This window comes from Aliiglaciecola sp. SL4 (assembly GCF_041538045.1).
In the GTDB taxonomy this organism is placed as follows: domain Bacteria; phylum Pseudomonadota; class Gammaproteobacteria; order Enterobacterales; family Alteromonadaceae; genus Aliiglaciecola.
Genome location: NZ_JBGOSE010000008.1, coordinates 1 through 115,343, shown reverse-complemented (window position 1 = coordinate 115,343; position 115,343 = coordinate 1). Strand labels below are relative to the sequence as shown.

Genomic DNA, 115,343 nt, shown 5'->3' with positions numbered 1-115,343 from the left:
AAACGGCTGTAAGACATGCCATTTTGACGAGCCGCAGCATTAATACGTGCAATCCATAATTGACGGAATTGACGCTTACGCTGACGACGGTCACGGTATGCATATTGACCAGCTTTTGTTACTGCTTGTACAGCAACGCGATAAACTCGACTACGAGCTCCGTAATAACCTTTGGCTTGCTTTAGTACCTTCTTATGACGGGCACGGGCAACTACACCACGTTTTACTCTTGCCATTTTTTAGTCTCCTGTGCTTTAAACGTAAGGTAACATGCGTTGAATCAACGCAGTGTCAGCTGTATGGGCTAATTTCTTGCCACGTAAGTGACGTTTACGCTTAGAGCTCTTCTTGGTCAAAATGTGACGCAAGTGAGACTGCTTGCTTTTGAAACGACCTGAAGCGGTTTTTTTAAAACGCTTGGCTGCTCCACTATTGGATTTCATTTTAGGCATTGCTAAAACTCCGCATTGTTAAGACCACACTTGAGGACATGCTTTGCATGACTACTCTGGGGTCGATGTTTCAACATAGTAGCAAGGTGAACTTAAGGTGCAGATCCGATTTTACGGTCCTCAGTTACTTGTAAACCTTTACTACTTCTTAATTGGGGCGAGCACCATGATCATCTGACGACCCTCTACCCTATGAGGGAAAGATTCGCAGTTAGCAATGTCTTCTAAATCCGAGCGAACACGTTTTAGTTGTTCAATGCCGATCTCTTGGTGGGCCATTTCACGTCCGCGAAAACGAATCGTTACCTTGGCCTTATCACCACCTTCTAGAAAGCGACGCAGGTTGCGCAGTTTTACCTGGTAGTCGCCTTCATCAGTGCCAGGGCGAAATTTAATCTCCTTGACCTGAATTTGCTTTTGTTTTTTCTTCTGCTCTTTCTGAGCCTTACTCTTCTCGAAAAGGAACTTTCCGTAATCCATTACCTTACATACAGGCGGCTCAGCGTTTGGACTAATCTCAACCAGATCCAAACTAGCTTGGTCGGCAAGTGTTTGAGCTTCTCCAAGAGATACTATCCCTAACTGCTCACCTTCTTTACCAATTAAGCGAACTTCTGTCGCTGTGATTTCTTCATTGATGTTGGCTTTATCGCCTTGAGCCTTATTATTAGCGCCTTTAATATGTCGTTCCTCCACGAAATTAATCTAATTGCTTAGATGCGACCTGTTGATTAATCAACTCCATAAACCCTTCAATTGAGAATTTACCGAGGTCGTCACCCTTGCGAGAGCGCACCGCTACTTCGTTTGCCTCCATTTCTTTGTCGCCTACGACTAACAAAAACGGGACACGTCTTAGAGTGTGCTCGCGGATTTTAAAGCCTATCTTCTCATTTCTCAAGTCCGACTTCGATCTAATTCCAATTTCTTGTAATTTTTTCGCTACATTTGCCGCATATTCCCCCTGTTTGTCGGTAATATTCATTACCACAACTTGAGTTGGTGCTAACCAAGTAGGATAAAAGCCAGCGTACTCTTCAGTCAAAATACCGATAAAGCGTTCTAATGACCCTAATGTTGCACGGTGAATCATTACCGGTACTTTACGTTCTCCGTCTTCGGCAACATAAGTGGCACCTAAACGCTCTGGCATAGAGAAATCAAGTTGCACAGTACCACACTGCCAAGCACGGTCTAAACAATCGTGTAGAGTAAATTCTATTTTAGGGCCATAAAACGCCCCTTCTCCAGGCAAATATTGGAAATCAATGTCTTTTGAAGTCAGTGCATCAGCAAGTTTTTGTTCAGCTTTGTCCCACACTTCATCAGAACCGACACGTTTTTCTGGACGAGTCGACAATTTAACCACAATTTTTTCGAAGCCAAATACTTTGTACACTTCATAAATCATTTCGATACAACTTGCCACTTCGGCCTGTATCTGATCTTCGGTACAGAAAATATGCGCATCATCTTGAGTGAATCCACGTACTCGCATCAAACCATGCAAAGCGCCTGATGGTTCGTTACGGTGACAACAACCAAATTCCGCCATGCGCAATGGTAAGTCACGATAAGATTTCAGACCTTGGTTAAAAATCTGCACGTGGCCAGGACAGTTCATGGGTTTGATTGCATATTCACGTTTTTCAGACTCAGTAGTAAACATGTTTTCCGCATATTTATCCCAATGGCCGGACTTTTCCCAAAGTACACGGTCCATCATCAGAGGCCCTTTCACTTCGCCAAAGCCGTATTCACGTTGCTTACCACGGATATACTGCTCTAACTCGGTATATATGCTCCAGCCATCATTGTGCCAAAACACCATACCTGGCGCTTCTTCTTGCCAATGGAATAAATCAAGGGCTTTACCAATTTTACGGTGATCACGCTTTTCAGCTTCTTCCAAACGATTAAGGTAAGCTTTAAGTTGTTTTTTATCTGCCCAAGCTGTGCCGTAAATACGCTGCAACATTTTGTTGTCACTGTTACCACGCCAGTAAGCCCCTGCCACTTTCATAATTTTGAAATGTTGACAGAAACGCATGTTAGGCACGTGAGGTCCAAGGCACATGTCTACGTATTCTTCATGATGGTATAATGCTGGACGGTCATCTTTACTGATGTTCTCATCCAAAATTTCTATTTTGTAGCTCTCGCCTCGCGCTTCAAAGGTATCGCGAGCTTCTTGCCAACTAACTTTCTTCTTCACCACGTCATAACTTGTTTTAGCCAATTTCAACATGTGCTTTTCAAGTTTTACCAAGTCATCTTCATTGAGTGAATGTTCCATATCAATGTCATAGTAAAAACCATTATCGATGGTTGGGCCTATGGCCATTTTCACATCGGGATAAAGCTGTTTGATTGCATGACCAATTAAATGCGCACATGAGTGACGAATAATTTCTAAACCTTCTTCATCTCTGGCGGTAATAATTTGTAAACTAGCGTCTTCGGTGATCATGTCGACAGCATCGACCAATTGGCCGTTTATTTTACCAGCGATGGTAGCTTTCGCTAACCCTGGTCCAATATCATTGGCTACATCTAATACGGAAACGGAATTTTCGAACTGGCGTTGACTGCCATCAGGAAGAGTAATTGTTAGCATTGAATAATCCCTTACACAGTGGTGACACCTACCAAGCGCCACGTGTGAATTATAAAGTTATTTTTCAGTTTTAAGTGTATAAGTAATAAAAAACACCCTATGGAGGGTGTTCAAACAACTTAAACCGAAAAATGAATAAGTTAATTAAATAAATCAGCCCTGCTACGATCAGGGAGAAGGGCATATGATACCTAAAATATTAGCCAAGATGCAATCAGAACAAACATATAATAGATGTTTAAAATACGTCATATGCTGTGTTTGCTTAGTGTTGAACTGTCAGGTATTTGCCAATCCAGTCAGTCAAAATTGGCTTCAAGTAAAACAAAAAGGCCATATTAAAGTTCACACCACAAGTGATCCCAGTGGTTATGTTTGGCTTAAAGCATCAATTCTTGTTAAAGGTGCTCCCATGGATTTTGTGGCTCTTTTAGATGATATTGATACCGCCGCTAATTGGATTGATAACTGCGAAAAAGTCGAACTCCTCGCCTCTCCGTCTGCACAGGAGAAAATTGTCAGAACCATATTCAAAGCCCCTTGGCCTGTTAAAGAGCGAGAAATGATCACCAAGTCCATAACTGAAATGGACACTCAACTGCAAAATATTAAAATTACAATCCAAGATTACCCTGCATATTCGTCTAACAATCACAACCTTGTACGCATCCAAAATGTGCAGGGCCAATGGCTGGTAAAAGCCACAACAAAAAATAATATGCTGATTGAATATATCGGCTTTGGTAACCCCTCTGGCAACCTCCCTATTTGGTTAGCCAACAAGATGATGGTTTCCTCAATGTTTAAGACCTTTAATAATCTAGGGGAGATATTGGGTGCCCCCAGCTCTTAAAGTTACAAAAAGTTATAAAAGACGTATTTTAATAATGAAAAAGACCATCAATTATTGTCGCGTGTTCCATACTCAGAATTTACAGCTAAATTAAGTCGAAATTATGTGGCATTTTGTTAGCGAACAAATCAGTCAACAATTAAACCAAGAATTTGTATGTGATGATATTCGTGAAATATCTGAAGGAGATTCCCATCGTGCTTTTCGTATTACCGATAGACAAAAACGGTTTTTCGTCAAACTCAACGATGAAGATAAATTAGCGAATTTTAGTGCCGAAGCTGAAGGCTTAACTCATCTTGCAAACGCCAATGAGTTCAAAGTCCCGAAGGTAATCTGTTATGGTATTTCTGAAAATAAAAGTTATCTGGTTTTAGAGTACCTTCGATTAGTAGAAGGCAGTGAACAAACATGGTTCGATTTTGGTTCAAAGTTAGCCAATATGCATCAGAATCAAACCCAAAATATGTATGGGTGGCAAGAGGATAACTTCATTGGTTTAACGCCTCAACCGAACCGGTGGGCAAAAAAATGGCCCCAGTTTTTTGCAGAACAACGTATAGGCTATTTGTTGCAGCTACTTGCAGAAAAAGGCCATGTTATCGCCGCTATTGACAACGTAGTTGTGAGTGTTGAGAAGCTATTACAAGGCCATAACCCCAAGGCATCGATGTTACATGGTGATTTGTGGATAGGTAACACTGGGTTTCAACATAATACGCCGGTGATATTCGACCCGGCTTTTTATTATGGAGATAGAGAGACAGACATAGCAATGACCGAATTGTTTAACAAATTTCCTGCGGCGTTTTATCAAGGTTACAATGAAACTTGGCCTCTTAGTAAGCAGTACAATTTCAGAAAGCCTGTTTACCAGCTTTACCATATTCTAAATCACGCATTATTATTTGGTGGCAATTATTTGCAAACGGCAACGTCTTTACTAAAAAACATGCAAGGGTAAACCCAAGACGATAGTTCAGAATGAAAACCCTACTTGTACCCACAATCTATCCCAGATAGTCTTCTCAATTATACTAAATGAAACAACGAAGCATAATGGAAAACAAAGTCGTATTTATCACTGGCAGTGCCAAGCGTCTTGGCGCATACACTGCAAACTATCTACACAATTTAGGCTATCGAGTTGTACTGCATTGTCACAACTCGGTAGACCAAGTGAAAGCACTCTCGACGCAATTAAATGAAAAACGTATCGATTCAGTAAAATGGGTTCAAGGTGACCTATGTGATTTACAACAGTTAAACCAAATAGCCGAGTCCGCAATAGCGTCATTTGGACGCATCGACGTGTTGATTAATAATGCATCCGCTTTCTACCCTACCCCTCTAACTACGTTCACCTTAACTGACTGGCAAGCATTAATAGGTAGTAACGCTCAAGCCCCGTTGTTTTTAATCCAAAAATTACAAAAACAACTTATACAAAATCAAGGTGTTGTCATCAATATGGTGGATATTCATGCACAACGCCCATTGTCAGGCCATACTATATACTGCATGGCTAAAGCCGCTTTAGTAACATTAACCCAATCACTTGCACAAGAACTGGCCCCTAATGTTCGTGTAAATGGTGTTGCTCCTGGCGCAATTTTATGGCCAGACACGGCTTTACCTGAAAATGAAAAAAGTGCGATTTTGTCTCAGATCCCGTTAGGTCGGTTAGGCAACGAAAAAGACATTTCTGAAGCAATCGCTTTTTTAATCTCAGCTTCTTACATTACCGGCCAGATAGTGGCGGTCGATGGAGGTCGCAGCATAGCGAACCCTAGTGTCGCATAGGAGAATTAATGAGTACTGAAGTATTTGAAACTGAACAAACCATTGCTTGTCCAGAATGCGGTCATCATTTACACATAAGAATAGATTGCAGTAATGGTGATCAGGACTTTTTTGAAGAATGTCCCAATTGCTGTCACGAGTTTCACGTTAAGCTCCATATTGATGATCTTAACCGTAAACTTCAAATTAAGATCAACTCCGATGATGAGCAATTATATTAAGCGTTAGTGTTACCCTTAAGTTAAGTTCAGATTTTTAATCAAAAAGTGCCTCACATTCGTTGGGCGAAGTATTGTATTAATTAGTGAAAAGGTGGTTTGTTTGTCATCAACACAGTGGCTGCTGTTTTTTGGTTGTTTAACGTTGTTAACGGCCTGCGGTCAACCCTCAATTCAAGCAAATTTTCATGCATACCAAAAGCAAGTTAGCGATGCGCTTAATATTACGTTGCAATTTGACGATGACCGCCCTTCATTGGGTTATCCTGCTGCTGAAAAATTGAAAGTTAACCTTCCGGAAACGAACATCAAATTACGGGATTTTTATGCCTTAAAGCATTGTGCTGTATCTCTTCTTATTGCGCAGCGTAATACCGCCTTAGGCAAGGTCCAATTGCCATCGCAACGGTTTGCATACGAAGTTAAGTTAATTCAAGGGCTTCAAGAGTGCCTTCAACAAACTAGTGACAATGACCAGCAACAACAGTTACGTCAATGGATAACAGATAAACAGGAAACCCTTCCTATAGTGTGGGCGCAAATGATCCTTAGCAGTTCCGAGATTAGACGGACTTTAAGCAGTAACACAGAGCTATTTACCCAAGTAAACCAAAACCAACTGCAAGCATACGAAGCTTCTTTGAGCTTATTAGTGACCTTGTATTCACCTAAACCGACAGATATTGACGACTTAGAAACAGCTTTAAATACCATGCGTAAACAGCCATTGGCAGCCCAAATTTGGCAAACACAGATTCAGTTGCGTATTTGGTTAAATGAATTGAATGATAGCTTGAGTCTAGCGTTCAGTGAGCTTTCTTGCAGTGTATCCTCCTCTTCTCTACAAATTGAAGACCTTAAATTAGTATACCAACGAAACTTCATTAAAAAGATCCTACCGGCAACAAACCGGCTAACAAGCGCTGCCAATACTTTAGCCCCCTACTTTCAAGATTTGCAGGAAAATCCAGTACTTGCCAATGAGTTTAAAGTATTTTTAAGGCAACGAAAGTCAGATTACGATTTGTATATTGATGCTCTTCGTCGCCATCAATTACTTTGGCAAAACCTATTCAGGCAGTGCCAACCTAGCAATTAAAAAGTCTAGCCCAGCCCAAACAACTGTATATAATAACAGTCATGTTAACTAATAATATTCGATACTCCCAACGTACCTGTTTTGTTTATAAGCAAAATCAATTGATTGGTAAAATTCAGTTCCAGCGGGATGCAAATATCGGCATTTGGCAAGTGCGCTATTTATCCTCGGACCTACCTATTCACAGTGCCGATCAACCCAGTGAGATCCATTCAAAACTAAGTGACTTAGGACTGTCATGGCGATGGGGAAAAATCTATCACCGTTATCGACAACAACGCAGTTAGATTTGGCAGCAACCATTTTGCTTTGATTTAGCTGCATCAACTTACCGTGTAAATTATTCCAAACTTAGTGAAAAAATAGCAAAGCGCATATTGTTGATGTCAACTAGATTAATAAAAAAACCATAAATTTCATACGGTTACTAATTGGCACTATACTCGCTTTGAAAAAAATACAGGGGAATCTTTAATTATTAAACCACAGTGAGGCGATATTATGAGCTTACAGTCAAAACTTAAAATTCTTGTTACGATAACACTTACTTTTTTAGTGCTTTGCGGTTGTGCCACTATCGAGGGTGCAGGTGAAGATATCGAAAGCGCAGGAGATGCGATTCAAGACGCGGCGAATGACGCTGAAAACTAAAAAGTAGATAGTCCACATATTGATACTGACTCTCTTGAAATTAGAGTTTAGTATAATCAGTTAACACATTTACTTGTTGAAATGCTTCTTTAGGGTGGTCCTCATCCAGACTTGGTGGCTTGGGCATCAAATTGGAAATATGACATGCTAAGCTCCTCTCGATTTTGATTATTTGCGTGATGGATTAAAATAAAAAATTTGAGAGCCACTGTTTTTGAGTATGCCGTTGTTGTGGGTATCCTCAATAAAGTAGTTATAAAGAATTGTAATATCAGCAATTATTCGATGATATTGTCGGCTTTCTAATATCTCAAACAACAAAGGTTTAAGTCGCTGAATCATGCGAAAACAATATTTACGCCACGCTATGGACAGCAGACTATCACAAACCACATTCAATAAAGTATCTAAGATACGTAAATGTGCAGCCTTGGTATCTTGGCTATCGCACATTCCTTTAGCTCTTTCTAATCCAGCGTGAACATACCGATTTATTAACTCAAGTTCGGAATCTTTGGAAGGGTTTTTCACTTCCATCTCTAAACTCGTAAATGTAAAACAATACATACCCACCAATCTAATTGATAATCATTATCAATTAGATTAAGTTGTGAGGGATATAAGGTCAACCCTAAAACCCAAATTAATCTGTTTATATTGAGTGACGTTCCTAATCTACTAAACATTAGCGCTTTTAATTTGCACGGAATAATTGATGAGTTCGACCTAGGCCTAATTAACTCAATTGTAAAAAGGTCTAAGGATGGATAACTGTTGCTTGTAAATTAATTAAATAAAGGTGAAAACACAAAAACTTTGACTAAGAAAAGCAGAGATGAAGCTTAGGACTATAAATGGTCACATTTTCAGTCTATCTTCTATCAACTCAAGCTCTTATCATTCTAATTGTCTTAAACTGTCTGCTGTCACTATCTGAAAAAGCAATGTTTATATGTAAAATTAGCCAATACTCACGTTGTGGGCACTTCAATCGGTTAATGCATACAGAACTATAGTGCCCGCACTTTTCGCTATTATTCCAACATCTTTTATGGACATCAAAATGGCTAAAAAAGGTTATTACAGAAGAGTAAATGATATATAAACACATCAAAGAACCTAGGCAAACCAGATTGCTAAACTTTACTATTTTACTATTTTACTATTTAGATAATTAAATAAATAGTTTTCACATTATGTCTTTAATCGTCAAATTAGGTTAGGATATTAAGATATTGTAAAAAGGGTTAATTAAATGCTTGAAAAACAAAGACATCATTTGCTTTTAGAGTTACTCGCCGAAATGGGCTATGCATCCGTTCCAGTTCTATCCAATAAGCTAAAAGCTTCTGAAGCAACGATACGACGCGATATTACTAAACTTTCAAAAAGAAAAGCGTTGACTAAAATAAGAGGTGGTGCACAGTCAAATAATGTTTCGTCTCAAATCCACGAGCGCAGGCATCTGAAGGGATCGGTATTTCTGGCGGATACTGAACAAAATAAAGACATCAAAGCGCTAATTGCGGAAAAGGCAGTATCTCTGTGTGAAGAAGGCGAATCCATCATTATTAATGGTGGGAGTAGCACTTTTATGATGAAAAACGCGCTTGCCAGTCGACACTTAAATATACTGACGAATTCTTTTGCTCTAGCTCAGGAGTTAGCCGATAATTCGGACAACCAAGTAACCCTTCCAGGCGGCGAGCTATACAGAAAACAGAGTATCATTTTAAGTTCATTTGAAAATGATGGTATCTCTAACTACCACGGTAGCAAAATGTTTATGGGTACACCAGCTATTGGTGAGTTTGGCTTGATGGAAACAGACCCTATGCTAGTACTTTCAGAGCAAAAGCTACTAAAACAGGCCGATCAACTAATTGTTCTAGCTGATAGTTCTAAAATTGGTAAACGTAGTTCTTTGATTTTATGTTCTCTTGATAAAGTTGATGTTCTTATTACTGACAGCAACGTTGAACCTCGATTTTTAGAGTTTTTTGAAAAGCACGAAATTCAAGTAATTACAGTTTCTGTTCCAGATAGCAAATAAAAGATATGCCCTGTGGAATATTAGCTTTTTACATTTTTAGTTTTGATGAATAACGTTTGTAAAGACCTGTAACTTATTTAATTTCTCACAATAACAACTACTCAAAATAACACTTTCATATGTTATGCTTTCAACCTCGCCCTCAAATGACACGCTTTGCTTTATATTAATCCAATTTGACTGTATATTATCACTATTGATTTACAGAGCCCGATAACAAAAACCTGATGTTAACTACTCTAAATAAGACATCATGAATTATCGCTATTTTTAACACCTAAAATTTATCTGGAGTTGAGTATGGACTTAAGAGTTTCAGCAGACAATATAAGATACAAACGAATGACCAGCAGTGAACTAAGAAGTAGTTTTTTAGTTGATAACTTGTTTATAGAAGATGAAGTCCCAATGACTTACTCTGACATAGATAGAGGCGTTGTCGCTTCAGCTGTACCAGTCAACAAAGCGCTTGAGCTACCAGTGCACAAAGAACTGGCCTGCACCTATTTCACCCAAAGAAGAGAAGTTGGCGTCTTAAACATTGGTGGAAAAGGGAAAATAACCATCAACCAAAAAGAGTATCCGTTAGCATTTGAAGATAGTTTGTATATTGGCAGAGGAAACGAAGAGATTACCTTCGAGAGCGAAGATAGTAATAACCCTGCAAAATTTTATATTGTCAGTTACCCTGCACACAAGGAATACCCGACAAAACTTATCACCAAATCCATGGCAAAGAAAATAGAAATGGGTTCTATGGAAACCTCAAACAAACGCACAATTTACCAAGCGATCAGTCCAGACAACCTTGATACTTGCCAGATAGTGATGGGCTTTACCAGTCTTGAACCTGGTAGTGTATGGAACACAATGGCTCCACATACTCACAGACGAAGAAGTGAATATTATATGTATTACACTCTAAGCCCTGAGAATATCGTTTTTCACTTTATGGGCGAATCAGACAATGTTCGTCCATTAGTCATGAGAAATCAACAAGTCGCATTGTCTCCAAGCTGGTCAATTCATAGTGGTTGTGGAACAAATGCATATACATTTTGTTGGGCAATGGGAGGTGAAAACCAAGAGTTTACAGATATGGATCACCTTACCGTAGATGAAATTTTTTAATTGGAGTGAGCTTTATGAGTAATATGTTTGATCTTAGCGGCAAAGTTGCATTGGTTACTGGCGCAAGCAGAGGATTAGGGCGCGCGATTGCCCTTGGCTTAGCAAAAGCCGGTGCAGATATCATTGCGGTAGCGTCAAAAAAGGAAAATGTAGCGGAAACAGTCGCAGAAATAGAAAAACTTGGTATTAGCAAAGTGGTGGCATTGGGATGTGAGCAAGATAAACCCGAACAAGTTAAGAAACTTGTAGATGATGCTATCGCAGCTTACGGCAAAGTCGATATTTTAGTGAATAATGCAGGCACGATCCGAAGAGCTCCAGCTGAAGACTTTTCAGATGAAGATTGGGATTTGGTAATGGAAGCAAATATAAACGGTGTGTTTAGACTTTCCCGTGGCATAGGCAAACATATGTTGGCAAATGGTAGTGGAAAAATCATCAATATTGCATCTTTACTCAGTTTTTCCGGCGGCATTACGGTTCCAGCATATAGCGCGTCCAAAGGCGCAGTAATGCAATTAACAAAAGCATTGGCAAATGAATGGGCGGAAAAAGGACTTAACGTGAATGCTATAGCTCCTGGGTATTTTGCAACAGACAATACCTCTGCTTTAAGAGCAGACAAAGAGCGCAATGATTCAATATCAGCTAGGATCCCTGCAGGTCGATGGGGAGAACCTGAAGATTTAGCAGGAGCGGCAATATTTTTAGCGTCGTCTGCATCGGATTATGTAAATGGTCATACACTGTTAGTCGATGGTGGTTGGATGGCTCGGTAAATGATCCTCTGCTAACTTTATAAGCTTTGTATGATTGTTATGCTGAAAAAACAAACATACAAAGCGCTATATCCTTCCCAATCTGTTTCAGTTCCCATCCTAAAAGCTATTTAACTAACTCTATATCATTGCGGCAGAAACAAGTTGTGGCGGGTTTAAAAACTGAATTAATTCACTTTCATATGGAATTAATTCAGTTTCTATTACCATCAATGTTCACATGATCGTTTGAATATTCTAGATTAAACCAAGGAGTGTTGGTAAAAATTCACTAATGGCTGGAAAGATAGTCACAAGAACAAGTGCTGCAATCATCGCCAAATAGAGAGGAATAATAGGCCGTATTATTTCGGTAATATTTACTTTGGCAATACTACAACCGATAAATAAAACACTTCCCACCGGCGGTGAGCATAACCCAATTGATAAGTTTAAAATCATTATAATACCAAAATGCAATGGTGATATACCGAGGTTTTCAACAACTGGAAGTAAAATAGGTGTGAATATTAATACTGCAGGGGTCATGTCCATAAAAGTACCAATAACGAGAAGTATTAAGTTGATGATCAACAAAACGATTAAGGGATTATCTGACAGGGTTAACAATAGTTGGCTTATATCTTGAGGAATAGATTCATAGGTCATTAACCAAGACATTGCCGACGATGAACCAATTAATAGCATGACAATTGACGTGGTAATGACCGACTTAATCAAAATAGGATATAAATCACTTATCTTTAATTCCCGATAGATAACCACAGACAAAATCAACGAATATAAAACCGCGACGACACCTGCTTCGGTTGGCGTAAATACCCCCCCAATAATTCCACCAATAATCACAAATACAAGCAACAAACTAGGCAGTGCACCTATAAAAGATGGCCAAAAAGGGTCGATCGCTTCTTTTTCTAATGGCTTAATTTTGTTGCGTTTAACATAGAGTGCACACGCCAGCATAAGCAATAATGCGACGAGTATTCCGGGCAAGTATCCGGCGATGAACAAGGCTGCAATTGAGACTCCACCACTGGCTAACGAATATATAATTAATATATTGCTTGGCGGAATTAACATACCTGTGGTGGCTGCTGTAACGGTGACGGCAGCACTAAAAGGACGGTTATAGCCCTCCTTTTCCATTGCCGGTATCATAAAACCTCCTACGGCTGAGGTAGCGGCAACAGAAGATCCCGAAATAGAACCAAACAAGGCACAAGAAATAACGTTTACGTAGGCAAGTCCGCCAGGCAACCGACCAACTAAGGTCTTGGCAAAGTTGACTAACCTAGCAGCAATCCCACCCTGCCCCATCAAATAACCAGACAAAATAAAATAAGGAATTGCAAGTAGCGCAAAACTATCAATGCCCACAGCCAATCGCTGGGCTATGGTAGTGATTGCGGGCAAGGTATCAATGGTAAAGAGCATAGTGACAAGCGTCGCAAAAATAATCGCCAGAGCAATCGGTAGATTGATAATAAGTAGAATCGTAAATACTAAGAATAAAATTAAGCTAATCACTTCGGTTTTCCCTGAGAACGATCAAATTGTTATATCGCATCTTCAACTTTGGTATCAGTTGGTGCAAAAATAAAAGAGATACTGTAAATAAAAAATATCAGCCCACTGAGAGGGATTGCGACGTAAACATAGGCCATAGGCATGTTTAATACTGGCGATTGCTGACCTAACACCCAAGTCAACCAAACCAAGTGACTTCCACCACCAATTAGTATCACAACGGAGAATATAGCCACCAAAAAACAGTTAAAGCGAAAAACTCTTAACGCATTCTTTGCAGATAACTTACGAACCAGAATATCGAGCCCTAAATGTGCGTGCAACTTATAGGCATAGGCAGCCCCCAATAAACTAAGCCAAATAAGTAAAAACCTAGCAACTTCCTCGGTAAAAGAACTCGGTTTTGGCAGAATAAAACGAGTAATCACCTGCCATGCGACATCAACAACCAATATCACCATAATGAAAGCTAATAACCTGCTTAGGACATAATCAAGTTTTTCAAGCATTAAATTTACTTGCATCATGGCCGTTCCCCTATCAACTTGATTTCATCTACTAATTTAATTATTTCCTGATCTTTTAAGTTGTCGTAGACTGGTTTAACACTCTCTTGAAATGGCTTTTTATCAGCGACAATAATTTCTACTCCAGCCTCTTTTACCGCTTTCAACGATTGTTCCGTAGATTCCTTCCATAGAATCCGTTGATAAGCCGTTGCTTCCCTCATTGCTTGGGACAACCAACCCTGTTGTTGGTTATTTAAGTTATTCCAAATGTGAGTACCAATAATAATTACATCTGGTATCGAGGTATGTTCGTCCAACAAATAGTATTTACTGACTTCGTAATGTTTTGAAAAGTAAAAGCTAGGAGGGTTATTCTCTGCTCCATCCACAACCCCTTGTTGAAGCGCGGTGTATAATTCACCGAAGCTTACTGGAGTTGCCGAACCACCAATGGTATTAACCATATCTACAGCAGATTGACTGTTCATTACTCGAATTTTCATACCGTTCAGGTCAGTTGGCGTTTTTATTAAATTATCAGAAGAATAAAAACTTCTGCTACCTGCATCGAAATACCCCAAGCCTTTTATGCGAAATGCAGTCCCTTCATTTAATAACCCTTTACCCACTTCACCATTTAACGTGTCCCAATAATGTTTATTGTCATTAAACAAATACGGTAAACTAAAAACCTTCATTTTAGGTACAAATGCTTCGAGAGGGCTGGCCGACACTTTTGTCATGCCCAAACTGCCAATTTGAACCAGCTCAAGAATTTCTCGCTCTGAACCCAATTGGCCAGAAGGAAAAATTTTCAATTTCATTTGTCCTGAAGATAATTCTTGCAATCGTTTATCCATATGCAAAAGCGCAACATGAACTGGATGGTTAACATCTAATGTATGAGCAAGAGGAATGGTAGTTGTAGAATCATAGAGTTTTGAACAAGACGATAACAGCATCACCACAAGCAACAACAAACTGAAACGCTTGTAAATAATTGCCCTTTTTTTAGGCATGTAACTCCCCTTCAAACAGAAAAAACTCAAATCTTATTGTTTACAATTAGATAATCACAATGCTGCAAATCAATAAACCATTTTCAATCAAATTGTTGTCAAAATGATAATAAATGGTAGTTTAATGTGAATTTTAACGATTGTAAATGACTTGTAACTCCAGTTTATGATATTAATTGACTATACTTGATTTTTTACTTGGCGCTTTCTTAGTTTTATTGAAAAAGACAATTGGGAAAATGGAATAATTAAAAGTAGAAAATAATCTGTAAATCTATTAATTGGCCGATGTTGGGATACGATGAGGTATAAGACAGATGTTAGAAAAACACAGACAAGAATTAATAAAAGAGGTTTTAGCAAAAAAGCAATTTGCGAGTGTAAAAAGCCTAACGCAACAATTGCAGGTTTCAGAGGCAACAATAAGAAGAGACATAAATAAACTTTCTGAAACAGGGGTAGTAAAAAAGATTCAAGGTGGGGCAGAATCTATCGAGCGCCCATTGAATAAAAAAATACTTGATATCCCGAGCACTTTTGAATCTAAAGACAGCAAAAGTTCAGTAAAAAAACAGATAGCCAAAAAAGCGGCGCAGTTGTGTAAAAATGGCGACTCACTAATAATAAATGGAAGCCACTCTACATATCTAATGGCCGAATACCTTACCGATTTAAATCTCAATATAATGACAAACTCATTAGTGTTGGCCAACTATTTGAATGCAAATAGTGAAAGCCGTATCTCTCTACCAAGTGGAGAAATTTATAGAGAACAAGGAATATTGTTAAGTTCATACGAAGACGATGGTTCTGAATATTACCACGGTAGCATGATGTTTATGGGGGTATTAGGCATTGGCAAGTATGGTTTAATGGAATCAGATCCCCTGTTAATTAGATCGGAACAGAAATTAAAAAAACGCACAGAGAAACTCATTGTATTGGCCGATAGCAGTAAAATTGGCAAACACTGTAAATACATTTTATGCCCCTTAGCAGAAGTCGATATTTTGATAACCGACTCTGCAATTACAAACGAATATATTCAATTTTTTGAATCATTTGAAATCGAAGTATTAATCGCCGATACGCCAAATACTTAATAATAAATGACATATTTTGCCCCTCCCCACCATCAAAGTCAGCCAAGTTGACCTAATATGATTTATTTATACTTATAATGTTTGTTATTTGTTAATTTTGTGTTTATATTTATCGCTTGAACTCGAACGTAAACGCTAAAACGGAGCGAACTATGGTAACGATTACTCATAAGAAGAAATTTGGTGTTGCACTTGCAGTTGCATCAGCACTGTATGGAACATCGATAACATCGATAGCACAAACTACAGGCGAAAAAACTGAAAAACCGGATAACTCAGAGACTGAAGTAATAGAAGTTTCTGGTATTAGAAGTGCACTGGCGAGTGCGCTTTACGAAAAAAGAAATGCTGCAAACTTAAAAGAAGTCATCCAAGCGGATGACATAGGTAAACTACCAGACAATAATCTTGCAGAAGTACTCGAAAATATCACAGGCGTTCAAATTGATAGAACAAATGGCGTAGGAACGGGCGTGCAAATTCGTGGTACTAATGCAAACAGAGTAGAAATTAATGGTGTATCTACTGTTACTTCAGGCAGTGGACGCACTGGTATTAGTTTTGATGACTTACCTGCTGCACTAATAGCTTCATTAGAAGTAACTAAAGCGTCAACAGCAAAAACAGTAGAAGGCTCTGTAGGGGGAACTATTAATTTACGCACTTTGCGTGGTAATAGTCTCAAAAAACGCTTAATGCAATTTAGGGTGCAAGCTGAGAATAGTGATTTAGCAGATAGCACAGTCCCTAGGTTTTCCGGAACATTTGGCGATAACTGGGATACCGATTTTGGTAAAGTCGGCATTGTATTAACCGGCAGTTATGCCGAACAAGATGTAGCATCTGCTAACCCGCGATTTGATCGCGACAGAGTAGTATTACCCGACTCAGGGTTAGCAAGTGCTGAATCATTTCCGTTTTTAAGAACACAATTTCTAGACCAGCCACTTAATGCTGCTGATTATGAAACTAAAAACTTAACCGCCTCTTTTGAACTTCAAAAATCATCTAACTTAAAATTTTATTTTGACGCAACGTTAAACGATCAAGAACGCGCTCAAAAGAATTCTCGTGCTTTCTTTTCTGGTACGGGTGGTAATCCAGTTATCAATGCAACCACCAACACAGGCTTTGAGAGCATAGATTTAGGCAGTGTCGATGGTAGATACGGTACTATAGATCTTGGAACGGTACAGGTAGTTACTAGCGGAATTTTAGGTGTCGGCTCCGAATCAGTCGGAGGTTTAGAGCGAATTGATCCGAATTTACGCACAAGTAACCAAAACTCGACTCGCCTAACAGAAAGTAGCGTGTTTGCTTTTGGGAGTGAATGGACTGGAGACATGTATACACTAGTCGCTGAGTTATCGTATTCCGATTCAGAAACACATAGTCCTTCACTTAATTCATCTCTCGATTTTATAAATCCACATAGTACTCAACCAGGACCTGATACCTTCAACGATAATGGCACTCCTGCAATATTTAATATTGCCAACAATACCTTTGAATTCGGCATTGCACCCGGCTTAGCCGAAACACCTACTAGCGCCGAACTACTCGATCCTAGTAATTATGCATTACGAAGCATCGGACAAGGGTTAGGCAGCCGTAAAGGAAGTGAAGGAGCAGCCCGAGTTGATTTTACTTACGATGTCTCAGAAATAAATTCATTTTTTTACGATGTTGATTTAGGCGTTCGCTGGAATAAAACCACAAATTCGAATAATAGCATTTCATCAAGTAACAGCTTCGGTAACTGGAATCGCCCTAGAGCGAATATGTTTGCAGACGTCGTGGTTCCTGGTGCAAATAACTTTAATGACGCAGATGGTCGAACCTTATTCATACCTGATTACTTAATTATAGATAATGATATTTCGTTTAATAATCCACAATTGGTACTCGATACGATCAACCAAGCTATTACTGCTAATAATGCGTTATATGGTGAGGAAGTTAATCCACAATTAGCCACTCCACAAATACAAGTATCGTCATTTTTCGATATAGAAGAAACCACTACAGCCTTATACGCTCAGGGTAATTACAATCTTGAGCTAGGGGATACGATATTAAGAGGTAATGTTGGTTTGCGCTATGTTACTACCGATATTGAATCACGTGGAACTAGCGAAATAAATGGCGAAATAACACCGAGTAGTGAATCATCGAGCTATAGTTTCCTCCTGCCAAGAATTAACGTCGCAGCAGAATTAACGGAGCAACTCGTTGTAAGAGCTGGTATAGGTAAAGATATACGCCGACCAGACTTTGATTCTTTGTCAACGTCAACTACGTTTGGCACAAGTGCATCTGGCATTGTTAACGTAGGTAACCCAGCTCTTGAACCTGAACAAATTTGGTCATACGACTTGTCGATGGAATATTATTTTACAAATTCTAGTTTTGTCAGTATTGGGGCATTTTACAAAGACCGTGAAAACCTCATTACCAGTATTCAAGACCAACCTGCTGAGCCAATTGGTGAAACTGGACAAATCGAGCGTGATGTAACAGCTCCTTGTGAAGGTGGCGGTATTTTCAATCCAAACGTACCAGCAGAAAATTATAATGTATTTTCTAGCCGAACCGACACTACCGGTATTTGTGTAATTAAAAGAAGCCAAATTAATGCTAGTGGTTCAGAGACACAATCTGGAATTGAAATTGCGGGTCAATTTGATTTGAGCGAATATGAAGATGAATTAGGCTGGGCTTCGGGTTTTGGTATCATTGCCAACTACACCTATCAAAAATCAGGAGAAGCCCTTGATGAATTCCGCGATGCGACCAATCCAATTAATCAATTATTAGGTAGAACAGATACTGACAACAGCACAGCAACCTTAGCCGACGACGTTGTTACAGAACGTATTACCCTAGATAACTTATCTGAAAATGCATATAACATTACCGCATTTTATGACAAATACGGTTTAAATGTACGTATGCGATACACTTGGAGAGATTCTTTTACGCAATCAGAAAACGTAATGAGATTTAACCTCCCGCCGGTAATAGGCGCTCGTGGACAACTAAACATGAGTGTCAATTACGATATCAATGAAATGATTTCAGTCGGCGTAGAAGGCGTGAATTTAACACGTGAGGATCGCACCAAATGGTGTTTCAATGAAGATACGTTACTCTGTGAACAAAGCTTGACCGATCGCCGTATCACTCTCGGTATGACTGTTAAACTCTAAATTTTAGCATTCATTAAAAATCAATTCAGCAAAAGGCTTAATTACGATTAAGCCTTTTTATTTGCATGTAAAACGAAACTTCATGAACATTTAGGGATGTTATTTCAGTTAAGCTAGTTATCGATGCATATAATTTATAAAATCATTTAAACTCATATTTTCTTATTATGGTCACTTCAAGAACAGATTAAGTTCATATACCCCGCCACCATTACCAATCAAAATATTGCAAAATAAGTCACATAAAGGTAGAGTGTTTAACAATTAGTTAATAAATCGCTCATTAAGTATTACATAATGTTTAAGAAGTAATCGATAAGCACAAAAACGGTTATGTAGTACAAACAAACTAAAAATGGAAAATTGAAATGTATCACAGTCTAATTCTCGACATTGGGAAGACCAACGTTAAATTGCACCTCCTCGATGAAAACCGCAAATCAGTATTTAGCGAATCTAGAGCGAATAGCATATTGACAAAAGGTGCCTTTCCACATGCAGATGTTGATGGGATTTTTGATTGGATGGTGTCCATTTGTGAACGCTTGACTGCCCAATTCGAAATTACTGCATTTTCTGTGACGACTCATGGAGCCACTGCTGCTCTTATTGATAGAAACAGTGAAGCCTCCTCAAATGGTTTAGTACTGCCGGTGCTCGATTACGAATATTCAAGCATAAGTGGTGGTGAATATGATAATTTAAGGCCTGACTTTTCTGAAACCTTGTCTCCTAACCTCCCCGCGGGTTTAAACCTTGGAAGACAATTATTTTGGCTACAAAAAAGATACCCTGAAGCATTCGATAAATGCACTGATATTTTAATGTATCCACAATACTGGGTTTGGAGACTGACCGGGCAGAGATGTACCGAAGTAACGTCTTTAGGTTGTCATACTGATCTTTGGTCACCATTAGAAAATGATTACTCGAGTATGGTTAAAAACAGTAATTGGCTTCCACTATTTCCCAAAATTGTACCGGCATGGCAAAATCTTGGTGCAATTAGTCCTGCCATCGCTAAATTAACTGGATTAAGCACGTCATGTAAGGTTTATGCAGGGATCCATGATAGTAACGCTAGTTTTTTACGTTACAAAATCAGACAAAATAGTAAGCCATTTACAGTTATATCAACCGGTACATGGACAGTCTTGATGAGTTCTGGAACGTCTACGTCTTGTTTATCGGCAGAACGCGATATGCTGGGTAATGTGGATGCAATGTCGTCTCCTATTCCTTGTGCACGCTTTATGGGTGGTCGAGAATTTGAAAAAATATGTGCTATGTTAGGTGGTGCTTTTGGTGATCCTGTAGAGTCTTCTGTATTGCAAGAATTAATTAATAAAGACGTTATGGCCATTCCCGACTTTAGCGGCGGAAGCGGTCCTTTTGGCGGACATACCCCGGCTTTTATAGGTGAAATTGAACCTAAACAAGGTACTGAAACGGCAACCTTATACTGTGCTCTTATGATTGATTTTCAATTAGATTTATTGCAGTCCCAAGAAGATATATATATAGAAGGAGCTTTCTTGCAAAACCCTTTGCTCTGTTCAATAATTGCGCAACTGCGGCCAACACAATCTGTATGGCTTTCTGCAGATAACACCGGAACTGTGCAAGGGTGCGCGTCATTAATTGATTGGCAAAAAATATCCAGCGGCGCTCCTTTAAAAATAGATTTAAAACCAGCGGTTCCGACTCGTTTATCAAATTTAAAACGTTACAGAGATGTTTGGCGAGAACGAGTTCAAGATAGTTAATTAAATAAGTTTGAACATTTTAATAACTGCCACAAATTTTTATTGGTTAAAAATTGAAAGGGTATAAGCAAATTTATACCCTATTTTTTTACACGATGACATACATCGTTTAAGAACAAATACATTTTTCGCTAAATCAGCATCAATAATATAACGATCTAGGTCTTTATTTTTTCTCCAGCAAACATAAAACGGCTAGGGCCACTAACAGACTGGCCATCCCTCATACTCCATTGAGCACAGATACCATTTCTGGCATTCTGGTCATTTCAACGGGCTTAGCCATGCCCCTGCCAATTATGCTTCCCACGATTAGCGAAACAGTTATCCACTCGCAGGAAATAATATTCTGACCCTATAGCGTCACAACAACCGCAATTAACATCCCTAAAACTGATAAGGTATTTTCTTTCCTTGACGATGAAGGATGACTTAGTCATTTAAGAGCGAATACAAATAAGACCACTCAAGCAATGTAAATTGCATTTATCATAAATTCCATACTCTCCACGACACTTCTTTATTTACCTTTAAACATTACTAATATTCGGGCAGTCACCATATAACCACCGGCAACCTTAACTGTTACCAGCATGACTCAGACACACGCAAAAATCTGAGTATCGATGGTAAATTCGGCTCCAGCAGACACTAATACACCAACTGAAGTAGTACCGGAAGTTGCGTTCACGCTTTACATTATGGATGTATGTAAAGTCGCAGGTAGTTTGCTAATAAATTCAAAACCGAAAAATATCGCGAGTATTAAAATGGTTGATAATTATATAAGTGACATTAGTTGCACTCCTAGGTAAATAGAACTTTTATACTTGGTTTGATAAATTGGCCTTGGTAAATAATTAGCGCTATTTGCAGAATATCGTCGTTTAGATCAAGTTCTGGTTGTTTCTCGCCCTCGTTCCAGAATTCCAACCTCAATGCTTGAAGATTAGTGGCATACATATGACTCGCCAGATAGACATAAGTCGCTCCCCCCTGAACATAATTTGGATTCTCTGCCGGTATTCGTAATAGTTAGAAATTCTACTTATTTCTTTTGTTATTGTTATGTGGATAAATCCGAAGAAACGTTAATAATCAAAAACGCAACAATGCTGAACCAAGAATCAAACCCTAAAACAAAATAACCTAACTTGTAAATATTTGACGTAATCTGATAGTTATTTATATTCTAGCTTTGCAACTATATGTAGAAACTAAGTAAGTTCAATTTCGACTTAAAGTAAATTAAATGCGTTTGAAATTTGGCCGTTATCGTACGGAAAGTGCCATTAATTTAATGACTTATAATAGATAGCAGGAAAAATTAGTCGGTCACATCAATAGTACTCGCTAATTCATTGTCGGCTTCACCCTCTCACTTCACCAACAAGACCATTAAAGATTGATGTTGATTTACTTTGACGGTAACATATTGTAAGTTTTTAGTTAACGATTTGTTATGCCGCAAATCTCAAAAATAACAAGCCCCATCATATCGAGTTATTGCTATAAAACTATTTTAATTAGTAGTAAATGAAGACGTTCTTAAACTTCGTTTTTTATAGCTCTACTTAACTAATAATCCAATGAAAAGGAATTATACAATGCGTGTTTGTCCCAATAAGGTTAAGGCGATGTTTTTGACGACTGTGCTTGTCATGTCTTGCGAAGTCACAGCAGCTCAGAACCTTCCTGATATATTAAGTAAGTCAGAACATTTTCTACCTGATTTTTCATATGCTGGTTATAAATTTGGAATGGAAGAAATTCCAAATGCAACCTCTACAGTAATCAATGTTACTGACTATGGTGCAATAGCAGACGACGATAAAGACGATACTCTGGCCATAAGGAAAGCCATTAACGCGGCAAATAAAATACCAAGTTCAGTAACAGTAAGATTTCCAAAAGGAAAATTTATCATCACTGAAATCATCGAAATAACACGTAGTGATTTTGTACTACAAGGTGCAGGACGAGGAGAGGCTGGTACCACTCTTTATTTTCCAAGACCCCTAAAAATGGTCGATGATGGCGGTAAACTAAATGAAATTCGTGAGTATCTTGTCAGGAACAACAAACGTCAAATCCAAAAACAAAATAATCTAGATGTATTATATTCTGAATATTCATGGACCGCAGGCTTTATATGGGTAGGTGAAAAAAATCATCGAGGATTCGCTTATTTAGATGAATATGACGAAAAGCCGCCTGTTAGCTTATCGGAAGGATTAGAAGGCAAACAAGGACATCGGCAAATAAGAGTGAAAGATGTAGAGCAATTTAAAGTGGGACAACGTGTACAAGTTCTCTGGCATAATCGGCAAGGAGAAAATGGTGCGTTAATTAAGTCATTATATAACGACACTAAAGTTAAAATTGGTTCACGTCATTGGACAAGAGCTAATTACCCTCTTGTTCAACAGCGAACGGTAATTGAAAATATTGATGGTAATACCATTACCATCGCCGATACATTGTTACACGATATTAACTCATCCTTACCGACTAACATTGCTGTATGGACACCCTTAGAAAATATTGGGATTGAAGATTTTAGGTTTGAATTTCCGAATGCGCCCTATTTTGGTCACCACGTCGAACAAGGCTACAACGGCATTTATTTGGTTGGGTTAGCAGACAGTTGGATTCGCAATATGAGCTTCTACAATGCTGATAGTTCAATTATAACCTACGATAGTGCTAACTTAACAATTAGTGACATAAGAACTGCAGGGGAACGCCAAGCTCATTATGCTGTGCATATGGGTAATGTGCACAATGTTCTAGCTCAAAATATTCAAGTATTTAACCCTGTGACTCACTCGTTAACTTTTAATACGCAATCTACACGCAATGTGTATAAAGATTCTGAAGTATTTATACAGCCAAACTTAGATCAGCATGCTGGAGCTAACCACCAAAACCTATATGACAATATTACTATGCACATCAATGCAATTCCCGGTGAAAAGCATGCATCCTTTCCAGTATATGACGGTTCAGGTTCGGGTTACTGGCAACCTGGACATGGTCGATTTAGCACGACATGGAATCTTAGAATTGTAGTGGAAAGTGGTGCTCCCGGTATGCAAACACTGCACGTGGAGGGATTGGAAGAAGGTCCTGATGCTCGTATAATTGGTCTTTCTGGCAATCGGCCAATTACACTTGAGTATTTTCCAACTCCCTATATAGAGAGCTTAAATAAACGCATAGATTCAATACCCTCGCTTTATACTTACCAGCTTACACAGCGAAAAATGAAAAAGTAATCTCTGAGGCATATTAGCTATAGAAGTTTCGTACGCAAGGTAGTCGTTACCAACATACTTGCGTACGAATTTAATTGAATCAGCTAATAAGTGACTTAACGTAGTCAGACAATTCTTGGCTTTTACAGTTCTCGAAAAAGCATTTCTGAAAACGCTCGCCTGACACAGCTGTTTTCACTAATGATTGGTCAATGCTTTTTAGTGTTTCTAAAAAATCTGATTTTAAAACTGCGGCTTTAACCTCTGCTAAGATTCCCGCATTTTTTACTTGTGGCTCTTTTCTTTCTTTTGGATAACCGGCACCACGCTCCCCCGTTAATGCCTTTTCAAACATATAACGTAAATTAAGTTCTGCCCCCCAACCAAAGCCTTTAGCAAACGCGAGGGCAAGCGCATTACCATTATTGATTTGGTTAAACAGAAAAGCATCTGAAGGATCTAAGCAGTATCCGCAAAATACACCTGGATGTAAGTTAAGTGACATCATTGCACCTTGACCTGTACCGCAACCAGCAACCACAAAATCGACCGCTTTTGAATTAATCAACAAACTCGCCATTATACCAAGATGAATATAGGTTAGGTGGTGATCGTTTTCACCATCCATTCCCACATTAAATACCTCATGACCTAAAGGATCGGCCACTGTTTTCAATTCTTTTAAAACTACTGGATTTTTACCTGCCTGACTATTTTCCATCAGTAACGCAATTTTCATTTGAATATCCTGTTATTTAGTTAATTGTATAGTGATTCGAAATGATAATATGGGTAGTATTTGAACTAGAATGATTCAATATATCTAAAAGCATTTACCCGAAGGTAAATGCTTGAATAATTCACATAAAACTCAAATGTTACCTATGTTTATCACAATAAAATGAAATCAGTGCTTTCACTCTTTACTTTCATGTAATAACAACACACTAGGTGATGAAATAAACACGTGTGCACGATCTCGGTTTCCCGGTTGACTAACCCAAGATAAATAATAACTGCCGCCTGACGGACTAGAATCCCCCACTCCCTTTAAGACGTGTTGTTCCAAAGGAAGGTCTGTGGAGTTCTCCAACAAACGATTAGATACTTGACTTATTTCACTGATCCTAGGTGGATACAAGTTTACCTTTTCAACGCTAAGTGTTTGTAGGGTTTCGCTATCTAACACAAAACGCAATATGTCGTCCTTTTTGCGAACCTTTACAGAGAGCTTTTTATCATCAACTATTTGAACTGCATAAGGCTTAACTAGAAATTTACCTAATGAGCCGTGACCACCAAAGTCCCAGCGGAAGTCTTGCCACTGGCTTATTTGATGACTCTTCCAGATTTTGTTTTGTTTGCGAGCCACATAAATTTGGGTATTGCCGTCTTCATCATACTTATGATAAGTCACCACAGGATTTCCACCCTGGTCAAAACCAATTTTCACGTTCCCGTTAATCATTCCACCAAATGGCGGAACTGGCGCTACAATTTCGGTTTTGTCTAGGGTTATTGGTAGTGATATGGGCTGATCATTTGAATCAGTCCAATTAACTAGATCTTTACTTTTAGCATAAGATAAACTGTGATTAGTTGCAGAATTTGGCGTATTTCGCCAAACCCATATAAGATGGAAATTTCCCTCAGGACCTTTAATTGGTCCTTCAAAATATCCACTCATTTTGCCTTCACCATCTAAAAATTGGTTTTGATGAAGCTTTGACCATCGTTTCGATTTAGTATCGTAAATATTATAAATCTCATTACCATTGCCGCTTCCCCCATCACGATATTTAACGATAAGTTCGTTCTCTTTATTCAGAATTAATACCGGATAGGTCATACGCTTCTCAACAATCTTATCTACCATCTTATTGACACGCTGTAGGCTTCTTACTTGGAAAGGTTCTGTGGTTCTAAAGTACTCGATTGGGTCACTGTGCATATTTCCCAAAACATGCAAATGACCAGTTTTGTCTAACTCCATTGTGACGTAGTTGTGACTATCCCAACCTAGATAACTATCAACTTTATAAAATCGCCACGGCTTTCCAAGCATTCGATGGGCCACTGTCATTTGGCGATTAGCATCAAAATACGCCACAAACTGATGTTCACCTCGGGTCAGTAGAAAAGGTTTAATTCGGTGTGCAGACCATACATTATCAATGGCTTCAGAATGCACAATCTGTTCAGATGCGTGACTCTCAAATGTACTTGAAAGTAGCCAAAGGGAGATAGCTACTAAGATGTGGAAAGTCATTAAGGCGTTAATTAGTTTCATACTCAAATACCATAAAAAGTTAAATTGATGATTTGTTAAATTGTTAAAATTCAATTACAATCATGTTAATTCATTTTAGGTCAATTGAAAACTAATTTTATCATCCTCTAAACCAGTTGAGACAAATATTTTGAAGCGTCTCTTTTGGCACAAACCTCGAAACCTTTGTTGATGCAAAAGTTTAGTTTGGCGCTATAGCAGGCACCCACTAGCAGTTATTTTATAAAGATTGAGAAATATATTATGAAACAATTATTGATGCCCTTCGTTGTACTAAGCGCACTATTAAGCATAGCTTGCAGTAAAAATACTCCTGTATCAGAAAGTGACACAAGTTATTTATCTTCGCAGCAACAGTTTGTTAAACACAATCAAAATATCACTCCTCCTAAAGGTCGTTTAGCTATAGTAATTGACGGAAATTCTCCCGACCCCGATGATATTGGAGCAACTCCAGTTATGTTGGCGCTACTTCAGAAAACGGGTATGTCGAACAGATTAGTTCACCTTTCCCATTCGTGCGATTTAGATCCCTTTAGAAACAAAGCTCGATATCAAATCGATCCTGAAAATGAAATTCGCCGGCAAAATAAGCTAGATGAGTTAAGTGCGAAAGGCGTTGATTTATTTGGTCCATTTACTAATTTACGAAATATTTTCAACTGTCGTAATGATCAAACTGGAGCGGTCCAAGATTTAGTTGATGCAATAAATACTTCATCTCTTAATAATCCACTTTGGATAATTGAGGCGGGAGAACCCGACCTAATCGGTTATGCGCTTGAAGCTGCACAAGCAAATAAAAGACAACATGTTCACGTTGTTTCTCACCACCCGGCAAATGATAACAGTGGCGACTATTTTACATGGCAGCAAATTTTGGAATATGGCGTTAGTGAGCACCAAATAGGAGATCAAAATGTAGGTTTACAGGTGCCATTAGGTGAATGGAATTGGGCGAAAGAGCATCCAGATGCTGGTATTTCATTTATTTGGGAAATGCTGGCTTATGCCGAAAGCGATGGTGTAGTGCCGTTCCAAAGTAACAAATTCGATTGCTCCGATGCCGGAATGGTTTACTGGTGGTTAACTGGAGCGGACAAAGGTGGTCATAAGCATGCGACACCTAATGAGATAAAAGAAGTACTACTGTTAGATGCGGTTAATAAAGGCTAAAAAATTGAGACAAATGAACATGAAATTAAGGCTGTTTCATCTACTAACTTTTATTGTTACTTTTACAGGTCCAATAACATACAGTCACGCGGCTCTAGCTCATCAAGAGCATTCAGGCTTTGTGATCATAGAAGCTGAAAACTTTGCAACTCAACATTTAGACAGTAAAAGAAGATGGCTGGTATTTTCTCAAAACACACCTTCACATATTTATTCCGATTCAGACCAAGCTCACTATGATGGCGCTAGCAATGGAAGCTACATTGAGTTGCTCCCTGATACGCGAAGCAATCACCATGAAGACATTGTCAGAAATGAAAACTTCACAAATCAAGCTGGCACAATGGCTGTTCTTAGTTATCCTGTTTATTTTAAAACGCCTGGAAAGTACTATGTATGGGCAAGAGCGTACAGCACAGGTAGTGAAGACAACGGTGTGCATATAGGTTTAAATGGCTCATGGCCAGAATCGGCAAAACGATTGCAGTTATGCCAAGGAAAACATGCGTGGACATGGTCTTCAGCACAAAGAAGAGATACAAATCATTGTGGATCTCCTAACACAATAACTATCCATGTACCTCAAAAAGGTGTACATACAGTTATGGTATCCATGCGTGAAGATGGATTTGAACTTGATAAGTTACTTCTAACGCAAGATAAAAACTATCAACCTTCGAACATCGATAAGGCAGAAACACTGCACATATCAAGCTCTCTACCAGAAAAAACAGAACTTTTTGAGATCAAAGAATATACACGAATTCTGCATGCCATAGACGACTTCACGATTGCGAATACGGGAGAAATTCCTTATTACCACCATAAATCAAAAAATGCGTTAGCGATAAATGCGGTAAATAAGGCTTATCGCGATAAATTTGCGCATGCTGAATACAAGGTGCAATCTAAAGAGAATGGCAGCTATACACTTACCTTAGTTACGCTTGCTGAAATAGACGGCGAGTCAACCTATACAATATCACTAAATAATAAAGAGATTGGCAAGTTTATTAACCCCAAAACGGCAGAAGATTACCAAGAAATCTACTTTCATATACAGGGAGTAGAGCTACAAAAAGGCGATATAATTAGAGTATCTTCTTTAGCAGTAACAAATGGGAAAATACCAGAAAATGACGGTACGGCATACGCAAGAGGCAGATGGCGTGCTTTGGTAATGAATAAAGAGAATTAATGAAATATGTAGCCTTGGAATGCTCCAATGGCGTAAGGTCAAATCAAAACTAATTCCACATCGCGTTTAAATATTAATGCTGCAGGTTTTAGGCATACTGGAGCCTTTATGACTTTACAGAAAAATAGTACGACAAAGATCACATTGTAAAATGCAGACAATTTAATCTTCTTAAAAAGGTCATTTATATTTGGACACACATATAGCAGGACAACTAATTGGCGGGATAAGCTTTCTACTTTCACTCCTAGCTTTTTATCAGAAAAAAGATGTTACTTTAAAAGCGTTTCTAGCACTATTCTTCTTGGTACATGCTACACACTTTTATTTATTAGACGCTTCTGTTCCTGCATTCCTTTGTATATTGAGTATGGTTAGGTCTATCGTTGCGATATTTACCCGCTCTAATAGCATTGCTTTGGTATTTATGATCATTACATTAATAATTGGTTTATCCAGTTATCAATCATATTTAGATTTTCTTGTGATACTTGCCAATATGATAGGCGTATACTCGTTATTCTGTTTAAAGGGTGTAAGTCTGCGATTAGGAATCATTGCTGGCGCGTCTCTTTGGCTTGTCAATAATGTGCTAATTGGCAGCATTGGAGGTACTTTGATAGAGATTTTTGTGATATCAACTAATCTTATCACAATTTATAGGATTAAGCGTTCCAAGTTTGCTTAACGTGTAATTAACACTCAATGATTCAATCAGGGTAGAAGCACTGTTTGCATTTTTTATTGCACAACTTTTTTAGACCATTTCAACTTAACTCTTTCGTTTTTATAAACGAATGCTTAACTGTGTTGAAATAACCAAGCTAATTAAATCAATCTTTTGAATATGCTTTCAAACTTTATAACGGCATTGGCAATTTAGTTTTTGGGTGTTTCTTTCCAACCTGCTTCTTTGGTTTTCTGACTAAAATAGGCATTATTTTTATAAACTGAGTACTGTGTCCACTTTTCATTAACTTTTGGTAACTGTTTGGCCAATTCAGTCTTTACATTTTGATAGGCCGGTTCATTAACGACATTGCGCCATTCCTCTTTATCTACTTGATGATCATAAAGCTCTTCTGAGCCATCTTCGTAACGAATATAACGATAACGTTCGGTTTTTACCGCATGGTTATTTTCACCATAGGTGGTGACTGCGACATGGTGCCAAGTCGAATTTGGATTCCTAAGTAAAGGAGTTAGGTCATTTCCTTCATTTTGCAGGTTAGCCGGCAAACCACACATTTTTATTAAGGTTGGGTATAAGTCTAATAAGCTAACTGGTTTATTGCTGACTTGCTTACCGTTTGATTTTGGCGGCTTAATGATTAGCGGAGTACGTGTGGCACGCTCCCATAACGTCATTTTAGCAAATTTATCTTTTTCACCTAAGTGATAGCCATGATCTCCCCACAACACTACAGCGGTATTATTGGCATATTGACTGTTTTCTAAGGCATCCAATACAATACCTACCATGGAATCGACAAATGATACGCTAGCTAAATAAGCCTGCACAATATTACGGTATTCGCCATTCTTCAACGCCCACTGTGTGGTAGGCATCATTGGGTGGTCAGTAATTAAGCGAGCAATATCAGGCGTGTCTGATAAGTCCTCTTTCATATATGGTGGTAAATATAAGTCTTTCGCTGAATGTATATCAAACCACTTTTGAGGCACATGCCATGGAGCATGAGGACGTAAAAAACCACATGCCATAAAAAAGGGTTTTTCGTGTTGCTCTGTTAGTTTACTGGCTATCCAATGGGCAGAGTCATAATCTGGCATTTGCTCATCACGTTCAGGGAAAGCCCCCCAGTCTGTGTTGGTTTTTGGGTTATCCCATTTAAAGTTTTTTTCTGGGTAAGGGCCAAATCCCTTGTGCCTACCACCAAAGTCATCGAAACTCCCGTCAGCAATGGCTTCGTGAAATATTTTTCCAACTGCAGCAGTGTAATAACCGTGCTTTTTAAAATACTCACTTAAAAACGTGGAATGAGCCGTTTTATCGTTAACTTTACGAATATCGTTATCACGTATATGGCCGTAAATCCCAGTTGTTGATGGCGCAAGGCCACTCATAATGCTCGCTCGAGATGGTCCACATAAGGGCGCAGGTGCATGAGCATTAGTAAACAATGTACCTTTTTCTGCTAATTTATCTATGTTGGGTGTTTTAGCGTTAGGGTGGCCTCCCATAGCCCCAACCCAATCATTTAAATCATCAACAATCAGCATTAAGACATTAGGGTATTCTTTTTTTAGTTGGCCCCAGACCTGAAAAGGTGCCATGGTTGCCGTTGCAGATGTGGCTGCCCCTAACATAAATTTTCGTCTATTTATCATAAAATTTTTTCTCGGTGGCGTTTATTCTAATTACACCTAGTTATAGCTAACCCTAAACTGAAATAGTTAATTGTTTTTCGCTTTAAGATCAGGGAATTTAAATATCCCAGGGCTGACCTTTACGTTTACCGGAGCATTGTCCTTAGGCCACGCGAGTACAATCAGTTGTTGATTACTTTCGTCCCATATAAAGTTGCTGATATCGGTATTTGGCGATGAATGGTGTACCGTAAATCCAACAGAAAGCGGGCTCTTACTAAGTATCACATCATCTCCTACATGCACCGAAAAACCATCTGGGTAATGACGATCTGCGCCTATAAATATTTTTGAAGCACCGCGTTTATTATCAGTTTGTATCGTTAAATCAAGGGTTCGAGTAGCAAAATGAAACATAAAGCTTTGAATATCGCCGGCGATTAATTTCGGATAAGGTCTGGCAATAATGTCTGTAATGTATTTTCTTTCAACAGTACCTATCGCCTGTTTGTCTGAAAAAATAGCCCAAGTAGACTCTCCGCCAGGTAAAAAGTTTTGATAGCTTCGATTTCCTAAAAACCACGCTTTTATTGATCCAATCCCCATTTCATCGAAAACTTCCGCTGTTTTTATGTAAAAATCGATATAATTAAGCTGTTCTTTTATTGATTCGTCGGTCGTTACAAAAGTGGGGAACCCCCACTCTCCAACCAAAATTGGCGCATCTAGCAATTCAGCTTCTTTTTCAAAGCGCTGCATAGTAGGTGCTATATAATCTAAATTTTCTTGATAAATATGTGGCGCAAATACAATATTATTACGATTTATTTTTTGTGTTATCTGGTGATATTGATTGCGGTTAATCGCATCCCCCTTGTTCATAAATATAGTTTGAATAAGGAATTGCTTTTGTTCACTATAAGGCAATGCAGCATCTATTATTTTTTCATAAAATGGCAACAAATACTTATTTGTAAGTTCATCATAACTAATATCCATTTCAAGTTTTCTAGGCTCATTTACCAAGTCATATCCGATCACATATTCATTATCTTTAAATGCTTCCCAAACATGACGCCATGCATCGATATAAATGTCTTGTTCGTTATTTTGATTGCGCCAAAGCGCTTCCCAACTAAAACCACCTGTACCATAAACGGTTAATTTAAAAACTGTTTTAATGCCTGCTTCTCTAGCGAGTTTAGTACCTCTTTTTAAGCGCTCCATATAGGCTGGTTCAAAACGGCCATTACCAAAGCGACTTAATCGCCCCATCTCTAATCGAATAACTTGAACATTAGCTCCCATACGCGCCATTCTTAAATAGTCTTGTGGCTGAAAATCAACAGCTCCCGCATGGTCATTTGTATTTGCAACAAAACCTCTTGGTATCATATGGCGATCTTGGGCGTCCCTAAGCCCGTGTTTAATTGTCGCACTGGTGTTAAAGCTAACGCTTTGTGACAAAAATATGATGAGAATGCCCCAAAAATTAATGTTCATACTTTTCCTTGTCTTTAAAATATTGCCAGTTATACATTGTACGAAGGGCTTACTCACTTTCTTTAACTTTGAGTAGTAGGTAGCTGAATACTTCATAATTGAATCCCACTACCTAAACCTAATATGGTCTCTATTTAGATCACTTATCTTAGAACAACCCATAAGTCGCATATCACGCTCGATTTCAGCAACAAGCAAAGTCATCGCGCGTTCTACACCTGTTTGGCCCGCAGCAGCGAGTGCAAAAAGATAGTAGCGGCCTAACCCTACTGCTTTAGCGCCCAACGCTAACGCTTTGAGAACGTGTGTACCTCGTTGGACACCACTATCAAAGAGAACATCAATCTTGTCGCCAACAGCATCAACTATTTCAGCTAAGTGATCGAAAGAGCTTCTAGAGCCATCGAGTTGACGCCCTCCGTGGTTTGAAATAACGATACCGGTACAACCAATATCAACGGCACGCCTAGCATCTTCTGCACTCATGATACCTTTCAAACAAAACTCACCATCCCAGAACTTGACCATTTCCTCTACATCTTTCCAGTTCATAGATGGATCAAGCATATTAGTAAAGTAATCACCAATAGAACTTACTCCTCCGCCCATATCTATGTGAGCATCGAGCTGAGGTAACGAAAACTTTTCATGGGTTAAATAGTTTATTCCCCACATAGGCCTTGTCGCAAATTGCCATAGCCCACTTAAGTTAAGCCTAAACGGAATAGAAAAGCCCGTACGTAAGTCCCTTTCCCTGTTGCCACCGGTAATAGAATCAACCGTTAACATCATTACATTGACATTCGATTCTTTGGCTCTTTGCATCATGGCGTTATTTAGGCCGCGGTCTTTATGAAAATAAAACTGATATACCTGAGGAGTATTATATTGTTGCGCTATTTCTTCCATGCTTACAGTACCAAGAGACGACACACCGAACATAGTACCAAACTTTTCCGCAGCGGCAGCTGTAGCCCGCTCACCTTGATGGTGAAATAAGCGTTGCAAGGCTGTAGGTGACAAATAGACAGGCAAATCAAGTTTCTGGCCCATTACTTCGATGCTTAAGTCAATGTCTTTTACACCGGTTAATACACTGGGGATCAGGTCACACGTCTGAAACACTTCAGAATTTCGACGCATTGTCACCTCGTCGTCAGCGCCACCATCAATGTAATTAAATATCGGTCCAGGAAGCCGGTTTTTTGCTAGCTTTCTTAAGTCATGGTAATTGTGGCAGTTGCGCAACATCATATGCTTTTATCTCATTTTTTATATTCAGTTCTAATTTAAAATAATACTTTCTATAGCGTTATTTTTCGTTCGTTTCTTTTCAAACACCATGTAAATAAAAAACTCAACGGCCATTGTTAACTATTTTATGATAATTAATTGTTAAGCAGTTATGTTCTTTTTGTAATGGTGACAATACACCTCATAACAAGTCGATGTCAATCAAATCCAGTCAAACAAGAGTTCAAATAAAACTTAAAATGAGATGTCGATATCAGCTACTTAATACCGAATAAGTAAATATGACAGGCAGAAAAAGATGATAATCATTGAAACCGCCCCTGTGGGCTTTCAAACAATAAGATTTAAGAAAATATAAAAATTTCGTGGATTACTTGATGTTATTATTAGCGTATATTGCTCTCGGTTATCAGTAATCTTGGCTCCCAAGACCGGACCATCAATCTATTACCCTAGTACTCAAATATTTGCACAGTTTTGTGCATAACCACCCAAATGCTCTATTGTGACCAGTATTGACACACTATGCCTTTAATGGTGTTATAGTAGTGTTATCGTTATGAGTGTTACGTTAACAAAATAAGACGCATAGATAATATAAGTTAGTTTTTAGTGTGCGCACCAATATTCAATTCATATATAGAACAGGAAAGTATTCATGCAAATGAAATTCAAGTTACCTGTACTCGCTTTGGCCGCAAGTACCATTTTGTTAGCTTGTTCTAACAAGCAAAGTGACAATGTCACTCAATCAATTTCAAATACCCCTGTTGTGAAAGCCTATGCGCGCTTTGTACCAGAACGTCGAGATGACTTTGCGTGGGAAAATGATCGCGTAGCCTTTCGAGTATACGGGCCCGCAGCTCCTCTTAAAGGACATTCTAGTGGTGTAGATGCTTGGTTTAAAAAAGTAGACTATTCAATTATCGATAAATGGTACAAAAATTACGTGAATGGTATTTCATACCATGAAGATCATGGTGAGGGTTATGACCCTTATCATACCGGCATTAGTCGTGGTGTCGGTGGTACAGCTATCTGGTTAGATGGACAAGCCTTTACTGCTCACAGTTTCAAACGCTACAAGGTAATAGAAAGTAGTAATGACAAAGTTGTCTTTGAATTGGAGTATGAATGGTACACCCCTCTTGGAATAGTGAAAGAGATAAAAACGATTTCATTACCAATGGGTACGCAATTATTCCAAGTCGATTCGGTATTTACACTTGACGGTAAACCTAGCGCCCTACCCATCGCGATTGGTGTTGCCACACATGACGAAAAAGCCAAAGTGTCGTATAACAAAGAAAATGGACGTATTTCTGCTTGGGAGGTAATTGATGACTTGGGTGTCGGCACAGGCGCTATACTCAATCCTTCTCAGGTTGAAGGTATTGAACACATTCCAAGTGACATAAAAGACGAAAGCCACATCTGGATGTTTACCACAACTGATCAACAAGGGAGATTATCTTACAAAGCAGGATTTGCTTGGGAAGGTGCGGGTATAATTACCAGTAATCAAGCTTGGCAGAAATATTTAGATAACGTCAGCAACTAAATAGTTTACCAAACCTGCCCTTTGGGCAGGTTTTTTTTATAAGATAATGAGAGCAAAGAAAATGGAAAAAATCGCATTTGTTATGACCTTGCTACCAGGTTTTGAGGCGGAGTATGAAAAACGACACGATGAAATTTGGCCTGAGCTGGTTGCAGCCTTAAAAGAGGCAGGCGTATCAGACTACTCTATATTTTTAGAAAAAGAATCGAACAAGCTGTTTGCCGTGCTAAAACGAACATCAAATCACAAAATGGACGAATTGCCACTAGAGCCTATTGTAAAGAAATGGTGGGCATATATGGCCGATATCATGGAGACCAATCCTGATAACTCACCAATCGTCAATCCAATCCCAATGGTTTTCCATTTAGAATAGATTAAAGCTCACTGGAATTACGCTTAAAATGCTAATCTATGTGTTCGTACATTTGTTAAGAGGTATCCTAACCAACGCCACGCAATCGGCATAACTCAGGCACTTTGATCGCACCTGATTCACTTTTTAAATATTGAATATCTGCCTTTGGTTAAATCGTGCTTTCTTCATCTTCGTTCACCATGCTATAACCGCTAGTATCGGAGGAGTGCTTCATCACCAATTAGGCGATTCGTCCAAGTATTGGTGATCGCCACTTCGAGTAAATTGTCACCTGCAACCAATAAGCTGCTAATACATAAAGCAAATGGAGGTTTCCACAAGGTACCTAATTTTTTGCTATCAAGGATGACTTCGACTATTTGCTGACTTCGCCTAAATCTAGATAGATTTATTACTTGCTACTTGAGCTTGGCTAATGGTAAAGGTTAACGCATAGTTGGCCGTGCCCGAATAATGTTTAATACCCTTTTCAGCGCGAGCGGTCCAATCTCGTAAGTTATCAAAATTGACAACTCCAGGTCCTGCCCACGCTGGATCAAATTCGACTTTCCAAGGGCCCGTTAACTCACTTACCTGCGCTTCGTTGTTACTGTTTTCGTATATGCCTTTAACCAGTTGTGAGTATGTGCCGTTGTAAATTGGTGTTTTTATATCACGATGGACCAAAATAAAACGGATCGCATAAGATTCAAGGGCTAAATCAAAGGTAATACTATTGCCTTCTCGGCGATAATTTTGGATTTGCTCAATGGGGCTATCGGTATTATCCCAAATTTCAGGTATTTCTTTACTTTCGCTTTCGTCACCACAAATATCGACATTGATTTGTCTAAACTTAGACGATCCATCATGGAAGTATAAATCGTTACCATCAACAGGGCTTTTCGTAAACACTTCCACCGGTTCATTGTCTATAAACAACGCGGGGGGTTTTCAACTGCGTAATCGTATCTTTAAGACTAGCGTTACTCACAAACCCTTTTAGGTATACTATAATGGTATTTGAAGCTTCTGCCCAAAGCTAATCTGCGATTTGTTTAAATTCGGTTCTCACTATACCCAATCATCTCTTTGGATTTGTTACCAATAACGGTTGCCCCAGCGGGGATTTTAACATTGCTGCCACCATGCACTGGTGCAGCATCGCCCAAATGCACTAAAAGATCAGCACCTGTTCCCGGGCTAAATACTCAAACCACTCAGAGCCCGTTATTCCACCAAGTTTGAGTATGATCAAAATGTGAGCCAATGGAGTCCATGCTCATGTCGAGTATAATATGGTTATTGGGTTGATGAGCAAATCGGGGGAACATGGTTTCGTTTATACCCTGTGCCCACATATGATCCCCATGGTGTTTATAATAATATGGGTGATCTTTCCAGCCCTAAACCGGTAGAGGTAAATAATTCGGCGGAAATGAATTTTAAGTGATGCCAATCCTACATCACTTCATCATGAAAAGTCTCAAAGATAAGCCAACTTTGCTGTAAGTTTGATACTTCACCTTTAGTTAATTGATATCAATGTGCGCTAACTCAACAAAATAATAACAACCAACTACAATCATTTACAATCACCAAATTGTCAAATATAATCACAAATTAGTCACTAGCCATATATTGCTAACGTAAATTTGTGAAAAAACATTAGAAATGCCGCCCAAAGTTATAGTTCGCATGACGTTTTGAATATTCAGCTACATAGGAATATTTATGCAACTTTCCAATCGCGCTCAAGGTTTGAACCTCGTAGGTATTTTAAAAGCACTATTTACGCTCACAGTTATTACAAGTCTGATACCTGCTTCGGCGAAAGCAGCTCAATTATTAAAGGCATTTACATGTTAATTACAAAAAATAAAAAACCATGGCTGCACTCACTTACACAGGTTTTAAGTATAAAAAACGTGTTAATGGTCAGTATATGCTCATTAAGTTTCAATGCATTAAGCTTTGCATCACCAAGTGACACAACAGAAATTGAACGACCGTCAATATGGGTTAAAAACTCAGAACGAGCTGCTATTTTAGAAAAAATACAAAGCGAGCCATGGGCTAAATCTTTATTTGAAGAGCTTAAACATCGTGCTGACTCAGTTGCGGTTGTGGGCAATAAAAAACGCCGTAATAGCCTAGAAGAATTGCCTTTAGTTTGGTCTAACAATAAATCATTGCCACCTACCCTACCCACCTTTCGTCATAAAGACGGAGGTAGCCAAGCACAATTAACTCAAGTGGTTAAAACCCTGCAAGACGGTGTGGATTGTGGTGTATTGTATTATTTAACCCAAGAATCAAAATATGCGACTTGTGGCGCGGACATTTTGTTTACGTATATTAACGCCCTTAAGCAAATGAAAGTTTATAAAAACGGGGCAATGAATTCAGGCTGGATGTTTCCAACCGACCACTTATACGAAGCCCGGGTAATAGGTGCTCAATTACCCATTATTTATGACTTTGTTTACCCTTATTTAATGTCGGGCGGTAAAGTGTATGACTTAGCCTCAAGTAAACTCACAGATTTCAACTTTAACGCAGCTCAAAACGTGTTTGGTACATATGTATGGTTAGCGTTAAACAAAGGTTTGTTGGACTCAAACTGGCCGGTATTAGAGTCATCAAGCTTAGTACATAATATTCTGGCGCTTGATGATAGCCAACAAATCAAAAAATATATTCCTTACTACACCCATATCGACACTACAAACCAAGCATCGCTAAATACAGTCGCTAAGCACTTTGTTAATGAAGGGGATATTTGGCCTGAATCATTCCAATACTCTCGCCATGTTGCGGGTTTTAGCGTCTATTTAATGACCTTATTAGACCGTTACGATCCATCGTTAAAACTAGGTGCAAAATACCCAAATATTCCGGGGGCGTTTACCTCCTATTACAATTTAGAGTACCCGAACGACGAATCTCCTTATATTGGTGATGGCCACCGTACTTATAAAATTGATTATGCCGACTTAGAAAACTCCTTGTTGTTAGCCATGTTAAATAACAACGTACAACAACAAGAATATTTTACCACTTATTTGTCGTCTAGCATCAAAAGCGGCTTATATGACCGTGGCCATCTTCATAACCGTTCTTACGGCGCGAGCCCCTATTTTACGCCATTACAGTTATTATGGTCGGTGAATAAAATTCAAAGTGAAACTGATATTGACGTGACCCCAGAACGCCCACGCACCCTACGATTAGAATACGCTGGGATGAATATTCAGCGCAATATAAACAAGCTTAATCCAATCAAAAATAGCTTAATGGCCTTCGTTGCTGGTGGCTCATATATTCACGGCCATGCCTCAGGTATGGACATGGAATTATATGGTCAAGGCCATGTTCTTGGTGTTGACGGGGGTAAAGGTACTTATCGAACCGATATTCATGAGAACTACTACCGTTTATTTGCGGCCCATAACACGGTTATTAGTAATGGGGCTTCAGCCTCAAAGGGTGACTGGATTAACCTAGGTATTAATCGGGTGAAATCTGAATTAATGGAGCCTGCTGCCGGTGATGTCGGTGTATCACCTAAGCATTCATTTTCAACATCGTCGTTTTTTGATGAATTTAACCTAAAAGCACCCGCTCAACATGAAAGAACCCTAGCGTTAATAAAGCTTGATGAAAACAAAGGTTATTACCTCGATATTTTCAGAGCGAAAAGTAACACCTCAAATCAGTACCACGACTATGTTTACCATAATATTGGCGATGAACTAACCATTACTTCGAACAAGCAAGCGGTTAAATTAGCGGCGGATCCCGACCGTTATCAAGACTCGGCTAAATTGCCGTGGATAACCACAGGACAAAGAGGCTATAGACACCCAGGTTGGCACTTTTTTGATGATGTAAAAACCAAAAGCAGCTCTGCTCAGCAATACGAAGCCACCTTTACCGCCAGTAAACTAGGCGATAAAAATATTTCAATGCGTGCCTTAATTCCAGCAGGTTTAGACATTGAAATTAGCCAAGTAAAAGCCCCTAAAGCTTATGGTGGTTCTGTGCCTTATAATAAAAAACCCTTACCCACCTTTTTATTACGCCATCGAGGTGAAGCATGGACTAACCCTTACGCAGTGGCTTACGAGTCAATCACTGAAGGAGAACCCTACGCAGTACAAACAGTTGAGCGTATCCTTGCTAATGATGTGTTCAAAGGGGTAAAAGTAGGTATAAAGCTCAATGGTAAGACATTAACCCAATACATTCTAATCCAAGAAAGTAGCGAAGATCTTTACCAAAACAAAAATATAGGTATCAACTTTAAAGGTCGCTTTGCGATTGTTACGCTTGATGAGCAGCAACAGTTATTAGATTTGTACTTAGGTAATGGTAGTTACGTGCAATATAAACAGCATAAAGTATCAGCCAAACCTTCTACTAACAGTGCTTATAAGAGGTTTTAACCAGCCTCTTTTTCTTATAAGTTACCATTGAATATCAATACAAAAGCCGGAGTGAATATTCGCCAGCGGTATATAATGTTGACTTCCATTCGGTAAGCCCACATTTACGCTGGTGTTGTTAGGAAAGACAGGTTTAAGTTCAAAATTCTGAAAGGCAACAGTATTTTCCAAAGGATGAATGCCGCCCAAACCTACATAAAAGAAACCACCGTAACCGCCATGAAATAGATGATTTAAAAAGCGAATGGGAGCCCTACCAGAACTCGAATCGAAGTCCCCTTTAAGTTCCCACAGTGTCGACCCCATTGAGGTTCTCAAATAGATAAGAAAAGCCGATAACCTTGTGCTTTAAAAATATTAAATTCTGTATCAGCATAACCATAATCACTCAGCGATAGATACAAATAGCTTTGACCTAAGGCACCTAGACAAGAATGACCCTGTCATTTTCCAATCACATTTGTATTCAAGGCACCCGCCACACGTTGTCGTAAAACTTTGGGAGAAATGCCAAATCTGAGGCCTATGGTCAAAAGGGATCGGCTGAATAACATTGACGCGCCAGCAACTTGGCAATTAGCTTCCCCCCCCTGCATAGTTGCTTCATTAGAAGGGTAACGTTTTAACTATATATCTCTCATTAATTAAATACTAGGCTTAGCCAGCTTGATACTTTTAGCTAACTTGGCCAAGTCTGATGCGGCGGTTAACGTGTTTTTGTTCTCAGGGAAAAACTCTGCACCAATATAACCTTGATAACCTAACTCTCTTAATCGAGTGAGTACCTTTCCATAAGCCACTTCACCAGTTCCGGGTTGGTTTCTGTTAGGTGAATCTGCCAGCTGAATATACGAAACTTGGTCAAAACCATTTTCTAAGTGAGTGATCAAGTTGCCATTGGTGCGTTGCATATGAAAAAAATCCCAATTTAATTTAATACTGGGCGAATTAACTTCACGACAAATACTTAACGCAGGTTCATTACCATAGATGAAATGCCCTTTATGGTTAAACGGATTATAAGGTTCAACCGTTGCAACTATATTTTCTGCTTCTAATCTGGGTGCAAATGATTTCAACCTACGCGTGTAGTTTTCTATCATTTGCGCTTCAGTTAATCCCTCAATTAATTTGTGACCCGTTAAATTAAAATTAGGCACTTTTAACGTTTTTGCTATAGCAATCGCTACTTCTAACCATTCTTTAATCGTTTGTTCATTTTTAGGATCGGCTAGATTGGGGGCGCTAGGTGAAAAACTGGTAATGCGCATGCCCTGCTCTTTTGCTCTTTGCACTATCAATTCAGGCGTTTTACCAGGTTTAGTTGATGCCGGATTCCACATTTCAACAGCGGTAAAGCCAAGGGCTTTAGCCGCATTGATACGCTCTAAAAATGGCATAGGGCGAAACCACTGCTCAATATTACAAGCAAACGAACTAAGCCATTTTTTGCGCTCTTCAAAAGATAAAATATCCATTGTATCTGCAGTTGTATTGCTAGCTTTGAGTGTGGAACACGAAACCACGCCAGCGCTAGCAATGCCGGCGACAATTGAACGACGAATAAACTTACGTCTATTCACTATAATATATCTTCATTCATTAACTTGACGGCATAGTCCGCCGCACGAGCTGTTATTGCCATATAGGTCAAGGAAGGATTTTGCGTCGCACAAGACGACATGCACGCACCGTCAGTCACAAATAAGTTGGCGACGTCATGAGACTGAGCCCATTTATTTAGTACTGAAATGTTAGGATCTGCTCCCATGCAAGCCCCCCCCATTTCATGGGTTCTGCTTCCTACCGTAATATGTTTATCATTAGGCGTCTCAATAATTTTGATTTTATCGCAACCACCAACTTCTAATATTTCTTTGATATCTTTTGCTGCTTGTTTGATCATTTTACGTTCATTGTCACGAATGTGCGCATCAATATGTAATTGGGGAATACCCCAAGCATCCTTTTTAGTTGGATGTAAGGTCGCTTTGTTTTCGTAATAAGGTAAAATCTCACCGTACATAAACGCTCTAAAATACCAAGGACTAGGCTGATTAGCTTGAGCTTTTACTTCTACGCCAATACCAACTTTTTTCGCGGTTGTCCCTGTATTGGGTCGAGCAGCAGCAATAGTTTGATAGCCGTAACCTCGACTAAAATCGACATCATCAGCCTTGTCCTGACGATAATTAGGTATATAAGTACCAATTGGACGCCGACCATAACTGAACTTATCTTCTAAGCCTGGTACTTCGCCCATACCAACTACACCGGTAAAGTGATCCATAATATAATGCCCAACCGCTCCGCTTGAGTTGGCAATCCCATTGGGAAAGGTCTTTGACTTTGAATTCAATAATATTTGAACTGAGCCCAATGCTGACGCGCATAAAAAAACAACCCGAGCTTTGTAACTGCGCTTCTCTTTTGTGTGAGCATCTACAATAGTAACGCCACTGGCTTTACCTGTTGATTCGTTGTAATCAATTGAAGAAGCAATCGCGTCAGTAACTATGGTCAAGTTTCCGGTTTTTCTCGCTGCCGGTAATGTCGCTGATAAAGAGCTAAAATATGCGCCAAAAGTACAACCTCGTGCACAATAAGAGCGCGCTTGGCACTGAGTTCTTCCTAACTCATGTTGTTCTTTTGTTGGTTGTGTCAGATTAGCTGAACGCCCTATAATCAGGTGCCTATCGCTGTATTTTTTCGCTATATTTTTTGCAATAAATTGTTCGGCACTACTCATTTCCCACGGTTTTTGAAAGACACCATCGGGTACAGATTCAAGGCCATCTTTATTGCCAGCAACGCCAATAAATTCTTCTACATAGTCATACCAAGGGGCTAAGTCGTCATAGCTAATTGGCCAAGTTACACCGTGACCATCTTTAGCATTAGATTCAAAGTCTTTTCTACCCCAACGTAATACTTGTCGCCCCCAAGTTAACGAACGACCACCTAACTGATAACCGCGCGTCCACATAAAGGGGCGCTCTTTAGGAAAGGAGTATGGGTATTCAGAGTCATCAGAATAAAATTGAATAGAATCAGACTTTAACACTTTTTTCTTTGCGATTAGCTGCGAATACCGGCCTTGCTCTTTTAAAGTTTCAGGAGCAAAACCAAGATTATCAAGCTGCCAAGGCGCTTTCATGTCATTATATTCTGGACTCGGATGATCAAGGTGGCGACCGCGTTCAATCACCAAAGTTTTAAAGCCTTTTTCACAAAACTCTTTGGCTGCCCATCCGCCTGTAATTCCAGAGCCAACCACTATCACATCAAAATTTTGCTCGGGGTTGGAGGTTGTTACTTGCTCGCTACTTTTATTACCGGTTTGACTCATAAGTAACCTCTCTTTCTAATTGCATCTAACTCTGTTTTACTAAGATCTCCGCGATAGCCACCTGGAATTAAAACAAAATCAGGGCTTGCGTGTTCAGAAGTATAATAAACATGAAAAATCATTTCTTTGAGATGACGGTAACTCGCAGACAAGTCAGTTTCCTGATTAATAAAAGCTGTTTTGTCCAATTCAGTTATTAGCTGCTGTCTTTGGTGCAAAGGTAATTGATGATAAGCACCTTGATAAGTTGCTTTAGCAAACACTTCAATTTGTTCGATAATACTTGTGTACTGCTGTTTTGTTTTAGAGCCTGCCCATGTCACCATTAGCCCGTCCAATACCGAAGCAACATTAGCATCGGTTGCGCCAGGCTTATCTGTTTTTGGGATCATAATTTCAGCAATATCAGTCAGCACCGTTAACGCATGCGCATCAAAAAATTGGCCATTTTTAAGCACTTCATACATATCTATCTTTTTATTGAAGATAGATGCTAATAAAGGTGCAGACACAATATAAGCAGTAGCGCCGATAAACACTCTTCTCGTTATTGCTTTAGTAAACATGCATTGCTCCTGCTATATTTTAAGTAAACGGCCTGCAAATGTCGTAGGCATATAGAGCCTTATAATGATATCCGTTATTGCGGGACCGGCTCGATATAAGCTTACCGCTATCGTATTAATCAGCCTGGTCATTATGTGAACATTTCCAATCGGTGTTTCATCGATTAATTCATTACAGTCACCGAATAGCTTCCTGCAGTATACAATTTACTAACTTCATTCGGTAAAGTGACTATAGCGGTACTATTATTTGGAACAACAAACTCCCATATCACCGTATTGTCTTCCCTCCACCAACGACTTTGAATGGTTCCATAACCGGTTTTAAATGAGACATCAACAGAATCTAGTCCCTTAGCAAATACAGGCCTGAGTTCGAAATCCTGATACCCCACGCTGTCTTGCTGCAAACGAATACCGCCCAAACCTTCATAAAACCAGCCATCATAACCACTGTGAAAAGGATGATTGAGAGAACGGCCGGGGGAATTGCGACGCTCTGGATCTAGGCTAGGATCAATCACGCCTTTTCGTTCCCACAAGGTAGTGGCATTTAAATGGTCAAATTGCCATTGATAGCCTGGGTAACCTTTTGCGGTAAAAATATTAAATGCGGTATCACCATATCCATAATCACTTAATGATTTATACAAATAGGTCTGCCCTAGTGCGCCTACAGCGCCATGACCATTCCAATTTTCAAGCACATCTCGATTCAAGCCGTCAGCTACTTTTTGACGCAATTCAACAGGGGTCAACTCAAATTGCAATGCCATCGCACCTGCTGTTTGACTACCGTAACTTCCTGTTTTGGAGTCATAAAACTCTTTGTGATATTTCTGGCTAATAGAGGAAAAAAGCTGACTAAAATGCTTAGCTTTTTGGGGTTTGTTTAATAAACTCGATATCTTAGCCATTAAATTTGCTGAATGCGCAAATAGTGCTGAGGTTGTTTTGACGGGTAACGTGTATTCTGAGTTACAGCGTTTACGCTCCATACCGGGCTCTCGTACCGGATCACACCAATCACCATAACTATAACGATCGTCACGTATTAGGGCATTATCCAGAATCGCCTCTCCTGCTGTCATATACTCCATCATACTTTCATATTGAGACGCTAATAATTGTAAGTCACCATAGTGTCGATAATGCTCCCAGGCTATCATCACTTCTGCAGCCGCCCAATCAAACTTACCACCATGACTACGTTTACCCGGCACAACCGCTGGTGCAACATGCTCAGACGTTTTAAAGTCCCCTAAATACTTATCCCAAAAATTCTGCATATTAAAGTTGAAGTTACCCGTAATCAGCGCTGCGTGGGCATCACCTGTCCACCCCGCTCGCTCACGAATAGGACAGTCCATTGGCAAGGCCATCAAATTACTTTCATAACTCCATAAAGCCATATCATGAATACGATTGATCAAAGGGCTTGCGCTTTTAAACTGCCCCACACGAGCTACATCAGATCTGACTAAATGCGCGGTCACAGCATCAAGTGCTGGTGCCGTGTCTAAACCGGTAATTTCGATATACCGGAAACCATGCCAAGTAAAAGCAGGACGCCACGTTTTAGCATCATCACCTGAAGCAACATAGCTATCGACTTGTTTTAATAGTGGTGCTCCCCCGCCTGATTTTTGACTGATATTTCCATCTATGTCCGCCCACTCGGCATAACGTAAAGAAATAGTTTGATGTTGTTGCAAACCAAGCTTATCTAAATGCAAAGTCGGAACTCCAGTAAAGTTCTGACCAAAGTCGAGCACCCAAACTTTATCTTTTGGTTGATAAAGTTTTTTAGCTTTCATTTCCACATTTGCTCGGATAGGCGGCAATAGTTGGGGTTCGAGTGCCAAAGTCGGCCACTCGTCCAAAACTTTAACGGGTTCCCATAATCCATCTTCATTTATTTGGTTATTGGTATTCCAAGCTTTTACTATTTTATTTGCGTCAAAAAACTCACCTGAAAAAATACCTTCTTTCAATACTGGTGATGAATGACTCAACCAATGTTTGTCTGACACAACAAATTGTGTGGAGCCATCTTCAAAGCTAAGTTCTAGTTGCGCAATAAATTTCGGCTGGCCATAAGCTAACGATTTAGAAGGCTGAGTATTCGGCTTTGCGTCTGGGTTATCCCATTTACTAAAGGCAATATTTTCATTATACCAACCGCTACCAAGATGCACGCCAATACTATTTGCGCCATCTGATAGAAGAGACACTACATCGTCTGTGTTATATAAAATACGTTTATCGAAATCGGTTTGGCCTGGATCAGCCAAACGTTCATCCACTTTGTTACCATTAATAAAAATCTCGTAATAACCTGCTGCGGTGCTATGCAAACGCGCTTTTACCACTTTTTTATCTTTTGGAATGAAAAATGTGTGACGGAATAAACTCGCGCTAGCTTGAGCCGTCAATTGCTCGAATACTCTTTGTTGCGTTTGCTGTTTACTCTTTGATAGTTTGTCAGTGACACTTTCATGTAAATTAGCTGCAAATAACATCCAATTAGTAACGGCCGGTGTAATTTCGCTTATCATGGGGTTTTCAGCTTGTATCCATTTAGCCTGCCAATCATGTTTATTGATCAAGCCCATTTCCCATGTATCAGCTTCACTCCACTCATGTGCGACCTCATTTTTACTGCTCCAAACCCGAACTCGCCAAAATACAGTTTGGCCACTACTGAGTGGTTTTCCTTGATAAGCAATATTGACTGATTGTCTTGCGTTTACCTTTCCGCTATCCCATAAATCTGGCTTGTCAGCACTCAATAAGTCCTTCGAGCTGGCAACTTGTATTTGGTATGCCTGTTGTGCGACTACGTTTGCGTGCCAAGATAATCGTGGCGATGCGTTATGAACATTAAGCGGCTCACTAATTCCTTCGGTCAACAATTCTGAGGGAGTGGATAAGTTTTGTGTGGTGTATGTGGCGACATATTCATTCGAGCATGCGACCAATACCACGCTGAATATAATAATTAGTATTATGTTTCTCATTAAAGCCTGACCTAATTTCCAATAAAGGACTAAAATATATTGCTATAAGATTGTAGGTAATAACGTATTTCCAATGTACATCCATCTTCTCTATAAGCATCATTGAAATTTGTTTGTAAGCTACCTAACACGAATTAAACTACGCTTAGTTTATTCTTTTATTAGCTGTTTAAATTGATAGCCAACAAATAGATACAATTTAGCAACAAGCGCATAACAAGTTACAGTTTAATATCATTTTAAGTTAATTTAAATCATAATAAATCAAATAAAATTAATGTTAGATCTTTTTCATCAAAAAAATTGTATTTAGATACGATTAAATGACTCCAGTACACTATTGTTTTGATAAATCATCAGTACTTTAATCAGCAACACATCTAGAGCGACATCATAACTATCCACATTCCTCCCCCAATTTAAAAGCCTCAGGCTTTGCAGCTTTCTCGATTACTAATTCGAAATTAGATCCTCTCGGCAAAATTAAGACATTGTAGTTTTAAACCATGACCTAAACCTAGGATAAGGTTTTTGTGTTATGTTCTGACACTCACCATATTTAACCATATAAGATCAAAATACATCAAAACTTCTTCTAAGATATTTTCCAATTTGTTAATATCTTGTAACTTCCAGCCAACCAAACGGCTGAACGGGCATCCCACATGGAGATTTATGGCCGGGTACTCACTAAAACAGATAAATCATCGAACGCAGCTAGGAACAACAATGAAAAAAGTTAAATTTAACGCACTGTTGCAATGTTTTGTGTCAGTTTATCAAATCACGATTGGCTACAAACATTGTGCAAAGAGATTGATTGCCAGTGCCTTATTGATTGCACTTAATAGTGCTGCTGCGTCAACGATAGACAGCCCAAAGGACTCAACAAATAAAGGTGATCGCCCTGGCGACGATATGACGGCGCCTATTCCTGCCGACCAAATCCCCCCAGCGCCAGTACTCAACGTAGAACAAGCACTTAAATCGATTGTTGTTCAAGACGGTTTTATTGTCGAAAATGTCGCTGCAGAGCCTCTCGTTCAAAGTCCGGTCGATATTGCATTTGATGCTAACGGCCGTATCTGGATGGTAGAAATGCAGACTTTTATGCCTGACCTAGATGCAAATAATGAGGAAGTCCCAGAAGGCCGTATTGTCTTACTTGAAGATAGAGACGCGGATGGCAAAGCAGACAAACGGACTGTCTTTCTTAACGATGTTGTGCTACCTAGAACGATATCCATGGTCAAAGGCGGGATTTTGTATGCCAGCCATGAACAACTCCATTTTGCTGAAATTCTTGCTGATAATAGCCTTGGCTTGCATGAAGTGGTGGACCCAGAATACGCCAAGGGCGGAACCCTTGAGCACAAGCCTAATGCTATGCACTATTCATTAGACAACTGGTATTACAACGCTAAAAGTAATCGTAAATATAAAGTCGTGCCACTTAACTCAACTCTTCCTGCTGGAAGCAAAGAAATATATCGTAATAAATATTGGAAAATGCTTTTAGCTTTTACCGATAATCGTGGGCAGTGGGGAATTAGTTCAGATGATTATGGGCGTCTCTATCACAATGGCAATAGTTCGGCCGCGCGCGGTGAGTATCTACGACCAGGCGCTTTAATGGAGAACCCTGGTTTACAATTTGCGGTGGAAGCCAATACCCTTGGTTCAAACCATGTTTTCCCTATTCGAATAAATCCTGGAGTAAACCGAGCATATTTGCCAAATATACTTGTTGCCGAAGGGCCTAATAAAGGTAAGCTTAATAAATATACTGCGGCGTCGGGGAATAATCTTTACCGGGGCGATCAATTTCCACAGGAATTTTACGGTGTATCTTTTACACCAGAACCCGCGGGTAACTTAATCAGTGTGCGCAGAGTTACACAAGGTGAAGGTAAGCTTGAAGGAGCAGAAATTTACCCTCAAGCAGAAATACTTGCGTCAACGGACGAGCGTTTTCGGCCTGTTAATTTAAATACGGCACCCGACGGTACTTTGTATATTGTGGATATGTATCACGGTGTCATTCAGCATGCTGAATACCTAACAACGTATTTGCGAGAGCAATATGAATCTCGTGACTTGCATAAACACAATTCTGGTATGGGAAGAATATACCGACTGCGGTGGGCAGAGAGACCATTGGGGGAGCTACCCAATATGAAATCCGAAAGTCCTCAGCAATGGGTCGCCCACCTTGAACATGCAAATGGTTGGTGGCGCGATATGGCGCGTCAGTTAATTGTGCAGAATTACCAACAAGCACTTGTGCCACAAATAAAAAATGTATTTAAAACGAGTCAAAGCCATGTCGCCAGAATCAATGCGCTATGGACGCTCGAAGGCCTTGATGCAATAGATATTGAATTAATAGAATCCGCGTTGCTCGACAAACATCGTAAAGTAAAAGTAGCAGGCATAGAGCTAAGTACTCGACTGTCTAAAAACGATAATAAGAGCTTAGCAAAAACATTATTTACCTTACATGATAATAATTACGAATTGGGTTTGAACGTGGCATTGGTAGCAGGCCAAATCGACAGTCCATTGGTATTTCCTGCTCTTGAGCAAGTGCTAAATATGTATGGTGGAAAGCCATATATTTATGAAGCTGTAATTAATGGACTTACCGGGAAAGAAAAAGAATTTGCCACGTATTTAGATGCTAAAGATACTTTTAATAACTCTGAATTTACCAATTTACTTGCCAATGTAGGTCGAAAAGACATAGCCAATAGTAATGTCCTTAATTTAAGTGAAAGGCAAAAAAACATGTATAAACTTGGCAAGGCATTGTATGACGGCAAGGCTGCTTGTTTTGGATGTCATGGCCAAGACGGAGAAGGTATTAATAGTATGGGACCGCCATTAGCTAATAGCGAGTGGGTTATTGGCAAACCTGAAACATTAGTTAAGATTTTGTTGCACGGATTGATGGGACCAATCACTGTTGGCAATAAAAAATATGACACTGGCATGATAATGCCCGGCTTCGCTCAAAGCCTGACCGATGAAGAGTTTGCTCAGATAAGTACTTATATTAGAAACAACTGGGGCAATAAAGCTCATGTTTTTGGAGGCAAGGTTTTTGCTAAAATCAGAAAAGAGACAAGCGATAAACAACTACCTTATACAGAAGCAGAATTGATATATCGTTCAAAACGTAAACTGTCGCCAAGCGAAGCAAGTAAATAAATTTCGGCTCATCTGGGCTAGTTTTCATTGTGTGTGTAAAGGAATAAATCATCAGGTTTAGACGCTCAATTTCACTTGTAAGCGTCATTATATGAGGTATTACAACCAAGCTGTCTGCACAAGAACAAAGTACGGTTGAAATTATCCAAGTAAGTGGAACTCGTCTAAGTGAGCCCTCCCTGGGCGCTTTTAGTGTGATTGTTCGAGAACAAATTGAACAAATAAACCCTGCATCTAGAATGAGGGTTTAGAACGCGTTTCAGTAGTATTAGTGCTCATCATTTAACCTCGATAATGTATCTGCCGGCACCGACAGAAATGGTTTTGGTCTTTTGATCTTGCTCAAGCAAGCTCTCATCAGATATCACTTTGCCATTGACTACAATTTTACGGCCGAGAAGTACAGCTTTGCGTTCTTTCAGACTGAATAGCGATTTCTCAGATGGATGTGTATATTGCATTAATGGAATTTGAATATGAGCCGTCGTATTAGCAGGAATAAGAACATCTAAGGTGAGACCAGAATCTGTTTTTTGCCATTTAGATTTTATGGTACCAAATACTGACTGAAATTCACCTTCAGCAAATTGTAACTGCGCCGGAATGAGAGGCGCAATTAATATTGATTTATAACCCGCTGTTAAAGGACTAATACCTGCGACACGACCGTATAACCATTGTCCAATAGCTCCGTAAGCATAATGATTAAGCGAGCCTGCTTTATCAGCATATCCTTTATTATGAGTATACCCGTCCCAACGTTCCCATACTGTGGTTGCACCTTGGGTTACAGAATATAACCATGATGGATAAGTTTGTTTAAAGACTAAATCAAAGACAATATCCGCACGGCCAATTTTATCCAGCACTGGCGCAATAAGTGGAGTACCTAAAAAGCCGGTGCGTAAATGGCCGTTCGCTGCTTCGAAAGTCGCCAAAAGATACGGTATGGATTTTTGAGTCAACTCTTCATCGAGTAAGTTAAACCCAATAGCAAGTAAATAAGCGGTTTGTGTTTGTTTGCCTACTTTTAATCGCCCGGTATCAGAGAAAAAGTGCCGTTGAAAGTTCTCTTTAATTTCCGTTAATAACTGGCTGTACTTCGCCACATCAGCGGTTTTACCTAATACTTTGGCACTGTTGAGAGTGAACTCTACTGATCGTGCATAAAAAGCCGTAGAAATTAAACTATTGTCGGTTTCGCCACGTCGAGAATCCTCACGAGTTGAGAATGGCTGCAACCAATCACCCACTGTCCACATGTCACTAATACCATCCTTCAGTTGAGTTTGATGATATTGGATCCAACGAGTCATCATGTCGTAATTTTCGACCAATATTTTTTTGTCGCCTGTGCGCCAATACACATCCCATGGGATGGTTACTGCCGCATCGGACCAACCTGCCTGCGCAATTTCACCCACTTCATTGGGTACAACCACAGGAATACTATGATCATCAAACTGCTCTTCACGGATAGATTGCATCCAAGCTGCCCAAAAAGCATGGCTGTCGGCAATAAATAACGAGGTATTAGCAAACGCTAAGGCATCACCTGTCCAACCTAAACGCTCAGCACGTTGTGGACAGTCGGTAGGAATATCTAAAAAGTTACCTTTTAAGCCCCATTCAATATTCGACTGCAACTGATTAAGCTGGGGATCTGAACTAACAAATTTGCCCGCCATATCAAAATCTGTGTATTGCACCACGCCGGTCACCCAAGACAAGTCAGGTTCAACACTTGCATCATAGCCACTTAACTCAACATACCTAAATCCATGAAAGGTAAATTGAGGTTGCCACTGCACAATGCCATCTTGTTTGGCAGTATAAAAATCCAGTTGTTTAGCACTGCCTAAATTTTTAGTATAAAGCGAGCCATCGTTATTTATTCCTTCAGCAAAGCGTAAACTCAGGGTTTGCCCTTTTACCATTGGCACTTTAATTCTAGGTACTCCCACCATATTCTGACCTAAATCAAATATGATTTTGCCATTGACGTTATTAACCGACAGAGCAGGTAATAACTGTTTATTTTTAGCGGTAAAATGTCGTTTGGGTTGTAGCAAAACATCTGACTCAATGTCAGATGTTTTTACCCCAGACCACTCAGAGCTATCAAATCCAGTTTGCGCCCAACCTACTAATTCAAAATTGGCATCATAACGCTCACCATCATATAAACCCGAAGTGCGAACAGGACCATTTTGCGTTGCTTGCCAGTTTTGGTCAGTGACAATATGTTGTCGACGGCCATCCGCATATTCTATTTCTAATTGAGCGAGTACTTTTGGCGTGAGCTTTAATTTTTTGTGCCAATGACGTTTGGGCCCAAAACGGCCAGCATACCAACCTTCAGCAAGCTGCATACCCAAGGCGTTATTACCCTGCTGCAATTGCCCTGTTACATCATAGGTTAAGGTTTCAATCCTTTTTTTATAGGGGGTGTAGCCCGGCGTTAATACGTCATCGCCAATACGCTGACCATTTAAAAATGCAGTAAACACGCCTTTGGCAGTGATATATAAGCGCGCACTTTTTATGGTTTTATTTACGTTAAATTCAGTTCGTAAGTGCTGTGGTATATGAATTGGCGTTTTATATTCATTTAATTCAATCGGTTGTTTGTTATCAATTTCAACCCATTTTGCAGACCAATCATTGTTGTTTAATAAACCAAGTTCAAACTGACCTAGCTCGCTCCATTTCGAAGCCTGTTGGTCTTGATCCCAAAATCGTACCTGCCAATACACTTTTTGTTTTGAATCTAACACTTTTCCCTGATATTCAATAAAAGTGGTTTGTGCGCTGTGCACAATTCCAGAGTCCCATAAGTCGGCTGACAGGGTTAGTAGTTCAGGCTTGGATGCCACTTTAATTTGGTAGCGGCTTTGTGCTTTTACGTTAGTATTTACCGGCAATTGCCATGAAAATCTCGGTTTGGCATCATAAAAGCCAAGCGGGTTGCTAAAGCCTTCGTTAATTTTTAATGATTGTGGAGGGGCAACCCGGTTATCGTCGTCAGTGATTAGGTTACAGCTGGGCAATAAGATAAAAATAAATATTAACAGTAGACCATCAATATGACGGGAGACTTTGTTAAATACATTTGGGATATTCATATTGTTACTCTTTATTTTCTATTTTTGGTTTCGCAGGAAAAATAATGCCGTTAATTTGGTAAACACCGGGGGGTTGCTGATGCAAAATTTGCTGATTTGATTCAGTTAGTTTCACGCCATTAATTGTTAAGTCGGCAACTCGCGATAACTCAAAATTGCCACGGCTATTTTTGGGGATCGTTACTTGCATATCAAGTTGATCTTGGTCGATCTGCCAGCCCACTTTTACTTCTCCTTGTGGCGTCTGATAGCTGCCAGTTGCATGAACTAAACGCTGATTAAACTGTGGCGCAATGGTAATATCTTTAAAACCAGCACTTGCAGCATTAATCCCTAAAATGCCTTCATAAAACCACTTTGCCACTGCACCATAAGCATAATGATTAAGCGAATTCATAGATTCTTTACTAAAACCGTCTTTTAAAGAGTATGAATTCCAGCGCTCCCACGTGGTGGTTGCACCATTGTTAATGGAATAAAACCAAGAGGGATAGGTTTCTTTAAACAAGACATCAAACATAAGGTCGCTACGACCTATGCTTTGTAATACTGGCGCCAATAAAGGCGTGCCTAAAAAACCGGTACCTAAATGTTTATCGCTAGCTTCAATGGTCTCTATTAAATGTTGCTGTGCATTCAGCAGGTCTTGACCTTCAAATAACTCAAATGCCAGTGGTAACAGGTAACTGGTTTGTGTTGCTGCACTTTTCACCTTGGTGTTTTCATCGTAATACGTTTGGCGAAAAGCGTGTTTTACTTTATTTAGAGTATTAGAATAGCTAGTGGCATCAGCTTCATAACCAAGTACGTTGGCTATTTTGGCGGCGTAATCCAATGAGCGTGCATAATAAGCAGTGGATATTAAATGTTGCGGTGTTTGACCTTCTTTGGCGTATGGCTGTAACCAATCTTTAAAACCACGTAGGCTTGACACATAGTTTTCTGACTTTGATTTGTGAAAATCGAGCCAACCTTTGATCATGTCATAGTTGTCTTGTAAAAATTGTTTATCGCCATTTAATAAATAAAGCTCCCAAGGGATGATCACAGCAACGTCACCCCAGCCAGCAGAAGCTAATTTACCAAAACCATGGCCCTTGTTTGGCACAAAGTTTGGTACACCGCCATCCTCCGCTTGTGCTTCTCTGACCGACTCCATCCATGCGGCCCAGAAGCCATACACATCAGCCATGTACATTGACGGCGCGGCAAATACTTGGGCATCACCGGTCCACCCCAAACGCTCATCACGCTGAGGACAATCTGTTGGAATATCTAAAAAGTTGCCGCGTAAGCCCCAAACCACATTTTCAGAGAGTTTATTTAACTTAGCATGGGAGCTTGTAAAATTAGCGTGCACATCAAAGTTGGAATGTAATACCCGACCTTTCACCCAGCTTAAATTAGGCGTTTTAGATTGATCAAAGCCTGAGACTTCAACATATCGATAACCATGAAAAGTAAAGGTAGGTACATAATTAATTTGGCCTGATTTAGCCGGTGTATAGTAATCGGTTGCTTTTGCTGTGCGTAAATTTTTAGTATAAAAGGTGTTTTTATGTAAGGCTTCCGCAAAACGAAAGGTTATTTTTTGATTGGCAATACCAGGCACAGATAATTCAGGCACGCCCAGCATGTTTTGTCCCATATCAAACACCACGACACCCGGTTTTGGGTTAGCAACATCAACAATCTTAACCGCTGGTATCGTTAACTTTACGGCTGAGGCTTGATGACGTTTAGGTGCTAACGCCACTTGAGGCTCAAGTGTTTCGGTGATCACCGAGTTCCATTTGTTTGGGGTAAAACTAATGGTATTCCAACCAGGCATTTCATAATTAGCGTCATAGGTTTCGCCGTCATAATTACCAGCTGCGCGAATCGGGCCATTCAGGGTCACTTGCCAGTTTTGATCGGTTGTTACCTTTTGAGTTGAACCATCGCTGTAGGTAATTTCAAGCTGTGCCAATAAGGCTGAAGGTTTGACTTTTAATGGTCTTAGCTTTAAATAACGCCCAGTATGCCAACCTTCTGCGACAGTAGCAGCGAGTACATTGTCACCTGAATTGATCAAAGACGTCACATCATAAGTTAAGGTTTCAATACGCTGCTTATAGGGCGTCCAACCTGGGGTCATCACATCTTCCGATACTTTTTGACCATTCACATAAGCGTTAAAAATACCTTTTGAGGTAATGTATAAACGTGCTTGTTTGATGTTAGATTTTTGTTCTTTAGCGGTAAAAACGCGTCTTAAATATTGCGGGTTATACACTTTATTGGTGACGGTTTTTGTCTGTTTTGTTTTATTATCGATAATATCAAATGTGACGGTATCACCTGTTTCTGGGTGGCGTATCCATTGGCCTTGCCAATCATCATTAGACAATAAACCTAATTCGATAGAAGCCAATTGACTCCAGTTCGATACTTGCTCGTTTTCATCCCAGACCCGCACGCGCCAAAACACCTTTTGTCTTGATGACAATGGCTTGCCCTGATATTTAATCCAAGCATTTTCGGCAGATATTTGTTTTTGGCTATCCCATAGATCCGCGCTAGCAATACCCTCAGTTGAAGAAGCTACTTGAATTTGATAAGCCTGTTGGAATTGATAACTTGCCGTTGGCGATATTTGCCAAGAAAAACGTGGGTTTTGCTCATAATAACCAATGGGATTGACAAAGCCTTCACCAACTTTAAGGGCAGTGGGGGCAGTAGTCCCTTGCTGACTAATTTGGGTATATGAACATGCACTTATCACCGAGAATATACATAACAGGCTAAGTAGCTTAAATTTAATCATGGTGTTAAATATCAAGGTTTTCATTTCATGACTGCGCCTGTAACTAGCACCACAATATCCTCAGGAACGGCAGATCTGCCCACATAAATTCCCCACCTAAAGCCTATTTGTTTAGTGCGTTGCCATTGACCTGTACCCACTGACTTTCCATCGATGAACATTTCATAATCTAAACCATCATCTAATACCTTCATATCAAATGGACGGCCGATGGCACTTCTAGAAATTAATTTACGTTTGGTTAAATCCTCCCGTGGGTAAAACCATAACGCGCCTTTGTTATCAACTCGTAACATCACAGACCAATGGTCGACGTTATTACCTTTGGCTTGGAAAATAGAACAATAGTGGGGAGCGACACAACCACCTGACTTTAAAACGGTAAAACGCGCGCCAAATTCTCGCACTACACCTTGTTCCGGTAACCAGCGCTGACTAGGGATAAAGGTTTCTACCCGAGCGGCATTTTTCCGTTTATTGGAGGTATTTACCTCACCTTTAAATAAACGAAATATTTGGGTATTGCCGTCTTCTTGATACCAACGCGACCATTTAGCAAAATCTTTACTATCTAGTGCCGAATGCCCCAGTGTATGTAAACGCATTTCTCGCTTAACGGCATCAATAGGGTTATTAGCATAGGGGCCAGTTTCAATCAGTTGGTTATTAATGCTAACGCTAGCGCCCAAAGAGCCATGGGTAGTAAACGTGCCTAAAGGTTTTAAATCGTCAGATTGTAGTAATTGTTGCCAAGTTTTATCCTGCCCCTTTATGTTGTATAACTGCTCAAGCGAATAAGCTTGACTGTTAATCACGTCATCATTGGGAACTCCATTTATTGCCGTTAATTGTTGAGCGGAGCAAGCGGCTAACAAACTGCTAGTCGTTAGCATATATACCCAACTAAATATCTTGTTTTTATATTTTTGTTGCATAAAGGTTATCTCTTGATTTATTTAGCTGTTTTTCAACCTTAAAAGGTCACTTTACGGATCGGTTTTATTGTTACCGGCCCCATCAACCCTGAACGTTGCAAAGCATCTTTTCCAGATGTTTTTGGCTCAAAGGTTAGGTCTTTATTAAAACGTTTAGGCTGCTGACTATCTGGGAATTTCTCTGGATATTTTAAATCACCGATCACACGGTTTAACCAAGTGGTCGCCACTTCAATAGTTAAGGTATTGGTGCCGGATGTGACTGCATCCTTAATGTTAATCGTAAGTGGCCGACTCCATAATTCACCTAAGTTTTTACCATTAACTGTGACACGAGCAATCACCCCTACTTCACCTAAATCTAGTTGTAGTTGTTGATCTTCTCGCAACATGTTTTCATCAAGGCTAAATGTGGTTTGATACTTAATGCTGCCAGAATAATGTTGCAAAGCCAGCGGTTTGAGCTCGGTTAACGACCTTAACTTATCTAAGGTTAGCTTGGTTGGCACATCACGGTTTTCTTGTAATGTTAACTGCCAAGGCTGGTCTAAGGTGATTACTGCGGGTAAATCATCAACTTTGGTTGTTTGTTCGCTCCCATCCTGGTTGACGACTTGATAAACGCCATTTTCACTGACTTCAAGCAAACGCTGGCCTTGGCTGTCAAATTGATTTGGCAACCACACGGTTTTACCGTTATGTGTTAACTGGTGAATGCTGCCTTTGCCAAGTATCTGACTTGAAGCGGATGGTTGTTTTTCAAATACAATAAAACGTGATTCTAAATCATTCAGCTGCATTGGGATCTCAATGCGGCCATTGGCGTTTGTATACTGCGCAATGTTTGAAATGTCACCGGTCACTGCATTAAAATACTGAGGTTGCCCTTGGTCATCCTTAATGCGGAAACTTGGGTTAATACTGAGAACTTGCTCTGATTGATTGGCGATAAAATAAATATCATGGCTATCGCTACTGCGGTGACTCCAAATCACCTCTTCTGGTAAACCACTTAAATCCGCTGGGGTGTTTAATTGCTTTAATAATACATTTAAATCAACGTCTTGCGCATCTTTTGCTTGTTGATAATAAACAGAGCCCAGACCATAGCGAACTTGAGTCACTAGCTTCCCATCAATGTTTTGCCATAACTCCTGTGCTAGTTTCTGTACTTGCTGATCGCTACTTGGGTAGTTTTCTAAACTCGGGGAATGTTGTGGTTTTGGCCCATAAACCGCCCCACCTTGTTCTACCAATTTGGCTATTTTAGCCAGTACTTCTGGGCGCATGGTGTTCAAATTTGGTAAAACTAACAGTTTAAAACGCATGCCATCAGGGAGTTGGTAATAACCATCATTAAAGGTCAAACGCTCTAAAATTACTTCAGCATTGATAAAGTCATAGGAATAACCACCTGGTACTGCCGGGTTTATTTCACCTGTCATTTTAGGGGCGTCTTCACCAATAAAGTACATGATATCAGCCACATATTTACCTTGCTGCATCATGTAGTTGGCGCGTTTTATGTAATCCAACCAACTGCCCATGAAATCAAACCAAGTATTATTGCGATTAAATTCTGAGCCAAACCAAGCATTGACCCCGGGAAAACGATCATCATAAGCTTGATGAATGTAAACGTGTAATAATGTGTGGTTTACGCCTTCAACGAACGACCAATCACCACGTTTCTTAAAGTTCCAAGGGTGGTTTTTAAAGCTGGTATCTCGACCTGAGGTAAATGACTCAGACATCACGGTTTTTTGACCATAAATATGCGCGGCAGATGAGGCGGCTTTTAACTCTATCGCACCTAAATCACCACTGGCCCAAAACTCGCCACTGACAATATCGGCTTGGCCACCATATTGTAAAAACTCGCCCGGGAATCCCCAGTGACCATAGTTTTCTAACCAGAGTTTTAAGCCGTGTTTATTGGCGCGTTCTCTTAGCCCTGCGGTATATTCATAGGCAACGCCATCCGCAACTAAGCGGCGCACGTCCCATAAAAAACGTTCACTTTGTTCAACACTATTCACCACACGGCCGCTATAAACCGGTAAAAACTGGATAGGATCATAGCCGTAGCGCTTTTCAAATTTTTGGGCAAAACCATCGGTCCAGTTTTGTGCGCCCTTTTCGTAACTATCAACTACAGCATATTTTAATGCGGTGCGATCTTCAGCAGGCATACTTTCTAAAAATTTACCAATATAGGCATCAAAATGGAACTCGGCTATTTCTTTGCTGAGCTTGTCTATCTCTGGACCACGTGCAGGGCCACTTGAAGGGCCGTTTTCAGTACCGGTAGGACGCATAAAATAACGTACTATAGTCCAATCACCCGCAGGTGCTTGCCAATTGAGTTTTCCCTCTTTGGCAAATTCAGTAATATCGATAACGTCAGAGCCTTGGACTAATAATTGTTGATCGTCGACTTTTGTTGGAAGCTGCCATTGGTAACTGTCAAATTTAGGCATGGGATTAGGGAAAACTTTCGTCAATTTCTTTTCCACATAACGTTCAAGCTTATACGCTTTGGATAACACAATGTCTTTAAATCCAACTGGGTCGGTGGGTTGATCCATACGCCAACGATTAAAGCCATTAAACGTTAGCCGAAAATGTTTGGCATCAACTGCAGGAAAAGTGACCACTATGGGCGCATCATGGTCAGGCCCAATGGCAGCCATATCGCGAGGACGTTGCATTTCAAAGGTTTTAATATCTTCAAATACACCCGCCTTATTCTTAACAGACAAGGTTACGGTTGTTTGTAAGGTCTTGTATGGATAAATTTCTAGGCTACGCGCTTGAAATGATTCAGGCTGAACTAAATCAATTTGTAACTGCCCTTTACTACGAGACCCTTTACGCTGATGATCAAGTACTTCTTGTGACAAGGTAAAAATGGTGTTGCGATCCCCATCAAACAGCGCGTCCACTGCTTGGTTTTTTAATAAGGTCTTAGTGATAGGATTGCTTATACTAATTTGACTATTACTGGCAGTTAACGTTTCTTGTTCAAAAATAGGTGTTTTGAAAGCGAGAACACGTACGTCTTGGAAAAAAGCACTACCTTTACTTTCAGGCTGACCTAATACCATTTTGACTTGTTGCGGACCAACAATTTGATGTTCGGTCGAGTCTAAATAACGCATCGATTTATCAAGCGTTACCCAAGGCCCCCCCGATTGGCTCCAACCTGGAGAATTAAACAGACCAATATCAATATTGTAGTCAGCCGCTTTTTTTATAGCAAAACGCACATGATCCCACCAAGGCTCACTTAACGCTTTCACCTCACCTTGCTTACCTTTAAGGTGAATGATGCCAATGAGCGCGGTATTAATACCGGCTTTTTGCATCGCGGCTAAATCTTTTTCAATGCCTGTTTTAGAGATATTGTCACTGACCCAATACCAATAAACCCAAGGTTTAACTTGCTCAGGAGGCGTCTTAAAGTTTGCTTTAAGGATATCTGCAGGTGCTTGATAAAAAGAGTCTGATTGTTGATTTTTTTCAACACTAGTACTGGGCTGGTTATCTTCTAACGGACGTATTTCGTGATCGCAGGCCGTTATGAAAAACACACTCAATAAACCAACGAGCTTCTTTGCAAATACGTTAAATTCTCTAAACTTTCTTATTTTTTTGCTATTCATAAATATACTTATGTGTAATTTGTTAACTCGGCTACCCGTGACCTACACCAACATTAATGACAGAGTTTAATTCAAGGGCTTAACTGTGTACCTTGAATAATTTTCCCACTTTGTTTAATCAACAAATTAGAAACTGTGGGTAATAACAACATACCTTGGCTATTTTTGGGTACTGAAATAGCTCCCTGTTAGAAATTCCACCCTCAAACACAGCATTAGTCTGACTAAGTTTAGGGCTTCGCGCTATTATGGACGCTTACCCATCAATACTGCCGAAACAGGTTACGGTTAGTTGTGTACCTCTAACTTCCTAAGGCTTCTTTCAGCCTATCGGGTTTGCCAGCTTCGCTGGGCAAACATAAAACCATCAAGCAGAAATGCTTGATGGTTTTTTATGGGTGTTTAGTAAATAACCCGAGTTCAGGTTAAATAACACAGTTCGGGATCGTTATTTAACCATTACCTTGTTTGATAAGGACAGTGTTACAGGTCCCACTAAACCAGCATCCAATAATGGGTCATCTTTTTTGACATATTGGAAGGTAGTCATGGTCATGCGGTGGCCTTTTTTACCTGCATTTGGTAACGGTTTGTTTTGCTTGTACCAATCCGGCATGTTGTCAGCATACTTGCCATTTGCTTTAAACACACCAGAAGTATCTGGGTATTGTTCATCACCAATTAAGCGATTGGTCCACGTATTAGAGACTTTGACCGTTAATTGATTTTCTCCGCTATTGACCAAGTCAGTAATGTTTAGTTGAGCTGGTTTTAACCAAGTCACCCCGGCGAGTTTGCCATTAACAAATACTTGTGCCGTATCATGCACCTCGCCTAAGTCAAGAAGCACCTGCTTGTTGTCTTGTTGCAGCCAGTCGCTCGGTAGGTTAAATCGTGTTTGATAATCGGCGATCCCTGAATAGTGTTGTATCTCAGGGTTTGTATGATCCTTCCAGTTAATTAATTGTGCAAAGTTAACGCTTTGGTCAAAACCATATTGCTTATCAAACGTCACTTGCCAACGACCATCAAGCGTTACTTTCGGTGTGTTAACGGCTTGTTCAGCGGTTAACTTGATGACTTTATTTTTGCCGTCAACGTTAAGTTCAACGCCTTGGCTGAATTGGCTATACGCGCCTGCTAATACAATGTGGTTGCTTTTGTCTGTTGAAGCTTGATAAACAGCTGTTACATCGTGCTGATAAGTTAACTCAGGTGATACTTTTGGCTGCCCTGCGCTGTCTTTTCTAAATACCACAAAAGTTGATTCTTCAGGGTCTAGGCGGAAAGTGACGCGAGTATTTTTTCCTTGAGTTTGGTAAGTAGCAATAGGTGTTATCTCACCCGTGCGTGCGTTCCATAATTCAGGAATTTTACCGGTAACATTAAACCTACCATCAAATACGTCGCGTTGTTGGCTGTCGTTATACACAAAGTATAAATCGAAGTGATCACCTTTACGGTGGGTGTAATATAACTTTTTGCTATTTTTAACGGTTAAGTCAAACTCAAGACCATGTTGTTGATAAAGTTGTTGCCAAGCTTTCTCATCTTCAACGGCCGAGTGAGTGGTGGGTTGTGACCAAATGTAGTCGACCATTTTTTCAAAGGTTTGTTGCTGCTTGGCTGTGATATTACGACCCGCTAAACGCTGCACTGGCTTGCCAACAATAACACCACCTTGTTTGGCAAATTGATAGAGCTTTTTCACACTATCGAGGTATAAGGTGTGGTGATTAGACAAATACAACACTTTATAGGCGCTGTCATGGTTTAATTGATAATGCCCCGCTTTATAGACCAGCTCATCTTGTAATTTTTCTCGGTTCAAACAGTCGTAATTGACATAACTTGGGATCGCATCACGTAGGTGTCTTCGGTCTGTACAAGTGGTGGGTGCAGCGTCACCGGTGTACCACAATACATCAGCTATCGGTGTACCTTGGCGTAATAAGTATTGCCCACGGCGAATATATTCAAACCATGCTTTACCTGAAGTTAACCACCACGGTTGGATACGGTCAATATGTGCGCCCCAACGCTCCATGGTCATACCTGGTACTACATGGGTGTTGGCTTGATGGACAAACCGGTGAAAAACAAACTGATTAACCCCTAATGCCCAAGTAAAATCATTGTCGTATTTGGCAATGGCAGGGGTAAAGCTCCAGCCAATTTTTGGTGTAGCGGTAAATGACTCAGCAGAAATAATATTTTTGTTGTAGATATGTCCAGCTGACGTTGGTGAAGCCATCATGTAAATATTACGTTTTAACCAAAACTCACCCATGGGCATATCGGCTTTAGCGCCCGCATCAACATCATTAAATACACCGATACCATAAGGTTCAATATAAGTGTGAATACCATCTTTATTAGCCAGTTCTGTAAAGTATTGGAAATAATTCTCGGTCATTAATTTGTTATTAAATTCACGAATATCCCAGGTCAGTGCTTCAGTTTCGGCAGCAGAATCAATAAATTTTCCTGCGTAAACGGGCAAAAATTTAACTAGGTCATACCCTAAGTGCTGTTTAAATTGGTGTTGGTAATTTTGCGTCCAGTTTTGACCGCCGACCTCAAAACTATCTATTTCTAAGCTATGGAATACGTTTGGTGCGACTTTGTTCACTTTGTTTATTACCCTACCAACGTATGCGTCGTAGTGGGCTTTAAACGCTTCGCGGCTAAATTTATCGACTTCTAAACCATAACCTTCATCTGTTGGCGGTATATTTGTGGAATCACTGGTGGTGTAACCAAAACGCATAATTGTCCACTGGCCTTTAGGCAAGTTAACTGACAGGGAGCCATCGGCCTTCATATGAGCGCTAATATCGATGATTTTTGAGCTATCAATCACATCTTGTTCTGGCGGTTTGCCAATAGGTGGGATTTGCTTGTAGTTCGTGCGTGATGAAGATGTACGTGCCAGAAAATGGCTCATACGCGCAGTACTGGTAAGGTTTACTTCGTTAATCAGTACTGGCTTGTTAGACGTTATGCGAAAGTGCTTAGCGGTGATGCCTTCAAATGCACCATCAAGTGCCCAGCGAACTCGTGCAGGTCGAGTCACTTTTAAGTCGACATGTTTTTTAAAGTTAACGCCATCGTTTGAATAGTGCAAGGCATACTTATAATGTTTCCCCCACTGCAGATCAACATGAGCCGCCCGAATGGTCACTGGCTGTTGATAACTATATTGAAGCCAAACTTTACCGTCTTTATCGGCTTGTAGTTTTTGGTTACCGACTGTGTCGACATCGGATAGCAGTGAAATATCAAAACTTGGGTCTGATGCGGTGATCACCGGTGCTTGCTGAGCATCGGTTAACTCACCCGCTAAGCTTGGGTAGGCGAGTACTGCAATATCTTGATAATAATTTTTAAGGGTCATAGGCTGTTTCAGTTGTAACTGAACATTATTGCCAGAGCTTTTTACTAAGGTTTCATTCCACGTGACCTTTTTCATTGACTGCTCTGGTGTGATCCAAGGACCGCCCGATGAAGACCAGCCATCACAATTATGAATACCAAAACTTAAGCCTAACCGGTCTGACTCTTTCGCCATATGGGCGATGTGATCAAGGTGATTGTCGCTGTTAAATAATACGTCACCTTTTGGCATATTTAAGCCAACATTAAATAATATGGTGCCGCCAATGCCAGCATCTGCGATGGCTTGTAAATCTTTACTGATCCCAACTTTGGACATATTGGCATTCATCATATGAAACCAAGTTAATGGCTTGTATTCATGGCCAGGTTGTAAAAATTGTTGCTCACTTAAGGGAATATGCGGTTGGTTGACCAGTGGTTTATCCATCAAGGAGTTAACTTGAGCCGACTGATTTAATTTTTGCTCGCTGGAAGCGTTTGGTTCGTTGGAACGGTTAATGTCACTGCAGCTGAGTAGCCAGGATATTCCGACGGTTAATCCTAGCCATTGTTTTAGTGAAAGCATGTTTACCTCTATTAAATTGGGATCTGGTGTTTCAGGTGTCACTGTTCTTCAACTGTCGCTTTATTAATAAACCCGAATTCAGGTCAGGTTATTTAACGACTTAGATGCACGGGTATAACCATTAATGATGCGTTTTTTTGGCTAAAATTTTATCAATCATTTTTTGGTTAATATCGGCATCATATTCAGGATTAAGCTCTGTTGGGATATCTGCGCCTGTTTGTTGCTGCCACGCTTTCAGTTTCGCTTTTAACTCAGCCACCTTATTTGGCTTTTGGCTGGCAAGGTTATTATTTTCAGCTAAGTCATTGGCTAGGTTATATAATTCAAATTCATTGTTTTCAAAGTATTGGATAAGTTTCCAGTCACCACTTCGAATGGCACTTCCCGGACGCGTTCTAAATAAGGGGTCTTGTCCTTGGTCGGTTCGTGCATGGTGAGCCTGTAAATATACGGGAAAATGCCAAAACAAATCACGGCTGTTAATTGCTTGCTGATTAAGCAGCAGATCAGTTAAATCTACTCCATCTAACGCTTGATTTGGCTGTTCCGCCTTGCCTAGAGTAAGCAAAGTGGGATAAAAGTCAGCATTGATCACTGGCGTATGATCTAGGCCGGGTTTAATTTTTCCTGGCCAGCTAATCAATAACGGCACCCGCAGGCCACCTTCGTAATACGAACCTTTTCCAGCACGGATGGGAGTTGGAAAAGAAGTCGTTCGGTAACCTCCATTATCAGATGTGAAAATAACCAGAGTATCATCAGATAACCCTTCGGCTTGTAACATAGTTAAAATACGGCCGACATTAGTATCCATCAATTCCACCATAGCCGCATACTTAGCATCCTCACCTTTGATGCCCTTTTTACGGTATTTTTCAATCACCTGCTCTGGTGCTTGCAGCGGCGTATGTACCGTATAGTAAGGGAGGTAAGCAAAAAATGGAGAGTCTTTTGGGGTTTTGATCCAATTAATCACTTCTGTGGTCAAACGGTCAGTAAGGTATTCTCCTTTAGGTCCATCTTTTATATTAGGTAGATTGTAAGGACTAAAATAGTGGAAAGTCATGCCTTGATGACTACCTGCCACGTTTTTATCGAAACCTTGTTTATCAGGATCAGCCCCTAGATGCCATTTTCCAAAAGTCCCCGTAGCATAGCCAGCACTTTTAAGGGCTTCCCCCATGGTGATGACTTGGGTCTTTAAACCCCTCTGGTTTTTAATTGGGATAAGCTTTCGGGCTTTAGCATTACCGCGTGCCGAAGGCGATACGGTATACACGCCATGACGGGGGCCGTATTGACCTGACATCAAAACTGCGCGACTTGGGGCACAATTAGCGGCACCCGCATATGCGTTATCAAAACTCAGACTTTGTTGCGCTAAGGCATCAATATTGGGTGTTTCAAGTAAGTCAGTGGTTTGGTTATAACCCACATCAGACCAGCCAAGATCATCAATCACAATCATAAGCACATTAGGTGTAGTATGCGCAGAGGAAAATACTTCCGCTTCGCTAGGAGCGTTAGCACTTGCTCCACAAGCACACAGTAATATATTTACCAAAACAAAGAAGACGCTATTTTTCATGTCTATTTTTCTCTTTTATTAAAAACTTCTTAAGAAGCAATACTTTATTTACCTATAGCGTTACGTCTATCATCACGATGCTAAGCCGCATAAACGCTAGCCCTCTAAAAATAAATGATGATACTTTTCATAACATAAACTTTAACCTTTGCTATCTACTAATGAAGTCGATGTTTATTTATGTATCAACCTCACTGGCCCTAACAGCCCTGCACTTTGTAATACTTTGGATTGTTCGGTTTTAAAGAAGTTATAACCTGTGAAGGTCACACGTTCGCTTGTTGGGGGCTTTTCATTATTGTTCAGCCAAGGAACGGTATCGCCAACCATACTGTAACCACTGGTATCGGGTAGTGCTTCATCACCGATTAAACGGTTCACCCAAGTATTAGTGATGGCGACTTTAAGTTGATTCTTACCAGCAACGAGCGCGTTGCTAACATCAAGGGCAAAAGGCGGTTTCCACAAAGTAGCTAATTTTTTTCCATTGAGGGTGACTTCGGCAATTTGCTGTACGTCTCCTAAATCGAGATATACAGGTTTATTTGCGGTCACTTGTTGTTGGCTTAAAACAAAGCTTTTCGAATAATGGGCTGTGCCAGAATAGTGTTTGATCCCCTCTTCCGAATGGGTACTCCAATCTTGCAAAGAATCAAAAGTGACGTGACCAAGACCGGCCCAATTGGGATCAAACTCAATGTTCCATGGGCCTTTTAGTTCCTTCGTCTGTGTTTCTTCTACACTGCTTAGGTATAAGTCTTTAACCAGTTGTGAATGTGTTCCTGTATATTTAGGGGGTTGATTATCACGACGGATCACAATAAAGCGACTAGCATATGGCTCAAGAGCTAAATCAATGATGATACGATTACCCTGTCGGCTGACATTTTTGATTTTTTCAATAGTGCCATCAGTATTATTCCAAATTTCAGGGGTACTTTTTCTTTCACTTTGGTCATCGCGGATATCCACAGTGACCTGTTGGAATTCTGGTTTTTCATTATGGAAAAAATATAAGTCATTGCCATCAATACGGCGCTTTGCAAAAACCTTCACTGGTTTGTCGTTTATCACCAAGTCTGGCTGTAGTTTGAGCTGAGTGATTGTCTCTTCTAGGCTATAACTGCTAACGAGCCCTTTTTGGTAAGCTTTGATGGTATTTGGCGTATCTCCCCAAAGTTGATCAGCAATTTGTTTAAATTCAGCTTTTTCTGGCCATTCACTATAACCAATCACTTCTTTGGGTTTATTACCTATTACCGTTGCCCCTGCGGCCACTAACGCTTGTATGCGTTTTAAGGTTTTGGCGTGAAGGTAGTTGCTTTTGCTTAAGTACAAGGCTTTATAACGGGTACCTTCGGGTAAAACTAGATAACCATTTTTTACACTTATGCGATTAAGTAATACATCGCTATTGGTTAAATCAAAACCAAAGCCAGCAGGTACGGTAGCAGAACTATTACCTCGTACCGGAGCCACATCGCCTACATGTATTAAAAAGTCGGCATCAGGTACACCTTGTTGCAATAAGTATGATCCACGGGCTAAATATTTAAACCACTCTACCCCGCCATTATCCCACCAGGTTTGAGTGCGATCAAAATGCGAGCCGATCGAGTCCATCGTCATGCCAGGTTTAATATGATTATTAGGCTGATGGGCAAAACGATGGAACATAGTTTCGTTAATCCCTCGTGCCCACATATGGTCACCATGGTGTTTATAATAATAAGGGTGGCCCTTCCAATTTACAGCGTTTATTGACGTAAAAGATTCCGCAGAGATTATCTTTTTTCCGTAGATATGACCTGATGAAATAGCAGCACTAGTACGACCATGATAGGTATTGCTCTTATCTCCAAACGGTGATTTAACCCAAAACTCGCCCATTAAACGGTCTGCTTTGCCCCCTGATGCCAATTCATCAAACGGTCCCCAACCATAAGGCTCAATGTAAGATTCCAAACCATATTGTTTGGTGAGGCGGGTAAATTCTCCAAAGTAGTTTTCAACCATTAAGTCGGACAAGTGCTGACGATACTCTTGTAAAATCGCCCCCGTATGTTCGGAAGATTCAATCACGCGGCCGGTTAATAACGGCAACCAAGGGATAAAATCATAATTAAATTTTGCTTTAAAACTTTGATCGACACCTTGGGTCCAGTTTTGACCACCAACTTCATAACTGTCTATTTCGCTGGTTTTTAATGATTTAATACCTTTAGCTTGGGCTTTTTTGAGTAATTTCCCAACAAATTGTTCAAAGTGAAATTGCAGCGCTTTGGAATCAAATTTATCAATCTCTAAACCTTCGCCCTCAACCGTTGCTGGCACGTTATAAGCACCGGTACTGGTGTAACCAAAACGTAGAATTCGCCAATCTCCTTTGGGTAATTTAACTCCATCTTTGGGTAACTCACCGCGATTTAATACTAAAACATCTTTTGCTTGGGTAATGGCCTCTGGATTTATTTTGGGTGCAAGACTGAGGCGACCACGCTCCATCGAATTCATTGAAAACCAATCATTGATTCTTGGCACAGACCATAAGTCAAAACGTTTAAGGGTAATAGGTTTATCAAACACTAAACGAAAATATTTAGCTGTATAGCCATCATTTTTTTCACTCACCAGTTGCGGGCTAAAAGCCCATAATCTAGCACCTGGACGAGGACGTCTTAACTTCTCCACCACAGTGGTGAAATTAATCCCATCATTTGACGTTTTTAATGTAGCATCACCATGCCGATCAGGAGTTTCAATATGTAAACTGCGCAAGGTGGTGGGCTTATCCACTTCAACTTGCACCCAATAGTTATTAGCTTTGTTTGGGTTGAAAGTTAATGTGCTATCCCAGTCGTTGTCAGTAAGCACATCAGCATTTAATGTAGGGTCTGAAGCAGTGACTTTTGCATTGGCAAAAGCGTTACTTTGGTTATATTGATTTGCAGGTAGGGCGATAACTGCAACATCACGATAAAACTGCTGATAAAAACCTGGCTGGGGCGGAAGGATTTCAGTACCCTCTTGATTTATTTGCACTGCATGCTCTGACCAAGTAATACGTTTCATCGACATTTCTGGTGTCACCCAAGGGCCACCGCTTGATGTCCAACCATCTGCATTATGTACACCAAATTCAATATCGTTTTTATCCGCCTCAGCAGCGGCATGTACTAAAGTATCGATAAACTCTTTAGTATTAAATCGAACAGGCCCTCTTGATGAGTAAGGCTTATTGCGTCTATGCACATGAAAGAAAATAGCACCACCAATCCCTGCATTTTTCATGGCTTTAAAATCTTCAGTAAAACCGGGTTTACTAAGATTCCCATTCATGGCGTGCATCCAGGTTTTAGGTAAGTAATTTTTTGCAGGGTCTGCAAATTCACTAATTGATAAATTTTCAGCCTGACAAACGGAGAGCAACAAACTAGGCGCTAAAAACGCTGAAAATATGCTTTTAAAACTAATTTTCATAACACTCTCAATTGGTTAAATGACGTTTTTGTTTTACCACAGCATTATTAAGCCTAGATTCCACTGCTTTAGTTGACCTTGAACATCAACTTTATGATTGAGGCATTTACCTAATTATTTGCGTCTATCGTCCAGTTACCAGGCATAACTTCAAATTTCATGTATTTGTCGTCCTCTCCCACATATTTAACTCCCTGGATGCCCTTCAATATTTTACTTTGCTGCCATACGGTATTGCCATTAACCAAAATCTTATCAATATCGAAATATTGCTTAGGCACGCCCACTAAAGCTAAGGTGTTATTAGGCGATTGAAGCTGTATTTGAATAGAGCTTGGTTCGCGTGTTATTTCAAACTCGATATTGCCTTGGACACTGGGCACTTTCTGTTGAATCCTATTCATATGCGCCATATTAGGCATCACTTGATAGCTTTTCCACGCCACCGAAGTTGGTGAAATACCGGCAATATGTTGACTCAATACCGTGCTTGGTGCATTCCACGCATGATTCTCAGTACCGCCACTAGGTAAATACTCAGCCAAGGTAGATAACGCAGGGTTATTGACTTGCTTGGCGTAACGCTGCTTCATGCGGGCGAGCGCATCATCATAACGCCCAGCTATTGCCATGGCGTTATATACCATCCACTCAAAATGAGGACTGGCAAATTGATTGGGTATTAATACATTATCAACGATTTGCTGGTATTGATCGGGGGTCGCTAAACCAAACAGAATAGCTATCGCATTCGCGCGATCGTCTTTTAACTTGCTAACATCACTACTGTAAAAACCGTCGTGCCAATACTTCTGTCGAAACGCATTTTTAATGGTATGAATACGATTATTGTAAAAATTTAAATAAGTATCATTTCCCAGTTCTTGAGCCATCTTTCGCGCTGAAATCAATGCGCTGTAATACAGAGCATTTTGAATTACAGAATAGTCAATAGTCTCCTGAGGACCCCAGTCTGTCCATTTCCAAGCACCACTTCTAAATGTGGCTAAACCGTTTTCTTTTATTTCCCATAACGTTAAATAACGGTGCACATAAGGATAAGCAAACTCTAAAGTTTGTTTATCACCAGTATTAAAATAATAATGCCAAATACCTTGCTCAATAAATTGCAGGCTTTGCGCGGGTAATTCACGGAATCTTCCAGGGCCTAATCCAGCAAAAATACCACTTTCAGAATCACTGAATGCTAGTGTTTCTTTAATGGCTTTTTTTAATAAATCTCGACCGGGTTTATCCATTGAATAAAACAAATAACTCGCTTGATCTGCAACATCACCAATCCATAAACCCCGTTCGCGATCAGGCGTATCCATAAAGTTGTCACGGGCACATATGTACAGGGTATTTTCAGCCATTTGCCATATTCGGGATAGCCAAGGATCATCTGTTTCAAAATGGCCAGGGGTTTCCCCGACTCCGGTCCAACGATACTTAAGGTCATGTACGATTGTCCCTTTCGGAAATGTGTATTCGATAATCCGCCCATTGGTCCATGAGTAAGACTCAAACTGCTGACGGCCTTGCTTAGCAGTGTAAAAGGTTTCTATGGTACTTAGGCGCATATTAGATTTGATATGAACTTTCATCCCCTCCTGCGCATCTATATCGAAATAAGGGGTAAAGTTTTTATTAAAATCCAATTGGCAATTTATTGTTTTACCGTCACTAACAAACGGAAATTTAGCATCCGAAAAGTTTACACAATTTGTTAAGCCGTGATTGTTGAGAGGAGGAATCTCACTAGGAAATAAGTTGAAGAATGGCGCTCGTGGTGGCTTACGGCCTCCTTTAGCATTTGACCAACTTGAATCATCATACCCCGGTAAATACCATGCATTGCTGCTCCAATCCCCCAAAGCTTTGCGGGCATCGAAATTTATACTCCAAGCAGCTACACGAAACGGCACCATTTTTTCAACAGGCAAATAAGCCTCATGGGCATGGGCTTTCCATGTAGAATCAGAAACAATGGTTTGCTCGCCAACTTTTGCTTGAAAAATAAACCCCGCATTTCCGCTTGAGATATGCGTACCTTTTTGTCCATTGTCACCATAATACCAAGCGAGGGCAGCAATCGTATTTTTTCCACTTTTTAAGTACTTTTTAATGTCTATTTGATCGTAATATTTGTTAGAAGCGATGGGGAAACCATCAACCCGTGGCGAAGGCTTTACTGGTGTCGGCCCGCCAGTATAACTTCCTTCAAAAACCACTAACTCACCATTTATCCACAGCCAATATTTACTATCTGCGCTAATATAAGCTGTCGCGGTAGAATTAGCGTTATCAATATCAACCTCAGTGCGTAAAGCCGACCAACTATTGGGCAAACTAACTTTTTGTTTAGGCCATATCCATTCTGCCTCCCATTTAACTGCAGAGGATTGAAAGCTTACGAATATCGTCATGGCAGCCAGTACTGACAAAGTTTTTGAGACCAAAGAAGCTAATGGCTTTTTAATAATAAGATTTTTCATAAAATGTTTTCCTCAGTGCCAACAGAACTTCATATGTCTCATTTATAGATTCGACAGGAACAACTTGAACAATCAAATCTGTTTAAGCTCCTCAAATACAATCTGTTCATCTTGTTTACTCAATATTTGAATCGTCGAATTCAATTAACATTGAGATACAATAACGCAACAAAAATACAACAGAAAATAGTTTACTATCAAAACCGATATATTTAAAGCATTTTAAATCATGGTTATTATTTTCTAAATCACGCCCCTTCATTAATGCGCTTTTAAGCTTAATATTTTTAGATGTATCAATTTCGAGTCGCGCGAAATAGAACCTATGAAGTGGCACATCTATAGTACCTGCACAACAATTTATCGCTATCGATTATCAATAGCTTCATAACTGAACATTCGAACTTTTAAAAACTTATTGACTAGTTATAACGAAGAAGAAAATAACTTATTCCATGTTTTTAAGCACAAAAATAAGGGGGGAAAGTCTATTAATGAGTTTATTTGACTGGAATTGTTTGTTATTGTGACTGAATAGTTAAATTTGTGTAATACACTTAAACGAAACATCTCCTCTGAGCAATTTTCGCAAATGATATAACGCAAGTTAGTTCGATAGTTTTAAATAATATGAACGAGTCATCATAATGAATACCGGTACAAAAATTCATCACAACCTCAACTTTAGTTTAAGTAAAAAGATTAAGATGGTTTTATCTATGTTGGTCGCACTAAGTATGCTCAATGCTTGTACCGCCAGCATGGAAAAGGAAACGGTTGGCGCCACCCAACCTAATATATTGTTTGTTTTAGCAGATGATCACCGTTGGGATATGCTAGGTAAATACCATCCTATAATCCAAACTCCTAATTTGGATGAATTAGCCAATAAGGGCGTAGTATTTAAAAACACGTTTGTCACAACACCTATTTGTGCCACTAGCAGAGTTAGCATATTAACAGGATTAACTGAACGAACTCATGACTTTACCTTTGGGCGTCCAAAAACAGGAAGTAAAGAATCAGCCAACATGTACCCGGCAGTCCTAAAACGAGGTGGTTACCGTTCTGCATTTGTTGGTAAATATGAAATTGGTCTTTCTGGTAAAGACGAAGACAGGTTTGATTTTTTTAAACCGCTATTACAATCTAAAACTGAACAGTATCAAGGCAAAACGTTGCCACAAACATATTACATAGCAGAACTAGCAAAAGAATTTATTGAGCAATCAAGTAACTCTGCTACCCCTTGGGTAATGTCCGTTAACTTTTGGAATCCTCACGCTCACGATGTAGATTTAGAGGATCAGTACCATTATCCTGAAGAATTTGAAAGCATGTACGCAGATGTCACTATACCACCAGCCAAGTTTTCAGACGATGCCACTTACCAAGCGCTACCGGAATTTTTAAAACGCTCCACTGGTCGTGAACGATGGAAATGGCGTTACGATTCCCCTAAAAAATATCAACGAATGGTGAAACGTTATTATCGTGCAATTAGCGCAGTAGATAAAGCGGTTGGCATGATCTATCAAAAATTAGAAGAAACAGGTATGGCCGATAATACTGTAATCATTTATATGGGTGACAACGGTTACAATCTTAATGAGCGCCAATTAGCTGGCAAATGGTTTGGCTGGGAAGAAGATCTACGTATACCACTAATTATCTATGATCCACGAAGCAAAAATACGCAAACTCAGGAAGTAGAGAAAATGGCATTAAATATTGACATTCCTTCAACTATTGTCGATTTAGCAGGCCTTGATGCTCCGTCAAGTTATCAAGGTCTGAGTTTGCTTCCACTATTGAGCCGGCCTAACAAAACAGAATGGCGTGACGAATTCTTCTTTGAACATATGTACCAACCTAAAAGAACCTTCATCCCCCCTACTGTCGGTTTACGAACGGAAAAATGGAAATATATAGATTTCTATAAGAATGAATTTCAGCAGTTGTATGATTTAGAAAATGATCCGCAAGAAAAATACAATCTAATCAATTCTGAGCTTCACCAAGATGTTGTAGCGAAACTCAGCCAGAAGGTTGATCAATACATAAAAACTTATGAAGAACAAAGAACTCAAGAAGTAAAACAAAGAGATAACTTTATCAATATTCGACATCAAGCCGAGCCTAAATATGGACAATAGCAACCAATAAAGAAAAATTATTTATTATTACAACCTTAATTACTATAAGTGCACTTAGTAATTACTCAGTCAAAAAGATAAAAGTAGTAAACGATAACGAGACATATTATGCAAAACTTCAAAAAAACATTAGCAATATTACCTTTGACAGTCAGTTTATTATTGGCTGGATGTGACAAAGAACAGTCCGCAACTACACAAATCAGTGTAGAACAGGAGCAAACTCACGCAAACATCTCGGCTCAAACCATTCGCCAATCAGCCAAAGACATAGGTGATCGCGCAGGCCAATGGCAAATCGGACAATTAGGAAATTTAAACTATATTCCAGAGTCGCACCGTGCCAAGTCTGAAAACGCAAAATTTTGGATCCAAGCAGCTTTTTATATTGGATTAACTCGCTGGACAGAAACGACAAAAAATCAATCGTTCCTAGAGTTTATGGAAAAAATGGCTGAACAGGAAAACTATGAATTGTTGTTAGACCGCCCTTATCATGCAGATGACCATACCATCGCCCAAACCTACCTATGGTTGGCAGAGCAAACTAAAAATAAAGATGCAATCAAGCCAACTCAAGCTGTATTCGATATGATTTTGGCGAATAAGCCTGAAGTAGGATTAGAGATGTTAGACGAAACGTCTTCTGGCTCAGGAAAAGTCCATTTGGAAGGTAATTGTCAACTTCGCTGGTGCTGGGCAGACGCACTATTTATGGCACCTCGCGCATGGTTGCAGATGAGCAATATTACAGGTGATCCTAAATATTTTGAATATGCAGATAAAGAGTTTTGGGCCAGTGCCGATTACTTATTTTCTGATAAATATGGATTATTTTTCCGTGACAGTCGCTATTTCGATTTGAAAAGTGACAATGGCGAACCCGTTTTTTGGGGGCGAGGAAATGGTTGGGTGTTTGCTGCAATACCTTTAATCATTGACGAGTTACCTGACGGTCATCCATCTAAATCTCGCTATATTGAATTATATAAAAAGAATGCAGCGGGTTTACTTAAATTACAAACTGAAGAAGGTTACTGGCCGGCATCGTTAATGGATCCAAATAAAGTGAAAACACCGGAAGTAAGTGGAACTGGCTTTATCACTTTTGGCTTAGCTTGGGGCGTAAACAATGGCATCTTAAAAGATGAAAAGTCAAAACAAGTCGTTGAAAAAGGTTGGTCAGCAATAGAAAAAGCAATCGCTGAAAATGGCCGAGTGAATTGGGTACAACACGTAGGTAAGTCACCAGACCCAGTTAAGAAGACAGATTCACAATTATATGGTGTAGGCGCTGTGTTATTAGCGGCCTCAGAAATGGTTAAGTGGAAAGAAGAGCAATAAATACCAATGAGTAAGGGAAAAACTGTCATGGCTAAGCAAATTAATCATATGTTTTCAGTTATGGCAGTTTTAGCTCTATCGATGAGCATTACAGTTCACGCAAATGCCGCGCAAAAACAACCAAATATAGTGGTTTTTTTAATCGATGACTTACGAGTAGATTTAGGCACTTATGGCAATAACGATGTAATTAGTCCTAATATTGATAAAATAGCGAAGCAAGGAGTAAAATTTACTAAAGCTTATGCGCAACAAGCCATATGTGGCCCTTCTCGCGTCAGCATCATGACCGGGTTACGCCCAGAAACCACGGGCTTATATAGTATAGATAGAGCCGGTCGTTTGCGGCCAAATCAGCCAAATATTGTCTCTATGCCCCAATTATTTAAGGAAAACGGCTACCAAACCATCAGTATTGGTAAAGTTTACCACAGTGTTACCGATGATCAGGAAAACTGGACAACACACATTAAAAAGCTCGATAACTTTTATACTATTGCTGGTAATAAAGAAAAGAAATTTGCCTATGAAGCAGGGGAAGTCGAGGATGACTTTTATAAAGATGGCAAAGTAGCTATCGATGCAATTGAAACGTTAAAGAAAGTAAAGAACGATAAGTTTTTAATGGTAGTGGGGTTTAGTAAACCGCACTTACCTTTCAATGCTCCTAAAAAATATTGGGATTTGTACGACCGAGATCAATTTTCCGTACCTAGTCGAAACAAGCCAAAACATATGTACCCTTTAGCCTTAACTAACTGGAATGAATTAAGAATGTACGGAGGTATTCCAAAAGAAGGGGATACTAGTGACGAATTAACCAAGACCTTGATCCATGCTTATTATGCGTCAGTGAGCTATATGGATGCACAAGTTGGTAAAGTGATGCGAGCTATTAATGAGCTTAATCTCCGGGAAAACACAATGATAGTGTTTATGAGTGATCATGGTTATAAACTTGGTGAATATGGTGCTTGGAATAAACACACTAATATGGAACTAGATACGCGCGTTCCATTAATTATCAGTCGCGAAACGGCGCACAAAAACCGCAAAGCAGGTGTAACATCTTCGGCGCTTATTGAAAATATCGATATATTTCCGACCATTGCCGAGGCCGCAGGCTTACCTTTGCCTAAAACGGATGGTAAAAGCCTCATTACCTTATTAGATAAACCAGACATGCCATGGGACAAAGCCGCTTATAGCTTATTCACACGTGGTAAAAAGCGTATGGGGGTAAGCGTGACAGATGGAACTTGGCGTTATACCGAATGGCGCAATGCTGACAACCAAAACATATTGTTTAAAGAATTATATCTACATGAAGATGATCTTGTGGCGTTCGAAAACGTTGCAGGCCAAAAAAAATATAAAGCCGTGGAGCAGAGTTTAAAAAAATTATTAGATGAGAATTTCCCATCCAATGCACCCTCTTTTCATAACAAACCAAAGTTAGCGAATAATTTAGCCTCAGTTAATTGAAGAAACAATTAAAAATCATCTACGACGTGAAAGCATTAATTGTTTTATTTTTATAAGAGATTAATTATCACAGTCAACAGCATTACAATCAAAATATATCAAAATCACTCACCTAAACTCACCGCACATAGAAATCTTTAAGCAATAAAAATGTTAACGTATTGTTTAGATTTTTCTAAAACCACGTACAGGCCAATGAATACGTAGCCCACAGCGATTTAAAAGGGCTAGTCAACTTCATGTTTATTGAGCAGGGAGATAAATAATTTAACATCTGACGTCAAGTATTAGGAAGACCACTGCTTTCGGTAATACATTTAATCAACTTTCATAATAAAATCAACAATTAACACATAGACCATACAAGACCGAATAAGATTGTTATTGAAATGTTATGATTATTTTAAATATTTTGTTATCATTATTTTGTTAAATAAGCGTTAACAATATTTATCATCACTGAGTAAGTGGCTAAATATTGGCTTTGAGACCCCTAATATCGCAATGATTGACCTATTTAGACTTAATGTGATTTTTTCCATTAAATAGTATAAGGCAGCATTGCGTATCGTTTATCTTCAAATCAGAGTAAAAACTATGTCAATAACAAACAAACGCAGGTCTATGCTCAAATACTTATGGCTATTAACATCGTCAATTGGTGTTTCAGTTTCTTGCGCCCAAGCAGAAGTCACCTTGGAAAGCGAAGTAAAAATTACTGACCAAGGGTTACATTTTGACGGTCAAAAAGTGGGTTTTAATGCGCCGGATAATGGTTCGGAACTTTACGACTATCATTTTGGTAAAAACATTTCGGCCCATGGTGATAGCGTTAAAACATATAAACATTATGTTTTTATGACCTGGTATCGAGGTGGCAAAGATGATCGCCATGTCATGTTATCACGCTATAACAGTCAAACTGGCACTGTTAAGACCATTGAATTTCCCCATCGCCATACCGGTTTTAGGGGGGACTGGTGGGTTGGTGAATCACATAACACTATTGGTTTAGCGGTAAGTCCTTTAAATGGCACCATTCATATGGTGTATGACATGCATGCTTATGACAACACTAAATATGATGGCAAATTTGAAGATGACTATTTTCGATATAGTTTTTCAGTGGCTGGGGCTGCGGAAGTGCCAGATGAAGAGTTCACGTTGGAGCAGTTTGTAGAAGATACCAGCGAGATCAGCCAAACCGACCTAAGTACAGGATATGTTGATTATAAACACCTTGTAATGACTGGAGACTTAGGCGATAGAGATAACTTTTCCGCGTTAACTTACCCAAAATTTTTTGAAACCAAAGACGGCACTTTACTACTATACATGCGTTGGGGTGGGAATAATAACGGTGCCTATTATTTTAATCGTTATGACGCAACTGAGCAAAAGTGGTCTACGTTTACCCCGTTTAACCATAAAAATCAAAAAACGAATCATGGAAACGCCTATAACTGGGGTCTATACGGCAACATGAAATACGTAAATGGTAAGCTGCGGGTAGGTTTCCAACAACGAAGCAATGATAACAATGATCGATACCTATACCAAAACGGTGTCTATTACGCCTACTCAGATCATCCTGAAGGATTTGGCGATTGGAAAAATCATAAAGGCGAACCGATGACATGGCCTTTAGTTAACTCTGACGAAATCAAGGTGTTTGAGCCTGGCGATTACATCTCTCACCAAGAACCGAACTCAGTTTATATTGTTGGCAGTTTTGATTGGACAGTTACCGAGAAAGGTGATGTGCATATAATTAGCCTAGTTCGCTCAACAGACCGTACTCGACCTGACTTCGAACAAGTTTATATACATTCTTATAAACCAGCAGGTGCTGAAGAATTCATAATAGATACAAACTTTGTTGGCGCATCCAATATTTATACGGCGGGTGACAATATTTATATTATAGGCTTGAAAAATGGTCGTCCCTTTGTTGAAAAAGCAGTGGGTGGTACAAGTGATTTCGAACGAGTCTACGAAGAAACTGAAGGTCCTGTATTTGACCATGGTACGGTTTATGTAAAAAATGGCAAAGTGTATTACTACTTGATGGAACGTACTTCCGGTAATGCAATGCCTCTTCATCTACAAATAATTGATTTAGATATTGAAGCGGATGCTACTCGTCCAAATGTTTCATTTCCGGAATCATCAATGACTGTTGAGCAAGGTTATGAAAAATTAGCTCTGACAATTACAGCATCAAGCCCTGTTGAAGATCGTACTATTGAATCGGTAACGTTATACATTGATGATGAGTTAGTACGGGTTGATAACACTCTACCCTATATATTTGGTCACGGTTCAAAACCTCATGAAACTGGTGCTATGGGTTGGAGAGAAGATCATACTCCAAACCCAAATCCATTAAGTTCTGGTGTACACACATTCAAGGCGGTAGCCCTTGATAGTGAAGGTCAAACAGCAACAGCCTATATGCAGTTAACGGTTAACGCTACAGCACCTATTGTTACATTTCCTCAGTCTTCGATGAATGTTGAGCTGGGTTTTGAACAATTAGGTATCACCATCGACGCTCAACCATCGAGTGAAGATCGAACGATTGAATCGGTTACTCTATATCTAAACGGTGAACTTGTCCGCGAAGATACATCCGTACCATTTAACTTTGGTCATAAGTATAAGCCTTATGAGACTGGCGCTATGGGCTGGATTAGTTGCGATCAAGATCCGGTACCTACCCCCTGCCATACTCCAAATCCTAACCCACTTGGAGAAGGTGAGCATACTTTCACTGCCGTAGCACTTGATAGCGCAGGCGAAACAGGCGAAGCAACGATGAAACTGGTAGTCAATGGCTTACCTAAACCCCCTATTATTACATTCCCTAAAGATGTATATGAGATGACGGAAGGGTATGAACAATTCGGGTTAACATTAAGTGCAGAATCACCAGTTGAAAGCCGCTCGATAGTGTCTGTAACCTTATACCGAAATGGTGAACTTGTGCGTGTTGACACTAAACCGGTGTGGAATTTTGGTCATAAATATGCACCTTACGAATTGGGGGCCATGGGCTGGATTAGCTGTGATCAAGATCCAATCCCTAGTCCATGTCATGAACCAAATCCTAACCCATTACTTGCTGGTGAGCATACTTTTACCGCAGTAGCTTTAGATAGCGAAGGGTTAGAAGGAGAAGCAAGCATGACATTGATTGTTTTACCTTCTCCTGCACCTACTATTACCTTTGATAAATCCAACATTTCTTTGCCAGGTGGATACGACAGCTTCTCACTATCTGTCGATATTGGCACCGTAGAAGAAACGAGTGAAGTGATAGTAGGACTATATATTGACGAAGAGTTCGTTCGTGAGCTTTATGAAGCCCCCTTTGTTTGGGGCGGTGAATTTTATGAGTCTGAACTATTAGGTTTAACACAAGGAACACATACTGCTAAAGCCATTGTTACTGACGATAAAGGCCGTACAAATGAAGCATCACTGATTTTTGAAGTGGGTATTTTTGGCGACTTAAATAATGATGGGGACGTCGATAAATATGATATGCGAACATTTACCCTTAAAGTGAGAAACGGACAAATAACTAATTTGAATTATGACTTTAATGGGGATGGCGAAGTAAACAGCCGTGACGTTAGAGGCTTTACCAGCTTGTGTTCAAGAGCTCGATGTGAGGTAAAGCCGAATGAATAAGAGCCTGACATAAATTAGATCTATAAACAAGAAGGCACAGTCTAAACGTCAGTGAAACCTAAGTATTTGGTGACACCATGATTTTAGTGACTGACGCAAAAATGCAGTAGATAGACGAAAAAGTAACTGGATTGACGGTTAAACATGTTTATGGTTTCAAAGTTTAACCGCATTCAGTTAATAGATAATTGTTTTAAACAACTCGCAATAAAAAGGTAAAAAAATGAAATTTTTAATACTTATATTTTCCTTAACGTTAGCGATTAACGCTAATGCCGGATTAATCAGCACCGAAACAGACCAAAATAGCTATAACATGGGCGATGTCGTCACAGTTGATATTTTTGTCAATGAGCTAAATCCAAATCTTGACTTTTTAGAATTAGATTTTGTTTTTGATGATTCACAACTTGCGTTTGTAGACAATAGCTGGCTTGATTCAGATGAAATCGTTAACTTTGGTGCATTTGGAGACGCATTTACGTACTTATCCAATACCTTAATTATGCAAGCCTCTTTCTTGTACGGAATAACCGATATCGTTGGTACTTCATTTCAATTAGGTGAATTACAATTTACCGCGTTAACGAATATCAACACGCCATTATTTAGCAGCTTAATTGTTACCGCTCAAGATGTGAACTTCAATGATATTGAAGCTCAAGTTGCTGTACCAGAGCCCTCAGGAATTGCATTATTGTCGATTGCAGCGGTTTTGTTGTTAATTCGTAGACGCCAGTTAAGCGCATAGAGTTTAGAGTCGATAACTGAATCATTTTTAAACTAAGGCTTACACATCAACAACCGTATAAGCCTTCTAAGTTTGCCCTTAATTAACGTATTTAACTAACAATTTATTGCTACTTCGCAATAATTAATAACGATTTGATCTGAAGGAAAAGTCATGATTATTAGGCAGGTGTCACTCTCTATTATTATGTTAGGACTGCTATTCACAGCTGGGATAAAAGACGCCCAAGGCAAGGTAGAAAAAAAATATTTTGCCGATAACGGTTGGGGTGAAGGTGTAGCAGTTGTTCAGCATCCAGCGGGGGAGCATCGCAATGGTATTACGTATGTTGCTTACCAAGGAACACTGGAAGATCCATATGTAGCAGCATACAACCATACCAACAAACAATGGATTGGTCCGTTTAAGGCCGGAACCAGCGTTTTAGGTAAAGATCCTAACAAAAAAATAGACAGCCACGGCAAACCTACCCTCATTATTGATAATGCGGGTTATATTCATATATTTTACGGTGGTCACGGTGGTGTAGAAGCATTACATGGTAAAAACCCACTTGGTTCAGGTACTCATTCTGGTGAAAACAAGCACTCCGTATCAAAAAAACCATTAGATATTTCAAGCTGGGAAGACGTAGACAACATCCCTCCATTCGGTACTTATAACCAAGCAATAAAAATGGATAACGGAGATATTTATTTGTTTTATCGTCATGGTGCACATCGAAGCAACTGGGTATATCAAAAATCCATCGACAATGGCCGCACTTTTTCAGAGCCTGTATCGTTTTTACAATCTAAACGTCGTGCTGACAATATTGGAACAGATAGTTGGTATGCTTATGCTTCAAAAGGCTTAGATGATGAAATAGTAATTGGTTTCGACTATCACTTCTGTTGGGATAAAGATGCCCCCCGCAATAACCGCGGCGGACATTCAACTGAGAGAAAAAACCTATACTTTGCAAAATTTGATACTAAATCAAATGTGTGGAGCAATGTGAAAGGTGAATCACTTAATATACCGATTTCTAAAGAAGTAGCGGATGAAAAAGCACTAGCCATAAATACCGGAGATTTATGGACGTTCAATGGTTCAACTAAAGTAGATAAACAAGGAAATCCACATATAGCCGCATATATTGGTGAGGATATTGGCTGGCAAATAGGAGGTCCAAAACACGCTTCACATTTCACTTGGGATGGAGAAAATTGGCTCGGTAAGTTCAAAAGCGGTTTACCAATTGGTCGAGGTGACTTTTTAACTGATGGTGACAACGTGCGCTTTTTATTAAGTGGCATTGATTCTAAAACAGATAAAACCCGAGTCAGCTGGTGGGAAAGTCATGACTCTGGTGTCACGTTTAGCAAGGGAAAGGATTTGTTGCGTTTTGGTGATTATCTTGGCACACCTGATGAACAAGAACTGAAACGTCCAAAGTCGCTAAGTAACTTGGATAGTCCAGGTTCAGCCGCGAGTTCATTTATTCGAAATGCCCACCCTGATGCACGGTTTATTGTGGCAGAGAAACCAGAAAATAGTAATTGGCGTCGCATGTATTTGATCGGTGACAAAGGTCCAGTAACAAGAGTATATGACGAAAGATAGTTTTTTGATTCTCCCATCTAACAACAGCGACTGGACAGAATGTCTAATCAATGATGATATGATTGACGTGTCGTTACCAGTCGCTTACCGCTCTTATCTCTGTTGCAAGTGATATAGGCTCACCCCAATAATATTGGCGTCAAGTAAGACGTAAGCTTGATGACTCTATATTATCTTCTATTTGATATTGGTGACGGCTTTAACCGGTGCCACATGCTCATATTTAGCGTTTACATCATCAGTCATTCGAATCGCGTCAAGGTACAAAAAGTGATCGTTTTTCATAACGCCTAAATCACCATTAAAGTACATTCCCCAAGAGGGGTATATTCCCTTGTCATCGTTATAACCAAATTGAACATTGTGTTTGTTCAGTACTTTCTTAGCATCGACCCATAGTTCTATGAATCCGCTTTTTTCGTCTGAATAATCCACTTTTACATGCAGGACAAAATCAACCCACCTATCAAGATAATCATTTTTACTGCCTGGAATTTCGAAATGCTCGGTGCCATCTCCATTTCTTGTCGGACTTAATTCATAAGGATCCCACTTCCAGTTTCCTCTTAAGCCATCTCTGGTAAGGGTTAAACTAAATGGTGGGTTACGAGAATGCTCATTCAGACGTTTATCAGCACTACCGTGAATTTGAAAAAATAACCAATCATTGAGTTCGTCTTTAGTGCCTTCAGATGGAAAATAAAAGCTAAACCCATACCACGCTTCAGCCCCTTTCACTTTTTCCGTTTTAAAACCATGAAACATAGCCTTGCGGTCGACGTTATCCAGTTTATTTTTATCGCCATTATAAGCTTGAGGGTTTTCGTGGCGCCAAATTAATTTAGCAGCATGACGACCTTCTCGTACAATTTCGCTTTCTATTTTAAAAGCGTGCTTGCCTTGATGTTGATTAAACATAAAGGTCTTTTCTAAATCAGCATTTAAGCCCGGTGTAAAACCTCGTGGAGATGCCGCATTCCACCCCCCCTCCTCAAATGACTCATAAATCAAGGACACATCTTCTTGAGCTTTAGAATCTATCTTAGCCTCAGCGTTAGCGTTTGAATTTTCAGTAAAATTTTTGTTTGAATTATTATCACAGCCCGCTAGTAAGAAAGCGATTAGCACAGCACAACTCTTCATTTTTAACATAGTAAAGTTCTCTTCTTTAATTGTTCCGTAATGTTCAAAACACTAAAACTTGTCAATCTGTGGTGCACGAAATTTGCCTTCGTGCCATAAATACAAACGCTGCGATACTCCCTTTTTAATATTCAATACAACGGCAACAGTATCGTTAATAATGTTTTTAACCGGTTCCATTTGAATGCGAGTATTTTTTAAGCTTAACTGCTCTTCTGTTACACGCCAGTTTTGACCGTTATGACTCTCAGCTTCTGCAAATATTGTCTTGTTATCGTCGGTTTTGTAAATAACCACTGCAGTTAACGATTCTGCCATCTTGTCTAAAACTTCAAGGTCAACAATATTCATGATTTCAATATTATTACTGTCATGCAAAGTTCTGTTAACTGTACCTGGCATCGGGAGACTGTGAACCCATTCGCCATTTCTATAGGCAGTCATTCTCCACTCACGAAAATCATTAGTTCGTGCCTCATAAGCAACTGCGGGGGTTCTCCCCTTCAAAATAATTGGCTTGGTGCCAAATGGCGTTTCCTCACGCTTAGTTGAATCAAACGCTAATGTTTTGTCATTGGCTTGTTTCAATGTGATGGGTAATCTCAATACTTCATTCTGTGCATTATGGAAGTTACCGCTTTCAGTATCTAGCTTCATGTAGTAGGCGTTTATCCTTCCGTAGTTTGTTTTATTGTGAACCTCGTTAAAGTTACATTCGTGCCAAAGAAAACTAATGGCGATTTCAGTATCTGAAATTTTTACAGGATTGATATAAAAGGTATCTACATTAACTGGGTTATCTTGCTGTGGAGTTGGCCAAGTAATAATGACGGGCTCTTCAAAATGTTGCTGACCACTTTTCATTTTGTAGTAAACCCAAGGAGACTTATGCGTACCAGTCCGAGTAAACAAGTATATGTCTCCATTTCCCATTTTATAGCTTTTTGTGTACGAGGCAAATGGAGTGATATCGTTAACATAAACGAAACTGCTAATGTCATAAGGTTTTTCAGACTTTACATGCAGCATTCTGCCTCCAGCATGGGGAGTATCGATAGAAAACGGATTAAGCCCATCTTCTCTCTCACCGCCGTGACCACCGTAGACAATATGCAAATGACCTTTACTGTCCATTTCAATAATAGGCCTTCCGTGACTATCGATTTTTCTGTCACCTTTAGACAGTGTGCTTTCTGCTGCTTTATAAGGGCCTTGCCACTGATGAGAAACAAGGTTGTAGCTGGCGATATAAGGATCAGTCAAATGGCCTTGGTATGTGATATAAACCGTATCGTCCTCCACATGTTGCCAGCCTCTATGTGGATTACCCTCCAAATTTTCTGTGAAATAACCTTCTGGTAAATCAGGAATATTGGTGGGCAATGGGGATTTAGGTCCCAACGTTTCCGGTAATAGTCCGTATATTTGATGAAATGTTTTACCTTGCTTATAAGTATCATAAATCACTTGATACTCTGGATACTGACCGTACATGTATTGATCTATGCGCCAACGCCAATAGTCTTTGCTTTCAGGATCGTTCAGATCAATCTGAGCCGCCAATGACGAAAACACTTTGTCGTTTACTGAAAATTTTTCGATTAACGCCTTTCGTTTATCCGAAAAGCTATGTTCCGCCGAATTTTCTTCATAGGTATGGGTAGAAAGGCATCCTGCACACACAAGAGCAAATAGCAATAATAAAGACGCTAAAACAAGACTTTGGAATTTATAAATCACAAAATCGAACAAATGGTTAGCAGATTTCATTGCTATACTTCCCCTTTGTATCACTTTTTGATATTGGTTGATTTCATACAACTTTGAATACCTACATCAAATACGACTGATTTAGCACACCATAGTGTGCTGATGAGTTCGATCATAGGTAAGTAAACCAAGAAACCACATATCACTTTTTCTTGGTTTAACAAGCCGCCTAGTTTCTTAATTTAGCATCGTGCATCAAGCGCTTTACAGGTCCGTTATCCCCCAGCAAATATAATTTATGCCAATTACTGCCTGTTTGCTTTTCGGCCACAATAACTCGTGCATCAGGATGGGAATTTTGAATAAGTGCAGTTAGCGCCCAAGCAGCATTTTCACGACGCAGCAGCTCCTGACTCTTATTGAACGACTTTCCACCATCAACACTAGTAAAATACGAAATCACGCCATCATTTTGTTCTTGATAACCGAGTGCGAATGTCACTTCGTTTGCTGAATTTATAAAAAAGTCGCCACGAGAAACAGTATTGTCTAGTCGCGTTTGTGGATTAACCGGATTCCCCCCTACCCATTCGGTCCCTGTCCAGCGGAAATAACTAGTTTGTTTAGGACCTCCTGTTTTGTGCCCTAAGTCTTTTCCTATATTAGTGGCAATATGCGGATACCCATTTTCATCTAAGTGTGCTGAGCCATTGAATGTCCAATTTTCACCCGTTTTGGCGACTAATGTCTGATTGTCAGCAACTTCTCGAGTAACAGGAATGTTTACGTTTTCTTCTTTAACATTGTGCCAAGTACCACCTTTGGTATCAAAAACCATATAATAAGCATCATGGCGCTCTGTTGTATGTCCTCTACCGTTAATACCTGCATCACTATTCCAGCAAACATGGTAGTCGTAAGACACAATAATATCGTCATTTTGACCTTTGCTAACCCAAGCATACCAACTATCATCTGCTTTAATATCTTGGCGCTTTTTATGCTTCAAGAAAGATACCGGTGCATCAAATGTCCGACCGTGATCAGTGGATTTTTGATAAACCCAATCACTGCGGTGGGCACCATGTCGATAAAAAAGATATATATCACCATTATCCATTTTCACCGCTTGGTTATACGTGCCAAAAGCGGGAATGTTATCTAACTCTTGCCACTGACTAATGTCACCTGGTTTTGTTGTCACTACATGTTTATTGCGTCCATAATGGTGATTGCCCAATAAATTCTTACCATGTTTAGGCATACCTCCATGACCACCAAAGAAAATATGAATGTAACCAAGATCATCGATTAACATGGTAGGCTTTCCGTGATTATCTATTTTAGGACGAGATGGGTCCTTACCCATTTCGCTCACTCCAGCTTTAAAGGGACCGTTCCACTCTCCTGTGTTATGGTTATATGAAGCGACATATGGATCTTCTAGAGGCCCTTGATAAGAAACATATGTAATGCCGTTTGCATGCACGCCAGCAGGATGCTGAACGATAGCGAGTGGATTACCAAACGCATTATCAGCAAAAAAATCTACTTCCTGGGATGTATTATTATTGGTTGAAACCTGATTATTGCATGCCGCTAGTAAGCCACAGCTCACAACAAATAGCATTGTTTTAAAGTTCGTAATCAGCATTTTCATAGTAATCTTTTTTCTCATAGACAGTTACACCTCATATTCTTAATGGCACGTTTGTTCGTATATTATTGTAAAACCTTGCGTTTATTCACTGGATACCAATTATTTAGCTTTTTAGACAACCTAGCCACTACATCAGCATGTTCTCTGGCTAGGTTGTTAGTTTCGTGTTCATCTTCTAATAAGTTGTACAAACGGGGACCAGACAACACATCTTCATGATATTTTTGATAGCTCACGTTTTTACCGTCATAACTTAAAATCAGTTTCCATTTACCATCTATCACCCAGCGGTATAATAAGGTCGACTCTGGCTCGCTTAGATCATCCATATCATGAGCAAAACCTTCCCCAAAGATTGCTTCCCGTTCAATCGAAGTTTCGTTTTTCATGTTAGAAAATAAATTAATGCCCGGTAGGTCTTTCGGCACTTCTACTCCTGCAGCACCCAATATAGTTGGAACAATATCTATACTGCTAACCACTTCAGACCGCATTTGTGCTTTCAATTGGCTTGGTAAGGCAAACATAATCGGCGTGCGAACTCCGCTTTCTCCGGGACTTTGCTTAGAGCGAGGTAAAAAACGCCCTGTCTGTGAAGGGTTTGTTACCCAACCATTATCTGACACATAAACAATAAGGGTATTGTCTTTTAGACCTTTTCTTTCAAGGTGTTTAAATAATTGTCCATTTGTTTCATCAAACCATTCAATCATTGCATAATATTTAGCGATGGATATTGGTAACCCTTTGTTCTCATACTTTTTCAAAATACGCTGCGGTGGAGTGTGGGGAGCATGAGGCATAAAAGGGGCATACCAAATAAAAAATGGTTTGTTTGCCGCACTCGATTCATCGATAAAGTCGGTAATAATGCTTACACCCTCACGGCCAATTTTTAGTCCATCATCCCCATGACGCCCGCCTTCTTCGGGAAATCCTCTCGTCATTCCGCGGTCAAATCCACCGCGCTGAAAACTGCCTTCCCACCACTTACCTGTTTGTAAAGACATATATCCCTTCGACTTAAGCAATTGGGGTAAAGTCGACACTTGATCAATTTTTGCAATGATCTCAGACCGCTGTTTTTCATATAGTTCCCCGCCCTTCCCACCTGGTAATAAACGTGACGGATCATTCCCTGTAATGCCGTGCTGGGATGCATAATAACCAGTAGCAATTGTGGCCAAAGATGGGCGACATAGTGCCGTAGGTACATAGCCTCGCTTAAAAGTCACTCCTTCTGCCGCCAATTCATCTAAGGTAGGTGTTTTAACAATGTCATGACCCATGAACCCATAATCGTTCCAAGCATGATCATCAGATAAAATTAATAAAATATTTGGCAATAGCGCATTGTTATCGGACGAGTTTTCTTTGGTTATTGTTGCCGCTTTTAAATTGCTACAAGCCACAACTGAAATCAGCACAAAGATTGACAACGTCAGCTTTATTTTATTGGCTATAAATTTGTTATGGGAAGTAGTTAACCTAGATAAAGTAAACATATTTGTTCCTATAAATATCGATTTAATAAGATAGTTTTCCAAATATTGTATATTTGGTCCATGATGTATTGTTGTCTTTAATCAGCAACTGAAAATCTACAGTTGAACACGTCCTGTTATTTGATAAATACCAGGACCCAAATTGGTCAGTGACGTTGCTACGGTACTTACTTCGTTTAACGTAATAGTTTTATTATTAACCTGAGGTAATACTATGTCTGCGGTAGTATTTTTAGGCACAGTTAGGTTTATGATTAGCTGCTTATTTGTAATTTGCCAATCAACCTTAACCTCCCCTTGGGGAGTAATATAACTGCCTTTGGCATGGCTTAGTTCATTCCCAAACTGAGGTTCAATACGGATTTCAGAAAAGCCAGGTTTTTTTGGCGTTATACCCAAGATACCCTCATAAAACCAACGAGACACAGTGCCATAAGCATAGTGATTTAATGAGTTCATTCCTTGCGGATTGAAGCCATTTTCAAGTGAGTATGAATTCCAACGCTCCCATGTAGTTGTAGCGCCGTTGTTGATTGAATAAAACCAAGATGGATATGACTCTTTAAATAATAATTCATAAATCACATCACTGCGACCGGCCTCCTGCAGTACCTTGGTTAGTAACGGCGTACCTAAAAATCCCGTGCGTAAATGAGAGTCAGCTTCACGGATTAGCCCTATTAATTTTTCTAACGCAACTTCACGCATTTCTGGTGGAAACAAATCATAGGCTAGCCCTAATAAATAAGTCGTTTGGGTTGGGATTGCGTCTTCTTGTTTAAGGTTTAACTGCTGATCAAAGAATTGTGTCATAAACGCATCTTTAATTTTGCCATGTAACTCAGTTAATGCAGTCACATCGTCAGGTTTATTCAACACTTTTGCCGTTTTGAGAGTTAACTCTGTTGACCGTGCAAAATAGGCAGTACCAATGAGGCTAAAGTCAGTATTACCGCGATTACCATTTTCGCCTTCTTTTATATTTTGCGGAAAAGGTTGTAACCAATCACCAAAGGTTGTCATGTTAGAAATTAAATTTTCACTTTTCCTTTCATGATAACTAACCCACCCTTTCATCATCTCAAAATTATCGGCTAATATCGTTTCATCCCCTGTTGCCATATAGAGCTCCCAAGGAATAATCGTTACCGCATCGCCCCAACCTGAAGACGCAAAATTTATCCACTCAACAAAAGGCACATACAGTGGTATTTTTCCGTCCGGGCCTTGCTCTTCACGAATACTTTGTAACCATGCAGACCAGAAGCCATATACATCTGCCATGTACATTGAAGGAGTAACGAATACTTGCGCATCACCAGTCCAACCTAAACGCTCATCCCGTTGTGGACAATCTAAAGGAATGTCGAAAAAGTTACTTCTCATTCCCCACACTATGTTTTCAGACAACTGATTTAATTTAGGGTGGGAACTTTCGAAGTTTGCATGAATTTTCACATCAGAGTGTTGGACCATCGCTTTAGCCCAGCTTTTATTAGGGGTATGCTGGGCATCGAAACCGGATATTTCAATATAGCGATAACCGTGATAAGTAAAAGTTGGCTGATACTCAATCACTCCTGTTTCACTAGGTAAATAGTAGTTGGTCGATTCTGCACTGCGATAATTGTCAGTATAAAACTCACCTTTATGCAGAGCTTCGGCATATCTAACTTTAACTTCTTGACCCGCTACAACAGGTATATTCAGTTTAGGCACACCAACCATATTTTGACCAAAATCAAAAATCACAACACCATCTTGGTCACTCACAATATTGTTTACAGGCATTTCTTCTGTAATGCGGATAGGCGCATGTCGTTTAGGAGTAATCAAGATGTTCAGATCTAAAGGCTTTTCAATTGCCGCAGCCCAAGCGTCTTGCTGAAAACCAGCAGTTGTCCAACCTTGCATTTCGAGACCTTGGTTATATCGTTCACCATCATAAATGCTAGCAAATCGAATTGGACCTAATTGAGAAGCCGACCAACTATTATCAGTGACAACGACCTGACGAGAGCCATCGGTATAAGTAATTTCTAATTGAGCCAACAATCGTGCTGGTAACCTATGATCCTTATCGGTAAATTTGTACACGCGACCAGCGTACCAACCACCAGCGATACTTGCTGCAATCACGTTGTCACCCAACTTCAAGTTATCAGTAATATCGTAAGTCAGAGATTCAATACGTTTAGCATAAGGAGTCCAACCTGGTGTCATTACATCTTCAGTTGATACTTCAGTTCCATTAATATAAGGCTTAAATAACCCTTTAGCACTGATGTGCAGACGCGCTTTTTTAAGTTCTTTAGTTACACTAAACTTTTTACGTAAATATTGAGGTGTTGCAAGTGTTGCTTGTGAAGGATTTTTAGCCAAATCCGTGTCAGGGTGACCGATCCACTTTGCTTGCCAGTCTTCGTTGTTTAATAAACCCAACTCAATTGATTGCGGTTGACTCCAAAAAGATGGTTTATCTTTGTCATCCCAAATACGTACCCGCCATAAAACCTGTTGACGAGAGGTCAAAGGCTTGCCTAAATATTTAATCCAAGAGGTGTGGTTGGATTTTATTTTTTGACTATCCCAATAAATATTTTCATTTGCGAAATCTGCCTGCGTAGCTGCAACTTGAATTTGATAAGCAGTTTGAAAGTCAATATTAGAATCTGGGTCTATTTTCCATGAGAACCTTGGCTTAGATTCGTAATAACCAATTGGATTTACAAAGCCCTCACCAACTTTAAGTTCTGTAGGGGCGGTCAAAAAAGAAGCAGAAACTTGACTTAATTGTGGCTCAGACTCTGTGTTTTCAGCTACACAAGCCGCCACTAACATTACCATAAACATAGATACCGCTAACTTACTTGCTGTATTTTGCCAAATTGACATAGACGCTCCATTTACTCGCAAAATTTTTAAACTGCAATCAATCATGCTCAGCTTTTATAAATCTCAATTGTTGATTGAAAAACTCTTTAGTTCACTTTCTAGATAACCAATTCGCTGAGCGACAACCTTAAGCTGCGCCCTTTCAGGTAATACAAAAGGTTTAACATACAGCTGCCATGCCACAGGCTCGTAATTATTTTTTATTATCTTGTAACTTATTGAAGCACCCTGTGTCGCCGCGGATAAATAAATTTTTCCTTGATTAGTTTTTATAACAGGGTTAGCAGTTTTAGGCTGAGTTTCACTTCCTTTCCATAACTGAGAAATCAACTCTTTCTCTGCCATCGACGGGTCGTCTGCCACTTCTTCTAACCATCGATCCATTTCTTCGCTCAATACTTTAAGCGTTTTCGCATATCTTGGATTGCTGGCTAAGTTATTTAATTCGTGAGGATCTTTAAACGTGTCAAACAGCTCTTCAGGTTGTTTAGTCTGTCTAAACCATTGTGCTTGAATAGACGATAGTTTTTCTGCATCTCGCAGTCTCAATAATTCTTGCATAGAAGGTATTTTTTCGCGGTATGCGACCGGCAAATAATAGGCTTGCTCAGGTCTATAATTCCGTATGTATTTGAAACGCTTATTTTTAACCGCTCTTATTACATCAGTAAAACCATCAAATCTATCAGCTGCAGCATGTACGTATTCACGCTGAATCAAACCATTTTGAATAAAATCCCGACCATGCATGTGAGTAGGCGTTTCCATCCCAATCAACTTTAAAGTGGTAGGAGCAAAGTCGACAAAACTAATCAATTGATCGTCAACTTCACCTGCTCGATGCTTATTTGGAAAGCGAATTATGAGTGGCACTTTTAAGCCGCTGTCATAAACCAAACGCTTCTGGCGGGGCAATGGGCCACCATGATCGGAATAGAAAAAAATAATAGTGCTATCTAATAAACCATCTTGCTTTAATTGCTCAAGTACAGCACCAATCTGGCGGTCAGTTTCCGCCAAATTATTATACATTTTCCATAAATCTCTTCGTACTAAAGGTGTATCTGGCAAATATGGGGGAATTGGAAAATCTAAATTTTTTGGTACGTGAATGGGAGTATTTAATTGATTAGTTTTATGGTTAGGATTGGTAGACAAAGTAGCAATACGCGCGGGGTCATCAGAAAAATAATGTCTCGATTCAATTTCTCGAATACCATAAGGTTCAAACAACCCAGACTCATGAGTAGTGGTAAAATTTACCACTGCAAAAAATGGTTTATCTGCTGGACGGTTACGCCAGTGGGCGTAAACACCGCTTTCATGCCACGCATTTTTAGGTGCTTCAAATTGATAATCGGTTTTATAGTTATTGGTCGTGTAATAGCCCAACTCTCGCATATATTGACTAAGCATTTTAGCTTCTGGCGGCGGCACTGCTGCATATTTTGGCAAACCGGTCTCATCAGTGTTTGAGGTGGTTCGCATATGATTCGCCCCGACAGAGGAGGGATACATTCCCAAAGCTAAGGCAGCTCGACTCGGTGCACAAACACCAGAAGTAGAGTAAACATTAGTGTATTTCACCCCTTCTTCTGCAAGCAAACTAATATTGGGGGTGCTTATGGTGTTATCACCGTAAGCTGGCAGTATGGGGCTCATATCTTCTAATACCAGCCACAAGATATTTGGTTTTTTCTCGCCTTTATCCTTTTCCGTCACTGCATTCGCCTCTATGCTTACAAGGCTTATGAGTAAGTAACTCAGAAAAAGTACAAGTGCTTTAATTACATTAAAATTCATAAAAACTCTTTACCAAAAAATTAAACATGCCAGCTAAGTTAAATTGCGTTCATGTAAAGAAAAATGCTTAGCATGCTTTCAATTAAACTCAAACTTTCAACATTTAACTAAGTATAAACTATTCAATATAATACCCACACAGGCAATCATTTACAATCACTTTACGTCAAATTCACTTTATTTTAATCTACAATTAAGTCGAATATTCACATTATTTAATTTTCAACCTTTGTATATTGTATTTACTGTCACCTAGGCAAATCTCAACAGAGCAATTAACTCAACATCTATCACAAAGTTAACAATAGTTTAGATAGTGTTGCTTTATGCATGAAATAAATATAACTCGAGGAGTTTTTATGGGCACCACTGTTTATTTTGCACCAAGGCGCTTTTTAACAAGTACTTTAATAAAAAAGGAAATTGAACGAATGTAGATTTAGAGCAGGTTTGATACGCACAAAAGTAAACAATATTTACTTATGTCTCTGAATCAATGATACCAAAACCGCCCGCGACCACTGCTATAAGTGCAATACCAACCTATTCTGTGCGAATTAATCATGACTTAGGTTTCCGAAATGAGTTAACAAAATATTGCTAGAATTTGGTTAGGGTCAATAGTATATCAATTAGTATTTATCAGGGCATGTGTCGCCATTTACCATTACTTGCTAAGTTAGAACTAGTGATGAAGTATGATGGAACCGCTTTTGCAGCTAGTATTATATATTAACGGCGTTTTCTATCTACAACTTCGCAGATAAACATTTTCAATTTTTATTAACACAATCCCCCAATTATTTTTGTAAAAAGCTATATCTTTAATATTATTTTTAATTTTAGTTAAAAAATTGTTATTTTTTAACTTTTTCACGCGCACTTTTTATCATTAAATATCAACCACTTATATTTTAAGCTGATTTTTTATGATTATAAAAAGACCTGATATGACCTAAAGTGCTTCAATTGTATTTTTTAATCTGTTATTCTTCTTTACAATTCATTTACGTTTGATTTCAAAATGATGAAGTTTGCGACTATCTGAAATAATAAACTCCGAAAGCTGAGGAAAAACACATGGGACACACCAATCCACAAACCGCTACAAGTAATTTGAAAAACAGATTCTTAATAGCTGGATCTGCGGCAGTATTAATGGCGGTTAGTTCGCCAACCGTTATAGCACAACAAGTTAATGACGCTTTAAATAGTAATGGGCCACAAGAGGAAAATCTTGAGGTAATTGAAGTTTCTGGCGTACGCGCCTCTTTGGAAAACGCACTCAATGTTAAACGCGAAGCGCCATCTATTGTCGATGCAATATCTGCAACTGATATAGATGCTCTACCGGCATTGGATTTAGGTGAAGCGCTACAGGCGATACCAGGAATCCAATTAGAACGATCAGGTGAAGGGCGTCAATCTGAAATTAGCTTGCGTGGTTTAAGTGGCGGTTTTGTTAAAACCACTGCATTCGGCCAAAGCTTCGCGACACCAAGTCGCAGTTTCAGTGCAGAAGGCGCAGCAAATCCATTTTCTGCATTCGAAGCCGGTATTTTTGATGGCGTAACCGTTGTTAAAACACCAACAGCCGACATGCAAGCTGGAGGAATTGCAGGTATCGTCGATAAGCAACTACAACAAGCCTTATCCAAACCAGACGGCAAATATTCCGTAAGTGTCGGTGGCCGTTACGAAGAACTAACTAGTAAATGGGATCCTTCATTTAAAATATCGGGGACGAAACATATTATTGAAGACAAATTGGCAGTAGCTTTTAAATTCGCGGGCTCTGGACAAACTTTCCGTCGCGATACTGCCAACTTTATTAACTACGAGACACTTGGTTTAGAACATCCTCGTGGTGGTACTCGTGGTACTAACTCAGATACAATAGACGCCTATAAAGAAAAATGGGGAATTCCTGATGACGCTGAAGTTCGTGGCGTAGCGGAATCAAGAAATGTATCCGAATTTAGCGATGGGGATCGTCTTTCTTTCCATGGCAATATCGAATGGAAGCCCGTTGATTATCTGAAGTTAGGTGCTCACCTCCTATATACTAAACGTAACCTCGATAGTGGGACTAAGCAAGATGGCGGATACTTTTCTGGTATGAATGCTAGAAACGCTAATAATAATGATATGTTCCATAAAATCGAACCCGATATGGATACCGCACCATTTATTTATGACGTTAATGGCGCAGGCAATGACGTATACGGTGTTTCTAAAGTTCATATTACAGATGGTAGTTGGCAAATTACCAACCGTGAAACAACCTTTTTAGAAGAAACGAAAGGCTTGATGCTTTATGGTGATTATTTGGTTGAAGATTGGAAGTTTGATGGTGTAATTAGTCACTCTGAATCAACTAACCAATTTATGAATATAGGTCTAGATTTTAGGATCCAAGGTCACCACAGTCCAACACAACGTGTAAATGGTGAACTCGGTGACGTTGTGCCCACTGGCATTGATGTTACGATTGATACCGCTGGTGGTGACATGGCTAATGCTATGACAGCAGGTACAGGTTGGGAAAGTATTAACTGGGGTGGAGGTTGGGTTCCGACTGACAACCTAGCTTCAAATTGTATTTCCAATCGAAATGAGACTAATGATAATCGCAAGATTGCGTTTTGTTTAACGGGTCGTATTGATGAACCTAAACGCGAATACTCTAGCGGCGAGTTTAATGCCTTACGATATACCGACTTTGGTTTTGGCGATACGTTACGTTTTGACAGTATTAAGTTTGGTACTCGTTTCACTAAAGAAGTATTAGAGAATCGAGATCAACAATTAACGGCAGCTGGCGCAAATGTTGCCAATATTGCTCAGGATACTCTCGTTGGCAACCCTTTGCTATCTGGCGGTCAATCGAGCTATTTCAACGGTCATTACCCTGGCGCATTTGGTACCGAAGGCGGTTGGTTAACGGTAGATAATGCAGCCTTTGCAGCTGACCTTCAAGACGGTTTAGCGCCAATTGATGGAGCGATTATTGCTGATCCTTCAGGTTTTTATGAGAGATTTATCGGTCCTCATCCTCAACGTTATGCAACTAACTTTTCTGCTGACCAAAATATAATTGCGTTGTACGCAATGACTAACTTTTCTGGTGAATTAGGCTCCGTTCCTTATACAGGTAATATTGGAGCGCGTTATATTAGAACTGAAAATACCTTTGATGGACAGGTTCGCGATAGAAACAACGAGTTAGGTGATATTCTTTTACCTACAACAGTTGAGCACGACTATGATCATTTCTTACCTTCAGCGAATGTTAGCTTTGAAGTACACGAAGATGTAGTAATACGTGCGGCTTACTCTCAAGGTATTGTGCGTCCAAACTTGCGTATAATGACACCATCAACCGATTTACGAAGTAACGAAACTACTGCAACAATTACCTTACCTAGTGCTCTGGTTGAACCATATGATGCGGACAACTATGACCTATCGGTAGAATGGTACAACCGTGAGGGAAGTGCCATCTCTGTCGGCTTGTTCAAAAAGAATATATCTAACTTCTTTGGCAACGCTGTTCAAGTCTGCCCCGAAGGTGACCCGCTTATCACCGATATTTTAGGAAGTGATATTACACGTAACGATGCAGGTAATGGTAATTTCACCTGTACTCAAAACGAACAGACTCTTACTCTCGATGGTGAATTGGTAAATCGTGACGTAACAGTTAATCAAAGAATGAATACACCAGCAGAAATTCAATTAACTGGTGTTGAATTTGCAATTCAGCAAAAGTTAGACTTCTTACCTTACCCATGGAATGGATTTGGTGGTGTATTTAACTACACTTATATCGACCAAGATTCTGATGACGACGTAAATAGCGATATCAATCGTTTATATAAAGTGGCTCCAGAATCATTCAATATTATTGGTTACTATGAAAACGATGGATTTTCACTGCGTGTAGCCTATAACTGGAAGGATGATTCGCTACTAAAAGCAACTAACACCTACTTAGGTTTATTGCCGCGTGTACAAAAAGCATCTGGTCGCTTAGATGCTGTGGCAGCTTACAAATTTAACAGTGATCTCAAAGTGTTCCTGCGTGGTTACAACCTAACCGACGAACAACGTGTAGAACATTGGGGATTTAATGATAAAGCTGTTGCTCGTGTAGATTACACTGGAAAAGTATACGAGTTAAGTGTGAACTACTCTTTCTAATTTCTTGTTTGGAAAATTAGAGGCTGGTAAGTCTCTATAAACACAGGCCCAAGAGAGGTTTTCATTTCTTTCTTGGGCTTTTTTATGTTTAGAAAACGCAGAGGCTAACCAATTCTGACAGACTACGTTGTGTAAATTGCAGACCTTCTTCATATATGAGCCATTGGCAACTGCATAATAGCTAATAATGCAGGCCTTCAAGTGCTAAAAGCAGCTGTTCACTTTCCCTGTGCACATTAACAAGAAAGCTTGTTATACCTTAATATATTCTATAATTGCCATTTGTTCGTATGTAGATGATTATTTCTTCATTGCTTTTATTCTCAATGAAGTGAATGTTTTTCCAGATGACTGAATGTAGCTGCCTGGTTCCAGCGATACTGCTTTTTGCTCTTTGCTGTTGTAATTAACTTGCCCTGCAATAATAACCGATTTAAATTCGCTCGCTTCAGTATGTATCGTGCCTTTGAACTCTGCGGGTATCTTAACCATCGAACCTGATAATTTAGAAGGTTCACCCCAAACAAAATAAGCCTTTACACCTTTAGCTTCAATGAAGTTTAAATCCTTGTGTTCCATCCAGACAATATTGTTTCTATGAAGGTTTATAGGGCGCTCACCATTATCAAATTTTTCATTGGATGGCTTAACAAGGTATGGGCCAGAATCAATTTCTAAGTAGATAAGATTGGTTTCACCATTTGCAGCAGTAATATGGTCTTCTCCAGCAGGCTGAGCCCAATAAGATCCCGTTGATATCGCAATACGCTATGGTACACCTAACGATGCAAACCTTTACGGCTTTAAAATATGTAACGTACCTCGTGTGCTTTGTGCAACCGAACAATATTTAAAAAACAATCCCAAACTAAAGCACCCTAATGACTTGATATCTCATAATGGTCTTTTGTATCAACTACATGACATTATTCACGATGTATGGGAATTTGCCGAACATGGAAAACCCATCAAAGTAAAAATGCAAAGTAATCGCAGCTCTAATGATGCTGAATTAGTAAGACGTTGGTGTGTTGCTGGCAAAGGGCTAGCGGTGAAATCTAGCTTAGATATGTCACATTATTTACTAAACGAAAAAATTGTATCGGTGTTAACTAATTTCGCGCCAAAACCCTTTGAACTATGGCTTATTTGCCCGAGTCGACAAACCATAACACCAGCGGTGAGATTGCTAAGAGAGCACCTTAGAAAAAAATGTCATACAATATTTACTCAGTTAATTGATAAAGGCATTTTAAAAAAGGAAGATCTTCAATAAGTATCTCGATTGAAATCGAGGAGGATAAAAATACAGACAACTTGAACATTCGAAAATCGCTCAACACCACCCAATAGTAATGTCCCCCTATCCCTGATCAGCAGATATTAACGAAGGTTGTTCTATAAGCGGTAAGCATCGTGATGACAATTGACATCACGATGCTATATTGAGCACTAAAACAGGTTAACAAAATATAAATTACAAGGACTTACAGCGAGTTAGCGCCTCTAAATAATAGTAATCACCATAATTTAGAGAAGCGTCTAAATCCAAACCTCTTGGGTAGTGACCCGTAGCTTGTTTCAGCAGAAAGTGGCCATTTTCACCTTCACTTGCCAAGTATGCAGGTGAAGCTAAACTACGCAACATTTTGACTGCAGCCTTTTGATAACGTTGAGCTTCATTTTTTTCTACGTAATTCGATAATTCCAATAAAGCACTGGCTAATAGAGAAGCCGCTGAAGAGTCTCGATAGTTAATAATAGATGGATCATCCGGCGCATCGTAATCAAAATAAGGTACTAAGTCCTCAGGCATATTTTTGTGCGTTAACACATAATTGACGATATTCTGTGCATGCTGTAAGAATTTTTCATCCTTCGTATAACGATAAACCATAGTGTAACCATACGCGCCCCACGCTTGTCCTCTTGACCATGATGAGTCATCAGCTATACCTTGGAATGTTTGTTTGCCTACAGGTAGGCCGGTATCTCGGCTATAGTCGACCAAATGATATGAACTGTAATCTGGTCTAAAGTGGTGCTTCATAGTTACTGTCGCGTGACTAACAGCAGCGTCATAATAGGTTTTATCGCCACTCAATAACGAGGCATTGAATAGTAACTCCAAGTTCATCATGTTATCGATGATCACTGGAAATTCCCATGCCCCAAAACTCCATGAGTAGGTCGCCCCGATAGTTGAGTTAAAACGCTCCATTAAGGTTTTAGCTGAACTAACTAAAACAGGTTCGTAAGCTTTATCGCCCACTAATCGCAAGCCGTTACCAAAGCTATTGTTCATGATGAAACCAATATCATGGGTTTTTCGGTTGAATTGCATTTTTTCTAAGGCATCGGTCCAGGTTTTAGCAGTTTTTAACCAGCTAGCATCTTTGTTATGTTCGTATATATACCAAAAGTTTCCAGCGACAAAACCACTAGTCCAGCCCATTGGATTTGTATACTTCACTTCCCCTTCACTAAAGGATGCGGGGATCTTTTTGGGGTCAGTATAGGCTTTTCTAAAATCATCAAGTTGTTCTTCAGCCCTATCTAAGGCGGCATTGCAAAAAGCCACGTTGTTTTGCGGCCATTCCACATTAGTAGTGTTTGTGTTGGCCAGTGAATAACTCGTAGCACTCACGGTCAATGCTAAAGAAGCAGATATCGAAAGAAAAACCTTATTTAATCGAGTTGACATGCTGAAACCTTATAAAAATGTAAAGTGTTAATACAAAGGAGGCGACTAAAGAAAACGACTCAAATCAATCTTTGTATTTTTCAAATAGTTCAAAAAATTCTTTGGTGATTTTAGGGTATTGGGCAGCTAAATTATTTGACTCATCTGGGTCTTGAATGATGTCAAATAACTGCATCTCGCCTTCGACTGTATAACGAACTGCTTTCCAATTGCCTTTGCGGGCAGCTTGGAAGGTATCACCAATAACGCCTGAATTAGGATCTCCGACTTGTTTAGCAAACTCCCAATACAATATACGTTCTTCCATCTTTTCTGGAGAATCATTTAACAATCCAGCAATGGACACGCCATTAGTGCGAACCCGTGGAACAATATTCAAATTAACGTCAGCAATATCCGCTAAGGTGGGCAAAACATCTGCAAACAACCAAGGAGTTTGATCGACTCTTCCTTTTTTAATTTTAGCCGGCCATTGAACTAACATTGGTACGTGAATTCCACCATCATATAAGTCGCGCTTTTGACCTTTATAAGGTGCCGCGGCCTTAAGAAACTCAGGATCAGCTCCACCTTCATCGTGAGGACCATTGTCAGATGTAAATATAATTAAGGTATTCTCTAATTCACCTGCTTCTTCTAATACTGCCGTTATCCGACCAACGTATTCATCTAGAGCCGTAACCATTCCGGCTAAAGTAGCATTAGGTTTATCCACCGGCTCTGGATAGTAAGCTGCATACTTGTCTGCGGGAACGCCGCCTTTCATGCCAGTATAGGGCTTTTCTGCAAACTCATACTGTTTACTGAATTTTTCAGGCACGGCTAATTCAGCGTGGGGAGATGAAAATGTAAGCATAACAAAGAATGGATTTTCTCGCTCTTGCTTGATGTAATCAATCGCTTCTTCTGTAAACAACTCTTGAGCATAGGCACCTTTGCGACCGCCTTCGTTTTCGGTTATACGAATTTTCTTACCATCGCGCCACATTATCTGTGGATATTGTCTATGCCCTTCTAAAATAGAATACAAACCGTACCAAGTATCAAACCCCATAGCTAAAGGATCTGTTACTCCCATTTGTTGACCTATGGAATATTTGCCAAACAACGCAGTATCGTAATCGGCATATTTAAGGATATGTGCAAGGGTGATATCCATATGTGTCAATTCTACAGTATTAGAATTATTACTCATATAACGACCATCTCGCCCGGTAAATAAAGAAACCCGAGAAGGAGAACAAACAGTATTACCAGCATATGCTTGATCAAAACGAATACCGTTATTGGCCATTTTATCTAAATTAGGCGTTTTAATTGGGGTATTGCCATAAGCGCCAATTTGATTAAATCCTAGGTCGTCAGTTAGGATAAAAATAATATTCGGTTTATCGGCAGCATAACTCGTAGATATTGCGCCTACACATAGTAGTACGCAAGTTAACGCCCCCATCATTTTACGACGTGCATTTTTAATTCTCATTTTTATTTCCAATTTTAGTCCAGCAATAATAATGACAGCCATTACTCATAACAATAAAGTACATTTAAAGTACAACTTGATAACAATTCGAAGGTATATTACCTGATTATACCTTCGACAAAAAGACCTATTGTGATTTTATTTGACTATATATGACAGCAAAGATACCCACTGATGGAATTTACGTTAATTATGAACCAAGACAGTAGTATTCCCTACGAACCATAAAAACAAAGTCTGACCAATGTAAATAAAAAGTAAATAATACCCACCGTCAAATTATTCATATATAATCATATCAAATCACTTCAACTCAGATTCGTAGTTATGAAAAACTTGAATAAATATTTACTGTCCATTTCAATCACTTACCTTTTGACGCCATCGACGATTATGGCTGCGGACATTTTCAAGGCCGATAAACATTATACGAACGCAGAATATACGCTCGCCAAACGAGGTTATTTAGAGGCCACTAAAATTGGTAACCCACATGCCTTCTATCAACTGGGCATTATGTACCAAAAGGGCTTAGGCGTTGAAAAAGACCCGCTAAGTGCTTTGATTTACATTTCAATGGCTGCAGATTATGGCTTACAGAATGCCAAAACAGCTTTGACGAATATGCTGTCTACATTAGATGACGAACAAAGAAAAACAATTGAAAAAGTATTAAACAATAGCTCTAATTCAAACAAAAAAGAAATTATTAAACAAACGTACTTTCCAATTATTAAAAAAGAGACTATTGATAGTAAAATTACTTTTGAGGGACAAGACCACTTAGATACTCAATACTTTGCTGATGACTATGAGGAAGCGTTTGAAGAAAATGGCGAAGGTCAATTTACAGATGAATTTGGAGGTGACGAATCAGACGATTTTTATGCACCAATGTCGACACCTAAAAAACCTTATTTGATTGTTGATCATGATGTAGCCGCTGATGGTTCAAAGCGTAACATTATGGATGTGCAAAAAGTGGGGAGTTCCCAGTCTCTGATAAACGAATATTCATTATTTCCCACACTAAAACCGTCTTTTCAATCGCAACCCGTTGAATTTGTACATCGTGTTTCTATGGGAGCTGCGGTATACAATAAATTCACTTTAATTGAGAAAGATGAAGCCTTATATTCCAGTATATATCGTCGCTATAAAAAGCTTAAAAATGGAAAAAGTTTGAATGACCAATATCTATTCGCAATGACTCTTCAAAACTTTCCTTGGCTCGAGCAAGAACAGGGTGAAGTAACAAAACGTTTGTTATCTTTAGCTAAACAAGGTCATCCTGGCGCTATGTTTGAATATGGTTATCTGTTACTAAGAGAACAAACCAATATACCAGATGCGATTAAATGGATAGGTGTTGCCAGTACTTACGGGTTAGCTCGTGCTGAATATAGATTAGGTAAACTACTTACAACTAGTCCATGGGTAGAATACGACGAAAAGAAAGCTTTATTCTGGTTTGAATCTGCGGTTGAAAAAGACCATATGGCAGCAGCGTTAAAGGCCGCTGAGCTAAAATTAACGGCTAAAGATAATTCGCTCCATGACGTCAATGGCGCAATAAACTTATTGACCAAAATCGAGGCCGAGCAACGCACTAACCCAGAGTTTTACTATCTATTGGCCTTGTCCCATAAAAACCGAGAAAAGCGCGATTTCACTCAAGTAGTAAGCAATTTGGAAAAGGCTATATTTATGGGTTCAAATGCCAACTGGGACGTAACCGAATGGCAAGATTTATTAACTCGGCTCACACAAGGCAGTGTATATATTGTTGAAGACAATTAACAGAGTAAAGCAGTTTACAACTCTGTTATCATAATATTACGAAAATACACTAGATTGTCTGTTTTCCCGCTTTGGACTAATTTTTTACTGCCGTGATGCTGTAATCCTATGAACCCCTCTGAGTATTTAGTATCGGTGATGTGCGAAGTCAGCACACCATTTACGAACACTTTAATATCACTTCCGATGGCCTCTATTCTATACTTATTCCACTTTAAATGTTTATAAGCATTGGCCATGTTTTCAGTCCATTCGGGTAAATAGTTGTGTTTAAAATCTTCATCAAGTTCAGACCGAGTTGGGTGAAATGGATGCAACCATTTTCGACCGGCTTGATGGAATATTCCCCCACTCCATTTACGTGCACTTGGATCAACCTCAGCCTGTAATCCTTCAGCTTCGAAGCCATTGCCCTTTGGTTTAGCGCGGCCACGAAACATGAAGCCAGAGTTACTATACTCTTTGACATCAGGCATTAAAATTTCGCCCTCTAGAATAAAGTCTTTGTATGTTTTTTTAGTAGTGTAAAACCAGTTAGCCGTTGAAGTCAGTTCTAACATTTCGCCTACCATACGGGCGCTACCGTAATCGTATATATTAGTAAATTGAGATAGTTCAGGATCCAACAAACTCTGAGGCTGAGGTTTACCCAAATTAGTACAACTCACTAATACAAACGTTATTGCCCCAAGAATAAGCAAATTTTTCATTTTAACTCCAACGAGAACGTTTATTAACTGCCATCGTTATGCGATCTATTCGTCGCTATCTTTGGCTAAGTAAGCATAAGTTGCTGTCACAAAATATATTAGTGTCGGCACAATTAACCAGGTAGTAATTGTTTCGATATCTTGATTTACATACGACATTACTCCCATATACAAACAAGCCAATAATGCAGTCCAGGAAATATATTTTGCAACCTTCGAGTTGATGGGGTCTTTTTTATCTGAAGCGACTTGTTGTGTTTGTGGCGAAGAGAGGAATTGAGCCTCTGCAGCCTTTCGCTCTATTTCTACTTTTTCAGCTACAATTGCTTGTGGATAGGTATCTTTTGCCCCCATTAAAGACGCTAAAACAATATACATCAAAGTCGAGAATATCCACATTGGCACTAAAATAAAGAATAAGTGCAATAAGCCAGCTTGTTCTACAGCAATACCTGCAATCATTGACACAATCCACGTTACAAAAGCAGCTATGTTTGTGGTATTGCCTTTATACGAAGACCAGTAGCGTGTTAAGCCAATCTTAGGAAATATCCAATGCTCAGCCACGATAATGGCACCAACAGGAGCGAGTAAAAGTCCCATGTACCCTACAAACCCCAACAAACCCGAAAATACAAATGGTGAACAAGCAATAATCGTTGTAATGATTCCCACAACGATAGTAACTTTGGTGCGCCCCCAAGTATGGTTTAGAGAACTAAAAGCTAATCCAGCACGATAGATAGTTGGGTTGGAAGTTGTCCATCCTGCAATAATTACCGCTAAAATACCTGATGCACCCAATGCAGTATAAGCGACCGAACCAGGATCAATCGCGGCAATACTCGTCTTTAGAATTATGGCAGCCCCCGCTCCCATAATACCCGCGCATACCCAGGCCATATAATGACCAATAAACATACCTAATGCAGAGAAATAACCATATTTAGGACTTTTCGCGAAGCGTAATAATGTCATATCGCCAAGACTACCGTGCATAGCTAAATTAGCTACCCAAGCAAATGCGATAACATGCCAAATTCCCACTTCACCGTCGGTGTCCTGCCAAATAGATTCACCGGCTACAGTTAAGAAATCATTGAAACTATTAATACCCTCAACGCCAGCTGTAGCAGCCACCGTTGTTGGCATCATCACTAATGCCCCAACAAAGAACATTAGGATCATCCAAGGCGCGCAGACTTCAGCAAAAGCAGCTAACTTTTTAAAGCCTTTCACTGCCATATAAACCACTACCGCTCCAACACCTAGTACAACTAGTACGAAACGCATGTCTGTCGGGAAGTATCCAACTTGATCTTCAATACCAAACAGTATTCTTACCGCTGAGGCCGACACAGTAATCATTGCCCCAGCTAGTACACAGAACAAAATACCATTAACCACGCTATATAATTTGATAGTGCCTGGGCCGGCAATTTTTTCAAGGTAAGCATACAAAGTTAAGCGCGTATCTGTTGCAATAGGCGCAGTTATAAGCCCCCATGTTAACACCGCCAGCAAGTTACCAAATAATAAGCCTACTAATACGTCGGCGGCACCAACCCCCCATGCTACAAATAATGCACCAATGACAAACTCAGTACCTGCAACATGCTCCCCAGCATAGCTTGCTGCAAATGTTTTAGGGCCTTGCAATTGTTTTGGGGTAACCGGTTTAGTTTCAAATTCTTCAGCTGTCGACATCTTACCTCCGAAATATCGACAATTTGTTATTCGGAGAACAAAATAATCGACATCAATATTTTTTATTCTTGTAATATTTAAAAGCAGCAATGAAACCTGTGTTTCGTTGCTGCTTAACTTGTAGCGTATACTATTCTGTTACCTAGACGATTCCAGAACCGTTACCACCACTATTAGGACGTTCTACACCCGCTTGTGCACGATAACCAGATTTTCGGTACACAGCGATAGGGTCAATCGCCCCCCCCTTACGTAAACGTGCCATTTCTAAAATTGGCGATACATCAGTAGTAAAGGCTTTCTTCAAAGTGTTACTGCACATCAATGCATCGTTAGCTGTTTGATATTCTGTTAACTTAGAACGGTCAACAATCAATGCAGAAACATATGAACGCTGTACACTTGCCGCAGAATTCATCAAACTTTCTATAGGATCTGTCACGTTATGTGATTGATCCAGCATGTAGTTTGGACCAAAACCTTCTTGATTTCGGTACTCAGCATCAACCAATTCATTAAAGATCAAAAATTGCTGATACGGATGTAAACTGCCACTGTCTAAGTCGTCATCACCATATTTAGAATCATTAAAGTGGAAACCACCTAACTTCTTAAATTGAATCAAACGCGACACTATCATCTCAATATTTACATTTGGCGCATGGTGCCCTAAGTCGACTAAAGACTTAGCTTGAGGACCCAATTCCATTGCCGCTAAGATATTACTACCCCAATCTTGGATAATTGTTGAGTAAAAAGCAGGTTCAAACATTTTATGTTCAATGTGCAATTCCCAATCAGCAGGAAGGCCAGCATAAATTGTTTTCATGCTTTCTAAGTAACGCTCAAAAGCATGTTGGAAATGCTGTTGGCCTGGGTGGTTAGAACCATCACCTACCCAAACAGTTAACGTTTTAGAACCCAAAGCTTTTCCATATTCAATACAATCTAAATTGTGCTGAATAGCTAAATCGCGAGAGGCTTGGCTAGTATTGCTTAAGCTACCATATTTAAAGCTATGCTCTTGGCCTGGTTGATCTTGGAAGGTATTAGAGTTTATAGAATCCCATTTCAAACCTAGTGCATCTGAAGTTTGTTTTAATTCAGAAAAGTCATCCACTTTATCCCAAGGAAAATGCGGAGACACACGTTCCGTGCACTGAGATAGGTCGTTAATGACAGCACTATCTTCTAGTTTTTCCCAAATATTGCGAGGTTCACCTTCACCAGGGAAACGCGCAAAACGCGTTCCACCGGTACCAGTTCCCCAAGAAGGAACAGCAATTTGGAACGTTTCAGCTTGAGCTGTTACTTCATCAATATTGATACCATCACGCGCCAATTTGTTACCTAGTGCTTGATAGTCTTCATTTAAATTGGCTTCCAATTTTGCATTTTCTTCTGCAATCAGCCCTTTATCGATACGTTGAGTCATAATATTTCCTAATTCGTTCTTAACTAAGCTTGCTGCGAATCTAGCGTAAGAAAGCTTCGTGTAAACCACCGTCCACACTTATTATTTGACCAGTTGTTTTACTTAACTGACCTGAAACCATTAAATAAGCCGCTTCAGCTTGATCGGCTGGTGTAATGGGTTGTTTAGTTAGCGTGCGCTGTGCGTAAAACATCGCTAATTTGTCGCGTAATTCATCATCAGAATCCGATTCAGAAAAATCAACATTATATTTAGTCAAAGACGCAATCACTCGGTCACGGGGGAACATTGTACTACCTTTAACTACGGTAGCTGGAGCCAAACCATTCACATTAACCAATGGAGATAACTCTACAGCCAATTCACGTACTAAATGATTTGCTGCGGCTTTAGACGTGTCATACGCCAAAGAGCCTTTCTTAGAAACAGCAGCATTAACACTAGTAGTAAGTACCAAGGCACCTTTCAAGTTTTGAGCAGTCCATAGTTTATTAGCTTCAGTGCCTACTATATAACCACCTTTAACGTTCACCGCGAAGCTCACATCAAATTGTTGGTCATCAGACATTCCTGACTGGCCAGGTGCTAAAAAGACACCAGCAGTAACGATAACTTTATCTATGCCACCATAAGCAATGGCTACTTGCTTAAACATTTTCTGCACACTGTCACGGTCAGTAATATTCACTTCTTGAGCAATGGCCGGGCCACAACCAGAAATACCAGAACCAGCAACACCTATACCTTGACCATAGATTGCGGCCAGTTCATCAGCTGTTTTTTGTGCAGCATCTAAACGGAGGTCAGCACAAACAACATGAGCACCTTCTTTGGCTACGCGGAATGCCGTTTCTTTACCAATGCCATCACCTGCACCTATAACCACAACTATGTCACGAGCCAAAGGTGCTTCTTTAGGCATACGCTGTAACTTAGCTTCTTCAAGTAACCAATATTCGATATCAAATGCCTCTTGTTGAGGCAGCGCGACATACTCATCAATAGCTTCAGAGCCTCGCATGACTTCTACAGCACAATTGTAAAATTCAGCCGTTACGCGAGATTCACTTTTGTTTTTACCCCAAGCAACCATACCAACACCTGGAATTAAACAAATTGAAGGTGAAGACGCACGTACCTCAGGTGAGTTATCACGTTTACACGCTTCATAGTAAGCTTTGTAATCGGCTTTATATTGCTCAACCCCATCAGCTAACATGGTTTTCAGTGTTTCAATAGAGTCAGTTTTTGGATTCCATGCAACATATAAAGGTTTAATTTTTGTTCTTAGGAAATGGTCAGGGCAAGACGTACCTAAGTCCGCTAAGCGAGGCGCATCATTTGAATTAATAAAACGTAGAATGTTCTCATCATGTTGAACAGTACCAATCAGTTTTGCTTCTCCTGATACTAAACCACGCAAGAAAGGTAACACCTCCGCTAGTACGTCATCTCTTTCTTCAGCACTTAGTGTTAAGTACTTTTGACCACCAAAAGTGTTCTCTCCTTTATCGTGCTCTTCGATATAACGTGCCGCTTTCTCAATAATATCTAAGCTTAGTTCATAACACTCTTTGTTATCATTAGCCCAATTAATTACACCATGACCAGCTAAAATAGCGCCTTTGGCATCAGGATGCTTTTCGCAAATCGATTGTAATTGCAATCCTAAATCAAAACCTGGGCGCTGCCATTCAGTCCAAATAAGCTCATCACCCCAAATTTTCTGTGTTAATTCTTTCGAGTTTTTACTAGCTGCAACCGCTATCACTGAATTAGGGTGCATATGGTCAACATGTTTATAAGGAATATAGGCATGTAATGGAGTGTCGATAGATGTTGCACGCGGATTTAAATTAAAGGTTGCATGGCGATACATTGCAACCATATCATCTTCAATTTGTGTTTTAACACCTACTTCATCAGCATTATTATAAATATCTTGTAATGCAATTAACTTATCCATATATAAAGAAGAAAAATTTTCTGGTTTAGATGTTCTTAAATCTCCACCAGAACCTTTTACCCACATAACTTCTACTTCTTCACCTGTTAATGGATCTATTTCCATTGCTTTAGCAGATGTATTACCACCACCGGTATTTGTAATACGTTGATCGTCCCCTAAAATATTTGAACGATAAATAAGGCTTTCAATTGGTGACATCCCGCTAGCAACCGAGTCATCCCAACTATAATTTACATGTTTAAATTTACTTTGTTTGCTTGTCATCTTTTCTTTTAACTCCGGTGATAGTTGCATTAATCGGACTTAGGTTAAATTTGTTAACATAATTTTACATCTTTGTGAAACACAGTCAAGCAAATTCAGTCATATTCACTCAAAAAAGAAATAAAATTGAAAGCATCAACTTTATCAATTTCGTTAACCTCATGAATATATTGATTTAAATATCAATTTTTAACATCATTTCACTACACCTATTTTAAAACCCAGTAAATCAATCGGTTTAATTCACGGTAGAGTTTAAAAAATTCAGCTTACAAATTGCTCATTAACGATGGATTTTGATTATAAACGCTTTAATGTTGCCATTTTAAGGAGAGTATGGAGTGTGTCTCAGGTTGTGATTGAAATCATAAAATTTAAAGCCATTCAGCTAGTTAATTGCATGTCAGTTATTTTAAATTGACCTCATGAATCAGCGTTATCAAATTAACGTGAGCCTCCTTAGACTGTCCTTTTGGTTCTTACGCCTTTGTTGATATAAGGTATAAATAAGTGGCAACGTCTCGTGAAATAATCGATTTAATTTGGGGTTATGTTTTCGATGATAAACAAGAAGAATCTTATTTTTAATAAATGCTAAAATATATAGCTTTCCTCGCTACAGTGTCTGGCTAAGAGACCCAGCCAAAAGTTCCTCGAAATAGATCGATTTTATGGAGAATCGAAAGACTCTCTCGCAAACAATTATTGGGTTTAAAGACGAAATACGTCAGTTAAACTTTGTAGCTTAATTACGTATTATTAAGCAGTATATTTACATTTCCATTTCTTCTAACTCTTTACCGTTTGTTTCGCTAACGAACTTGTAAATAAATACTACTGAAAAAACAGCACCTAGCGTATAGATGCTATAGGCTCCAGCCAGACCTATTCCACTCAAAATTATTGGAAAAGTCCAAGTGATTAAAAAGTTTGCAATCCACTGTGCAAAACCAGCAATAGCTAAACCTGAACCACGGATCTGATTTGGGAACATTTCACCTAACATTACCCACATAACAGGGCCCCATGACAAATTAAAGAAAAACACATAAGCATTTGCAGCAATCAAGGCCACTACGCCTTGTTTTCCTAAAGAAAACTGTCCTTGAGCATCAACACCTGCATTCGCAAAAGCGAATACCATGGTGGCTAAGGTGGCAACCATGCCTAATGATCCAATAAATAAAAGTGGCTTGCGTCCAATTTTGTCAATAAAATATATTGTAATAAATACAGCAGCAATACTCACAGCACCACTAATAATATTAATCATCAAGGCATCTGACTCTGTAAATCCGGCAGCTTGCCAAAGTACAGCTCCGTAGTAAAAGACAACATTAATACCAACCAACTGCTGAAACGTTGCCAGGCCTATGCCAACCCAAATAATTGGACGAATTTTACGTGTAGTCTTGTCGAATACATCCGATAATTTAGGTTTATGGTGGTCACTAGCCAAGGAATCCTCGATTTCTTTCACTTTGCTGGCAACATTTTGTGAACCATACAAATTTCCTAGTACTTTAACGGCGAGCTTATTGCTGTTACTAATAACTAAATAACGAGGGCTTTCAGGAATAAACATTAGTGCGATCAAAAAAAGACTTGCAGGAATTAACTCCACCCAAAACATCCAACGCCAAGCTTGGTATCCTAACCAAAACTCAGCTGTAGAAGCACCTGCAAAGTTGGCAAGATAATAATTGCTTACAAATGCTGAAAATAAGCCAAAGATAATCGAAAGTTGTTGAACTGTTGTAAGAGCTCCTCGGAACCTAGCTGGCGCGATTTCACTTATATAGGCTGGCGCTAACACTGAGGCGGCACCCACCGCCACCCCTCCTAAAATACGATAAATAATAAACTCAAATGACGCACTTGAAATGCCAGAACCCCAAGCACTTATAATAAAAAATATCGCAGAAAGGATAAGTAATGGACGTCGACCAAACTTGTCAGCCAACCGCCCTGCTGAGAACGCGCCAATAGCACAGCCAATTAACATGCTAGATACGTTGAAGCCAGTCCCTGCACTGTCTGAATTGAAGGCTTGTTGAAGCCCATCAACTGTGCCATTTATGACGCCGCTATCGAAGCCAAAAAGAAAGCCTCCGATTGTTGCAACACAACTAATCAAAATTATTAGCAGTACGTTTTCATTGGTGTTAGTCAAGTTACTTCCCTTTTCTTACCATAGTTTTATTGAGTTCCAAATTCGCCTGAAAAAAATTTTTATGTTAAAGAGGAATTACTCTGCTTTTTCGTCCAGCTTGATTTTACTTTCCCCTTACGTTGATCGTCACTCGAATGGCAATCTCCGCAACTTAAGGGTTTAATCATGCCCTGCTTAGCTATTTAATCTTTAAATATAAACTTTCTTTAAACTCAGCTGTTACAATTCAGCACACATGACTTATTTTGACTCAAATTGAAGGCGAAGTGTATTATTTATTATTAAATAGATCAAGAATGTTAATCTTGTGTGAAATGATTAATACCACTACAGTAAAAAGTTTACCTAGGCCTCAAAAGAAACACTTTTCAGTGTCAGTTCCAACAAAACCTATCTAATTGTTTTATTTAGGTATATTTACAGTAAAATAAAAATACCATATAAATTTCAGCAAATTAGATTAGCTCATAGTTAAGCGATATTTAATTGCGTTTACTAGCAGCACTCTGCCTATTTATCCATAAATGCATTATGAATATCATGTGTTTAAATCATGAACAATCAATTTTAGTGCACAAAAAATACGGAAACATAGACCATATGACCTATAATGACCAACTATGTTTACATTCAACTAACAATGTTTTAAAGTCTTTTCACTGTTGTTAAATTAAGGTATCGAAATAAAGCACATTACTTGAACGCTGGTGAAATAATAAATTAAACGTGAATCTAATCACTTTATATTCACCGCATTGTCTATTTGTACTGCCACTGAGTAAATGTGATTTTGATAAGGTTTTAATTCTCTTGGAAAATAAAAATGATGATTTCAACGTTAAATAGGTCAAAAAAGGTGGCTTTGAGTAGTTTGCTCTTTGCAACCATAAGTTGTAGTTCACAAAGCACTAACGAGAGTGCACACGTTTTAAAGCAAATAGAACCCGCTAAAACCGGTAGTTGGGGAGATCAAGGTGACGGGACATATATCAATCCTATTCTTAATGCTGATTATCCTGACTCTGATATAGAGCAAGTCGGTGATACCTATTATATGATTACCTCTAAACAACATATGTCGCCTGGAATGCCAATTTTAGAATCGAAAGATATGGTAAATTGGACCAATGTTGGCCATGGCTTTCCTAGATTATCTTGGGGTCCTGAATATAACTGGGATCGAATGAACGGCTATTCATTTGGTGTTTGGGCCGGCGATATAGCCTACCACGAAGGTACTTGGTATATATATCAAATCGATTACCAACATGGTTTGATGGTCACCACAGCAAAAGATATTAAAGGTCCCTGGAGCGAACCAATTATGATGCTTCCAAAAGCTGAGGTATTAGATGACCCAGCTGTTTTTTGGGACGAAGAAACACATAAAGCTTATGTAATAATTAATACAGCGGAAAAGCAAAAAAGTCCTGAAAATAAAATTGAAGGCAATGAAAACCGTATATACGAAATGAGCTGGGACGGCACAAAAATACTTGGTGAAGGTAAATTAGTTTATACTGGCATGGGTGCTGAAGCTGCGAAAATCTATAAAATTGATGGAACTTGGTATATCTTTTTAGCGCAATGGACAATGGGAGACAAATCAACCAATCCAGGTGTAAAAAACCCTAAAAACGATAGAAAACAAATTGTTTTACGCTCTAAAGAAAGTATTTATGGTCCTTATGAAGTGCGTACTGTCTTAGAAAAAGGTACCTCGTTTGGCAACAGAAGTGCGAGTCAAGGTGCATTGATTCAAGCACCTGATGAGTCATGGTGGTACATGCATCAATTAATTCAAAATGATGATATTCCTTTTCAGGGTAGGCCACAAAACTTAGAACCAGTTACTTGGGTTGATGGATGGCCAATTATTGGCATCGATGAAGACAATGATGGAATAGGTGAACCAGTAAAACGATATAAAAAACCAATCAATGGATACCCTATCAGCGCCCCAAGTTCTGATGACGATTTTTCATCTTCTAAATTAGGATTTCAATGGGAGTGGAATCATAACCCCAGAAATTCTCATTGGTCTCTCACTGAAAGACCCGGGTGGTTACGTTTAAAAGCAAGTAAAGTCCTTCCAAATGAAAAAGGTTATGGGCCTAATATAAACCAATGGACGAATAATGACGGCTCAGATTCAGATTTTTGGCGCGCTTCTAATACATTAAGCCAACGCATAATGGGCATTACAACTGGTACCGCTGTTGCTAAGTTCGATTTATCCGGTATGGCCCCACATCAGTTAGCGGGGTTTGTGCGATACGGAGGAGTGTTTAACTTGTTGGGCGTAGAAATGCATTCTGATGGCAAAAAACACTTGTTTTACATGAATCCAATGGGCGAGAAAACCAAAGGCCCTGAGATAAAAGGTAACGATTTGTTTATTAGGACATCAAACACAATTAACAAGGCAACATATGAATACAGCTTTGATGGTGAAAATTTTACTTCTTTTGGACCAACTTTCACCATTGCATTTGGTAAATGGACGGGCGACCGGTTAGGTTTCTTCTCATGGAATGAAAAACAAGATGCGGGTTATATTGACGTAGATTGGTTTACTTATGATTACGACGGTCCGAAGGCGGCCAGAATCAAATAAGTTTATGGGTTGTCCCCTATTCAGCATACTTAAATATCTATATTAAGCCCCAAAATTACGCTCAGAATTTCCGACTAAAAGGACTGAGCGTAACATTTCACTTATACTGCACATAAAGTGGTGCGTTCAAATACTCAAACTACCAACC

General features: G+C 39.5%; 73 protein-coding genes and 1 pseudogene (1 of these 74 running past the window's edge). 31 read left to right on the top strand and 43 right to left on the bottom strand.

The window, feature by feature from the left end:
- From rplT to thrS, 4 genes are all read right to left on the bottom strand, one after another.
- Positions 1-236 carry the 5' portion of a 50S ribosomal protein L20 gene (gene rplT, locus AB6T38_RS13100; protein ID WP_216047298.1) on the bottom strand. The gene continues 121 nt to the left of window position 1, outside the view, so the window shows 236 of its 357 coding nt (coding positions 1-236); its start codon is at positions 234-236; the stop codon falls past the left edge of the window.
- Between the two features lie 18 nt (positions 237-254).
- Entirely contained in the window at positions 255-452 is a 198-nt protein-coding gene (gene rpmI, locus AB6T38_RS13095) for a 50S ribosomal protein L35 (protein ID WP_348492940.1), read from the bottom strand.
- Between the two features lie 141 nt (positions 453-593).
- Positions 594-1,148, bottom strand: a complete 555-nt coding sequence (gene infC / locus AB6T38_RS13090; RefSeq protein ID WP_372547737.1) for a translation initiation factor IF-3 — start codon at positions 1,146-1,148, stop codon at positions 594-596.
- A gap of 4 nt (positions 1,149-1,152) precedes the next feature.
- On the bottom strand, positions 1,153-3,069 hold the full coding sequence (gene thrS / locus AB6T38_RS13085; RefSeq protein WP_372547736.1) for a threonine--tRNA ligase: 1,917 nt from the start codon (positions 3,067-3,069) through the stop codon (positions 1,153-1,155).
- Between the two features lie 184 nt (positions 3,070-3,253).
- Here thrS and AB6T38_RS13080 point away from each other — a divergent pair, with 184 nt between their 5' ends.
- The 7 genes from AB6T38_RS13080 (at position 3,254) to AB6T38_RS13050 (ending at position 7,693) form a co-directional block, all read left to right on the top strand.
- Entirely contained in the window at positions 3,254-3,922 is a 669-nt protein-coding gene (locus AB6T38_RS13080; protein ID WP_372547735.1) for an START domain-containing protein, read from the top strand.
- A 103-nt stretch (positions 3,923-4,025) separates the two neighbouring features.
- Complete coding sequence (locus tag AB6T38_RS13075; RefSeq protein ID WP_372547734.1) at positions 4,026-4,886, top strand: fructosamine kinase family protein; 861 nt, start codon at positions 4,026-4,028, stop codon at positions 4,884-4,886.
- Positions 4,887-4,981: 95 nt separating this feature from the next.
- Positions 4,982-5,725: a pteridine reductase gene (locus AB6T38_RS13070; protein WP_372547733.1), complete on the top strand. Its 744-nt coding sequence runs from the start codon at positions 4,982-4,984 to the stop codon at positions 5,723-5,725.
- Positions 5,726-5,733: 8 nt separating this feature from the next.
- A complete protein-coding gene (locus AB6T38_RS13065; RefSeq protein WP_348492945.1) occupies positions 5,734-5,946 on the top strand; it encodes a CPXCG motif-containing cysteine-rich protein in 213 nt (70 codons plus the stop codon).
- A gap of 100 nt (positions 5,947-6,046) precedes the next feature.
- Positions 6,047-7,042, top strand: coding sequence for a DUF3080 family protein (locus AB6T38_RS13060; protein ID WP_372547732.1), 996 nt, complete (start codon positions 6,047-6,049; stop codon positions 7,040-7,042).
- A gap of 41 nt (positions 7,043-7,083) precedes the next feature.
- Positions 7,084-7,329 (top strand): hypothetical protein, encoded by a 246-nt coding sequence (locus AB6T38_RS13055; protein WP_348492947.1) that lies wholly within the window; start codon positions 7,084-7,086, stop codon positions 7,327-7,329.
- 214 nt (positions 7,330-7,543) lie between these two features.
- Positions 7,544-7,693 (top strand): entericidin A/B family lipoprotein, encoded by a 150-nt coding sequence (locus AB6T38_RS13050; protein WP_372547731.1) that lies wholly within the window; start codon positions 7,544-7,546, stop codon positions 7,691-7,693.
- 168 nt (positions 7,694-7,861) lie between these two features.
- On the opposite strand, the gene AB6T38_RS13045 is transcribed toward AB6T38_RS13050, so the two are convergent.
- Positions 7,862-8,230 carry a hypothetical protein gene (locus AB6T38_RS13045; RefSeq protein ID WP_372547730.1) on the bottom strand — a complete coding sequence of 123 codons (369 nt, stop codon included), beginning with the start codon at positions 8,228-8,230 and terminating at the stop codon, positions 7,862-7,864.
- A gap of 718 nt (positions 8,231-8,948) precedes the next feature.
- On the opposite strand from AB6T38_RS13045, the gene AB6T38_RS13040 reads away from it, so the two are divergent.
- The 3 genes from AB6T38_RS13040 to kduD all read left to right on the top strand — a co-directional run bounded on the left by AB6T38_RS13040 (position 8,949) and on the right by kduD (position 11,656).
- Positions 8,949-9,746: a DeoR/GlpR family DNA-binding transcription regulator gene (locus AB6T38_RS13040; protein ID WP_372547729.1), complete on the top strand. Its 798-nt coding sequence runs from the start codon at positions 8,949-8,951 to the stop codon at positions 9,744-9,746.
- Between the two features lie 300 nt (positions 9,747-10,046).
- Positions 10,047-10,877 carry a 5-dehydro-4-deoxy-D-glucuronate isomerase gene (gene kduI / locus AB6T38_RS13035; RefSeq protein ID WP_372547728.1) on the top strand — a complete coding sequence of 277 codons (831 nt, stop codon included), beginning with the start codon at positions 10,047-10,049 and terminating at the stop codon, positions 10,875-10,877.
- A 14-nt stretch (positions 10,878-10,891) separates the two neighbouring features.
- Complete coding sequence (kduD, locus tag AB6T38_RS13030) at positions 10,892-11,656, top strand: 2-dehydro-3-deoxy-D-gluconate 5-dehydrogenase KduD (RefSeq protein WP_372547727.1); 765 nt, start codon at positions 10,892-10,894, stop codon at positions 11,654-11,656.
- Positions 11,657-11,893: 237 nt separating this feature from the next.
- Here the strand turns inward: kduD and AB6T38_RS13025 are convergent, their stop codons facing one another.
- The 3 genes from AB6T38_RS13025 to AB6T38_RS13015 are packed head-to-tail and all read right to left on the bottom strand — an operon-like array spanning position 11,894 to position 14,714.
- Complete coding sequence (locus AB6T38_RS13025) at positions 11,894-13,186, bottom strand: TRAP transporter large permease (protein WP_372547726.1); 1,293 nt, start codon at positions 13,184-13,186, stop codon at positions 11,894-11,896.
- 29 nt (positions 13,187-13,215) lie between these two features.
- Entirely contained in the window at positions 13,216-13,713 is a 498-nt protein-coding gene (locus AB6T38_RS13020) for a TRAP transporter small permease (protein WP_372547725.1), read from the bottom strand.
- Positions 13,710-14,714, bottom strand: a complete 1,005-nt coding sequence (locus tag AB6T38_RS13015; RefSeq protein ID WP_372547724.1) for a TRAP transporter substrate-binding protein — start codon at positions 14,712-14,714, stop codon at positions 13,710-13,712. The genes AB6T38_RS13020 and AB6T38_RS13015 overlap by 4 nt, the downstream gene beginning before the upstream one ends.
- A 317-nt stretch (positions 14,715-15,031) precedes the next feature.
- Between AB6T38_RS13015 and AB6T38_RS13010 the strand changes: the two genes are divergently transcribed.
- From AB6T38_RS13010 to AB6T38_RS12995, 4 genes are all read left to right on the top strand, one after another.
- Positions 15,032-15,817: a DeoR/GlpR family DNA-binding transcription regulator gene (locus AB6T38_RS13010; protein ID WP_372547723.1), complete on the top strand. Its 786-nt coding sequence runs from the start codon at positions 15,032-15,034 to the stop codon at positions 15,815-15,817.
- 152 nt (positions 15,818-15,969) lie between these two features.
- Positions 15,970-19,026 carry a TonB-dependent receptor gene (locus AB6T38_RS13005; RefSeq protein WP_372547722.1) on the top strand — a complete coding sequence of 1,019 codons (3,057 nt, stop codon included), beginning with the start codon at positions 15,970-15,972 and terminating at the stop codon, positions 19,024-19,026.
- A gap of 368 nt (positions 19,027-19,394) precedes the next feature.
- A complete protein-coding gene (locus AB6T38_RS13000; protein ID WP_372547721.1) occupies positions 19,395-20,792 on the top strand; it encodes an FGGY-family carbohydrate kinase in 1,398 nt (465 codons plus the stop codon).
- Positions 20,793-22,429: 1,637 nt separating this feature from the next.
- Positions 22,430-24,070: a glycosyl hydrolase family 28-related protein gene (locus AB6T38_RS12995; protein ID WP_372547720.1), complete on the top strand. Its 1,641-nt coding sequence runs from the start codon at positions 22,430-22,432 to the stop codon at positions 24,068-24,070.
- A 79-nt stretch (positions 24,071-24,149) separates the two neighbouring features.
- Here AB6T38_RS12995 and AB6T38_RS12990 read toward each other — a convergent pair whose 3' ends face one another.
- Together AB6T38_RS12990 and AB6T38_RS12985 are read right to left on the bottom strand one after the other, a co-directional pair.
- A complete protein-coding gene (locus AB6T38_RS12990; protein WP_372547719.1) occupies positions 24,150-24,788 on the bottom strand; it encodes an RpiB/LacA/LacB family sugar-phosphate isomerase in 639 nt (212 codons plus the stop codon).
- Positions 24,789-24,965: 177 nt separating this feature from the next.
- Positions 24,966-26,339: a BNR repeat-containing protein gene (locus tag AB6T38_RS12985; RefSeq protein ID WP_372547718.1), complete on the bottom strand. Its 1,374-nt coding sequence runs from the start codon at positions 26,337-26,339 to the stop codon at positions 24,966-24,968.
- A 243-nt stretch (positions 26,340-26,582) separates the two neighbouring features.
- On the opposite strand from AB6T38_RS12985, the gene AB6T38_RS12980 reads away from it, so the two are divergent.
- The 3 genes from AB6T38_RS12980 (at position 26,583) to AB6T38_RS12970 (ending at position 29,401) form a co-directional block, all read left to right on the top strand.
- The gene (locus AB6T38_RS12980) at positions 26,583-27,515 is read left to right on the top strand and encodes a hypothetical protein (protein ID WP_372547717.1); all 933 of its coding nucleotides are present in this window, start codon (positions 26,583-26,585) and stop codon (positions 27,513-27,515) included.
- Between the two features lie 13 nt (positions 27,516-27,528).
- Entirely contained in the window at positions 27,529-28,713 is a 1,185-nt protein-coding gene (locus AB6T38_RS12975) for a hypothetical protein (protein WP_372547774.1), read from the top strand.
- A 190-nt stretch (positions 28,714-28,903) separates the two neighbouring features.
- Positions 28,904-29,401 (top strand): YgjV family protein, encoded by a 498-nt coding sequence (locus tag AB6T38_RS12970; RefSeq protein WP_372547716.1) that lies wholly within the window; start codon positions 28,904-28,906, stop codon positions 29,399-29,401.
- Positions 29,402-29,592: 191 nt separating this feature from the next.
- Here the strand turns inward: AB6T38_RS12970 and AB6T38_RS12965 are convergent, their stop codons facing one another.
- The 3 genes from AB6T38_RS12965 to AB6T38_RS12955 form a co-directional block, all read right to left on the bottom strand.
- Positions 29,593-31,065 (bottom strand): sulfatase, encoded by a 1,473-nt coding sequence (locus AB6T38_RS12965; protein ID WP_372547715.1) that lies wholly within the window; start codon positions 31,063-31,065, stop codon positions 29,593-29,595.
- A 66-nt stretch (positions 31,066-31,131) separates the two neighbouring features.
- Positions 31,132-32,643 carry a cellulase family glycosylhydrolase gene (locus tag AB6T38_RS12960; protein WP_372547714.1) on the bottom strand — a complete coding sequence of 504 codons (1,512 nt, stop codon included), beginning with the start codon at positions 32,641-32,643 and terminating at the stop codon, positions 31,132-31,134.
- Positions 32,644-32,655: 12 nt separating this feature from the next.
- Entirely contained in the window at positions 32,656-33,801 is a 1,146-nt protein-coding gene (locus AB6T38_RS12955; protein WP_372547713.1) for an alpha-hydroxy acid oxidase, read from the bottom strand.
- 658 nt (positions 33,802-34,459) lie between these two features.
- Between AB6T38_RS12955 and AB6T38_RS12950 the strand changes: the two genes are divergently transcribed.
- Positions 34,460-35,362 (top strand): DUF4861 family protein, encoded by a 903-nt coding sequence (locus tag AB6T38_RS12950; RefSeq protein ID WP_372547712.1) that lies wholly within the window; start codon positions 34,460-34,462, stop codon positions 35,360-35,362.
- A 61-nt stretch (positions 35,363-35,423) separates the two neighbouring features.
- A complete protein-coding gene (gene rhaM, locus AB6T38_RS12945) occupies positions 35,424-35,738 on the top strand; it encodes an L-rhamnose mutarotase (protein ID WP_372547711.1) in 315 nt (104 codons plus the stop codon).
- A gap of 194 nt (positions 35,739-35,932) precedes the next feature.
- On the opposite strand, the gene AB6T38_RS12940 is transcribed toward rhaM, so the two are convergent.
- The 3 genes from AB6T38_RS12940 to AB6T38_RS12930 all read right to left on the bottom strand — a co-directional run bounded on the left by AB6T38_RS12940 (position 35,933) and on the right by AB6T38_RS12930 (position 37,081).
- Positions 35,933-36,061 carry a hypothetical protein gene (locus AB6T38_RS12940; protein WP_372547710.1) on the bottom strand — a complete coding sequence of 43 codons (129 nt, stop codon included), beginning with the start codon at positions 36,059-36,061 and terminating at the stop codon, positions 35,933-35,935.
- 58 nt (positions 36,062-36,119) lie between these two features.
- A complete protein-coding gene (locus AB6T38_RS12935) occupies positions 36,120-36,635 on the bottom strand; it encodes a glycosylhydrolase-like jelly roll fold domain-containing protein (RefSeq protein WP_372547709.1) in 516 nt (171 codons plus the stop codon).
- A 305-nt stretch (positions 36,636-36,940) separates the two neighbouring features.
- On the bottom strand, positions 36,941-37,081 hold the full coding sequence (locus AB6T38_RS12930; protein ID WP_372547708.1) for a hypothetical protein: 141 nt from the start codon (positions 37,079-37,081) through the stop codon (positions 36,941-36,943).
- A 501-nt stretch (positions 37,082-37,582) separates the two neighbouring features.
- Between AB6T38_RS12930 and AB6T38_RS12925 the strand changes: the two genes are divergently transcribed.
- Positions 37,583-40,168, top strand: coding sequence for a heparinase II/III family protein (locus AB6T38_RS12925; protein ID WP_372547707.1), 2,586 nt, complete (start codon positions 37,583-37,585; stop codon positions 40,166-40,168).
- Positions 40,169-40,189: 21 nt separating this feature from the next.
- On the opposite strand, the gene AB6T38_RS12920 is transcribed toward AB6T38_RS12925, so the two are convergent.
- From AB6T38_RS12920 to AB6T38_RS12900, 5 genes are all read right to left on the bottom strand, one after another.
- Positions 40,190-40,474: a hypothetical protein gene (locus tag AB6T38_RS12920; RefSeq protein WP_372547706.1), complete on the bottom strand. Its 285-nt coding sequence runs from the start codon at positions 40,472-40,474 to the stop codon at positions 40,190-40,192.
- Between the two features lie 338 nt (positions 40,475-40,812).
- The gene (locus tag AB6T38_RS12915) at positions 40,813-41,751 is read right to left on the bottom strand and encodes a TIM barrel protein (protein ID WP_372547705.1); all 939 of its coding nucleotides are present in this window, start codon (positions 41,749-41,751) and stop codon (positions 40,813-40,815) included.
- Positions 41,751-43,517 carry a GMC oxidoreductase gene (locus AB6T38_RS12910; RefSeq protein ID WP_372547704.1) on the bottom strand — a complete coding sequence of 589 codons (1,767 nt, stop codon included), beginning with the start codon at positions 43,515-43,517 and terminating at the stop codon, positions 41,751-41,753. The genes AB6T38_RS12915 and AB6T38_RS12910 overlap by 1 nt, the downstream gene beginning before the upstream one ends.
- Positions 43,514-44,083 (bottom strand): gluconate 2-dehydrogenase subunit 3 family protein, encoded by a 570-nt coding sequence (locus AB6T38_RS12905; protein ID WP_372547703.1) that lies wholly within the window; start codon positions 44,081-44,083, stop codon positions 43,514-43,516. The genes AB6T38_RS12910 and AB6T38_RS12905 overlap by 4 nt, the downstream gene beginning before the upstream one ends.
- A 164-nt stretch (positions 44,084-44,247) precedes the next feature.
- Positions 44,248-47,103 (bottom strand): family 78 glycoside hydrolase catalytic domain, encoded by a 2,856-nt coding sequence (locus tag AB6T38_RS12900; RefSeq protein ID WP_372547702.1) that lies wholly within the window; start codon positions 47,101-47,103, stop codon positions 44,248-44,250.
- Positions 47,104-47,832: 729 nt separating this feature from the next.
- Between AB6T38_RS12900 and AB6T38_RS12895 the strand changes: the two genes are divergently transcribed.
- Positions 47,833-50,313, top strand: coding sequence for a PVC-type heme-binding CxxCH protein (locus AB6T38_RS12895; protein ID WP_372547701.1), 2,481 nt, complete (start codon positions 47,833-47,835; stop codon positions 50,311-50,313).
- A gap of 278 nt (positions 50,314-50,591) precedes the next feature.
- On the opposite strand, the gene AB6T38_RS12890 is transcribed toward AB6T38_RS12895, so the two are convergent.
- The 8 genes from AB6T38_RS12890 to AB6T38_RS12855 all read right to left on the bottom strand — a co-directional run bounded on the left by AB6T38_RS12890 (position 50,592) and on the right by AB6T38_RS12855 (position 72,377).
- The gene (locus AB6T38_RS12890; RefSeq protein WP_372547700.1) at positions 50,592-53,438 is read right to left on the bottom strand and encodes a family 78 glycoside hydrolase catalytic domain; all 2,847 of its coding nucleotides are present in this window, start codon (positions 53,436-53,438) and stop codon (positions 50,592-50,594) included.
- 4 nt (positions 53,439-53,442) lie between these two features.
- Complete coding sequence (locus AB6T38_RS12885) at positions 53,443-56,268, bottom strand: family 78 glycoside hydrolase catalytic domain (RefSeq protein ID WP_372547699.1); 2,826 nt, start codon at positions 56,266-56,268, stop codon at positions 53,443-53,445.
- A complete protein-coding gene (locus AB6T38_RS12880; RefSeq protein ID WP_372547698.1) occupies positions 56,265-57,179 on the bottom strand; it encodes a hypothetical protein in 915 nt (304 codons plus the stop codon). Before AB6T38_RS12880 ends, AB6T38_RS12885 begins: the two co-directional genes overlap by 4 nt.
- Before the next feature lie 38 nt (positions 57,180-57,217).
- On the bottom strand, positions 57,218-60,844 hold the full coding sequence (locus AB6T38_RS12875) for a glycosyl hydrolase (protein WP_372547697.1): 3,627 nt from the start codon (positions 60,842-60,844) through the stop codon (positions 57,218-57,220).
- Positions 60,845-61,292: 448 nt separating this feature from the next.
- A complete protein-coding gene (locus AB6T38_RS12870; protein WP_372547696.1) occupies positions 61,293-64,808 on the bottom strand; it encodes a glycosyl hydrolase in 3,516 nt (1,171 codons plus the stop codon).
- Between the two features lie 121 nt (positions 64,809-64,929).
- Entirely contained in the window at positions 64,930-66,399 is a 1,470-nt protein-coding gene (locus AB6T38_RS12865) for a sulfatase (protein WP_372547695.1), read from the bottom strand.
- A gap of 174 nt (positions 66,400-66,573) precedes the next feature.
- Positions 66,574-69,879, bottom strand: coding sequence for a glycosyl hydrolase (locus tag AB6T38_RS12860; protein WP_372547694.1), 3,306 nt, complete (start codon positions 69,877-69,879; stop codon positions 66,574-66,576).
- 110 nt (positions 69,880-69,989) lie between these two features.
- Complete coding sequence (locus tag AB6T38_RS12855; protein WP_372547693.1) at positions 69,990-72,377, bottom strand: alpha-L-rhamnosidase N-terminal domain-containing protein; 2,388 nt, start codon at positions 72,375-72,377, stop codon at positions 69,990-69,992.
- Positions 72,378-73,024: 647 nt separating this feature from the next.
- Here AB6T38_RS12855 and AB6T38_RS12850 point away from each other — a divergent pair.
- The 6 genes from AB6T38_RS12850 (at position 73,025) to AB6T38_RS12825 (ending at position 83,414) form a co-directional block, all read left to right on the top strand.
- On the top strand, positions 73,025-74,533 hold the full coding sequence (locus AB6T38_RS12850; RefSeq protein WP_372547692.1) for a sulfatase-like hydrolase/transferase: 1,509 nt from the start codon (positions 73,025-73,027) through the stop codon (positions 74,531-74,533).
- Between the two features lie 108 nt (positions 74,534-74,641).
- Positions 74,642-75,877 carry a glycoside hydrolase family 105 protein gene (locus tag AB6T38_RS12845; protein WP_372547691.1) on the top strand — a complete coding sequence of 412 codons (1,236 nt, stop codon included), beginning with the start codon at positions 74,642-74,644 and terminating at the stop codon, positions 75,875-75,877.
- 27 nt (positions 75,878-75,904) lie between these two features.
- Positions 75,905-77,362 (top strand): sulfatase, encoded by a 1,458-nt coding sequence (locus AB6T38_RS12840; RefSeq protein ID WP_372547690.1) that lies wholly within the window; start codon positions 75,905-75,907, stop codon positions 77,360-77,362.
- 597 nt (positions 77,363-77,959) lie between these two features.
- The gene (locus AB6T38_RS12835; RefSeq protein ID WP_372547689.1) at positions 77,960-81,058 is read left to right on the top strand and encodes a BNR-4 repeat-containing protein; all 3,099 of its coding nucleotides are present in this window, start codon (positions 77,960-77,962) and stop codon (positions 81,056-81,058) included.
- Between the two features lie 223 nt (positions 81,059-81,281).
- Positions 81,282-81,809, top strand: a complete 528-nt coding sequence (locus AB6T38_RS12830) for a PEP-CTERM sorting domain-containing protein (protein WP_372547688.1) — start codon at positions 81,282-81,284, stop codon at positions 81,807-81,809.
- A gap of 153 nt (positions 81,810-81,962) precedes the next feature.
- Positions 81,963-83,414: a BNR-4 repeat-containing protein gene (locus AB6T38_RS12825; protein WP_372547687.1), complete on the top strand. Its 1,452-nt coding sequence runs from the start codon at positions 81,963-81,965 to the stop codon at positions 83,412-83,414.
- Positions 83,415-83,591: 177 nt separating this feature from the next.
- Here the strand turns inward: AB6T38_RS12825 and AB6T38_RS12820 are convergent, their stop codons facing one another.
- The 6 genes from AB6T38_RS12820 to AB6T38_RS12795 all read right to left on the bottom strand — a co-directional run bounded on the left by AB6T38_RS12820 (position 83,592) and on the right by AB6T38_RS12795 (position 94,130).
- The gene (locus AB6T38_RS12820) at positions 83,592-84,566 is read right to left on the bottom strand and encodes a polysaccharide lyase (RefSeq protein WP_372547686.1); all 975 of its coding nucleotides are present in this window, start codon (positions 84,564-84,566) and stop codon (positions 83,592-83,594) included.
- Between the two features lie 42 nt (positions 84,567-84,608).
- Positions 84,609-86,327, bottom strand: coding sequence for a hypothetical protein (locus AB6T38_RS12815; protein ID WP_372547685.1), 1,719 nt, complete (start codon positions 86,325-86,327; stop codon positions 84,609-84,611).
- A gap of 169 nt (positions 86,328-86,496) precedes the next feature.
- On the bottom strand, positions 86,497-87,945 hold the full coding sequence (locus AB6T38_RS12810; RefSeq protein WP_372547684.1) for a BNR-4 repeat-containing protein: 1,449 nt from the start codon (positions 87,943-87,945) through the stop codon (positions 86,497-86,499).
- A gap of 44 nt (positions 87,946-87,989) precedes the next feature.
- On the bottom strand, positions 87,990-89,432 hold the full coding sequence (locus tag AB6T38_RS12805; protein ID WP_372547683.1) for a sulfatase: 1,443 nt from the start codon (positions 89,430-89,432) through the stop codon (positions 87,990-87,992).
- 96 nt (positions 89,433-89,528) lie between these two features.
- The gene (locus AB6T38_RS12800; RefSeq protein WP_372547682.1) at positions 89,529-92,327 is read right to left on the bottom strand and encodes a family 78 glycoside hydrolase catalytic domain; all 2,799 of its coding nucleotides are present in this window, start codon (positions 92,325-92,327) and stop codon (positions 89,529-89,531) included.
- 63 nt (positions 92,328-92,390) lie between these two features.
- Complete coding sequence (locus tag AB6T38_RS12795) at positions 92,391-94,130, bottom strand: sulfatase (protein ID WP_372547681.1); 1,740 nt, start codon at positions 94,128-94,130, stop codon at positions 92,391-92,393.
- A gap of 1,080 nt (positions 94,131-95,210) precedes the next feature.
- Here AB6T38_RS12795 and AB6T38_RS12790 point away from each other — a divergent pair.
- On the top strand, positions 95,211-98,333 hold the full coding sequence (locus tag AB6T38_RS12790; RefSeq protein ID WP_372547680.1) for a TonB-dependent receptor: 3,123 nt from the start codon (positions 95,211-95,213) through the stop codon (positions 98,331-98,333).
- 300 nt (positions 98,334-98,633) lie between these two features.
- Here the strand turns inward: AB6T38_RS12790 and AB6T38_RS12785 are convergent, their stop codons facing one another.
- Positions 98,634-99,047, bottom strand: coding sequence for a DUF4437 domain-containing protein (locus AB6T38_RS12785; RefSeq protein WP_372547773.1), 414 nt, complete (start codon positions 99,045-99,047; stop codon positions 98,634-98,636).
- A gap of 31 nt (positions 99,048-99,078) precedes the next feature.
- On the opposite strand from AB6T38_RS12785, the pseudogene AB6T38_RS12780 reads away from it, so the two are divergent.
- Positions 99,079-99,609 (top strand): annotated as a pseudogene (locus AB6T38_RS12780) (substrate binding domain-containing protein); the annotation flags it as partial.
- Between the two features lie 201 nt (positions 99,610-99,810).
- Here the strand turns inward: AB6T38_RS12780 and AB6T38_RS12775 are convergent.
- Positions 99,811-101,037 (bottom strand): glycoside hydrolase family 88 protein, encoded by a 1,227-nt coding sequence (locus AB6T38_RS12775; protein WP_372547679.1) that lies wholly within the window; start codon positions 101,035-101,037, stop codon positions 99,811-99,813.
- A gap of 64 nt (positions 101,038-101,101) precedes the next feature.
- Positions 101,102-102,520 carry a sulfatase-like hydrolase/transferase gene (locus AB6T38_RS12770; protein WP_372547678.1) on the bottom strand — a complete coding sequence of 473 codons (1,419 nt, stop codon included), beginning with the start codon at positions 102,518-102,520 and terminating at the stop codon, positions 101,102-101,104.
- 327 nt (positions 102,521-102,847) lie between these two features.
- Between AB6T38_RS12770 and AB6T38_RS12765 the strand changes: the two genes are divergently transcribed.
- Positions 102,848-104,320, top strand: a complete 1,473-nt coding sequence (locus tag AB6T38_RS12765; protein WP_372547677.1) for a tetratricopeptide repeat protein — start codon at positions 102,848-102,850, stop codon at positions 104,318-104,320.
- 14 nt (positions 104,321-104,334) lie between these two features.
- On the opposite strand, the gene AB6T38_RS12760 is transcribed toward AB6T38_RS12765, so the two are convergent.
- From AB6T38_RS12760 to AB6T38_RS12740, 5 genes are all read right to left on the bottom strand, one after another.
- The gene (locus AB6T38_RS12760; RefSeq protein WP_372547676.1) at positions 104,335-105,030 is read right to left on the bottom strand and encodes a DUF1080 domain-containing protein; all 696 of its coding nucleotides are present in this window, start codon (positions 105,028-105,030) and stop codon (positions 104,335-104,337) included.
- A gap of 45 nt (positions 105,031-105,075) precedes the next feature.
- Entirely contained in the window at positions 105,076-106,737 is a 1,662-nt protein-coding gene (locus AB6T38_RS12755) for a nucleoside transporter (protein WP_372547675.1), read from the bottom strand.
- A 142-nt stretch (positions 106,738-106,879) separates the two neighbouring features.
- Positions 106,880-108,172, bottom strand: coding sequence for an L-rhamnose catabolism isomerase (gene rhaI, locus AB6T38_RS12750; protein WP_372547674.1), 1,293 nt, complete (start codon positions 108,170-108,172; stop codon positions 106,880-106,882).
- Between the two features lie 40 nt (positions 108,173-108,212).
- Positions 108,213-110,435 (bottom strand): bifunctional rhamnulose-1-phosphate aldolase/short-chain dehydrogenase, encoded by a 2,223-nt coding sequence (locus AB6T38_RS12745; protein ID WP_372547673.1) that lies wholly within the window; start codon positions 110,433-110,435, stop codon positions 108,213-108,215.
- Positions 110,436-111,177: 742 nt separating this feature from the next.
- On the bottom strand, positions 111,178-112,578 hold the full coding sequence (locus AB6T38_RS12740; RefSeq protein WP_372547672.1) for a sugar porter family MFS transporter: 1,401 nt from the start codon (positions 112,576-112,578) through the stop codon (positions 111,178-111,180).
- Positions 112,579-113,434: 856 nt separating this feature from the next.
- Between AB6T38_RS12740 and AB6T38_RS12735 the strand changes: the two genes are divergently transcribed.
- Complete coding sequence (locus AB6T38_RS12735) at positions 113,435-115,195, top strand: glycoside hydrolase 43 family protein (RefSeq protein WP_372547772.1); 1,761 nt, start codon at positions 113,435-113,437, stop codon at positions 115,193-115,195.
- The last annotated feature ends 148 nt before the right edge of the window (positions 115,196-115,343 follow it).

Bases quoted from the DNA above. Each gene is read 5' to 3' on its own strand.
- rpmI (WP_348492940.1), bottom strand. From the start codon at position 452: ATGCCTAAAATGAAATCCAATAGTGGAGCAGCCAAGCGTTTTAAAAAA.
- thrS (WP_372547736.1), bottom strand. From the start codon at position 3,069: ATGCTAACAATTACTCTTCCTGATGGCAGTCAACGCCAGTTCGAAAAT.
- AB6T38_RS13080 (WP_372547735.1), top strand. From the start codon at position 3,254: ATGATACCTAAAATATTAGCCAAGATGCAATCAGAACAAACATATAAT.
- AB6T38_RS13075 (WP_372547734.1), top strand. From the start codon at position 4,026: ATGTGGCATTTTGTTAGCGAACAAATCAGTCAACAATTAAACCAAGAA.
- AB6T38_RS13070 (WP_372547733.1), top strand. From the start codon at position 4,982: ATGGAAAACAAAGTCGTATTTATCACTGGCAGTGCCAAGCGTCTTGGC.
- AB6T38_RS13065 (WP_348492945.1), top strand. From the start codon at position 5,734: ATGAGTACTGAAGTATTTGAAACTGAACAAACCATTGCTTGTCCAGAA.
- AB6T38_RS13055 (WP_348492947.1), top strand. From the start codon at position 7,084: ATGTTAACTAATAATATTCGATACTCCCAACGTACCTGTTTTGTTTAT.
- AB6T38_RS13050 (WP_372547731.1), top strand. From the start codon at position 7,544: ATGAGCTTACAGTCAAAACTTAAAATTCTTGTTACGATAACACTTACT.
- AB6T38_RS13045 (WP_372547730.1), bottom strand. From the start codon at position 8,230: ATGGAAGTGAAAAACCCTTCCAAAGATTCCGAACTTGAGTTAATAAAT.
- AB6T38_RS13040 (WP_372547729.1), top strand. From the start codon at position 8,949: ATGCTTGAAAAACAAAGACATCATTTGCTTTTAGAGTTACTCGCCGAA.
- kduI (WP_372547728.1), top strand. From the start codon at position 10,047: ATGGACTTAAGAGTTTCAGCAGACAATATAAGATACAAACGAATGACC.
- kduD (WP_372547727.1), top strand. From the start codon at position 10,892: ATGAGTAATATGTTTGATCTTAGCGGCAAAGTTGCATTGGTTACTGGC.
- AB6T38_RS13020 (WP_372547725.1), bottom strand. From the start codon at position 13,713: ATGATGCAAGTAAATTTAATGCTTGAAAAACTTGATTATGTCCTAAGC.
- AB6T38_RS13015 (WP_372547724.1), bottom strand. From the start codon at position 14,714: ATGCCTAAAAAAAGGGCAATTATTTACAAGCGTTTCAGTTTGTTGTTG.
- AB6T38_RS13010 (WP_372547723.1), top strand. From the start codon at position 15,032: ATGTTAGAAAAACACAGACAAGAATTAATAAAAGAGGTTTTAGCAAAA.
- AB6T38_RS13005 (WP_372547722.1), top strand. From the start codon at position 15,970: ATGGTAACGATTACTCATAAGAAGAAATTTGGTGTTGCACTTGCAGTT.
- AB6T38_RS13000 (WP_372547721.1), top strand. From the start codon at position 19,395: ATGTATCACAGTCTAATTCTCGACATTGGGAAGACCAACGTTAAATTG.
- AB6T38_RS12995 (WP_372547720.1), top strand. From the start codon at position 22,430: ATGTTTTTGACGACTGTGCTTGTCATGTCTTGCGAAGTCACAGCAGCT.
- AB6T38_RS12990 (WP_372547719.1), bottom strand. From the start codon at position 24,788: ATGAAAATTGCGTTACTGATGGAAAATAGTCAGGCAGGTAAAAATCCA.
- AB6T38_RS12985 (WP_372547718.1), bottom strand. From the start codon at position 26,339: ATGAAACTAATTAACGCCTTAATGACTTTCCACATCTTAGTAGCTATC.
- AB6T38_RS12980 (WP_372547717.1), top strand. From the start codon at position 26,583: ATGAAACAATTATTGATGCCCTTCGTTGTACTAAGCGCACTATTAAGC.
- AB6T38_RS12975 (WP_372547774.1), top strand. From the start codon at position 27,529: ATGAACATGAAATTAAGGCTGTTTCATCTACTAACTTTTATTGTTACT.
- AB6T38_RS12965 (WP_372547715.1), bottom strand. From the start codon at position 31,065: ATGATAAATAGACGAAAATTTATGTTAGGGGCAGCCACATCTGCAACG.
- AB6T38_RS12960 (WP_372547714.1), bottom strand. From the start codon at position 32,643: ATGAAGTATTCAGCTACCTACTACTCAAAGTTAAAGAAAGTGAGTAAG.
- AB6T38_RS12955 (WP_372547713.1), bottom strand. From the start codon at position 33,801: ATGATGTTGCGCAACTGCCACAATTACCATGACTTAAGAAAGCTAGCA.
- AB6T38_RS12950 (WP_372547712.1), top strand. From the start codon at position 34,460: ATGCAAATGAAATTCAAGTTACCTGTACTCGCTTTGGCCGCAAGTACC.
- rhaM (WP_372547711.1), top strand. From the start codon at position 35,424: ATGGAAAAAATCGCATTTGTTATGACCTTGCTACCAGGTTTTGAGGCG.
- AB6T38_RS12930 (WP_372547708.1), bottom strand. From the start codon at position 37,081: ATGTGGGCACAGGGTATAAACGAAACCATGTTCCCCCGATTTGCTCAT.
- AB6T38_RS12925 (WP_372547707.1), top strand. From the start codon at position 37,583: ATGTTAATTACAAAAAATAAAAAACCATGGCTGCACTCACTTACACAG.
- AB6T38_RS12920 (WP_372547706.1), bottom strand. From the start codon at position 40,474: ATGGGGTCGACACTGTGGGAACTTAAAGGGGACTTCGATTCGAGTTCT.
- AB6T38_RS12910 (WP_372547704.1), bottom strand. From the start codon at position 43,517: ATGAGTCAAACCGGTAATAAAAGTAGCGAGCAAGTAACAACCTCCAAC.
- AB6T38_RS12905 (WP_372547703.1), bottom strand. From the start codon at position 44,083: ATGTTTACTAAAGCAATAACGAGAAGAGTGTTTATCGGCGCTACTGCT.
- AB6T38_RS12900 (WP_372547702.1), bottom strand. From the start codon at position 47,103: ATGAGAAACATAATACTAATTATTATATTCAGCGTGGTATTGGTCGCA.
- AB6T38_RS12895 (WP_372547701.1), top strand. From the start codon at position 47,833: ATGAAAAAAGTTAAATTTAACGCACTGTTGCAATGTTTTGTGTCAGTT.
- AB6T38_RS12890 (WP_372547700.1), bottom strand. From the start codon at position 53,438: ATGAATATCCCAAATGTATTTAACAAAGTCTCCCGTCATATTGATGGT.
- AB6T38_RS12885 (WP_372547699.1), bottom strand. From the start codon at position 56,268: ATGAAAACCTTGATATTTAACACCATGATTAAATTTAAGCTACTTAGC.
- AB6T38_RS12880 (WP_372547698.1), bottom strand. From the start codon at position 57,179: ATGCAACAAAAATATAAAAACAAGATATTTAGTTGGGTATATATGCTA.
- AB6T38_RS12875 (WP_372547697.1), bottom strand. From the start codon at position 60,844: ATGAATAGCAAAAAAATAAGAAAGTTTAGAGAATTTAACGTATTTGCA.
- AB6T38_RS12870 (WP_372547696.1), bottom strand. From the start codon at position 64,808: ATGCTTTCACTAAAACAATGGCTAGGATTAACCGTCGGAATATCCTGG.
- AB6T38_RS12865 (WP_372547695.1), bottom strand. From the start codon at position 66,399: ATGAAAAATAGCGTCTTCTTTGTTTTGGTAAATATATTACTGTGTGCT.
- AB6T38_RS12860 (WP_372547694.1), bottom strand. From the start codon at position 69,879: ATGAAAATTAGTTTTAAAAGCATATTTTCAGCGTTTTTAGCGCCTAGT.
- AB6T38_RS12855 (WP_372547693.1), bottom strand. From the start codon at position 72,377: ATGAAAAATCTTATTATTAAAAAGCCATTAGCTTCTTTGGTCTCAAAA.
- AB6T38_RS12850 (WP_372547692.1), top strand. From the start codon at position 73,025: ATGAATACCGGTACAAAAATTCATCACAACCTCAACTTTAGTTTAAGT.
- AB6T38_RS12845 (WP_372547691.1), top strand. From the start codon at position 74,642: ATGCAAAACTTCAAAAAAACATTAGCAATATTACCTTTGACAGTCAGT.
- AB6T38_RS12840 (WP_372547690.1), top strand. From the start codon at position 75,905: ATGGCTAAGCAAATTAATCATATGTTTTCAGTTATGGCAGTTTTAGCT.
- AB6T38_RS12835 (WP_372547689.1), top strand. From the start codon at position 77,960: ATGTCAATAACAAACAAACGCAGGTCTATGCTCAAATACTTATGGCTA.
- AB6T38_RS12830 (WP_372547688.1), top strand. From the start codon at position 81,282: ATGAAATTTTTAATACTTATATTTTCCTTAACGTTAGCGATTAACGCT.
- AB6T38_RS12825 (WP_372547687.1), top strand. From the start codon at position 81,963: ATGATTATTAGGCAGGTGTCACTCTCTATTATTATGTTAGGACTGCTA.
- AB6T38_RS12820 (WP_372547686.1), bottom strand. From the start codon at position 84,566: ATGTTAAAAATGAAGAGTTGTGCTGTGCTAATCGCTTTCTTACTAGCG.
- AB6T38_RS12815 (WP_372547685.1), bottom strand. From the start codon at position 86,327: ATGAAATCTGCTAACCATTTGTTCGATTTTGTGATTTATAAATTCCAA.
- AB6T38_RS12810 (WP_372547684.1), bottom strand. From the start codon at position 87,945: ATGAGAAAAAAGATTACTATGAAAATGCTGATTACGAACTTTAAAACA.
- AB6T38_RS12805 (WP_372547683.1), bottom strand. From the start codon at position 89,432: ATGTTTACTTTATCTAGGTTAACTACTTCCCATAACAAATTTATAGCC.
- AB6T38_RS12800 (WP_372547682.1), bottom strand. From the start codon at position 92,327: ATGTCAATTTGGCAAAATACAGCAAGTAAGTTAGCGGTATCTATGTTT.
- AB6T38_RS12795 (WP_372547681.1), bottom strand. From the start codon at position 94,130: ATGAATTTTAATGTAATTAAAGCACTTGTACTTTTTCTGAGTTACTTA.
- AB6T38_RS12790 (WP_372547680.1), top strand. From the start codon at position 95,211: ATGGGACACACCAATCCACAAACCGCTACAAGTAATTTGAAAAACAGA.
- AB6T38_RS12775 (WP_372547679.1), bottom strand. From the start codon at position 101,037: ATGTCAACTCGATTAAATAAGGTTTTTCTTTCGATATCTGCTTCTTTA.
- AB6T38_RS12770 (WP_372547678.1), bottom strand. From the start codon at position 102,520: ATGAGAATTAAAAATGCACGTCGTAAAATGATGGGGGCGTTAACTTGC.
- AB6T38_RS12765 (WP_372547677.1), top strand. From the start codon at position 102,848: ATGAAAAACTTGAATAAATATTTACTGTCCATTTCAATCACTTACCTT.
- AB6T38_RS12760 (WP_372547676.1), bottom strand. From the start codon at position 105,030: ATGAAAAATTTGCTTATTCTTGGGGCAATAACGTTTGTATTAGTGAGT.
- AB6T38_RS12755 (WP_372547675.1), bottom strand. From the start codon at position 106,737: ATGTCGACAGCTGAAGAATTTGAAACTAAACCGGTTACCCCAAAACAA.
- rhaI (WP_372547674.1), bottom strand. From the start codon at position 108,172: ATGACTCAACGTATCGATAAAGGGCTGATTGCAGAAGAAAATGCAAAA.
- AB6T38_RS12745 (WP_372547673.1), bottom strand. From the start codon at position 110,435: ATGCAACTATCACCGGAGTTAAAAGAAAAGATGACAAGCAAACAAAGT.